Source organism: Bacteroides sp. AF32-8BH (assembly GCF_003435205.1).
In the GTDB taxonomy this organism is placed as follows: Bacteria; Bacteroidota; Bacteroidia; order Bacteroidales; family Bacteroidaceae; genus Bacteroides; species Bacteroides ovatus.
This window is the reverse complement of sequence record NZ_QVLZ01000007.1, coordinates 93,154-208,496: the sequence shown is the minus strand read 5'-3', so window position 1 is coordinate 208,496 and position 115,343 is coordinate 93,154. Positions and strand designations below refer to the sequence as shown.

79 protein-coding genes, 2 tRNA genes and 1 pseudogene (1 of these 82 running past the window's edge) are annotated in these 115,343 nt (G+C 41.8%); 51 read left to right on the top strand and 31 right to left on the bottom strand.

What is annotated here, in order from left to right:
- Window positions 1-162 precede the first annotated feature (162 nt).
- The 8 genes from DWZ47_RS06920 to DWZ47_RS06885 all read left to right on the top strand — a co-directional run bounded on the left by DWZ47_RS06920 (window position 163) and on the right by DWZ47_RS06885 (window position 15,678).
- A complete protein-coding gene (locus DWZ47_RS06920; protein ID WP_004305049.1) occupies window positions 163-3,489 on the top strand; it encodes a SusC/RagA family TonB-linked outer membrane protein in 3,327 nt (1,108 codons plus the stop codon).
- A 10-nt stretch (window positions 3,490-3,499) separates the two neighbouring features.
- Window positions 3,500-5,287, top strand: a complete 1,788-nt coding sequence (locus DWZ47_RS06915) for a RagB/SusD family nutrient uptake outer membrane protein (RefSeq protein WP_004299745.1) — start codon at window positions 3,500-3,502, stop codon at window positions 5,285-5,287.
- A 29-nt stretch (window positions 5,288-5,316) separates the two neighbouring features.
- The gene (locus DWZ47_RS06910) at window positions 5,317-7,269 is read left to right on the top strand and encodes a DUF5006 domain-containing protein (protein ID WP_004299746.1); all 1,953 of its coding nucleotides are present in this window, start codon (window positions 5,317-5,319) and stop codon (window positions 7,267-7,269) included.
- 47 nt (window positions 7,270-7,316) lie between these two features.
- Window positions 7,317-9,512: a peptidase M26 gene (locus DWZ47_RS06905; protein WP_233525013.1), complete on the top strand. Its 2,196-nt coding sequence runs from the start codon at window positions 7,317-7,319 to the stop codon at window positions 9,510-9,512.
- A gap of 27 nt (window positions 9,513-9,539) precedes the next feature.
- Window positions 9,540-11,579 carry a GLUG motif-containing protein gene (locus DWZ47_RS06900; protein ID WP_004299748.1) on the top strand — a complete coding sequence of 680 codons (2,040 nt, stop codon included), beginning with the start codon at window positions 9,540-9,542 and terminating at the stop codon, window positions 11,577-11,579.
- A gap of 165 nt (window positions 11,580-11,744) precedes the next feature.
- Window positions 11,745-14,384 carry a glycoside hydrolase family 2 protein gene (locus DWZ47_RS06895; RefSeq protein ID WP_117512635.1) on the top strand — a complete coding sequence of 880 codons (2,640 nt, stop codon included), beginning with the start codon at window positions 11,745-11,747 and terminating at the stop codon, window positions 14,382-14,384.
- Between the two features lie 165 nt (window positions 14,385-14,549).
- On the top strand, window positions 14,550-14,861 hold the full coding sequence (locus tag DWZ47_RS06890) for a metal-sulfur cluster assembly factor (protein WP_117512634.1): 312 nt from the start codon (window positions 14,550-14,552) through the stop codon (window positions 14,859-14,861).
- A gap of 52 nt (window positions 14,862-14,913) precedes the next feature.
- Window positions 14,914-15,678: a UDP-2,3-diacylglucosamine diphosphatase gene (locus tag DWZ47_RS06885; protein ID WP_117512633.1), complete on the top strand. Its 765-nt coding sequence runs from the start codon at window positions 14,914-14,916 to the stop codon at window positions 15,676-15,678.
- 106 nt (window positions 15,679-15,784) lie between these two features.
- Here DWZ47_RS06885 and DWZ47_RS06880 read toward each other — a convergent pair whose 3' ends face one another.
- The 5 genes from DWZ47_RS06880 to DWZ47_RS06860 form a co-directional block, all read right to left on the bottom strand.
- Entirely contained in the window at window positions 15,785-16,912 is a 1,128-nt protein-coding gene (locus DWZ47_RS06880; protein WP_117512632.1) for a SusE domain-containing protein, read from the bottom strand.
- A 17-nt stretch (window positions 16,913-16,929) separates the two neighbouring features.
- Window positions 16,930-18,525: a RagB/SusD family nutrient uptake outer membrane protein gene (locus tag DWZ47_RS06875; RefSeq protein WP_117512631.1), complete on the bottom strand. Its 1,596-nt coding sequence runs from the start codon at window positions 18,523-18,525 to the stop codon at window positions 16,930-16,932.
- Between the two features lie 13 nt (window positions 18,526-18,538).
- Window positions 18,539-21,553, bottom strand: a complete 3,015-nt coding sequence (locus tag DWZ47_RS06870; protein WP_117512630.1) for a SusC/RagA family TonB-linked outer membrane protein — start codon at window positions 21,551-21,553, stop codon at window positions 18,539-18,541.
- 165 nt (window positions 21,554-21,718) lie between these two features.
- Window positions 21,719-23,926 (bottom strand): glycoside hydrolase family 97 protein, encoded by a 2,208-nt coding sequence (locus DWZ47_RS06865; protein WP_117512629.1) that lies wholly within the window; start codon window positions 23,924-23,926, stop codon window positions 21,719-21,721.
- A gap of 199 nt (window positions 23,927-24,125) precedes the next feature.
- Window positions 24,126-25,982 carry a glycoside hydrolase family 13 protein gene (locus DWZ47_RS06860; RefSeq protein WP_117512628.1) on the bottom strand — a complete coding sequence of 619 codons (1,857 nt, stop codon included), beginning with the start codon at window positions 25,980-25,982 and terminating at the stop codon, window positions 24,126-24,128.
- Window positions 25,983-26,225: 243 nt separating this feature from the next.
- Here DWZ47_RS06860 and DWZ47_RS06855 point away from each other — a divergent pair, with 243 nt between their 5' ends.
- On the top strand, window positions 26,226-27,821 hold the full coding sequence (locus DWZ47_RS06855) for a DUF6377 domain-containing protein (protein ID WP_117512627.1): 1,596 nt from the start codon (window positions 26,226-26,228) through the stop codon (window positions 27,819-27,821).
- 161 nt (window positions 27,822-27,982) lie between these two features.
- A complete protein-coding gene (locus tag DWZ47_RS06850) occupies window positions 27,983-29,383 on the top strand; it encodes an alkaline phosphatase (protein ID WP_004299760.1) in 1,401 nt (466 codons plus the stop codon).
- Between the two features lie 70 nt (window positions 29,384-29,453).
- Here the strand turns inward: DWZ47_RS06850 and efp are convergent, their stop codons facing one another.
- On the bottom strand, window positions 29,454-30,020 hold the full coding sequence (gene efp / locus DWZ47_RS06845; RefSeq protein WP_004299761.1) for an elongation factor P: 567 nt from the start codon (window positions 30,018-30,020) through the stop codon (window positions 29,454-29,456).
- Window positions 30,021-30,212: 192 nt separating this feature from the next.
- Here efp and rpmH point away from each other — a divergent pair, with 192 nt between their 5' ends.
- The 7 genes from rpmH (at window position 30,213) to DWZ47_RS06805 (ending at window position 35,820) form a co-directional block, all read left to right on the top strand.
- Window positions 30,213-30,371, top strand: coding sequence for a 50S ribosomal protein L34 (rpmH, locus tag DWZ47_RS06840; protein WP_004299762.1), 159 nt, complete (start codon window positions 30,213-30,215; stop codon window positions 30,369-30,371).
- Window positions 30,372-30,741: 370 nt separating this feature from the next.
- Window positions 30,742-31,395, top strand: a complete 654-nt coding sequence (locus DWZ47_RS06830) for a PASTA domain-containing protein (RefSeq protein ID WP_008776429.1) — start codon at window positions 30,742-30,744, stop codon at window positions 31,393-31,395.
- Between the two features lie 26 nt (window positions 31,396-31,421).
- Complete coding sequence (locus tag DWZ47_RS06825; RefSeq protein ID WP_004299766.1) at window positions 31,422-32,495, top strand: RluA family pseudouridine synthase; 1,074 nt, start codon at window positions 31,422-31,424, stop codon at window positions 32,493-32,495.
- Window positions 32,492-33,466, top strand: coding sequence for a D-alanine--D-alanine ligase (locus tag DWZ47_RS06820; protein WP_004299767.1), 975 nt, complete (start codon window positions 32,492-32,494; stop codon window positions 33,464-33,466). The genes DWZ47_RS06825 and DWZ47_RS06820 overlap by 4 nt, the downstream gene beginning before the upstream one ends.
- A 100-nt stretch (window positions 33,467-33,566) precedes the next feature.
- Complete coding sequence (locus DWZ47_RS06815; RefSeq protein WP_008997933.1) at window positions 33,567-34,715, top strand: 1-acyl-sn-glycerol-3-phosphate acyltransferase; 1,149 nt, start codon at window positions 33,567-33,569, stop codon at window positions 34,713-34,715.
- Window positions 34,712-35,413 (top strand): hypothetical protein, encoded by a 702-nt coding sequence (locus tag DWZ47_RS06810; RefSeq protein ID WP_117512626.1) that lies wholly within the window; start codon window positions 34,712-34,714, stop codon window positions 35,411-35,413. The genes DWZ47_RS06815 and DWZ47_RS06810 overlap by 4 nt, the downstream gene beginning before the upstream one ends.
- Before the next feature lie 14 nt (window positions 35,414-35,427).
- Window positions 35,428-35,820, top strand: coding sequence for a rhodanese-like domain-containing protein (locus DWZ47_RS06805; protein WP_004299770.1), 393 nt, complete (start codon window positions 35,428-35,430; stop codon window positions 35,818-35,820).
- Between the two features lie 33 nt (window positions 35,821-35,853).
- On the opposite strand, the gene DWZ47_RS06800 is transcribed toward DWZ47_RS06805, so the two are convergent.
- The 5 genes from DWZ47_RS06800 to proB form a co-directional block, all read right to left on the bottom strand.
- Window positions 35,854-36,810, bottom strand: a complete 957-nt coding sequence (locus DWZ47_RS06800) for an acetylornithine carbamoyltransferase (protein ID WP_032842949.1) — start codon at window positions 36,808-36,810, stop codon at window positions 35,854-35,856.
- Window positions 36,811-36,881: 71 nt separating this feature from the next.
- Window positions 36,882-38,138, bottom strand: coding sequence for a glutamate-5-semialdehyde dehydrogenase (locus tag DWZ47_RS06795; protein WP_004299772.1), 1,257 nt, complete (start codon window positions 38,136-38,138; stop codon window positions 36,882-36,884).
- A gap of 225 nt (window positions 38,139-38,363) precedes the next feature.
- On the bottom strand, window positions 38,364-39,410 hold the full coding sequence (locus tag DWZ47_RS06790) for a hypothetical protein (RefSeq protein ID WP_032842953.1): 1,047 nt from the start codon (window positions 39,408-39,410) through the stop codon (window positions 38,364-38,366).
- A gap of 34 nt (window positions 39,411-39,444) precedes the next feature.
- On the bottom strand, window positions 39,445-40,470 hold the full coding sequence (locus DWZ47_RS06785) for a hypothetical protein (protein ID WP_004299774.1): 1,026 nt from the start codon (window positions 40,468-40,470) through the stop codon (window positions 39,445-39,447).
- Window positions 40,471-40,940: 470 nt separating this feature from the next.
- Window positions 40,941-42,023 (bottom strand): glutamate 5-kinase, encoded by a 1,083-nt coding sequence (proB, locus tag DWZ47_RS06780; protein ID WP_117512625.1) that lies wholly within the window; start codon window positions 42,021-42,023, stop codon window positions 40,941-40,943.
- Window positions 42,024-42,128: 105 nt separating this feature from the next.
- Here proB and DWZ47_RS06775 point away from each other — a divergent pair, with 105 nt between their 5' ends.
- Window positions 42,129-43,277, top strand: a complete 1,149-nt coding sequence (locus tag DWZ47_RS06775) for a pyridoxal phosphate-dependent aminotransferase (RefSeq protein ID WP_032844822.1) — start codon at window positions 42,129-42,131, stop codon at window positions 43,275-43,277.
- On the opposite strand, the gene DWZ47_RS06770 is transcribed toward DWZ47_RS06775, so the two are convergent.
- The 8 genes from DWZ47_RS06770 to ribD form a co-directional block, all read right to left on the bottom strand.
- Window positions 43,246-43,479 (bottom strand): DUF2007-related protein, encoded by a 234-nt coding sequence (locus DWZ47_RS06770; protein ID WP_004299777.1) that lies wholly within the window; start codon window positions 43,477-43,479, stop codon window positions 43,246-43,248. The two genes, DWZ47_RS06775 and DWZ47_RS06770, sit on opposite strands and share 32 nt — an antisense overlap.
- Window positions 43,480-43,555: 76 nt before the next feature.
- The gene (gene murI / locus DWZ47_RS06765; RefSeq protein ID WP_004310502.1) at window positions 43,556-44,398 is read right to left on the bottom strand and encodes a glutamate racemase; all 843 of its coding nucleotides are present in this window, start codon (window positions 44,396-44,398) and stop codon (window positions 43,556-43,558) included.
- Window positions 44,399-44,506: 108 nt separating this feature from the next.
- On the bottom strand, window positions 44,507-45,022 hold the full coding sequence (locus DWZ47_RS06760; RefSeq protein WP_004299779.1) for an OmpH family outer membrane protein: 516 nt from the start codon (window positions 45,020-45,022) through the stop codon (window positions 44,507-44,509).
- Window positions 45,023-45,078: 56 nt separating this feature from the next.
- Window positions 45,079-45,594, bottom strand: coding sequence for an OmpH family outer membrane protein (locus DWZ47_RS06755; RefSeq protein ID WP_004305030.1), 516 nt, complete (start codon window positions 45,592-45,594; stop codon window positions 45,079-45,081).
- 23 nt (window positions 45,595-45,617) lie between these two features.
- Window positions 45,618-48,272 (bottom strand): outer membrane protein assembly factor BamA, encoded by a 2,655-nt coding sequence (gene bamA, locus DWZ47_RS06750; protein ID WP_004299781.1) that lies wholly within the window; start codon window positions 48,270-48,272, stop codon window positions 45,618-45,620.
- A gap of 30 nt (window positions 48,273-48,302) precedes the next feature.
- Window positions 48,303-49,037: an isoprenyl transferase gene (locus tag DWZ47_RS06745; RefSeq protein WP_004299782.1), complete on the bottom strand. Its 735-nt coding sequence runs from the start codon at window positions 49,035-49,037 to the stop codon at window positions 48,303-48,305.
- A 26-nt stretch (window positions 49,038-49,063) separates the two neighbouring features.
- The gene (locus DWZ47_RS06740) at window positions 49,064-50,572 is read right to left on the bottom strand and encodes a DUF6242 domain-containing protein (protein WP_008649601.1); all 1,509 of its coding nucleotides are present in this window, start codon (window positions 50,570-50,572) and stop codon (window positions 49,064-49,066) included.
- Window positions 50,573-50,714: 142 nt separating this feature from the next.
- Window positions 50,715-51,770, bottom strand: a complete 1,056-nt coding sequence (gene ribD / locus DWZ47_RS06735) for a bifunctional diaminohydroxyphosphoribosylaminopyrimidine deaminase/5-amino-6-(5-phosphoribosylamino)uracil reductase RibD (protein WP_117512624.1) — start codon at window positions 51,768-51,770, stop codon at window positions 50,715-50,717.
- Between the two features lie 36 nt (window positions 51,771-51,806).
- Between ribD and prmC the strand changes: the two genes are divergently transcribed.
- The 24 genes and pseudogenes from prmC to DWZ47_RS06615 all read left to right on the top strand — a co-directional run bounded on the left by prmC (window position 51,807) and on the right by DWZ47_RS06615 (window position 81,620).
- The gene (prmC, locus tag DWZ47_RS06730) at window positions 51,807-52,643 is read left to right on the top strand and encodes a peptide chain release factor N(5)-glutamine methyltransferase (RefSeq protein WP_117512623.1); all 837 of its coding nucleotides are present in this window, start codon (window positions 51,807-51,809) and stop codon (window positions 52,641-52,643) included.
- A complete protein-coding gene (locus DWZ47_RS06725) occupies window positions 52,640-53,122 on the top strand; it encodes a regulatory protein RecX (protein WP_004299786.1) in 483 nt (160 codons plus the stop codon). The genes prmC and DWZ47_RS06725 overlap by 4 nt, the downstream gene beginning before the upstream one ends.
- 78 nt (window positions 53,123-53,200) lie before the next feature.
- Window positions 53,201-53,839, top strand: a complete 639-nt coding sequence (gene pyrE / locus DWZ47_RS06720) for an orotate phosphoribosyltransferase (protein WP_004299787.1) — start codon at window positions 53,201-53,203, stop codon at window positions 53,837-53,839.
- A 95-nt stretch (window positions 53,840-53,934) separates the two neighbouring features.
- Window positions 53,935-54,345 carry an SRPBCC family protein gene (locus tag DWZ47_RS06715; RefSeq protein ID WP_117512622.1) on the top strand — a complete coding sequence of 137 codons (411 nt, stop codon included), beginning with the start codon at window positions 53,935-53,937 and terminating at the stop codon, window positions 54,343-54,345.
- A 95-nt stretch (window positions 54,346-54,440) separates the two neighbouring features.
- Window positions 54,441-55,781, top strand: coding sequence for an argininosuccinate lyase (gene argH / locus DWZ47_RS06710; protein WP_117512621.1), 1,341 nt, complete (start codon window positions 54,441-54,443; stop codon window positions 55,779-55,781).
- Window positions 55,782-55,875: 94 nt separating this feature from the next.
- Window positions 55,876-55,948, top strand: a tRNA-Gly gene (locus tag DWZ47_RS06705).
- Between the two features lie 16 nt (window positions 55,949-55,964).
- Window positions 55,965-56,048 (top strand) — tRNA-Leu (locus tag DWZ47_RS06700).
- A gap of 279 nt (window positions 56,049-56,327) precedes the next feature.
- A complete protein-coding gene (locus DWZ47_RS06695; protein ID WP_008997921.1) occupies window positions 56,328-56,882 on the top strand; it encodes an RNA polymerase sigma-70 factor in 555 nt (184 codons plus the stop codon).
- Between the two features lie 57 nt (window positions 56,883-56,939).
- Window positions 56,940-57,926, top strand: coding sequence for a FecR family protein (locus DWZ47_RS06690; protein ID WP_117512620.1), 987 nt, complete (start codon window positions 56,940-56,942; stop codon window positions 57,924-57,926).
- 163 nt (window positions 57,927-58,089) lie between these two features.
- Window positions 58,090-61,425: a TonB-dependent receptor gene (locus DWZ47_RS06685; RefSeq protein ID WP_117512619.1), complete on the top strand. Its 3,336-nt coding sequence runs from the start codon at window positions 58,090-58,092 to the stop codon at window positions 61,423-61,425.
- 15 nt (window positions 61,426-61,440) lie between these two features.
- The gene (locus DWZ47_RS06680; RefSeq protein ID WP_117512618.1) at window positions 61,441-63,093 is read left to right on the top strand and encodes a SusD/RagB family nutrient-binding outer membrane lipoprotein; all 1,653 of its coding nucleotides are present in this window, start codon (window positions 61,441-61,443) and stop codon (window positions 63,091-63,093) included.
- Window positions 63,094-63,160: 67 nt separating this feature from the next.
- Window positions 63,161-64,276: a glycoside hydrolase family 18 gene (locus tag DWZ47_RS06675; protein ID WP_117512617.1), complete on the top strand. Its 1,116-nt coding sequence runs from the start codon at window positions 63,161-63,163 to the stop codon at window positions 64,274-64,276.
- Between the two features lie 29 nt (window positions 64,277-64,305).
- The gene (locus DWZ47_RS06670) at window positions 64,306-65,439 is read left to right on the top strand and encodes a DUF1735 and LamG domain-containing protein (RefSeq protein ID WP_083852298.1); all 1,134 of its coding nucleotides are present in this window, start codon (window positions 64,306-64,308) and stop codon (window positions 65,437-65,439) included.
- A gap of 287 nt (window positions 65,440-65,726) precedes the next feature.
- Window positions 65,727-67,208 (top strand): DUF3943 domain-containing protein, encoded by a 1,482-nt coding sequence (locus DWZ47_RS06665; protein ID WP_117512643.1) that lies wholly within the window; start codon window positions 65,727-65,729, stop codon window positions 67,206-67,208.
- 130 nt (window positions 67,209-67,338) lie between these two features.
- Window positions 67,339-67,881 (top strand): RNA polymerase sigma-70 factor, encoded by a 543-nt coding sequence (locus DWZ47_RS06660; RefSeq protein ID WP_008997914.1) that lies wholly within the window; start codon window positions 67,339-67,341, stop codon window positions 67,879-67,881.
- Between the two features lie 149 nt (window positions 67,882-68,030).
- A complete protein-coding gene (locus tag DWZ47_RS06655; RefSeq protein ID WP_117512616.1) occupies window positions 68,031-69,002 on the top strand; it encodes a FecR family protein in 972 nt (323 codons plus the stop codon).
- A 184-nt stretch (window positions 69,003-69,186) separates the two neighbouring features.
- Complete coding sequence (locus DWZ47_RS06650) at window positions 69,187-72,549, top strand: SusC/RagA family TonB-linked outer membrane protein (protein ID WP_117512615.1); 3,363 nt, start codon at window positions 69,187-69,189, stop codon at window positions 72,547-72,549.
- Between the two features lie 12 nt (window positions 72,550-72,561).
- A complete protein-coding gene (locus DWZ47_RS06645) occupies window positions 72,562-74,163 on the top strand; it encodes a SusD/RagB family nutrient-binding outer membrane lipoprotein (RefSeq protein ID WP_117512614.1) in 1,602 nt (533 codons plus the stop codon).
- Between the two features lie 42 nt (window positions 74,164-74,205).
- Window positions 74,206-75,219 carry a glycoside hydrolase family 18 gene (locus tag DWZ47_RS06640; RefSeq protein WP_117512613.1) on the top strand — a complete coding sequence of 338 codons (1,014 nt, stop codon included), beginning with the start codon at window positions 74,206-74,208 and terminating at the stop codon, window positions 75,217-75,219.
- 25 nt (window positions 75,220-75,244) lie between these two features.
- A complete protein-coding gene (locus tag DWZ47_RS06635) occupies window positions 75,245-76,216 on the top strand; it encodes a BT_3987 domain-containing protein (RefSeq protein WP_008997910.1) in 972 nt (323 codons plus the stop codon).
- Between the two features lie 11 nt (window positions 76,217-76,227).
- Entirely contained in the window at window positions 76,228-77,442 is a 1,215-nt protein-coding gene (locus DWZ47_RS06630) for a DUF1735 and LamG domain-containing protein (RefSeq protein ID WP_008997909.1), read from the top strand.
- A 126-nt stretch (window positions 77,443-77,568) separates the two neighbouring features.
- Window positions 77,569-79,920: a glycoside hydrolase family 3 N-terminal domain-containing protein gene (locus DWZ47_RS06625; RefSeq protein ID WP_182281612.1), complete on the top strand. Its 2,352-nt coding sequence runs from the start codon at window positions 77,569-77,571 to the stop codon at window positions 79,918-79,920.
- A gap of 97 nt (window positions 79,921-80,017) precedes the next feature.
- A pseudogene (locus tag DWZ47_RS06620) lies at window positions 80,018-80,385 on the top strand (ORF6N domain-containing protein); the annotation flags it as partial.
- Between the two features lie 179 nt (window positions 80,386-80,564).
- Window positions 80,565-81,620: a virulence RhuM family protein gene (locus DWZ47_RS06615; protein ID WP_117512642.1), complete on the top strand. Its 1,056-nt coding sequence runs from the start codon at window positions 80,565-80,567 to the stop codon at window positions 81,618-81,620.
- 194 nt (window positions 81,621-81,814) lie between these two features.
- Here DWZ47_RS06615 and DWZ47_RS06610 read toward each other — a convergent pair whose 3' ends face one another.
- Complete coding sequence (locus tag DWZ47_RS06610; RefSeq protein ID WP_117512611.1) at window positions 81,815-83,899, bottom strand: BT4734/BF3469 family protein; 2,085 nt, start codon at window positions 83,897-83,899, stop codon at window positions 81,815-81,817.
- A gap of 1,036 nt (window positions 83,900-84,935) precedes the next feature.
- Here DWZ47_RS06610 and DWZ47_RS06600 point away from each other — a divergent pair.
- Complete coding sequence (locus DWZ47_RS06600) at window positions 84,936-85,370, top strand: hypothetical protein (protein WP_004305010.1); 435 nt, start codon at window positions 84,936-84,938, stop codon at window positions 85,368-85,370.
- A gap of 176 nt (window positions 85,371-85,546) precedes the next feature.
- On the opposite strand, the gene DWZ47_RS06595 is transcribed toward DWZ47_RS06600, so the two are convergent.
- Together DWZ47_RS06595 and DWZ47_RS06590 are read right to left on the bottom strand one after the other, a co-directional pair.
- The gene (locus DWZ47_RS06595; RefSeq protein ID WP_004299812.1) at window positions 85,547-85,747 is read right to left on the bottom strand and encodes a DUF2007-related protein; all 201 of its coding nucleotides are present in this window, start codon (window positions 85,745-85,747) and stop codon (window positions 85,547-85,549) included.
- A 167-nt stretch (window positions 85,748-85,914) separates the two neighbouring features.
- Window positions 85,915-87,555, bottom strand: a complete 1,641-nt coding sequence (locus tag DWZ47_RS06590; protein WP_004299813.1) for a hypothetical protein — start codon at window positions 87,553-87,555, stop codon at window positions 85,915-85,917.
- A 282-nt stretch (window positions 87,556-87,837) separates the two neighbouring features.
- Between DWZ47_RS06590 and DWZ47_RS06585 the strand changes: the two genes are divergently transcribed.
- The 6 genes from DWZ47_RS06585 (at window position 87,838) to DWZ47_RS06560 (ending at window position 100,436) form a co-directional block, all read left to right on the top strand.
- Window positions 87,838-89,457 (top strand): pectinesterase family protein, encoded by a 1,620-nt coding sequence (locus tag DWZ47_RS06585; RefSeq protein WP_032844635.1) that lies wholly within the window; start codon window positions 87,838-87,840, stop codon window positions 89,455-89,457.
- Window positions 89,458-89,478: 21 nt separating this feature from the next.
- A complete protein-coding gene (locus DWZ47_RS06580) occupies window positions 89,479-91,959 on the top strand; it encodes a glycosyl hydrolase family 95 catalytic domain-containing protein (RefSeq protein WP_117512610.1) in 2,481 nt (826 codons plus the stop codon).
- A 111-nt stretch (window positions 91,960-92,070) separates the two neighbouring features.
- Window positions 92,071-95,322, top strand: coding sequence for a SusC/RagA family TonB-linked outer membrane protein (locus tag DWZ47_RS06575; RefSeq protein ID WP_117512641.1), 3,252 nt, complete (start codon window positions 92,071-92,073; stop codon window positions 95,320-95,322).
- Between the two features lie 10 nt (window positions 95,323-95,332).
- Window positions 95,333-97,408 (top strand): RagB/SusD family nutrient uptake outer membrane protein, encoded by a 2,076-nt coding sequence (locus tag DWZ47_RS06570; RefSeq protein WP_117512609.1) that lies wholly within the window; start codon window positions 95,333-95,335, stop codon window positions 97,406-97,408.
- Window positions 97,409-97,424: 16 nt separating this feature from the next.
- Window positions 97,425-99,098, top strand: coding sequence for a DUF5123 domain-containing protein (locus DWZ47_RS06565; RefSeq protein WP_004299827.1), 1,674 nt, complete (start codon window positions 97,425-97,427; stop codon window positions 99,096-99,098).
- Window positions 99,099-99,131: 33 nt separating this feature from the next.
- Window positions 99,132-100,436, top strand: coding sequence for a pectinesterase family protein (locus DWZ47_RS06560; protein WP_004299829.1), 1,305 nt, complete (start codon window positions 99,132-99,134; stop codon window positions 100,434-100,436).
- A gap of 36 nt (window positions 100,437-100,472) precedes the next feature.
- On the opposite strand, the gene DWZ47_RS06555 is transcribed toward DWZ47_RS06560, so the two are convergent.
- A complete protein-coding gene (locus DWZ47_RS06555) occupies window positions 100,473-104,852 on the bottom strand; it encodes a two-component regulator propeller domain-containing protein (protein WP_032844631.1) in 4,380 nt (1,459 codons plus the stop codon).
- 212 nt (window positions 104,853-105,064) lie between these two features.
- On the opposite strand from DWZ47_RS06555, the gene DWZ47_RS06550 reads away from it, so the two are divergent.
- A complete protein-coding gene (locus DWZ47_RS06550; RefSeq protein WP_117512608.1) occupies window positions 105,065-106,606 on the top strand; it encodes a glycoside hydrolase family 28 protein in 1,542 nt (513 codons plus the stop codon).
- A 111-nt stretch (window positions 106,607-106,717) separates the two neighbouring features.
- On the opposite strand, the gene DWZ47_RS06545 is transcribed toward DWZ47_RS06550, so the two are convergent.
- The 8 genes from DWZ47_RS06545 to DWZ47_RS06510 form a co-directional block, all read right to left on the bottom strand.
- Complete coding sequence (locus DWZ47_RS06545; protein WP_117512607.1) at window positions 106,718-108,373, bottom strand: AMP-binding protein; 1,656 nt, start codon at window positions 108,371-108,373, stop codon at window positions 106,718-106,720.
- Window positions 108,374-108,380: 7 nt separating this feature from the next.
- Window positions 108,381-108,935, bottom strand: a complete 555-nt coding sequence (locus DWZ47_RS06540; protein ID WP_004299841.1) for a helix-turn-helix domain-containing protein — start codon at window positions 108,933-108,935, stop codon at window positions 108,381-108,383.
- A 39-nt stretch (window positions 108,936-108,974) separates the two neighbouring features.
- Entirely contained in the window at window positions 108,975-109,748 is a 774-nt protein-coding gene (gene proC, locus DWZ47_RS06535; RefSeq protein WP_004299843.1) for a pyrroline-5-carboxylate reductase, read from the bottom strand.
- A gap of 136 nt (window positions 109,749-109,884) precedes the next feature.
- Complete coding sequence (locus DWZ47_RS06530) at window positions 109,885-111,006, bottom strand: aspartate aminotransferase family protein (RefSeq protein ID WP_004299845.1); 1,122 nt, start codon at window positions 111,004-111,006, stop codon at window positions 109,885-109,887.
- Window positions 111,007-111,019: 13 nt separating this feature from the next.
- Window positions 111,020-111,988: an N-acetyl-gamma-glutamyl-phosphate reductase gene (gene argC / locus DWZ47_RS06525; protein ID WP_117512606.1), complete on the bottom strand. Its 969-nt coding sequence runs from the start codon at window positions 111,986-111,988 to the stop codon at window positions 111,020-111,022.
- Window positions 111,985-113,193, bottom strand: coding sequence for an argininosuccinate synthase (locus DWZ47_RS06520; RefSeq protein ID WP_004310468.1), 1,209 nt, complete (start codon window positions 113,191-113,193; stop codon window positions 111,985-111,987). The genes argC and DWZ47_RS06520 overlap by 4 nt, the downstream gene beginning before the upstream one ends.
- A gap of 13 nt (window positions 113,194-113,206) precedes the next feature.
- A complete protein-coding gene (locus DWZ47_RS06515; RefSeq protein WP_004299851.1) occupies window positions 113,207-113,785 on the bottom strand; it encodes a GNAT family N-acetyltransferase in 579 nt (192 codons plus the stop codon).
- A 27-nt stretch (window positions 113,786-113,812) separates the two neighbouring features.
- Window positions 113,813-114,286, bottom strand: coding sequence for an arginine repressor (locus DWZ47_RS06510; RefSeq protein WP_004299854.1), 474 nt, complete (start codon window positions 114,284-114,286; stop codon window positions 113,813-113,815).
- Window positions 114,287-114,521: 235 nt separating this feature from the next.
- Here DWZ47_RS06510 and rhaB point away from each other — a divergent pair, with 235 nt between their 5' ends.
- Window positions 114,522-115,343: the 5' portion of a rhamnulokinase gene (rhaB, locus tag DWZ47_RS06505; protein ID WP_117512605.1), read on the top strand. The gene runs 639 nt beyond the window's last position; only the first 822 of its 1,461 coding nucleotides appear in the window; it begins with the start codon at window positions 114,522-114,524; its stop codon lies beyond the right edge, outside the window.

Below are 115,343 nucleotides of genomic sequence, written 5' to 3'. Positions count from 1 at the left end.
CAAAAACGGAATATGGATGTTTTTGGAAACATTTTGGCGATTTTATGAACTCGCCATTCTGCCAATCAATCTATTTTTGTGGTGTATTTCGATGCCGGATAGTGTGGGCTATTGGCAAATGGAACTCAAAAAAACTTTTAGTATTAACTTTAATATAATGTTATGAAGAAAATGCAGATTAGGATGCAACTGGTGTGTCTCTTTTCAATGCTTTTACTGTTCTTCCCTGTGGAGCTCTTTGCTCAACAGGGCACTATCACTGGTAAGGTGGTAGACGAACGTGGCGAGTCCGTAATCGGAGCAACCGTTATGGTGAAAGGTTCTACTGATGGTACCATTACCGATTTGGATGGAAACTTTAAAATTAACGGTAAAGTAGGTACAACGATAACTGTCAGCTATGTGGGCTATGCTCCTTTGGAAGTGAAAATCACTAAGCTAACAGGAAATCGGTTCGTGATGAAGGAAGACTCCAAAACTTTAGATGAAGTGGTGGTAGTCGGTATGGGAACACAGAAACGTAATACTATTACAGCGGCTGTAGCAACAGTTAATGCGGATGCAATCGCTACCCGTCCTGTGACGGATGTAACCAGCGCCTTACAAGGTAATGTGGCTGGTTTGAACTTTGCTTCGGATGCTTCTGAAAGCGGTACCGGTGGTGAAGTTGGCGGAGAAATCAAATTTAATATTCGCGGTATCGGTTCTATTAATGGTGGAGAGCCTTATGTATTGGTGGATGGTGTGGAACAGAGCTTGCAGAATGTAAATCCTGCCGATATAGAAAGTATCAGTGTATTGAAAGATGCTTCTGCAGCAGCCGTGTATGGTGCTCGTGCTGCGTATGGTGTGGTGTTAGTAACGACCAAGAGCGGTAAACAGGATAAAGCCCGGGTGACTTATCGCGGTTCTGTGGGTATGAGTGCACCTATCAACATGCCCGAGATGATGAACTCTGTAGAGTTTGCCAATTATAAAAATGCGTACCGTTCGGCAATTGGTGAGTCTCCATACTTCTCACAGGAGACTATTGATTTGATGAATCAGTTTTTGCAGAACCCCTATGGTGAAGGTCTGCCCGGTATTACCGCCAATCAGGAGAATACCGGTTGGCGTGGCGGTGAATCGCAGTATGCCAATACCGACTGGTTTGATTATTTCTATAAAAACAAATCTTTGCGTCATTCACACAATCTAAGTATCTCCGGTGGATCGGACAAAGTGACTTATTATGTCGGTCTGGGTTATACTTACCAGGGTGGTTTGCTGGATCGTGTAGAAGACTCTCTGGATAAATACAACGTGAATACCAAATTTCAGATCAAGCCGAATGACTGGTTGAAGTTTAACTTCAATAACAATATCACGTTGAATCTGATTTCCCGCCCGCTCCCCGATATGTCTATTCTTTATCATCAGATAGCTCGTTCGCAGCCTAATATGGTGACTGAAGTTCCTATTTCCGGGCTTTATAATCTTCCTTCATGGAATGAAGCTTTGTATCTGGACAATGTGGGCTATTCGCAGAACCGCATTTCTGATGCCATGACTTTTGCAGCTACTGTTACGCCTCTGAAAGGCTGGGACATTATCGGAGAGATGAAAGTTCGTTTTGATGTGCAGAATGATGAATTCTTGCAGAAGCAGCCCCGTACCACACGGCCCGACGGAACCATAGAGAATGTTACCGCTCCCCGGCAGGGATATTCTTATCCCGGTATCGAATATTCGAATTCTTTGTGGGGATCAATGACTCGTGGAAATCAATTCAACTATTATTTGTCTCCCAGTGTGTCGTCTTCATATACGAATCAATGGGGTGACCATTTCTTTAAGGCAATGGCCGGTTTCCAGATGGAAGTGCAGCAAAACTCAAGCATGTATGCGTATAAAGACGGAGTGATGAGCGATGATACATTCTCTTTTGACAATGCAAACGGAAAAGCCTATAATAGTGAAGCGCGTGACCATTGGGCAACCATGGGATTCTATACCCGTTTGAACTGGAACTACCAGAATGTCTATTTTCTGGAATTTAGCGGACGTTATGATGGTTCGTCACGTTTCGCTTCCGGCAATCGTTGGGGATTTTTCCCTTCTTTCTCTGCCGGTTATGACATTGCCCGTACCGACTACTTCAAGCAATGGAGCTTGCCTGTTTCACAGTTGAAAGTGCGTTTGTCTTACGGACGTTTAGGCAATCAGAATGGAGCCGGACTATATGATTATCTGAACTTCATGACATTGAGACCGGACTATTCAAATGCATGGTTGCTTTCCGGTGTCACTTCGGCTACTCCGGTACGTGGTACAGTCGCTTTAACACCTTCTATGGTAAGCCCGTACATTACATGGGAAAAAGTGGATAATGCCAACTTAGGTTTCGACCTGACTTTGCTTAACAATCGTTTGACGATTACGGCGGATATTTACCAACGTACGACCAAAGACATGATTGGCCCGGCTGAAGCAATTCCTGATATTGGCGGTATTGCTGTTGACCAACGTGCTAAAGTAAATAATGCAACGCTACGTAACCGTGGATGGGAATTGTCGGTTAACTGGTCTGACCAGCTGAAGAATGGTTTCAGTTATGGAATCGGTTTCAATATCTTTGACTACAAAGCAGTGGTAACCAAATACAATAATCCGGAAGGATTGATTTATAACAACCACACCGGTCTGGTTCGTAACAAAGGTTATTACCAGGGAATGGATTTAGGTGAAATCTGGGGATATGAAGCAAATGATCTGTTTCTCACCAACCAGGAAGTGGATGAATATCTGAGAGGAGTAGACATGTCTTTCTTCAAACCGAATAAGGATTGGCAACGTGGTGATTTGAAATATATCGATTCGAACGGTGATGGTAAAATTGATCCGGGTTCGGGTACATTGAAAGATCACGGTGATTTGAAAATTATCGGTAATACGACTCCTCGTTACTCCTTCGGTCTGAACTTACATGCCGGTTATAAAGGTTTTGAAGTTTCCGCATTGTTCCAGGGAGTCATGAAACGTGATTTCCCGATGGCTGCAAGTACTTATCTGTTTAGCGGTGATTCCAACTTCTTTAAAGAACATTTGGATTATTATAATGTGTACAACCCGGGGGCTTACCTGCCGCGTCTGACAAAACCCGACAGTCCTGAATATAATGCGAACGTAGGTTACAACACTTCACGTTATTTATTGAACGCAGCTTATATGCGACTCAAAAACTTGATGATTTCTTATAACTTCCAGCCTAAACTGGTTAAGAAGATGGGATTGGAGAACTTGAAAGTGTATTTCACTTGTGATAATCTCTTCACGATTGACAATTTGCCGGACGTATTCGATCCTGAAACCTTGAATCAGGTAAATACATGGGCTGGGGGTAGTAACGAAACTGCTCCGGGATTGACTTCCCCAATGAAGCAAAATGGTAACGGAAAGGTATATCCGTTGAATAAAAACTACGTATTTGGTATTGAATTTACCTTTTAAACCATAAGATATGAAAAGAATATATATAATGGCTTTTGTAGCCGCTTCAATATTACCATTTTCATCCTGTTCAGATTTTCTGGATAGAGAACCGATAACCAAGCCGGAAGCCGGTAATTTTCTGACAGGTGCCATACAGGTTGAAAACTATATTAACGGACTATATATGACGTTGCCGTCTTTTAGTAAGTTCGGTTTGGGAGTTCGCAGTGAAGAAAAGAATAGTGACAATATTATTGCAGAAAAGTATGATGCCCGTTTGCATGGACAGAATAACCAGTTTAGCGGAGCTTCCGATTGGCAGACTGGTTATCAGAACCTGCGTAAAGTGAACTATTTTTTCCATAATTATAAAGTACCCGAAGCACAGGAAAACGAAGATGTACTGTCGTTGAAAGGGGAGGCTTACTTTTTACGTGCCTATTGGCATTTCGATTTATTGAAGAAATTCGGTTCTATTCCGGTAATGGATGCTTTTTGGGATGAGAATGCGACAATCGCAGGATTACAGATTCCCGCAAAGACACGTAATGAGGTAGCCCGATTTATTTTGAGTGATTTGGTTGAGGCGAAGAATCTGTTGCATTCGCGCGGTAAATATTCCGGAATTCGTATCAATAAAGAAGCTGCCATGGTTTTGGCAATGAATGTGGCGTTGTATGAAGGAACTTGGGAAAAGTATCACAGCAGCGATGATTTTGCATCTTCCACTAACGAATCAAATTATTTCTTGGGTGAAGTTATTAACTGGGGAAATGAACTGTTCGGTTGTGGCATTGATCTGTATAAAACCGGGCAAAATCCGGGAGATGCTTTTGCGGCATTGTTCAATAGCAAAGATTTGTCAGGAATGGGCGAAGTGCTATTGTGGAGGAAATATTCGAGTGATGAAGGAGTCTTTCATGATGTCAACGGTAATCTGAAGGCAGGTGTTGTCGACTCGGAAGGAGCTGCCGGAATTACTCAAAGCCTGGTGGATAATTATCTGAATGCCGATGGAACATTTATTGATCCGACAAATGAGAAATTTAAGGATTTTAAGGAAACATTTGAAGGCCGTGACCCTAGATTGATTCAAACGGTGATGAATGAAGGTGCCAAATTTGCTTCTGCCACTACTGCGACCCCAATGCATCTGGAAGAATATACGGATGAGAAGAAGAATACTATTAGTCCTCCTAAATTGGCAGGAGATGGAAACACACGTTCTTTGACGGGTTATCACATCCGTTTGGGAATAGATACCACCTTTGTAAGTGGTAATGGTGAGACTGCTTTACCTATTATTCGTTATGCCGAAGGTCTTTTGGCTTATGCAGAAGCTGCTGCTGAACTGGAAATGTGGAGCGATGATATAGCGAATAAGACATTGAAAGCGCTTCGTGAACGTGCAGGAGTGAAATATCTGGCACCGGCAAAGGATGCTAATTTCACCGATTTCGGTTATACATTGACTCCTGTTTTACAGGAAATCCGTCGTGAACGCCGTTCTGAACTTGCTTTGCAAGGTTTCCGGCTGGATGATCTCATGCGTTGGAAAGCCGATAAACTGATTGTTGGAAAGCGTGGTAAAGGTGCTTATGTAGGTGATGAATCTATTTTATTCAAATCTTACAGTCCGGATAATCAGAAAAGAATCAGAGAGCGTCTGACCCTTGATGATAACAAATGGGCGGATCCGATGGCCGGGACTCTGCCAAGCGGATATCAATTCCATGCAGATAGGGATTATCTGTTACCGATCCCTCCTTCAGAATTGGAATTGAACAAAAAGTTGAAACAAAACCCGAAATGGTAATCATTAATAATGATATAATAGGATAGATTATGAAGAAATATTTCTATAGATTATTACCAATTTGCCTGTTTATCCTTGTAATGACAGGCTGTAATGACACCGAGACGGTTATCTCTATCGGAGAAGCCCGGAATCTGGTGGCCGAAATCAGTACTCAAAGTGCTGCTATCGGAGATAATGTGACCTTTACTGTGAAGGTAGATCAGCAAGACAATCAGTTGGCACTCGAAGAAGATATAGACGTTGTTCTGACTTTTGCAGGTAAGAATGTAGAAGGAAAGGATGTCCCTGTATCTGATGTCTTTGAAGGCTTTGCCGGTCATCTTTTTATGAAGAAAGGTGAGAAACAGGGATTTACCGAATTTAAGGTAAAGAACGATCTGGCTAAATATCCTATATCGGGTACTATCACCGCTTATGTCAGAGGATACAAGATCAATGCGGCTGAACGTCCGATTGTGGTATCTGATAAACACTACACCATCTTGTCATTGAAGAACAATTCGGACAATACGGTGAAAGAGTATGGCTCATTTATTCTGGTCGCTACGGTAGGAGCGTCAGCTAAGGAAGATGTAGTCGTTCATATTGATGCGGGTGAAGATGCGGATAAATATGAGAATCTGCCGAGCGAATTGGTGGTGAAAGCCGGGTATAAAACAGCTGAATCTGAACTTATATGGGTGAAAGGAGAGAAAGGACCGAATACTTTCACTTCTGTGTCTATGTCTTTTGCTACCGATTCTGAAATTCATCCGGTATATGGGGACGAGTTGGAAATTAAGGTTACTGATACGGATGCAGGTTTGACTCCGGGCACCGAGTTAACCAATGAGCAATGGGTTTATACAGATCCGGATCAGATATTTGTATCAGCCAGCAATAAAAAGGCTGTAGAAAAATGGGATGAGGTCAGAGCTGCGTCAGCACTATTGATAAAGGAGGGTGATCCGCATCCGAATGAAGCGTTAGCTGCTGAAGGATGGACATTCCTGAATTCTTATGAGTTCCATCCGATTGATGCTTTGACAGAAGGTACCGGACTCCCCAATCAGTATGGTAATCGTCCTCCACGTTTTATGGCGGCACAGAATGTGGCTAACACACAGAAAGTACAAGCGGTTGTAAATGAGAAATATGCAACGATGACTCAAGATGGATATTTGAAAATGTGGTGTGCGTATGATCCGGGAATCAGTGTGACAGGGGAAATTACGGGAACAAGAGATTTTGGAGTTTCCTCCCTCTATGCAAGTAAGTTTGATGGTGTGCCTACGGGTGCTGATTCTTGGGAATCCAGCAATGTACGCATTTTGCCGGGCACTCGTGTGGAAGTTAGAATCCGTGTGCGTGGAAAGAAACACTCTTTCAACTCGGCAGTCTGGTTCCAAGGAAATATCAGAGGTGTGCAATGGTCTACCTATGGTGAGGTTGATCTTCTGGAAAATCCGGCTACCAATGCGAATCCGAATGGCGCTTGGCAGACTTTCCACTGGAATGATATATCCACTTCATCCGGTGATAAGTATAAACCGTCTTCAGGACAGTTGATAATATCGGATATGGATGAATTCGATATCTATTGGATGGAATGGAGAGATAATAACGAGATTGCTTTAGGTATTAATGGTAAAGAGAATGTACGCATGAGGACTGACGGCAGCTATACCGGAATAGCTAATGGAACGGCTTCATGGAACTCGTCTACACATTGGCCGTTTACGGACAAATACAATACGGAAGGGTTACATTTACTATTGACATTTGCCGGATGTAATGAATGGGCGCTTGGTGACGCTGCGGCAGAACAGGCTGCTAAAGATGGTAGTTGGGCAAACGACTTTAAGCATATTTCTTATCAGGAAAGTAAGTCTAGCAATGATACGCCACGTATGGAAATCGACTGGATACGTTTCTATAAGAAGCCAACCTACGACTATTTTGGAAGTGGTACTCCAACGCGTAACAAACCAATGTATTAATGGTTGTTGAAATAAAGATATTTAATCGAACAAACTTTTATATAGTTATGAAAAAGGTTTATCACTTATTGAGCGTTGCACTGCTGGGCGCAATGGCACTAACCTCTTGCGAAGAGGACAAGATAGTGAATGAAAATAACGGTGAAGGGAACGAAACCGACAAGAATCTGACTGATTATTCATTTATAGCTTCTATTAAACAGTCCGCCCCTTTGGGTCGCAGCAATTTGCAGAATGGAGTGTATACATGGAATAAAGGAGATGCTGTTACATTATGGAATCGCAACTTCGGAGCCGGCTATGATTTCTCTATCACCCCGGGGTATAATGACAACCAACCTGACAAATCTGCTGAATTCACAGGAAAAGCTGCTGTAGAAAATGGCCATAAGCTGATTGCGGTATTTCCACGGAAAGAAGCAAAAACATTTAATGACCTGGCTACCTTTTCTATGCCGGAGACATTTACTCAGACTGGAAAAACAGCAGAACTGGCAGCCACTACCTATATGGTTGCCACCGGGGATGTGACTGATAATAAGATTCCTGCATTAACGTTTTCACCATTGACTGCATTGATACAGTTTGGTTTGAAAAACACGTCGGACCGGGAACTGAAGATTCGCTATATTACGCTGGAGAGTGATGATGATGTATTTCCCGCAGAGTTGAAGATCGACGAAGACGGAGTGGTACAGAGTCTTTCAGGTATGCGTAACAAACTGACACTTGACATGAGTGGACAAGCATTGGCGCAGAATGAAACATTAAACGGGTATTTGAATATATTACCTACAACCTATGGTGATACCCGGTTGATGAAAAGTACGACCGAACTGAATATTACAGTAAGCGTTTTGAATAATGAAGTGGAACAGGATATTATCCTGCTGAAAAAAGTAAAAGTCAAAGATTTGGAGGATAACATCGGACTTGATATGGATGCTACTGCCAATCAGTTTGCAGCCGGCAAGCATTATAAAATGGATTTTGAGGTAGATTATCGTTTCAGAATTCCTGATGAGGGCTATATGATCGATGATGATGGAAATATTCATATCTATAATAAGACTGGATTATTCGGATGGAATAAAATTGCGGATGAATACCGTAAGGCAACTGTTACTTTAGAAAAAGAATATATCGATGAACCGGCAGGGGATGGAATAAAAGTGATTGATATGGGTAATGAACTTTGGGAACCTATTAGTGCGTTTGGAGGTGTATTTGAAGGTAATGGTGTTACCATCCGCAATTTGCGAATAGCTAATAAAGGTTTTATAGCTACCAATACGGGAACTATCCGGAATTTGACTTTGGAAAATGTAAGTTTCTCTGCTGATATCACAGAGGGAGCAGGAGCATTGGTTGCCGAAAGTTCAACGAGTGTCATTCAGAATTGTACAGTCAAGGGAGTGACTGCAACCGTTATAAAACCGGTAGTTTTTGGTGGTTTGATCGGTCGAAACTCCGAAGGAAGAATAGAAGGTTGTCAAGTTATCAGTGGAACTATTAACCTTAATTTGAGTGGTGCTGGTAATTCTAATTATGGTGGCTTGGTTGGTGAGCATTTTAATGGAACGGCTCTTATTATAAATTCGTATGTCGGTGCAGATGTAACAATCAAGCATCCTAGTAACTCTAGTGGTGCATCCTGTGTCGGCGGACTTGTTGGCTGGAACAACTCCGGTAAAGTCAAAGGTTGTTACTCATTAGCCAAACTTGAGGTTTCTTGTTCTGGACAAGTAGGAGGACTTATAGGGGCTAATAGTAACGGTACGGTTCTGGCCTGTTATGTAGCCGGTTCAATTAGTGGAACTATCTATAATAATACTGGCGGTTTCATTGCACAGAATACCATTAATAATGCTGATGCTACTGTGACGGCTTGCTACTCGACCACGCAGATAAATGTGACTAATAATGCTGGAAGTAATAAATTGGGAGCTTTCGTCGCTTCGAATTCAACAGGAATCAACCAGTGTTATTTCGTAGGCGAGACGGTGACTAATCCTGTAGGAAGCGGATCTGTAAATGGAATTAGTAAGGTAACAGCTACTCAACTCAAGGATAAGAAACGTCAGATGAATCTGGCAATAGAAGCCAAGGATCCAGAATTTGGTTTTAGCTTTAAAGTGAATGAGGATGCCGGAACTAATATATACTGTCCGTTGATTCTACAGGGGGCTGTGAAAGAACCTGGCTTCAGTGGATCAGATTTTGGAGATGGTGGTGATATTTAAATAACTGATAACAGAAAAAAATAAATCATGAATAAAATCTATTCTTTATTAGGGATCGGGCTGCTAAGTGCAGCCACCCTAAGCTCTTGTAAAGAAGATGTTTTCATTGAAGGTGGGGATGAACTGCAACGGGGAGAATCACAGACTTATGTGGCTGTTGCTTCTATCCGGGGGTATGAAAATACGGACAAAGAATCGTCTACACGTGCCAACGTACAAGATGACGGTAGTTCCTTTATGTGGAATGCCGATGATAAGGTTACACTTTGGAATGGAACAAATGGCTATGATTTCACAACCATAAATTATGATGAGAGTGAACCGTCTGGGAATGTGGAATTTGCAGGGAATGGTAACTTTGAAGAGGGAGCTACTGTTTGGGGAATCTATCCGAAAAAAGATGTTCCGACTTCAGGGAATGTTTTCACTTTTACGTTGGGAGATGCTACGCAAAGTGCCCAAAAAGCAGAGCTGCAGAATACGATGCACATGCTTGCTAAAGGCACGGTGAATGGGACTACCGTCACCAATCTTAAGTTTGAACATTTGACAGCTCTTTATCAGTTTAAATTCACCAATCGAAGACCGGATGCCTATAAAGTGACAAAGGTGGTTGTTTCGGCTGATGCTGCTATTTTCCCAAAAACGTTGACAGTTTCGGGAGAAGAGAAAACGTATGGTGATAAAAGTAATAGTCTGACTTTGTCTATGACAAGTTTGGAAATGGCAAAGAATGAAGTTGCGTACGGTTATTTGAGTTTCTTTCCGATAGCAGACATGACAAAGGATACAGAATTAACTTTTACTGCTACGATAGAAAAAGTGGGAGATTCTTCCTCTACGGAAACAATAGAGAAAAAAGGAAAGATCAGTGAACTTTATAATGCCGAATCGGTGGTAGCAGGAGATGAATATAAATATGTGGCTGGAAAGCGATATGGTATATCATTTATGCTGGTGGCAGACTTGGGATATGAGGAGACTGAAGCGGGTAAGTATTTAGTCAAGAAAGAAGACGGGTTGATAAATTTGGCAAGTGAACCGACTGTTATGACGAATGCTGCTACGGTAATTACATTAGATGCTGATCTTGATATGTCGACTAAAGAGGCATGGGTACCGGTTACGGAGTTTAAAGGTATATTGGACGGCAATGGCAAGACTATTTCCGGTCTTACAATTGAAGCAACAGGAAACGATGCCGGTTTGTTTATAACTAATAATGGTATCATTAAAAATTTAACCCTTAAAGATGTAACGGTGAAACAAGTGTCAGGCGCAGCTGGGGCATTTGCAGCAATAAATACCGGAACGATTCAGAATTGCGTCATTGATGGAGGAGCGTTGACTGTCAATGGAACAGATGCTAAGTTGGGGGCTATTACCGGACATAATCAGACTGGTGCGTCAATGATAAAGGATTGTAAGGTAAAAGGTAATGTGGTACTGACTGTTGCCGGTGGTAAAGTAAATGCTGGTGGATTGGCAGGTGTGAACGGATGGTGGTCTAAGGCACAAATACAAGGTTCTTCGATTGACAAGGAGGTATCCTTTGTATATAGAGGTAATGGTGAAGGTGCCATCGGAGGACTTGTGGGTTGGAATGTTCAGGGAACCATAACTGGCTGTTATTCTTTGATGACTATTACTGCATTTACAGCTGTGAATGCCGGTGGTCTGGTGGGAGGAAACGAAGGACCTGTAACCGCTTCGTTTGCTGCTAGTGAAATAGTGGCCAAAGCGTCCGGAAATATTGGCGGTTTGGTGAAAAATGGTGGAACTTTGACAGGATGTTATTCAACTTCTGTGCTTTCTGGCACTGCTTCTGTTACCATTTGTGGAATATCAACGGGATCAGTGACAGCAAACGAATGTTATTTTATGTCCGACGGAGTTTCGAATCCGGGTGGAAACTTACCAACTTCAACTAAGGTAAGCGATGCTGCTGCCCTGATTGATAAAATTGCATCCATGAATCAAGCGATAGCTGGCTCTGGTTACAAGTATGTTGAAAATACAGGAACCGACAGTGCCAGAGTACCTTTACTCATTCAACCGGATGAATAATAACTGACAGGTATTAGTTTGAATCCCCTTATTTATCCTTGTTTTGTATATGAAGAGGACAAATAGGGGGATTCGTATCTGGAATATACTATCTTTGTGTGTCGAAGACATCTTTGGGTTGATTGCGACATACAACATGACATTCATTGTAAAATAAAACTTTATATGAGACGAATCTTTGTTAGCTTACTGCTTTTATCTCTGTTTTTTATGGGCTATGCCCATGAGCCGGAATTTTCAACAGCCGGTTTCTTCCGGTTGCCGGATACCGGGCGTGATGTGTACTCGATGAATCCTGCCTGGTGTTTTTATAAAGGAAGTGCGGTGGGTGCCGAAGCAAAAGAATTTAACGACAAAGCCTGGCAGGTGGTGTCTTTACCTAATGGTATTGAGTATCTTCCTACTGAGGCTAGTGGTTGCATCAATTATCAGGGGGAAGTATGGTATCGTAAACACTTTACTCCATCCGAAGCATTGAAAGGAAAGAAACTGTTTCTCCACTTTGAAGCCATTATGGGTAAAAGTAAGATTTATGTAAACGGTAAATTATTGGCAGAGCACTTTGGAGGCTATCTTCCCGTATCGGTAGATGTGACTGATGCATTGAAGTGGGGAGAGGACAATGTGATTGCGGTGTGGGCTGATAATAGCGACGATCCGACCTATGCGCCTGGAAAACCACAAGATGTGTTAGATTATGCCTACTTGGGAGGTATTTATCGGGATTGCTGGCTGATTGCACATAATTATGTGTTTATCACGGATCCGAATTACGAGAACGAAATAGCAGGAGGCGGACTGTTTATTGCCACCGATCGTGTATCGGAGCAATCGACAGATATTCTCTTGAAAGCGCATATACGTAATGAAGACAAACAGGGCTTTGCAGGAAAAATTTCCTATTCTTTAGTAGACCGTGCAGGAAAAGAAGTGGCATCGTCAGATGTGAAACTGAATATCCGTAAAGGGACTGCGACAAGTCATAATGGAAAGATGAAAGTGAAGCAGCCGCATTTATGGACTCCTGAATCACCTTATCTGTATAATCTGTGTGTGCGTATTTATGATAAGAATGGAAATGTAGTAGATGGTTATCGTCGTCGTGTCGGTATCCGTAGTATCGAATTTAAGGGAAAAGATGGCTTCTGGCTGAATGGAAAACCTTATGGTAAACCTTTGATGGGAGCTAATCGGCATCAGGATTTTGCAGTTGTAGGAAATGCGGTTGCCAATAGTATTCACTGGCGTGACGCCAAGAAACTGAAAGATTTGGGGCTGGAAGTAATCCGTAATGCACATTGTCCGCAAGATCCTGCTTTTATGGATGCTTGTGATGAACTTGGTCTGTTTGTTATCGTGAATACTCCGGGATGGCAATTCTGGAATAACGAACCCATTTTTGCCAAACGGGTTTATAATGATATACGTAATATGGTTCGTCGTGACCGTAACCATCCTTGTGTATGGCTGTGGGAACCGATCTTGAATGAAACATGGTATCCGGAAGATTTTGCCGGGCGTGTGAAAGGGATTGTTGATGAGGAATATCCTTATCCGTCCTGCTATTCCGGTTGTGATGTGCAAGCCAAGGGCTCGCAATATTTTCCGGTACAGTTTGCCCATCCGATGGATCTTTCAAAACGTGATCCTAAAATTACATATTTTACACGCGAGTGGGGAGATAATGTCGATGATTGGAGTTCGCACAATTCTCCAAGTCGCACAGCCCGTAACTGGGGAGAACAGCCTATGCTTATACAGGCTGCTCATTACGCTTCTCCTTATTATAATTACATTTGCTATGATGGTTTGTATAAAGAGTCTCCCTGGCATGTGGGCGGATGCTTGTGGCATTCGTTCGATCATCAGCGGGGATACCATCCGGACCCGTTCTATGGTGGATTGATGGATGTATTCCGTCAGCCTAAGTATTCCTATTATATGTTTAAGGCGCAACGTCCGGCTGTCGTTTCCGAGAGTTTGGCAGAAAGCGGACCGATGGTTTATATTGCTCACGAGATGACACCGTTCTCAAGCAGAGATGTAACGGTGTATTCCAACTGCGATGAAGTTCGTTTGACTGTGAATAAAGATGGACAGACTTATACCTATAAAAAAGACAAGACGCGAAAAGGAATGCCTTCTCCGGTAATAACTTTCCCCGGGGTATTTGACTTTATGGTTGATAAGAAGATGACTCGTGAAAAGCATGATGCGGACGTCTATTTCCTGGCAGAGGGACTGATGGATGGTAAAGTGGTGGCTACACATAAAGTAATGCCAGCCCGCCGTGCAGAACAGATTCGTTTGAGAGTAGACAACGAAGGAGTCGGACTGCGTGCTGATGGATCTGATTTTGTTACTGTTGTGGCAGAAGTCACGGATAAGAATGGAAATGTAAAGCGTTTGAATAATTATTATATCAAGTTCTTTGTAGAAGGAGAGGGACATATTTTGGGCGGGGCAAATGTTTTGGCCAATCCTGCTCCGGTGAAGTGGGGAAGTGCTCCTGTATTGATTCAATCAACTACAATTCCTGGAAAGATAAAAGTAAGGGCTAGTGTTTTGTTTGAAGGATCACAGATGCCTGTAAGCGGTGAATTGGAACTTACTTCTTCCGCTCCGATGTATCCGTTGATATTTGATAAGAAAGAAGAAGCCCGGCCTAAGCAATCCGAATCGTTTTCCATAGATAAGAAGAGTGACGCAGAGTTGGAGCTGGAACGTCTCCGTCGTGAACTGAATGAATTAAAACTGAAAGAAGTGGAGCAACAACAGACAGATTTCGGTGAGAAATTGGATTAAGACGACTCATTGCAACAATTTACTACTCTGGTACGTTTTCTTAATGAACCGATGGTAGAGAATAAATGTAATATTCTTTAGGCACGGGACACTCATTCCGTACCTAATTTTTTATGTTTCATTTTTTATCTCTATCTTTGCGATACACAATTAATTGAAGACGTTATGGAAAAAATAGAAATAGAAGAAAAGATTGTAGCCATGCTGAAAACGGTGTACGACCCGGAGATTCCGGTGAACGTATACGATCTTGGACTGATTTATAAGATAGATGTTGCCGATAATGGAGAAACAGTGCTTGATATGACATTGACAGCCCCTAACTGTCCGGCTGCTGATTTTATCATGGAAGATATTCGTCAGAAAGTGGAATCGGTGGAGGGTGTGACTGCGGCTACCATTAATCTGGTGTTTGAACCGGAATGGGATAAAGATATGATGAGTGAGGAAGCGAAACTCGAGCTCGGTTTTCTCTAGTTACGAGTGATAACCTCATAATCAATCTTTTATAACTAACAACTCAAAACTCATGAAGAACGTTTATTTCCTTTCCGATGCGCATCTTGGTTCACGTGCCATTGAGCATGGCCGTACGCAAGAACGACGCTTGGTGAATTTTCTCGATAGTATAAAGCACAAGGCTTCTGCTGTTTATTTGCTGGGAGATATGTTCGACTTCTGGTATGAATTCCGATTAGTGGTTCCTAAAGGTTATACCCGTTTTCTGGGAAAAATCTCCGAACTGACGGATATGGGAGTGGAAGTTCATTACTTTATTGGCAATCATGATATCTGGTGTGGAGATTATCTTACAAAGGAGTGCGGGGTTATCATGCATCGCGAACCGCTCACTACCGAAATCTACGGGAAAGAATTCTATCTTGCTCACGGTGACGGACTGGGCGATCCGGACAAGAAGTTTAAATTACTCCGACAGATGTTCCATAGCAAAACTTTGCAAACGATGTTTTCAGCTATCCATCCCCGTTGGAGTGTGGAATTAGGTTTGTCATGGGCAAAGCATAGTCGGCAGAAACGGGCGGATGGAAAAGAACCCGATTATATGGGTGAGAATAAAGAACATCTGGTGTTATATACAAAAGATTATTTGAAGAGTCATCCTAATATCAATTTTTTTATTTACGGGCATCGGCACATTGAACTGGATTTGATGTTGAGTGTTACTTCGCGTGTGCTGATTCTGGGAGACTGGATTAATTTTTTCTCTTATGCCGTATTTGATGGTGAGAATCTCTTTTTGGAAGAGTATATCGAAGGAGAAACACAGGTTTGATGGTTTATCATTAAGAATAACGCAGATTCATCCGGATTAGATTGTAATTTACTAGTTAACAATATAAATAATCTGTATGAACCTGCGTAATTTGTGATGGAAAGACTTATTTTTTTGTCACGATCAATTTAGCTTTCACTCTATTGAAGTACAACTTAATAGTATAAGTACCATCCTCGCTTACTTTAAAATTATTATCGCTGCCCGCTTCTTCAAATTCTCCTTCAACATCATTGGTACCGAATGAATTAACCCATTCGTTGTCCGCGCGGATTTTCCATGCGTTATCGGTTTTCAGATCCAGCGTAGCTGTTAAGTAATAAGCTCTGGTGCCTGAAGCATCCGATTCAAAAGCTAAAGTCATCGGAGTGTCTGCAGCTGCCTTTCCCCAATCGTTATGTGTACCTGCAATTCCCCATGCATCGGCTGATGCTTTTACTAAAAGTTCCAGAGTTGTTTTATTAAAAGAAAACTTATAAGAGAACTTATCATAGCAACTAATATTGCCCGCACCGGCAACTAAAGTGATGGAGGTTGGATTCATTTCATTGGTACCCTCATACCCCCAACTGGTGTTCCAAGACGCTTCAGGAGAAATTTTCCAGCCATCTTTTGTCTGATTGCCAAAGACTACCCATCCTTCATAGATACCATCATCATTGGCAGAGAACAGTAGTTGGCATTGCTGGAACGAATCATTTGGATCTCCCCAACTGCAATAGGCCCCCGGCAAATATACTTTTGGATATTCGGGATCACCGACGAATGGAGTGATTTGGGTAGACACTACATTTGAATAGAAAGAATCAGCGGCATCTGAAATAGAAGAAGCGATACGGAATTCAAAATCATAGGGTGCTACGGTTACTTCCATTTCATAAGATTGAAGCAGCTTCATAATTTTACTATTCAAATCCTTTGTAGTGATGGAATAAGGTCCCTCTTCTGTAGAAGAGTATAAAGTGATTGCGCTTCCGAAATTCTTCCCTTTCAGGTCCATTTGCAATGAATTGATAATTTTGGCTGCATATCCTGCTTGAGGTTTGGTCCATTTAAATTCTATTGCAGTGGTTTGAGCCTTGTTTGCATCTAATACATAAGTGTCGGCAATACCGGAAAGTACGGCAGGAATCGCTTCGCTCTCATTGTAATATACTTTGTCCAGATCGCTGTCACACGCACTGAATACCAATAGTGAAAGGCAGATTGCTGATATATATTTTACTATTTTCATATCTGTGAGTCATTTTATTATTTATAACCTTCGTTTTGTTCCAGTTGGCCGTTCACGCTGATGTCTGAAACAGGAATAGGGAATACATTGTATTTCTCGTTGATGCCGACTCCTGCTATGATACCACCCTTGGCTGGCCAGGTGTATGAGTCGGAAGTAAACATGCCAAAGCGGATTAGGTCTGTACGGCGAAGGCCTTCCCAGTAAAGTTCGCGTCCTCTTTCGTCCAGTATGTTCCGGTAGTTGTTGGCTTTCAGCCAGGCTGCATCAATCGGTGTGTGGGCAGTTGAACCGTATGCACGGTCACGCAGTTCGTTCACATAACCTACGGCAGTAGTGATGTCGCCACCTTCACCGCCACGAGCCACTGATTCGGCATACATCAGATAAACGTCTGCCAAACGGAACAGAGGGAAATCGGTGTCTACCCACAAAACGTCCTGCCCAGCTTCGCCTGTGCTGGTAAGATTGGTATATTTCTGTACACCCCAGCCTTCGGTTGCAAAGGTGCCGGTGACTCCCGTTGTAATCTCATAGTTGCATACACCATTGTAATCGTCGAAAATACCTCTTTTATCTTTTATTTCGGCAGGTTTAGGGGTGGTGTTATCTTTGAAGTCGAACAATTTGACCAGGTTCTGTGTGCTACGGAAGACGCTCCAACCTTCACGAACTCCACCTCCGGCTTCTTTGCGTGAACCAACGATAATGGCTGTCATAGCCCATGATTGAATCTTGCGTCCGTCGAACATAATCGGAAAGATAATTTCTTTCAGCGTCTCGGGGTTCTCACCGTTATCCGCTTTGAAAAGGTCGGCATAGTTCTGTGCCAGCGAATAATTAGGAATGACACGTTTGCAAGCAGTGATACAGTCGGTATATCGGGGTTGTCCGGTGTAGACTTCGGCGTTGAGGTACATACGAGCCAGAAGGGCGTCGACTACCGTTTGGTCAGCACGTCCGTATTCGCTGCGGGTAGCAGGCAGGTCGGTGCGGATGGTGGTCAGTTCGCTTTCAATCCAGTTGAATAGTTCGGCACGGGAAAGCTGCGACGGATTGAGCGAATAGTTCTGTTCGGTGATAAACGGAGGACGACCGAAAGAATCCATCAATACGTAATAAGCCAATGCACGGTTGAAACGTGCCTGTGCGGCATAGCTTTTCTTGTCTATCTCTGCCGGGGCATTGTCTACGTTCTTCATAAACTCATTCGCCAGTGCAACGACAAACATACAACGTTGGTAGACACCTTCTATCACTTGGTTTTTGGCAGTGCTCCAGGTCAGTTCGTTGATTTCGTTGATCCATGCTCCGGTGGAAGCGTTCTTACATTCGTCGGTGGTCTGTTCTTGCATCGTCCACCAGCAACGCAGTAGTACGGTTTCACCGCCATCGAGTCCCTGGATATCGGAGTCGCCACCGTTTTGTCCGGAATGTGCCCAGACAGAATATATTTTATTGAGTCCTTTGGTATAGCTTTCAGCGTCGGAATAAGCTCTCTCGGCAGTTACTACAGTAGAGTCGAGCGGCTGTACATCGAGGTCGCCCACACAACTGGTCATACCAATGAAACAAACCAGTAGAGAAGCTAGTATATAATATTTCTTTTTCATGATTGTCCGGGTTTTAGAAGTTAAGATTGATGCCTAATGAGAAGGTACGGGGGCGGGCCCACATCGTGCCGTCTATTGCCGAAGTTTCGGGATCAAGACCGCTATACTTGGTGATGGTGAATACATTCTGCACCGAAGCACTGATACGTCCCGACAGACGGCTGCTGAAAAGTTTCTGGAATGAATATCCCAACGTGATGTTGTCCATCTTCAGGAAGGAGGCATTTTCCAGGAAGTAGTCGCTGGCACCTTGCTCTGTACTGTTGATTTGAGTAAATCCGGTTTTGTAGATGGCATCGTAGTAATTCACAAGGAATCCTTTCCCACTGTAATTGTTGGCTGAACTATTGTCTGAAGCAAGGGAGTTATAGACGTAGTTACCGAGGTTGGCACGCAGGTTGAAACCTAAGTCCCAGTTACGCCAGGTAAACTCTGAACTAAATCCCATAAAGACTTTTGCCATCGGGCTTTTGCCAGTCAGATAGCGGTCGGCTTCGGTAATCTTACCATCGCCGTCACGGTCTACAAAAGCGTTTTGGATCGCTTTTCCGTCTTTGTCGTACACTTGTTGATAGAGATAGAACGTGTTTGGTGCGTAACCTATCTGATGGCGTTGGCGGTCGCCTACACTGATACCTTGATATTCGGGGTTATAATTGGCGGTAAGCTTGGTTATTTTGCTGTCATTCCAGGTGATATTATAACCTATGTTCCATGAGAAATCCTTGGTCTGTATCGCCATTGCATTGACGTTGAACTCTACACCCTCGTTCTTCATTTCGCCTACGTTGGCGGTGATCTCATTGGCAAAGTTCGTTCCGGCAGGAGCATTTACGGTATTCAACAAGTCTTTGGTGTGCTTCTGGTAGTATTCAATGCTACCGTTGATGCGGTTGTTGAGGAATCCGTAGTCGATGGCAAGGTTGTAGGTGACAGTCTGTTCCCATTTCAGGTCGGGACTGTAGCCGTTCGGTTTCAGTAGGAGCGAGCCAAGATAAGTGTTATTGGGGCTGGTGCTGAATGAATAGGTAGTCAGATACATATAATCTGTAATCTCCTGTTGTCCGGTCACACCATAACCCGCACGGATTTTCAGTTTAGACAATACGTTCTTCGTGCCCTGCATAAAAGCTTCATCGCTTACCGTCCATGCCAATGCTGCTGAAGGGAATAATCCCCAACGGTTGTTCTTGCTAAAGCGGGAAGAACCGTCCTGACGTAAAGTGGCAGTCAGCAGATAGCGTCCCATAAAGTTATAGTTCAGACGTCCGAAGAAAGATACCAGATAGTTTTCATTAGGAATGCGGCGGTGGTCGTTACGGATGTATCTGCCTTTTTCGGCGTTGTATGTATAGCCTTCCTTGTCGCCTTCGCTTCCGTCGGTGACATTAGAATAAGTGATATCGTGGTTGGCATAGTAGAAGTGCTGCCAAGAGTAACCTGCCATTACGTCTATGTGGCTCTTGATGGATTCTATATCTTTGGTATAGTTAAGATAGAAGTCGAGCAGGTGATTACGACGGAGGTTGTTCCATGTATTACCATTTCCCAAACTAGGAAAGTTGGTGTCCTGTATACTCTGCACAGAACCGGGAGCCATAAAGTTACTTCCTGTAGTTTTGGCTACGTCGTAACCTAAGTTCAGATTGGCGTGGAGGTCTTCCAGTCCGTGTATCTTATAGTCAAGTTGGATATTTCCCAAACTACGTTTGGTTTTTCCATGATTGTCTCTATCATATAATAAGGAAAGCGGATTCCAGGTAGCAACCGACTGTACTGCACCCGGCACTTCCGACCAGTTCCAGTAACCATTATACTTGCCATTGTCCGTGTACATCGGTTTCGTCGGATCGAAGAAAGCGGCTGCACCTACTGCACCTGCATCGGCAAATCGATTGTTATTGATCGTTCCCTTCACATTAATATCTACACTCAGGTGATCGTTGAAGAACTTCGGACTAAGGTTGATAGCTCCTGTATAACGTTCGTAAGAAGCAGTTTTCAAAGTTCCACGTTCGTTGTTATAACCGAAACTGACACGATAAGGTAAAAATCCCGCCTTACCGGAAACAGCTATGTTTTGGTCTATACTCAATCCTGTCTGGTAAATGGCATCTTGCCAGTTGGTAGACTGATTAGGATATACATTCAGGATGTTGCGAACAGCATTCCCCTGTGCAGTCCCTTCGGCATATTGACCGAGTAGTGTACTGCGGAATTCGTCGGCACCCAATGTCGGTACACGCTGGTAGGGATCTTTGGCTGCAAAGCTACCCGAATAGGTGATCTTCACTTTTCCTTGTGAACCCTTCTTGGTAGTGATAATGATAACACCGTTCGATGCGCGTGAACCGTAAATAGCGGTAGCCGAAGCATCTTTCAGCACGGTAAATGTTTCAATATCATTCGGGTTGATAGTGGCCAGTGCGTTGGGCGTACCCGGAGCAGCATCATTGGAGGTAGGAATACCATCAATCACTATTAACGGGTCGTTGGAAGCGTTGAGCGAAGCACCTCCACGAATACGGATGGTAGAACCTGCACCTGGCTGACCGTTTCCGGGAGCCACAAATAGCCCCGGCACTTTACCTTGAATCAGTTCTTGGGGTGAAGTGACAGCACCGCGGTTCATCTCTTCGGCTTTGATAGCCACTACCGAACCACTAAGGTCACTCTTTTTCACCGAACCATAACCTATGACAACTACATCGTTTAATACCTGACTATCATCTTTCAGTGTGACAGTCAGCGAAGGAGCAGCAGCCACTTCTGTGGATTTATATCCAATATAGGAAATAGACAAAATAGAACCCTTGGGGGCATTTAAAGTGAAGTTACCGTCAAAATCGGTAATAGTACCGTTGGTAGTGCCTTTCACTATAATGTTCGCTCCAATCACCGGTTCGCCTACAGCGTCTTTTACATGTCCCTTGACTGAAATCAGCTGTGCATAAGCGCCTAATGAAATGAATAACCCCATTAAAAGGGGAAGAATCGCTTTATAGATTCTTAGATTAACTTGCTTCATGCTTTTATGGTATTAAAATCAACAAAATAAATAATAATATCCTGTTCGTAAAACTATTCTCTTATAAAGAATACCTATTGAAAACTAATCTGTTTTTGAAGAATAACTTAGGCATGCTGCCTTCCGAGTACCCACGTGCTCGAAATGACAGATACCTCTTGACGCTTAAATCTTCTTCAATCCTTTTATTTCTGCTTTATCTTTTACCTCTTTGATACTGATAGCATACCCGCCACCATTAGCAGCACGCAGATTCAGTTTGCTTTTATTGGTTAACAGACCTTTGGTGATGGTATATGCCTGTGGATTTTCTTTCCAGTCAGCGTCTTTCGCATCGGCGTAAACGGTAGCGATGTATTGCTTACCCGGTTCAAGGAAATCGAAAACTAATTTAGAGTTGTGTCCATTATCGGCTGCCGTACAACCTACATACCAGTCGTTTGTACCTTTTGCTTTGCGGGCGATAGTGATGTATTGTCCTGGTTCTGCTTCCAAGTATTTCGTTTCATCCCAATCCATAGCTACATCTTTAATAAACTGGAAAGCATCCATGAAGCGTTCGTAGTTTTCGGGAATATCAGCAGCCATTTGAAGCGGGCTGTACATTGTTACATATAAAGCTAACTGACGAGCCAGTGTGCTACGTACTTGTGAATTGTTGCCCGGATTCATCTTGTTACAATGAGTTTCAAAAATTCCCGGAGTATAGTCCATCGGACCACCAATCAGACGGGTGAAAGGAAGGATCGTAGTGTGGTATACCGCGTTACCTCCGAATGATTCATATTCTGTGCCACGTGCCGATTCGTTTCCAATCAAATTAGGATAGGTGCGGCAAATACCTGTCGGACGGGTTGCTTCGTGTGCGTTGACCATGATTTTATAATCGGCGGCTTTCTTTACCGCATACAGGTAGTGGTTGTTCATCCATTGACCGTAGTGATGTTCACCGCGCGGAATAATGTTGCCTACATAACCACTCTTTACTGAATTATAACCATTGTCGACCATAAATTTATATGCCTGGTCCATGTGACGTTCATAGTTGCGAACTGAAGCGGAAGTTTCGTGGTGCATCATCATTTTCACCCCTTTGCTGGCAGCATAACGATGGATTTCCTTTACGTCAAAGTCGGGATAAGCAGTTACAAAGTCGAATACATAATCTTTGCTGTTACCAAACCAGTCTTCCCAACCTTCATTCCAGCCTTCCACCAATACAGCGTCGAATCCATGAGCGGCAGCAAAATCAATATAACGTTTCACATTAGCAGTATTAGCAGAATGTTTACCGTTCGGTTTGGTTTTAGAATAATCTGTTGCACCTAGTTTTACACTGGTCAGTTCGTCTGTATAAGCCCAAGAGCCTTTTCCGGTAATCATGTCCCACCATACACCGATGTATTTCACAGGTTTAATCCAAGAAGTATCAGTCAGTTTGCAAGGATCGTTCAGATTCAGCGTAATACGTGAAGCAAGAATATTGCGGGCATCATCGCTAACGATAATTGTACGCCAAGGTGTATTGCAAGGTGTCTGCAAATGCCCTTTGTTGCCTTGCGCGTCAGGAGTCAACCATGATTCAAATACCATATTCTTATCATCCAAGTTCAAGTTCATCAAAGAATAATCAATCAAAGCTGCTTCATGAAGGTTAATATACAAGCCGTTGTCTGTTTTCATCATCAAAGCTGTCTGTACACCTGTAGGTGAGAAAACAGTCTGTGATGTATTCGGTGTTACCGCTTTCTTCATCAAGCCTCTGATCTCTGACAGGCGGGAAACGGTATAATCATATTCTTGTGTGTCATAGTCTCCCGGAATCCAGTAAGCGGTATGATCTCCTGCCATGGCAAACTGCGAGTGCTCATCCTTAATAACGAAGTAGTTCAATGACTTCTGCTGTGGAAATTCATAGCGGAAACCCAGACCATCGTTGAATAAACGAAAACGGATTAACATAGAACGGTCATTTTCTGGTTGGAATAAAGTTACGGCCAGTTCGTTGTAATGGTTACGGATTTCTTTTTCTTCTCCCCATACAGGTTGCCAGTTCTCGTCGAAAGTAGAAGTTTGGGAATCTTTCAGTTGAAATCCGGTACGTAGATTGGTCTTTGAATCCAGTTTACCGTGATCTCTACGGTCTACCCAGTCGAAATCTGTTTGGGTTGCATTTTCCTTTTGCAGTTCCAACCCCAATGTACTTGGTTTGATAACAGCTTTTTCTTTGTAACTCAATTCATACATGGGAGCACCTTCTTTATTTAATTGGAAGGTCATTACCAGATTTCCATCCGGTGAGGTCAGTTTCTGTTGTGCGTTCGCGATGAACGAAATACAGAGTAAGGCAATAATCAATAAATTCTTCTTCATTTTATCTATGGTATTAAATTGTAAGCTAATCAATTCGAGCTTTCAGGTGTTCTGCATTAGGAATATCGCAAATGTAAAGACTATCCTTGCCAGCTCTGTGAATTAGAATAAAAATACAAGTGTATATAAATGACAATGTTCTGTTTATTAGATGATTAATATTTATCACTCCCTTCATAAATATAAGTCGTTATGAACTTCATTGGAAGGCTAAAATCAAAATTCCGCGGCTTTGAAACGTATATTCTTTGTCTAATTTGACTGTTTCTCCTGTCAGTACATTGTGAGCAGATGAGGCAGGCAATATTTCCTGATATTCATTCAGGCTGACGGTTTGTTCCCGGTTGTTTCCGTTAAGGAATACCACTACTGATTGGTTGCCGTATTTGCGTTCGTATACATATACTCCTTTGTTGGGAGAGAAATGTTTTAGTTTGCCTTTAGCAATGACTTCGTTTCCTTTTCTCCATTGAAGTAATTTTTGCAGGAAAGAGAAAGCCTCATTTTGTTGTACGGTCCGGTTGGTTGCGTTGAAGCAATTCTGTGCGTCATTCTGCCAGCCTCCCGGAAAATCGCAGCGAAGTAAGCCGTCGCCATTGGCTTTGTCGGCGGCCATTAGAATTTCAGTACCGTAATATATTTGCGGGATTCCCCGGGTGGTCAATAGAAATGTGAGAGCTTGTTTGTAGCGGTCGAGGTTTTGTGTAGCTGCTTCCGAACGGTAGAAACGGGAAGTGTCATGATTATCGAGAAAGACTAATAAATTCATCGGGTCGGCATAGACGATATCTTGTGATAGATAGTCGAAGAGACGGTAAAGTCCTCCGTTCCAGTCGTTTGTTTCTTCGTCGAAGGCGTTATTCATCTGATCCATCAGTGGGAAGTCCATCACTGTACGCAAATGCGAGTTTTTGGGAGCGGCTACTTTACTGTCCTTTTGCCAGTAAGAGACAAGCACGTTACTGCCTATCCAGGTTTCTCCTACAATGTTGAAATCGGGATATTCTTCTGTTACAGCTTTACACCAGTTGGACATCATTTCGAAATCCGCATAAGGATGTGTGTCCTGACGTATGCCATTGATACCTGCATACTCAATCCACCAGATACTGCTTTGTATCAGATAAGTAGCTACATGGCGGTTACGTTGGTTAAAGTCCGGCATACATTCGCTGAACCAGCCGTCTACTACTATTTTCTTCGCATAGTCTGAAGCGTACGGATCTGACGGAGTAGCTGTTTTGAAAGTGGTTTGTACATACTTGCCTTTGAAGTTGAACCAATCTTTGGAAGGCATATCTCTGAAGAGGTAATGCTGATCTCCACAATGATTGAAGATCATATCCATGACTACTTTCAACCCTTTACCATGCGCCTGCTCCACCAGGTTGCGGAATTCCTCGTTGCTTCCGAAACGACGGTCTACCTGATAATAGTCGGTAATGGCATATCCATGATAGGACCCTTCTTTCATATCATTTTCCTGAATAGGATTGAGCCATATACTCGTCACTCCCAAATCGGCAATATAATCCAGATGATTTTCTATTCCTTTCAGGTCACCGCCATGGCGTGCAAAAGGATCGTTGCGGTCTACTTTAGCTTCCAACATTCCGGGAACTATATCATTAGACGCATCACCATTAGCAAAGCGGTCTGGCATGATGAGATAAAGTACGTCACTGGAATTGAAACCTTCCACTTTGGAAGCCGACGGTCTTCTTTGTTTAAGTTCGTAGGGGACTACAGTTTGCTTTTTACCTTGTTTCAGGATGATTTCGAATTTCTGTGGGGCTGCTTCCGAAGTATTCATGTATAAAAGCAAATAGTTCGGATTTTCTTGTTTAACAACCTCTTGCAGCATGATGTCTTTAGACGAAATGCTAACTTCTGCAGAGGCTATATGCTCCCCATACAACAGGATTTGCAGTTGCGGGTTTTTCATTCCTGCCCACCAAAATGCAGGGGCTACTTTTTTAATTGTAGTTGCGGCGAATAGTGAACTGCAATTTAATAACGATACAAGTAAGATTACAGATAAAAAAAACTTTTTCATGGTAACGTGGATTTTAAATGTTTGCTCGGCGAACCGATGTTGCAAATGTAGAAGGATAGGATGCTTTATTTGGAAACTAGAATATAAATATAAATGCCTAAAGTGCTTATTTTCTTGTAAATCAGTGTGCTATTAGCGAAAATGCAATAAGAAAATACAAGTGAAAATTAAAATAGTTATGAATATATATTTTATTTTTATTACTATATTCATTATATTTGTGACATCATTAAAAAGCAACCTATGAGAAATCTGGTCTATTATATATTGTTTCTTCTTTTGACCTCTTCCGTTTCATTGTCTGCAAAGCAGACGGAATGTAGAGCAGCTCTTAAAAGACTGGATGATATCATAAATAAGAAAGAGACTTATCAACTTCAGAAAGAAAAAGAAATTGATGGCTTGAAAGTTCAACTTGCTCATTCGGTCGATCCCGTAGACAAATATCGGCTATACGGTTCTTTGTTTGATGCTTATCTTCATTATCAGGCTGATTCCGCACTTCATTATATAAATAATAGGAAAGAGATTCTCCCCCAATTGAATCATCCGGAGTTGGAGAATGAGATTATCATTAACCGGGCAACGGTATTGGGGGTGATGGGAATGTATATTGAGGCAATGAAAGAACTGGAGAGAATTGATCCGGAGAAATTGGAAGAAAGAATGTTACTGTCTTATTATCAGACTTACCGTGCCTGCTATGGCTGGCTTGCTGACTACACCACCAATAAAGAGGAAAAAAAGAAATACCTGAAAAAGACAGATTTGTATCGTGATTCTATTATCAGTGTCATGCCTCCGGAAACAAACAGGACGATTGCTGCGGCTGAAAAATATATAGTCAATGGTAAGGCTGATACGGCCTTAGTTATGCTTAATGACGCATTGAAGGACGTCGTTGACGAACGTCAGAAAGTGTATATCTACTATACGCTGTCCGAAGCATATAATATGAAGAAAGATACAGAAAAAGAAATATACTATCTGATATTGACAGCGATAGCAGATTTAGAATCATCAGTGAGGGAGTATGCCTCTTTGCAGAAGCTGGCACACCTTATGTATGAACAGGGAGATATTGACCGCGCCTACAAATATTTGAGCTGCTCGATGGAAGATGCCGTAGCTTGTAATGCCCGTTTACGTTTTATCGAAGTAACAGAATTCTTCCCGATCATTGATAAGGCTTATAAGTTGAAGGAAGAAAAAGAACGTGTGGTTTCCCGCACTATGTTAATCAGTGTCAGCTTGTTATCATTGTTTCTTTTGGTTGCTATCTTCTTCCTGTATCGATGGATGAAAAAACTGTCTGCCATGCGGCATGATTTGAGTTTGGCCAATGAACAGATGCAAGTCGTAAACAAAGAACTGGAACAGACGGGGAAAATAAAAGAGGTATATATTGCCCGCTATCTGGACAGGTGTGTCAACTATCTGGATAAACTGGAAACCTACCGTCGCTCATTGGCCAAACTGGCGATGGCATCCCGTATTGAGGATTTATTTAAGGCCATTAAGTCTGAACAGTTTATTCGGGATGAACGAGATGAATTCTATAATGAATTTGATAAATCTTTCTTGAAACTATTCCCTAACTTTATTTCCGCTTTTAATGAATTGTTGGTAGAAGAAGCAAGAGTTTATCCGAAATCCGATGAACTTCTGACAACAGAACTTCGTATTTTTGCCCTTATCCGTCTGGGAGTGGTAGACAGTAACAAGATCGCTCATTTTCTCGGTTATTCTTTGGCCACTATCTATAATTATCATAGCCGGATGCGTAATAAAGCTGCCGGAGATAAAGATATGTTCGAGCAGAATGTGATGAACCTATAATGTTATTCACAGATAGCAATATGTTATTACTTCGTAATATACGAGCCAATAATGCTTGTGTATAAAGCAAATATCTACTTTTAGTGTTCAATAATCCACTGTGCATCTCTCTTTTTTTTCTACCTTTGTAGACAACTAATCTAAAATAAATATACTAGAAAATGAAAAAGTTAGTCTACACACTGTTCTTTGTCCTTATCTCCGTTGTAGCCAACGGGCAGGCAAAGTACGTATTCTATTTCATCGGAGATGGAATGGGAGTCAATCAAGTAAATGGTACGGAGATGTATCAGGCGGAAATTCAAAATGGTCGTATTGGAGTCGAGCCTTTGTTATTTACTCAATTTCCGGTTGCTACCGTAGCAACCACTTTCTCTGCTAAAAATTCAGTAACAGACTCTGCAGCTGCAGGTACTGCATTGGCAACAGGAAAGAAAACTTATAATGGCGCTATTTCTGTAGGAGAAGATAAAAATGCTATTCAGACTGTCGCAGAAAAAGCAAAGAAAGCAGGAAAAAAGGTGGGCGTAACGACTTCTGTCAGTGTGGATCATGCTACTCCTGCCGCATTTTATGCACATCAACCCGATCGTAATATGAATTATGAAATTGCTCTTGATTTGCCGAAAGCCAATTTCGATTTTTATGCAGGCGGTGGTTTCTTGAAACCTACCACCACTTATGACAAGAAAGAAGCTCCGAGCATTTTCCCTATTTTTGAAGAGGCAGGATATACAGTAGCACGTGGTTACAATGACTATAAGGCAAAAGCTGCAAAAGCAGAAAAGATGATCTTGATTCAGGAAGAGGGAGCCAATCCTTCTTGTCTGCCTTATGCTATTGACCGCAAAGAGAATGATTTGACATTAGCACAAATTACGGAAAGTGCTATTGACTTTCTTACTAAAGGCAATAATAAAGGCTTTTTCCTGATGGTAGAAGGAGGTAAAATAGACTGGGCATGCCACGCTAATGACGCCGCTACTGTGTTCAACGAAGTGAAAGACATGGATAATGCCATCAAAGTAGCTTATGAATTCTATAAGAAACATCCGAAAGAAACGCTGATTGTGATTACCGCAGACCATGAAACAGGTGGTATCGTGCTCGGTACGGGAAAATATGCGTTGAACCTGAAAGCATTGCAATATCAGAAACATTCTGCTGACGGACTTTCACAACGTATCAGTGAATTGAGAAAATCAAAAGGCAATAAAGTCACTTGGGAGGACATGAAAACATTCCTCGGCGAAGAAATGGGCTTCTGGAAACAATTCCCTCTTTCTTGGGAACAGGAAAAGACGTTGCGTGATGAATTTGAGAAATCATTCGTGAAGAATAAAGTCGTATTTGCTGAAAGTATGTACTCTAAGAGCGAACCGATGGCTGCACGTGCAAAGGAAGTGATGGATGAAATCGCTATGATAGGTTGGGTAAGTGGCGGGCACTCTGCCGGTTATGTTCCTGTATTTGCTATTGGTGCAGGTTCTCAACTGTTTGGTGAGAAGATTGACAATACAGAAATTCCTAAAAGAATTGCGAAAGCTGCAGGATATAAATAATAGAACTGTATGAATATAAAAATAGCCGGAAGTCCTTGGACTCCCGGCTATTTTTATATGTTTTTGCAAATTATGCTTTCACACGTCCTACGTAAGAACCGTCACGAGTATCGATTTCGATTGTTTCACCCTCGCTGATGAACAAAGGAACACGTACTGTTGCACCTGATTCCACAGTTGCAGGTTTCAGTGTGTTAGTAGCTGTATCACCTTTCATGCCCGGTTCTGTATAAGTCACCTTCATCTGAACCTTGATCGGCATGTCTGCATAAAGTACAGTTTCAGTAGAAGCATCAGAAACAACTTCCAATACTGAACCTTCGAGCAGGAAGTCAACACCATTAATCAGATCGTGAGCGATAGGATGTTGGTCGAATGTTTCCTGGTTCATAAAGATATAATCTTCTCCTTCTTTATACAAAAATTGGTATGGACGACGTTCTACACGTACATCTTCCAACTTTTCACCGATGTTGAAACGGCGTTCGAGAACGTATCCGCTAACTACATCTTTCAGTTTAGTACGCATAAAAGTGTTACCTTTACCTGGTTTTACATGCAGGAATTCTACACAGAAATAGAGCTTTCCGTCCATACGGATACAAGTTCCGTTTTTGATGTCTTGAGCATTAATCATACTGCTATTTTTCTTAATCTATTATTGTTATTTAATTGTTTTCGCAGGAATTCGACTGCAAAAGTAATCTAAATCGGTAAAAAACACAAAAACTTTTGAGCAAAAATGAGTTATCTCTTGGTTAATTTAAAAAAAGTGCCTATTTTTGCAGCCCGATTACGTAGAATAATAACATAAAAACAAGATACAGTAATGAAAAGAACATTTCAACCCTCTAACAGAAAGAGAAAGAACAAACACGGTTTCCGTGAGAGAATGGCATCGGCTAATGGTCGTAGAGTATTAGCTGCTCGTCGTGCGAAAGGCAGAAAGAAACTGACTGTTTCTGATGAGTACAACGGACAAAAGTGATAATCACTTGTCATCAGGAAACAAAAAAGGCGGAGAATTTAATCTTCGCCTTTTTTGTTTCTCTGTTTTTCAAGGGGATAGTATGTTAAAAAGCGGTATTGTTTGCTCTTATTTATGACTTTTTGCTTTTCTTTGTGAGATTAAATAAAACTCATAAACGAACATACGCGATGGTAGAGTATATCCGGGACATGAAACCCCGTATCATTATAATAAGGTTGTTGAAATCTATAGGAGTGGGGATTATAGTTGCAGCAATTCTGGCGATGATAAGCGTCTTTGCATAATAGGTAGGGACATTTTTCATCGCCTACTTTTTAAAAGTTCAACTATTTTGTCGTATCTTTGGCGCATATTAACAGCAATGCGTATGACTATTAAAGAATTCTTTTCTTTTAAAACCAATAAATATTTCTGGGTGAATATTATCGCCATGATTGTGGTGATGGTAGTGATGATATTTGGTGTGTTGAAATGGCTTGATATACATACACATCATGGTGAAAGCGTGGTAGTTCCCGATGTGAAGGGAATGACAGTGGAAGAAGCTACGAAGATGTTCCGGAATCACGGTTTGGTATATGTGATTTCTGATACCAAATATGTCAAAGATAAAGCAGCGGGTATCATTCTTGAACTGAAACCGGGAGCCGGTGAAAAAGTGAAGGAAGGACGTACAGTATACCTGACAGTCAATACCCTGGATGTCCCTTTACGTGCCATTCCCGATGTGGCGGACAACAGCTCGCTCCGCCAGGCACAGGCCAAGTTACTGAATGCCGGTTTTAAACTGAATCAGATTCAATTGGTAAATGGTGAGAAAGACTGGGTGTACGGCGTGAAGTATCAGGGACGTCAGTTGGCTGCCGGAGAAAAGATTCCTTTGGGAGCTTCTTTGACATTGATGGTGGGAGACGGCTCCGGTGATATGTCGGAAGAAGAGGACTCGGTTGATGTTTCCGTGGATACGGAGAAACCGGTTACGTCGGAATCATCACCTGCTCAAGATGATAGTTGGTTTTAATAGATAAATAACAGAAACGGACTCGCATGATAGAGGAAGAACTTCCGGATGAACTGGAGAATGATTTGGATGATATAGAACCTGTCGGTGACGAATCCCAGCTTTACGAACACTTCCGCGTGGTTGTAGACAAGGGACAGGCGATGGTCAGAGTCGACAAATATCTGTTCGAACGTATTGTCAATGCTTCGCGCAACCGTATTCAGAAGGCTGCCGAAGACGGATTCGTTATGGCCAATGGCAAACCGGTGAAGAGTAGCTACAAAGTGAAACCGCTGGATGTCATTACGGTAATGATGGACCGTCCCCGTTATGAAAATGAAATTATTCCTGAAAATATTCCCCTTACTATCGTTTATGAAGACCCTTATCTGATGGTTGTGAATAAACCGGCGGGATTGGTCGTGCATCCGGGACACGGAAACTATCACGGCACGCTGGTCAATGCGCTGGCCTGGCACATGAAGGATATACCGGATTATGATGCCAATGACCCGCACGTGGGACTTGTTCATCGCATCGATAAAGATACTTCAGGCTTACTGGTGATTGCCAAGACACCGGATGCCAAAACAAATCTGGGAATTCAATTTTTTAATAAGACTACCAAACGCAAATATCGTGCTTTGGTGTGGGGTGTTATGGAACAGGATGAAGGAACGATTGTCGGTAATATTGCCCGTAATCCGAGAGACCGGATGCAAATGGCGGTGATGTCCGATCCGACAGTGGGCAAACATGCCGTTACACACTACCGCGTACTGGAAAGACTGGGATACGTAACCCTTGTGGAATGTATACTTGAGACAGGACGTACTCATCAGATTCGTGTCCACATGAAACATATCGGTCATGTGTTGTTCAATGACGAACGCTATGGCGGTCATGAGATACTGAAAGGAACCCATTTTAGTAAATACAAACAGTTTGTAAATAATTGCTTTGACACTTGTCCCCGACAGGCTTTGCATGCTATGACATTGGGGTTTGTGCATCCCGTCACAGGTGAAGAGATGTATTTTACTTCCGAACTTCCGGATGACATGACCCGGCTTATCGAGAAGTGGAGAGGCTATATAAGTAATAGAGAATTAGAATGAAACGCAACATCGCTATCGTAGCAGGAGGAGATACCTCTGAAATCGTAGTTTCCCTGCGTAGCGCACAGGGTATTTATTCCTTTATTGATAAGGAAAAGTATAATTTGTATATCGTGGAGATGGAAGGCCGTCGCTGGGAAGTACAATTACCGGACGGAAACAAAGTGCCGGTGGATAGAAACGACTTTAGTTTTACGAACGGAACGGAGAAGGTTGTGTTCGACTTTGCTTATATCACCATCCACGGTACGCCGGGTGAGGATGGCAGGCTGCAAGGCTATTTTGATATGATGCGTATTCCGTATTCCTGTTGTGGAGTGTTGGCGGCTGCCATTACTTATGACAAGTTTACCTGCAATCAATATCTGAAGGCTTTTGGAGTGCGCATTGCCGAATCATTGTTGTTGCGCCAAGGACAATCGGTTTCTGACGAGGAAGTAGTGGAAAAGATTGGCCTGCCTTGTTTTATCAAGCCTAGTCTGGGAGGTTCGAGTTTCGGAGTTACGAAAGTGAAGACAAAAGAACAAATACAACCGGCCATTGTTAAAGCTTTCGGAGAAGCGGAAGAGGTGATTGTTGAAGCGTTTATGGACGGAACGGAACTGACTTGCGGCTGTTATAAGACAAAAGAGAAGTCGGTCATCTTTCCACCTACGGAAGTAGTGACGCACAATGAGTTCTTTGATTATGATGCTAAATATAATGGACAGGTAGATGAAATCACTCCTGCGCGTATCTCGGATGAATTGACCAAACGCGTACAGATGCTGACTTCAGCTATCTATGATATATTAGGTTGTTCCGGCATTATCCGTGTAGATTACATTATAACTGCCGGTGAAAAACTGAATCTTCTCGAAGTAAATACTACTCCGGGAATGACTACTACCAGTTTTATTCCCCAGCAAGTGCGTGCAGCCGGACTGGATATAAAGGATGTGATGACTGATATTATTGAAAACAAGTTTTAAGTATTAAGTATCAAGTATAAAGTATTAACCATGCGGTTTGTACGCAGTCTAATACTTTATACTTATTACTTAATACTTGAGCACATAATACTTGAGACTTATGGATCTGACAGAGTTTAATGAAATTCGTCCTTACAATGATGAGGAACTTCCTCAAATCTTTGAGGAACTGATTGCCGATCCGGCTTTTCAGAAAGCTGCTACCGGTGCTATACCGAACGTTCCATTTGAACTTCTGGCGCAAAAAATGCGTGCCTGTAAGACTAAGCTTGATTTTCAGGAGGCATTTTGTTATGGCATTTTGTGGAAGATAGCGGCAGATCATACTGCCGGACTGACACTGGATCATACCGCCATACCGGATAAAAGTAAAGCTTATACGTATATATCGAATCATAGAGATATTATTCTTGATTCGGGCTTTCTCTCTATTTTGTTGATTGACCAGGGAATGGATACGGTAGAAATTGCGATTGGCGACAATTTGCTTATTTATCCCTGGATTAAGAAACTGGTGCGTGTCAATAAATCATTTATTGTACAGCGGGCGTTGACCATGCGGCAAATGTTGGAATCTTCAGCGCGTATGTCCCGTTATATGCATTACACCATTTCAGAGAAGAATCAGTCTATTTGGATTGCGCAGCGTGAAGGACGTGCAAAAGATTCGAATGACCGTACACAAGACAGTGTATTGAAAATGTTGGCAATGGGAGGTGAAGGCGATTTGATAGACCGCCTGATGGAAATGAATATTGCTCCGCTTGCTATTTCATACGAATATGATCCGTGTGATTTTCTGAAAGCGCAAGAGTTTCAGCTGAAGAGAGACATCGAAGGATATAAAAAGACGACACAGGACGATTTGATTAATATGCAGACAGGTCTTTTCGGATATAAAGGCAGGGTACATTTTCAGGTTGCTCCTTGTTTGAATGATGACTTGCAAGGCTTGGACCGTTCGTTGCCGAAACCGGATTTGTTTGCCCGTATTTCTGCCTGTCTTGATCGCCGCATCCATCGTAATTACTGGATATATCCGGGAAATTATGTGGCGTATGATTGGCTGAATGGCACAACGGAATTCGTGTCCAATTACACGGAAGAAGAGAAACAGCAGTTTATGAACTATATTGAACAACAATTGGCAAAGATCAAGATTCCGAATAAGGATGAAGACTTTTTGCGTGAGAAGTTGTTATTAATGTATTCCAATCCGTTAGTTAATTATTTAGCAGCTTGCCGATGAAAAGAAGAAAATTACATGTTGTTTGGTTGTGGGGATTGCTTTTCCTGATGACTGCCTGTGGAGATGATGACTATTATTATCCTTCGGTGAAACTGGAATTTGTGACTGTAGAGGCCGGGGAAGACGGTCGCATACAAACGCTTATTCCTGATAAGGGAGAAGTCTTGACTGTTTCGGAAGACCGTACGGGTTCTACTATCTCTCCAAACACTTCCAGACGTGTAATGAGTAACTATGAGGTGCTTTCCGGTGAGAACACTGCTACTATATATTCTTTGCAATCGCTCATAACGCCGGTACCTAAACCGGAAGATGATCCGATTTACAAGGACGGTATAAAGCTAGATCCGGTAAAGATGGTCAGTATCTGGCTTGGAAGGGATTATCTGAATATGATTTTGAATCTCAAGGTCAGTACGGGCAAGGGACATGTTTTCGGTATAGTGGAAGATGTGTCCGAACTTAAAACAAATGGCATTGTGAATATGTTGTTATACCATGATGCGAACAGTGATGGAGAATACTATAATCGGCGTGCTTACATTTCTGTTCCTTTGGCGCAATATATAGATGAAGAGAATCCGGGTCGGACGATAAAGGTAAAGTTTAAATATTATACGTACGATAAGGATGGTTCTCCGATAGAATCTGATAAGTACTGTGATCCTGGGTTTGACTATACTCCGGGACAGAATTGAATAATGGAGTGTATATGTTTAAATTGAATCAATTAATCGTGGGAATATTTTTATTTCTCTCTTCCCTTTTCTCTTGTCAGCAGAAAGGGGATTTTCAATCAATGAATGTAGAGGAGTTTGATTCTCTTATTCAGAATGAGGATATACAACGTCTGGATGTTCGTACACTTGCGGAATATTCGGAGGGGCATATCACGAAGACGATTAACATCAATGTGATGGATGACTCTTTTGCTTCAATGGCTGATTCTTTGTTGCAAAAAGACAAACCGGTGGCTGTATATTGTCGCAGTGGAAAACGAAGCAAGAAGGCTGCGGCAATTTTGAGCGAGAAGGGATATAAAGTCTTTGAGCTTGATAAGGGATTTAATTCCTGGCAGGAAGCAGGTAAAGAAATAGAGAAATAAAGTGCTGATTTATCAGCACTTTATTTTTTGGGGTTATTTCAGTCCTTCCAATAACCTTTTCAGAACGACAGTTGCCGAGATTTCACGGTTGGCAGCTTCCGGAATCACAATAGATTGCGGACTTTCAATGACATCGTCTGTCACAATCATATTTCTACGAACCGGAAGACAATGCATGAAATAAGCATTGTTGGTAACTGCCATTTGGCGGTCGCTGACAGTCCAATCACGATCTTTGCTTAATATCTGTCCATAGTTGTCGCCAGAATAAGCAGCCCAGTTCTTGGCATATATGAAGTCGGCTCCTTCGAAAGCCTTCATCTGGTCATATTCTACTTTTGCATTACCTACAAATTGCGGATCAAGCTCATAACCTTCGGGATGAGTGATGACAAATTCGTAATCCGTTGCATTCATCCATTCAGCAAAGGAATTAGGAACAGCCTGTGGCAATGGACGTGGATGAGGAGCCCAGGTCATAACTACTTTGGGACGTACTGTTTTCTTGTATTCCTCGATGGTAATCAGGTCGGCAAAGCTCTGCAATGGGTGGCGTGTTGCCGCTTCCATCGAAAAGACAGGACGTCCGGAGTATTGGATGAATTGATTGATAATAGTTTCCTGATAGTCAAAGTCACGGTCTTCAAAACGGGCAAAAGAGCGTACTCCAATGATATCACAATAGCATCCCATAACCGGAATGGCTTCTAATATATGTTCCGGTTTATCACCATCCATAATTACGCCACGTTCAGTTTCCAATTTCCATGCACCTTGATTGATATCCAGTACCATTACATTCATTCCCAAATTGATAGCAGCTTTCTGTGTGCTGAGGCGGGTACGTAAACTAGAGTTGAAGAAGATCATCATTAAAGTCTTGTTTCGTCCCAGTTCTACATATTTGAAGTGCTCTTTTTTAATTTCGAATGCTTCTGCAAGGGCTGATTTTAAATCGCCAATGTCCTGTACACAAGTAAATTTCTTCATATCATTTATTTTTTAATTTTTAATTAGCTTCGCTCAAAACCTTGTTTGATTTTTAACATATAGGTATAGTCTCAATTTCTTCTCGTTTGTCCATCTCCTTCAATGACCCATTTGTAAGAAGTGATTTCCTCCAGTCCCATCGGACCGCGTGCGTGTAGCTTTTGCGTGCTGATTCCGATTTCGGCTCCTAATCCGAATTGTGCCCCGTCAGTGAAAGCGGTAGACACATTGGTGTATACGCAAGCTGCGTCCACGATTCTGGTGAATAAAGCTGCACGTTCTCCGTTCTCGGTAACAATACACTCGCTATGTTTAGAACTGTTTTCCTGAATATGTCCTAAGGCATCTTCGAAGCTCTTTACAGTCTTGACAGCCATTTTATAATCCAGAAACTCCGTGCCGAAGCTTTCTGCTTTTGCATGTTCCAGGAGCTCGGCAGGATAGCGGCCTTCCAATGCCTGGTAAGCTTGCGGATCAGCATAAATAATGACATGGCTGTCTTTTAGTTTCTCGCAAATCAGAGGGAGGTCGGCCAGTCTCTTCTCATGTATAATGGTGCAGTCCAATGCATTACATACGCTAACTCTACGTGTCTTTGCATTATGAATAATGTCTGCTCCCTTGTTTGTATCCCCAAATTCATCGAAGTAAGTGTGACAGATACCTGCTCCTGTTTCAATGACAGGAATCCTTGCATTCTCGCGTACGAAATGAATAAGACTGCTGCTGCCTCTGGGGATAATCAAGTCTACGTAGCCCACAGCATTCAGTAACGCTGCCGTAGCCTCTCTATCAGCCGGAAGTAATTCTACAATGTGTGGATTGATTTTGAACTTCTTCAATACTTTGTGAATCACACTGATGATGGCCCGGTTGGAACAATCGGCGTCACTTCCTCCTTTCAATATGCAGGCATTTCCGCTCTTCAGACAAAGGGAGAAAACATCAAAGCTAACATTAGGGCGCGCTTCATAAATGATTCCTATGACTCCGAAAGGAACGCTGACTTTCGTCAACTTCATTCCATTGGGACGAACACTCTCTTTCAGCACTTTACCCAAAGGAGAGGGGAGTGTTGCTACATTGCGTGTATCTGCGGCAATACCTTTCAAACGTTCTTCCGTCAGTTTCAACCGATCGTACTTCGGATCATTTTTGTCCATCCGTGCGAGGTCTTTTTCGTTCTCTGAAAGAATGAAAGGTGTTTCTGCAATTGCTGCGTCAGCTACTGCATTTAAAATCTGATTGATGACATTATCATTCAGCAGGGCTAATTCCCGACTTGCTACTTGTACAGCGGCAAAGGTCTCGTTTAAATTTGTAGTCATTTGCTCCTTTTTTGCATTAAATGGAAAGATAAACTATGCAAATATAGTGAATGATGTGAATAAAACTTGTTGAAAATAGAAATAAATGTGCTCTTTACTTATTCACTGGGGTTTTTACAAGATTAATACTAAAAAAATACGAGACTCAATTCTGAATCTCGTATTTTTCATTTATGCACTATATTGGTATAGTGCTTGTTATTCGAACTCCTATTTGGCATTATCTCATTGCCATGGAATGTCTTGTTCAATATCTTCTCCCATTTCTCCTGATTCGACTTCAATTCCTATGTCACTAGGTGTTCCTATATGTTCGATATTGGTTAGTGCGATAGAATGGGTATAGTTTCTCTTGAATGTGATACTGCTACTGATGATTGTCTTTTCTTCTGCTCCTGGAGTCTCTTCCCAAAATACTGCCACTTTTACATTCTCTGTTAAATGTTGATTATCACCAGTAGGTATATTGGCAGTGAGATTTCTCATGCTGACCATTTTTAATTCAGATTCAACAGTCTTATGAATATCTGCATTAGCATTCAAATAGATGCTTGGTGCGTCTTCAAGTTTTATTCTAAGACGTCCTTTCTCTAAACCTGTTTGTTTGAATTTTACTCCGAAAAAACGGCGATAGAGCATGATGTGATTTTGCATGCCATCTGTCACTTCCACTTTATCGTTTAATCCATGATAACGTTCGATGAACGGGCGGTTGCAGGCGTCTTGTGATCCGTTTCTCGTTTGTATTCTCGGGTTTTCAATATTGTATAAGAATTTGATTCCATCTGCTTGTTCGGCAGTCAGGAATTTGTTCAGGCATTCCCCTTTGATTTTTCCGCTACGTTCCAAATCGAAAGGGGCTCCGAAGAAGCCTTTTTCGTCTTTTATGATTGAGTCCTTTGCATTTGCAATCATAGAGCAAGAGATGCGGTAAGTGTATCCATCAATAACTTTTATTTTTAGGTTATTGGGATCTTTCGCCTTGTCTAACTGGAAAATACCATAAGCGTATGGTTTTGAAGATGGATTCTGTCCCTCTTTGGGTGTCATGGTAATGGCGATTCCCACTAATGTTTCACTTTCATTAATTTTGGTTGGAGTTGTAGCGCGTGCCATGGGCAGTTCGGTTGAGAGGTAGTCTCCGTCCAGTTGTAAGTTAAGTTCGGAATACGTAGTAGGAGGTGCCTGATACAGATCTTTCTCCTTAATACATGATTGTAGAGTAAAAGCTGTGAATAGACAGCCTGCGATCATAAGATGTTTGATTTTCATATGAATCTTTTTTAGTAGTTGTTGAGTATGATAATTATTTCCCTATTTCTTGTTCTGATTCTTCCATTTCTGCTTCTTCACCAAAAGAGATAGTAGCATCCCCTATATGCTCATCTATCTTGACTATTTTGACTATGTTCTTTTTGTTTCTTTTCATTTTAATACTTTGATTGGTATATAGAGAATACCATTTCTCTTCATTGGCCGGGCGGTAGGAAATAGTGAAAGCGATTGTTTCTTCTTCCTTAAGTTTGGCCGTATAATAGTCGGATATATCGTACATAGAGATAATTCGTTCCTCCGTCCGGGATGTTCCATCTTTGGAATATAGTAGATAAAATGGAGCAACGTCCGCTGCTTTAATTTTGATGGAGTCACCCGGTGCAAGTTCGTCTGTAACGAATTGTATAGAATAATAAGCACGTTTCAATGTCATTGAAACGGAGGTATTCATATTGGGATTTGAAAAGTCCAATTGCTCACTGCCGAAAAAGCGTTTGACGGTAGGGTGAGTACTAGTACTATCGCATTTTATATGCATTTCTCCTTTGTAAATATGTTGGTGAAATGCCCCATTGATATTCAGGGGATTGATTGAAATCTTTAAATCGTTGTTGACTAACCCGTTCACCTCTTTCTGCAGAGTAGATGAAAAAGGAAGTCCATAAAGTATGCTGTCACTTTGTATTGTATAATATGGGCGGTCTTTATATCCCAGGAAGCTGCAGTCAAAGCGATACACATATCCTTCGATTAACCCGATTTCTACTCGATATGGATTATCGAAAAGGCCTGAAGCATAGGGCTGAAAAGAAGTCAGGCCTTTTCCTTTCCAAAAAACATTAACTGCATATATTCCGTCAGCCACCGTGGAGGTGGAACGGCTTAAAGGTTGTTCGGCTACTTCAAGAAAAGGAGCTATATTTAAACTGACATTAAACTCTCTGCCGACAGGAAATGACGGTGTACTGTTTACTTCAGGTTCATTCTTACTGCTCTCACAAGATATAATTGAGAATGTTAAAAATATGAGTATAAGGTTCCAATGTTTTAGTAGCATGGGGATTATATTGTTTGTTTAGAGGGCAAATATACTGCTATTAATAGTTTTTTGCAAATAAAGTCCCTGTATTTATGTTGCAGATGTCTATCTATAATACATTATATAACTGAAAATAAAAGCGCTTATCTTCACTAAAGAAGCTAATATTCTACCTGAATAAGAGCTTCATTTGGGTGCAGAAATGAGGTAAACTCATACAATTATAATTCAAAAAAACTTCCGTAAACATTCTCAACTATACTTATCCCTATGAGAAAAAATACTCATAGGGATGAGAAGAAATACTCATTACAATGAGAACTTTTTCTCATTGCAGTGAGAATATCCCCTTGCTAGAATAGGATGAAACAGTTTATTACCGTGCAGTCATGAACAAGATTCACCTCTGTGTACTCTGTGGTGAAAACCGTACAGAAACAAGCTAATTTTAGTCTAAAATCGGATAAAACAGAAATTCTTATTATTAATTATTCAATGTATAGATAGTCATAATGTACTACTGGTTTCTTTCCATGCTTGCCAATCGCTTCTTGTGCCTGTTTGGAGTCACAGTTCACTTTTCCAACGCCAACCTGGTTTCCTTGAAAGTCCATGATACGTACAATGTCATCTTTCTCAAATTCACCTTCAATATGAGTGATTCCAATCGGGAGGATGCTGACAGCTTTTTCAGAGTTTAGAACTTCTGTAGCGCATTCATTTATGTGAATTTCCCCTTTGGCAAAACCTTCGCTATGGGCAATCCACTTTTTGACGCTGGATACCGGTTCGTCTGATGGTATAAAACGTGTACAAAGAGTTTCTTCAGGATGCTGTAATAAATCTACCAGAATATTATCCCGCTTCCCGTTGGCAATAATCACTGTAATTCCTTCATCAGCAACTTTGCGGGCAATATTGGTTTTCGTCAACATCCCCCCCCGTCCGAAACTGGACTTAGTTGTCTGAATATAGTTGGATAAGTCTTTGCCGTGACCGATCTCCCGGATAACAGAAGAGTTTGGATCGGAAGGAGAACCATTGTAAATCCCATCAATATTACTTAGGATAATGAGTGCCTGCGTATCCATCATCGAAGCGATGAGTCCGGACAATTCATCATTATCGGTGAACATCAGCTCACTGACGGAAATCGTATCGTTTTCGTTGACAATAGGAATGACATTGTTTTCAAACATTACCGTCATGCAATTTTTCTGATTCAGATAATGGCGGCGAGTTCCAAAACTTTCCTTCGTTGTCAGTACCTGGCCGACAGGTATATTGTGCTCACGGAAAAGTTCGTAGTAACGGTTGATTAGTTTGGCCTGACCCACAGCAGAAAATAATTGGCGCTGATCTACACTATCGAGTTTTTTCTGCGGATGCACTTCACTGCGTCCGGAAGCAACAGCTCCCGAAGAAATCAAAATGATTTCTACCCCGGACTTATGTAATTCCGCTATCTGGTCAACAAGTGCCGACATACGGGTAACGTCCAGCGTTCCGTCGCGGCGTGTCAATACATTGCTTCCTACTTTTACTGCGATTCGTGTAAATTCCTGTTTCATCCTTACTAACGATTTGAAAGCACAAATATAGAGCTTTTTGCCGATATGCTACCTAAACAGGCTAAAAAGAATTATCTTTGCAGCCAGATAGAGAAAAGATAAACAATGAAACATACAAATCCACAAGTAGAACAGATGACCTCCTTCATCGTAATGGATGTGTTGGAGAGGGCAAACGAATTACAGAAACAAGGTGTTGATATTATTCATTTGGAAGTTGGTGAACCCGATTTTGATGTACCGTCTTGTGTGTCGGAAGCAGCAAAAGCGGCTTATGATCGTCATCTTACTCACTATACACATTCTTTGGGGGACCCGGAACTCCGGCGGGAAATTGCTGCTTTTTATCTACGGGAATATGGAGTGACGGTAGATCCGGATTGCATTGTGGTGACTTCCGGCTCTTCTCCATCCATTCTTCTTGCGTTGATGTTGCTCTGTAATACGGATAGTGAAGTGATTCTTTCCAATCCGGGATACGCTTGTTACCGTAATTTTGTGTTGGCTACCCAGGCTAAACCCGTTTTGGTTCCTTTGTCTAAAGAATATCTGCAATACGACATAGAAGCTATTCGTAAATGTGTGAATCCACATACAGCGGCTATCTTTATTAATTCTCCGATGAATCCGACCGGAATGTTGCTGGATGAAAAATTCTTGAGAGAAGTGGCAGCACTGGGAGTTCCTGTTATTTCGGATGAGATTTATCATGGACTTGTCTATGAAGGACGTGCGCACAGCATTCTTGAATATACCGATCAGGCTTTTGTCTTGAACGGATTTTCTAAACGTTTTGCGATGACAGGTCTTCGGCTGGGTTATTTGATTGCACCTAAATCTTGTATGCGTTCTTTGCAGAAGTTGCAGCAAAATCTATTTATTTGTGCGTCCAGCGTTGCCCAACAGGCTGGGATTGCTGCATTGCGGCAGGCTGATTCGGATGTGGAACGGATGAAACAGATTTATGATGAGCGTCGCCGGTACATGATTACTCGTCTTCGGGAAATGGGGTTTGAGATTAAAGTAGAACCTCAAGGAGCATTTTACATTTTTGCCAACGCACGCAAATTTACTACCGACTCTTATCGCTTTGCATTCGATGTACTCGAACATGCGCATGTCGGCATTACTCCCGGGGTGGACTTTGGTACGGGAGGTGAAAGATATGTACGCTTCTCCTATGCAAACTCATTGGAGAATATCAAAGAAGGACTGGACCGTATCAATCGCTACCTTTCTCGTCTCGGCTTCTGATTAGCTCGGTGGCTGCTTCGTATTCTTCCTCTGTCACGAGGACGGATACGGAAGGAGCGATATAGGGTGCTAATGTCCCCATAATTCCATCTTTGATTACACAACGGATATTATTGCTTTCTAATAACCCTTTAATGATCTCGGCTTCCCAGGGGGATCCGGAGAATACTTCTATTGCCTTGCTATAATCTTCTTCTTTCATGATCTTACTTATTAGGGGTTGTTATCTACAAATATAACAAAAAAGAGAGAGAAATGGTTATTTATTTTCTTAAAAATTATTCGAGTGTGATATGTTTTACGCTAATCTGCTGTTTCAGGAAAGTAGAGGCCGATTCTGAAAACTTTTCTTCCGCTTCGGTCGTGTAAAACTGGCAGTTGCCATTCTTGGTACATTTGGCATCCATTTCGGGATGTCTTTTCAGATAGTCTTTCAGGCTTTCTGCAACATACTCTCCTTGTGCAATTACACTGATATGATCCGGGATGTATTGCCGGATTTTAGGTAGGAGTATAGGGAAATGGGTACATCCGAGGATGACAGTATCTATTTGAGGATCCTTTGACAGTAATTGGTCGATGTACTTCCGGATAAAATAGTCTGCTCCTTCGTCTTGTGATTCGTTATTCTCAACTAAGGATACCCACATCGGACATGCTGTCCCGCTAACCTGAATTTCAGGAAATAGTTTATGTATTTCTAATGGATACGATTCGGATTTGATGGTGCCTGCTGTTGCCAGTACGCCGATATGCTGATTCTTGCTAATCTCTCCAACACATTCTACAGTGGGGCGGATGACTCCGAGCACACGGCGGGCAGGATCGATTTGGGGTAAATCATTCATCTGAATGCTGCGCAAGGCTTTGGCGGAAGCAGTATTGCAAGCTAATATAACCAGATGGCATCCCATATCAAACAGTTTGTTGACGGCTTGCCGGGTAAATTCGTATACGACTTCGAAAGAACGTGTCCCATAGGGGGCACGTGCATTATCTCCCAAATAGATATAATCATATTCCGGTAATACTTCTCTAATCTTGTCTAAGATGGTCAGACCTCCGTATCCGGAGTCGAATACTCCGATAGGTCCGGGCGTATGGGATAGATGTTGCTTCATGACACACTTGATTTATATACGCAAATGTACACCAAAAAAAGGGAAAGAGAAAGAAGATGATCCTTCTTTCTCTTTCCCTTTTGGTATTTCTTTATTCTTGGTCAGCTCTTATTTGATACCAAGATTTGCTTTTACCTTGCTAGTCAAGTTGATGCTCTGTGATTCGTTTACATAAGGAATCGAAGTTCTTGCCAGGTCGAAGATATAGATCACACCTTCAGCAGCACCTACTGCTTTGATAGCATTGTCCAACTTCTGGTAGATAGGAGCCATTGCATCATTTTGAGCTTTCTGCATTTGTTGTTGAGCATCCTGTTGGAATTGCTCTTGTCTCTGCATCATATCTTGCAACTCTTTCTGTCTTCTTTCAGCGATGTTAGGAGGAAGAGAATCCTTAGCGATAGCTTGTTGGAATTCCTGATATTTCTTGTTGAATTCTTCCTGCGTTCTCTGTAGTTCGGCAGTAAGTTGTTTTTCTAAAGTCTGAATATCATTTTGAGCTTTGGTGAATTCCGGCATCACAGTGATGATTTCCTGTGCATTAATGTGGCCGAATTTCAGGTTCTGTGCAAATACACCCATTGGGAGTGCAAGCAACATTACAAGTGCAATTTTTTTTAGCATAGTTCTATAATTTATTTGAATGATTTTTAGTTATTTCCAGCTGCAAATGTATGAAATTAATTTGAATATCCTAATTTTCTTAGGATTTCATCACTAATATCTATGCGTGGATTTGCAAATATTATACCTGTAGCAGAGGCTCTGTCAATTACCATATCATATCCATGTTGCTGTGATATAGCTTTCACTGCTTCATAAATATCATCCTGAATCGGAGTAATCAACTTGTCTCTCATCTTGGCTAATTCGCCTTCCGGACCGAAGTAGTTACGCTTCAGCTCGGCTGCTTCTTTTTCCTTCGCTACGATTGCATCTTCTGTCTTTGTTTTTTGTGCGGCAGAAAAAGTGGAAGATTTTGCCTGGTAATCCTGGAACATCTTCTGTGCTTCTTTAGCCAGAGCTTCTACTTCACTCTGGTATTTCTTCGTAGCTTCTTGCATTTGCTCGTTAGCGCTTTGAGCTGCCGGAATATTCTTCATAATATATTCCGTATCGATCAGTGCAAATTTCTGTGCATTTGCTGCCATGCTGACAGCAAATAGCATCATGATTAATAGAACAGACTTTCTCATAACGTTTAGTTTTTGATGATACATTAGAATTCTTGTCCTAAGATAAAGTGGAACTGGCTTCCTCCATATTGTTTAGAACCAAATACTTTGTCGAAACCGTAACCCCAGTCAATACCCATCATACCAATCATCGGAAGGAAGATACGAACACCGACACCGGCAGAACGTTTCAACTCGAATGGATTGAATTTCTTGATATCATGCCATGCGTTACCTGCTTCAAGGAAACCTAACACATAAATGTTAGTACTTGTTTCCAGCATCAACGGATATCTCAATTCGATACCGAGACGTGCATAGGCATAACCTTCAGAACCGTATGGTGTTAATGAGCTGTTTTCGTAACCACGCAAAGCGATACTTTCAGTTGCATAAGTTGAATAACCGGTCATACCGTCACCACCTACGTCGAATGTACCGAACGGAGATTTCTTGTATTGGTTATAGTGACCTAACAGACCGAATTCCGTACGTGTCATTAATACCAGACATTTAGGATGAGCAACCGGATCCATCAGCGGAGTATATGTTTTGCCTTTGAATTTCCATTTGTGGTATTCTATCCATTTATGAAGTTTATTCATGTTGTCCTGGGTAATGCTACCTGTTTCAGGGTTGCTGTAATATCCCTTATAGTCTTTACCGTCCATCAACGAGTAAGGCGGTGTGAACTGAACTGACAGTGAGAAATCTGAACCCGAACGAGGGAAGATTGGGTTGTCAATAGAGTTACGAGCCAAAGTCAATGAAATGCTAAGGTCATTACATTTACCGTTGGTGACCGGGAAGTATTGCCAGTCGCTCAAGTTATAACGTTGGTAAGCTAATTCTGCAGAAAGAGTGAAATAGTCATCCGGCCATTTCAGACGTTTACCCCAACCTACGGAAAGTCCCCACATCTTGATAGACTTATCAGGGTCATAATAGTTTTCGTAGTTGTTATAGTTACCATAGTTGTACATACCATAACCACCGTAGCCACTATACATACTGTTGTAGTAGTTGTTGAAGTAGCTGGAGTTGTAGTAACGGCTACTGATATCTGTCTGTACAGAGAAGAATGCCGATACAGAGAATGAATTCGGACGTTTACCGCCAAACCATGGATCGAAGAATGAAATACTGTATGATTGGTAGTATTTAGCGTTCGTCTGTCCGCTGATAGTCAATGTCTGACCATCACCTTGAGGAAGTATACCACGGTAGTTTTCACCCGGGTGCAACAAGTTGGCTACAGAGAAGTTGGTAAACTTCAAGCTCAACTTACCGATAATACCCGTCTGTCCCCAACCTGCAGAGAATTCCACCTGGTCGTTAGCTTTGGAAGTCAAAGGCAAACCTATGTCAACAGTTCCGTTCATCGGATCCGGTTGAATATCTGGTTGCAGTTTTTCCGGGTCAAAGTGTCCCATCTGCTGAATTTCACGCAAAGAACGCATCAAGTCTTCTTTGCTGAACAATTGTCCCGGACGAATACGAAGTTCACGGCGAACGACGTTTTCATACAAACGGTCATTACCGCTGATCTTGATCTTATTGATAGTAGCCTGACGGCCTTCATAGATTCTCATTTCGAGGTCGATAGAGTCGCCAACGATATTTACTTCTACCGGGTCAAGGTTATAGAACAGGTAACCGTTGTTGTAGTATAAGTTACCGATAGCGTCATCATCTGTAGAAACACGTTCGTTCAATAACTTCTGGTTGTATACGTCACCTTTCTTCATGCGGAGCAGGAAGTTCAACTGTTCTGACGGATAGAGAGTGTTACCTACCCATGTAACGTTACGCAGATAATATTTTTGTCCCTCGTCTATATTCAAATAAACGTTTACAGTCTTTTCGTCATACTGTGAAACGCTGTCTTTTACAATCATTGCATCACGGTATCCCAACTCATTATATTTGTCGATAATCAGTTGCTTGTCTGCCTCGAAGTTCTCTGGCACGAATTTCTTGGTGCGGAACAGGTTACGAAGTTTACCTTTCTCATTGGTTTTCTTCATAACTTTCTTCAGCTTGGAAGTCTTGATCGCATGATTACCAACGATTTGGATTTCGTGTACTTTGATTTTTTCTTTCTTGTCGATATCAATGTCGACGATCACCTGATTTTCGCTGGATGGATCGTCTTTCTGCGAGATGATTACTTCTGCATTTTTGAATCCCTTATCGTCGAAGTAACGTTTGATTAATGTCTTGGCACGGTCTACGGTATTCGGAGTAATCTGCATACCTTTTACCATTCCCAGCTTGCTTTCAAGGTCGGTACGTTCCGACTTCTTCACACCATGATAGCGTACATCTGCGATACGTGGGCGTTGTGTCAGACTGATTTTTAACCAGATTTTGTCACCTTCAATTTTCTCGGCTGTGATTTGTACATTTGAGAACAAGCCATGACGCCAATAACGTTTGATCGCTCCAGTAATTTCGTCACCCGGCACAGTAATTGTCTGTCCTACCGATAGTCCGGATAGTCCAATCAATACATAGTCTTCATAATTCTTTACGCCTTCGACTTTAATATCTGCTATCTCATACTTTTTGGGTGTTCCGGAGTATAAGATGACAGGTTTCGAGTCTTCATCAGTGTTAGCATTTTGCGCAATGCCTGTTGTCGCAAAGCAGCACAGGCAGACAAACGTTATGAATATAAAGGAAATACGATAATGCATTTATGTTATAATTTGATGTTTCGAGTTATATTAGCTGATCTGTTCACTGGTTTTGCCGAATCGGCGTTCCCTTTGTTGATATTCCCAAATGGCCTTGTAGAGTTCTTCTTTATCGAAGTCGGGCCAAAAGGTGTCACAAAAATAAAGCTCCGAATAAGCGCATTGCCATAGGAGGTAATTGCTTAGCCGGATTTCTCCTCCTGTGCGGATCAGTAGATCCGGATCGGGCATAAATTTAGTATCCAGATGAGATGAGATACATTCATCCGTTATCTGTTCGGGAGACATTTCTCCTGCTTTTATCAGTGTTGCTATTTGCCGTACAGCTTCGGTTATTTCCCAACGGGATGAGTAACTAAGAGCTAATACCATATACATACCACTATTTTTGGATGTACGTTCTATGCATGATGCCAAACTTTTTTGGACTTCAACAGGTAACTTTTTGAAATCACCGATTACATTGAAGCGAATATTGTTTTTCATCAATGTCTCTTCTTCAATAGATTCTAGCAATAGATTCATCAGAGCCGCAATCTCGTCTTGCGGCCGATTCCAGTTCTCGGTTGAGAAGGTGTACAGTGTCAGGTACTTGATTCCCAAACGGGCGGCATCTTCGGTAATATTCTGTACCGTTTCTGCGCCAGCACGGTGACCGTAAGTACGTTCTTCCCCTCGTTGTTTTGCCCATCGTCCGTTCCCATCCATAATGATGGCCACGTGTTGTGGTATCCGAGTTTTGTCTATTTGTTCTATATAGGACATCTTTTTATTTTAAACGTATACGTTTTTTATTTGCCAGCATTTGCTAAATCAAACCATAGCTGATTAAGACGACCACGCCATACCTCTGAATCATGATTATAAGTACGTGTTTCAGTTGTGGTAGACTTAGTACTTTCTGCTTTATCTACCTCTTCTTCGAAACTGGCGTTTCCTTTACTAAATATAATCCATAGATTTTGAGTCGCAGGGTCTAGTACCATTGAGTAATTCGTTTTACCTCTGAATTCAGGATCTACGCTAGGGTTTGGAGTTCCTCCTTTGCTCCAATCTCTATGAGGGAATGCAAACTTGGAGTTAGCTTTTCTCCAGAATAACCCTTGATTGGAAACATAAATGGAACTGAAATTTTGGCCAAATATATATACTAAGTCATTGTAATATATGATAGATGGTTGAGTATATTTGGGACAGTATGCAACGGAGGAAGTTGTTGAGAACTCAACCCATTTACTACCGTCATACGCCCATACAATGGTCGTTTCTAATTCGCTGTCATCAGCCAAAGTCGCCGTTTCTGTATCTCCCACTAAAAGGACGGATTTAATATTTGTCGCAGACTCATATACTGTGTAGGATATGTTTTTAGTTGGGAAATTAGCAGGTACTTTTCCTCCATTTTCTGCTTCATCCAAAGTCTCTTGTGGTATATCATTTGTTTGATAATAGAAATAGCGTTGGTTATCGGCTCCTTTCTTTGTATAACAAATTCTGCTGATATCGTTATTGGTCAATGTGGCTAGAAGTAACTCCACTCCCTCACCAAACATACTTGATTTTCCCCAATTTATACCATCTGCAGATTCATATACATGACCATCACCTGCGGATGTAGCATATAACATGGTTATGCTTCTGTTGAATTGGAATGTGACGATAGAAGTCGGAAGTTGACCTTCTGGTAATCCCACAGTTTCTTGTGAGACCCCATTGCCGAAGTTAGTTAAAGAATTCTTATACACACGTAACTCGTTACCAACTACAGAGTATGTGAGAACTTCACTTCCCAAAATAATGGATTTTTGTTCTCCTGTAATTTGATTATCTATTTCATTTATATACTTCCATCTCAACGAATCCGGATCATGCTGATGTACTCGTACTTTAATAGTATATTCCTTAGTTTGATTAGGAGATATTCCTGCTAACGCTTCTGTTGACCACACTTTAATAGTGAGATCTTCCCGAAGATCGATAGAGTCATTGATGTTTATGACAGAATCGTTACCGCTTTTGTCTTTCATTGTTACGACGCCTGATGCCGTAGTTAATGTTTTGATTAAAATCTTGTCAATGATGGTATCGGCATGAACAGGAAGAGAGTCTTCATTATAAATTTCACGTGATAATTGATCAATAGTGAATTTATAACTCCCAAGGCCTGCTGTGTCAAGTGCAAACGCATGGATAGTTGCATCCGGGCTATATTCGATGTTATTATCGTCATCAAGACATGACGTTATAACAAATGACACCATGAAAAAACTCGCAATGAATGATAAAAACTTTATTCTCATTTGAAAGATTGTGTTTATTTACAAGTTGCAAAAATAGAAACATTTTTTCCGATAATGAACATTACAGGTAAGTTTTATATAAAATTATAGATAATAACACTGTTTTTATCGACGTAAAACCCCCTGAATAGAACTATCTTAGCTATATTCGGCGAACATAATGCCAAATTTGTCTTTCGAAGTGTTCTTCTATCGAATAACTAAATTTATCGTCCATTTGAGGTGCTTTAACACCGGAGTGTAACCTGTTGGGACACTTTTCGATATAAGCTTCATCCCACAACTCGTCGTCGATGAACGACTGTAGCAGTTGACTACCTCCTTCCACCAGTAATGATTGTATTTTCCGTTGATACAGTACTTCCATAATCTGCTCCAGTGTGTTATGATTGAAGTCGATGGAGATATATGTGATGTTGGTTCTTGCTGGTTGTTTCTTTTCAGTAAAGACTAATGTAGGCACATTTCCATCGAATATTTGTAAATCATTCGGAAGAGATAATGCGCGGTCTAATACGACACGTATTGGATTATGCCCATACCAGTTGCGTACCGTTAGCGACGGATTATCCAATAAAGCTGTTCGTCTGCCTACCATAATAGCATCGGCCTCCGCTCTTTTTTTATGTACTAGCATTGAAGTGAGAGGAGAGGAGAGTATCACAGGCATTCCACTTGTACGTTCTATATCAATAAAACGATCGGCTGACTCTGCCCATTTTAATGTAATATAAGGCCGATGAAGTGTATTGAAAGTAATAAAACGACGAATCAGTGATTGACATTCTTTCTCTAATATGCCGACTGTAACTTCTCGTCCGGCATCCCGTAGTTTTTGAATCCCCCGTCCGGCTACTTCAGAAAAGGGGTCCTGGCATCCGATAACAATGCGTGGAATCTGTTTCTCTATAATCAGATCCGCACAAGGGGGTGTTTTCCCGTAGTGGGAACAAGGCTCCAGACTGACATAAATTGTAGAATGTTTCAATAATGACTCATCTTTGACAGAGCGAATTGCATTAACCTCCGCATGTGCCTCTCCACAACGAATGTGATAACCTTCACCGATAATACGCCCGTCACATACGATAACAGCCCCTACCATCGGGTTTGGAGGCACATTGCATAACCCATTCTTTGCAAGCTCAATGCAACGCCTCATGTATTTTTCTTCTTCCATTTTGGTGCTCTTCGCCATATTATTCTTACTTTTGCACTCCGAAATTGTGAAAATATGAATCGTATCACCGCTTACATTCGCCAATCTTTGCAGGAAATCTATCCGCAGGAAGAGATAAAAGCTCTTTCAATGCTGATTTGTTGCGACATGTTAGGCTTAGATGCGTTTGATATTTACATGGGCAAAGATATAATTTTATCCGAATGCAAACAGCGTGAATTAGAAAACATTATATTCCGTTTACAGAAAAATGAACCGATACAGTACATTCGCGGTTTTGCAGAGTTTTGTGGAAGGAATTTTAAGGTTGCTTCCGGCGTGTTAATCCCTCGACCGGAGACCGCAGAACTCGTAGAGCTAATAGTAAAGGAGAATCCGAATGCCCGTCATCTGTTAGATATAGGTACGGGAAGTGGATGCATTGCGATCTCTCTGGATAAAAAACTTCCGGATGTAGACGTAGAGGCATGGGATATTTCGGAAGAAGCGTTGGCTATTGCCCGTAAAAACAATGAAGATTTGGAAGCCGGGGTGAGATTTCTGCAAAGAGATGTATTGTCTGATGACTGGGAAAAGGTGCCGTCTTTTGATGTGATCGTCAGTAATCCGCCTTATGTGACTGAAACGGAAAAGAATGAAATGGACGCTAATGTCCTTGATTGGGAACCGGGGTTGGCCTTGTTCGTTCCTGACGAGGATCCTTTACGGTTTTATAATCGTATAGCCTGTCTGGGAAGTGATTTGCTATTGCCGGGCGGAAAACTTTATTTTGAAATCAACCAGGCTTATGGCCGGGAAACAGCACACATACTTGAAATGAACCAATATCGTGATGTTCGTGTTATAAAAGACATATTTGGAAAAGATAGAATAGTTACAGCTAACCGATGAGTGCACAATTAACTGATGAAGAGGCTTTAAATCGCGTAGCCTCTTACTGCTCCACTGCCGAGCATTGCCGGGCAGAAATAAATGAGAAGTTACAACGTTGGGGAATTGCCTATGATACCATTGCGCGTATTCTTGACCGACTGGAATCAGAGAAGTTCATTGATGATGAACGTTTCTGCAGAGCTTTTGTGAATGACAAGTTCCGCTTTGCCAAGTGGGGGAAAATGAAAATAGCCCAGGGGCTTTACATGAAGAAGATCCCTTCTGATGTGGCATGGCGTTATCTGAATGAAATTGATGAAGAAGAATACCTTTCTATTCTGCGTGACCTGCTGGCTTCCAAACGGAAAAGTATTCATGCGGCAGACGACTATGAATTGAATGGAAAGCTGATGCGATTTGCCATGAGTCGTGGATTTGAACTGAAAGATATTAAGCGTTGTATCGACATTCCCGATGAAGAGGAACAAATTGACTGAAAAAATAAACGGATTCTTCTTTTTATTCTCGTTCAATTTCTGTACTTTTGCGGCAAATAATTAATAGTTAGTTTAGTTATGAAAAACTTAGAGAGACTATTTGCGGAGAAACTGTTGAAGATTAAAGCTATTAAACTTCAACCCGCTAACCCTTTTACATGGGCTTCTGGATGGAAATCCCCCTTTTACTGTGACAACCGTAAAACTCTGTCCTATCCTTCTCTTCGTAATTTTGTGAAGATTGAAATTACACGTCTGATATTGGAACGATTCGGACAGGTGGATGCGATTGCAGGTGTGGCTACAGGCGCTATTCCGCAGGGAGCTTTAGTAGCTGATGCATTGAATCTGCCGTTCGTGTATGTTCGTTCTACCCCCAAAGATCATGGATTGGAAAACCTGATTGAAGGTGAACTTCGTCCGGGTATGAAAGTCGTAGTCGTAGAGGATTTGATCTCTACAGGTGGTAGTAGTTTGAAGGCTGTTGAAGCAATTCGTCGCGATGGTTGCGAAGTAATCGGTATGGTTGCAGCGTATACATACGGATTCCCGGTAGCAGAAGAGGCATTCAAAAATGCAAAGGTGACTTTGGTAACGTTAACCAATTATGAAGCCGTGCTTGATGTTGCTCTTCGTACAGGTTATATCGAAGAAGAAGACATACAGACATTGAACGAATGGCGTAAAGACCCTGCTCATTGGGATGCTGGAAAATAAGATTCATTTTTTGATCAAACATATTTGGTAAAAAGAACTGTTCGGGCAATATTTGGCCGGATTGTTCTTTTTTTGTTTTATACTAATAGAAATTTATGAGTAATTTTGAGAGTAGTGTCAAGGTAATACCTTACAGTCAGGAATGCGTATATAATAAACTTTCGGATTTGAGTAATCTGGAAGCTGTCAAAGAACGTTTACCGAAAGATAAGGTACAGGATTTGAGTTTTGATTCGGACACGTTGAGCTTTAGTGTCTCTCCTGTTGGGCAACTAACTTTGCAAATTGTAGAGCGTGATCCATGTAAATGTATAAAGTTGGCAACAACTAACTCTCCACTTCCCTTTAATATGTGGATTCAACTGGTTGAAACTGCAGAAGAAGAGTGCAAGGTGAAGGTGACTATCGGAATGGAACTTAATCCGTTTATGAAAGCAATGGTACAGAAACCTCTTCAGGAAGGCTTGGAGAAGATGGTTGATATGCTGGCTGTTATTGAATATTAAAAAAACAAGCATTAAGTATTAACCGTAGTCACTTTGGCTCATGCTGTTGTGCTTAATACTTGGCACTTAATACTTAATACTTAAACTTATTTTTTATGACACAGAAACTTTGGGAGAAGTCCGTACAGGTGAATAAGGATATCGAACGTTTTACGGTAGGTCGTGATCGTGAGATGGATCTTTATTTGGCCAAGCATGATGTGCTCGGCTCTATGGCTCACATTACGATGCTGGAAAGTATCGGTTTGTTGACGAAAGAAGAACTGGAACAGTTGCTGGCAGAGTTGAAGAGTATTTATGTCTCGGCTGAAAGAGGTGAATTTATCATAGAAGACGGGGTAGAAGATGTACATTCACAGGTAGAACTGATGTTGACCCGTCGTTTGGGTGATATCGGAAAGAAAATACATAGTGGTCGTTCCAGAAATGATCAGGTCTTATTGGATTTAAAACTTTTTACCCGTACACAAATAAAAGAAGTTGCCGAAGCTGTAGAGCAACTTTTTCATGTACTGATTCGTCAGAGCGAACGATATAAAAACGTTTTGATGCCAGGGTATACCCATTTACAGATTGCAATGCCTTCTTCTTTTGGTTTGTGGTTTGGTGCCTATGCCGAGAGTCTCATGGACGATATGCTGTTTTTGCAGGCTGCATTTAAAATGTGCAATCGTAATCCATTAGGTTCTGCAGCGGGGTATGGCTCGTCCTTTCCTTTGAACCGGACAATGACAACCGACTTGCTTGGCTTTGATTCGATGAATTACAATGTTGTGTATGCTCAAATGGGGCGTGGGAAAATGGAACGTAATGTTGCTTTTGCATTGGCTACGATTGCCGGAACCATTTCTAAGTTAGCTTTTGATGCTTGCATGTTTAATAGTCAGAACTTTGGTTTCGTGAAATTGCCTGATGACTGTACCACGGGGTCCAGTATTATGCCTCATAAGAAGAATCCCGATGTCTTTGAACTGACACGTGCTAAGTGTAATAAACTGCAATCGCTTCCTCAACAGATCATGATGATTGCGAATAATCTGCCTTCCGGCTATTTCCGTGATTTGCAGATTATAAAAGAAGTTTTCCTGCCTGCTTTTCAGGAATTGAAAGACTGTTTGCAGATGACAACTTACATCATGAATGAAATAAAGGTCAACGAGCATATCCTTGACGATGATAAATACCTCCTTATTTTTAGCGTGGAAGAAGTGAATCGTCTGGCACGTGAAGGTATACCTTTTCGTGATGCATATAAGAAGGTTGGTTTGGATATTGAAGCTGGAAATTTCTCTCATACAAAAGAAGTACACCATACTCATGAAGGTAGTATTGGCAACCTTTGCAATGCGGAAATCTCTGCATTGATGCAGCAAGTGATCGATGGATTCAACTTTTGCGGAATGGAGAGGGCAGAGAAAGCACTGCTTGGGAGATAAAATAGACTTTCGAAGGATAGTTTTTTAAACTTTCCTTCGAAAAGATTTGGCAGAAACAAGTAAACTACTTATCTTTGCACCCGTTGAAAAAAACGCGGAAATAGCTCAGTTGGTAGAGCATAACCTTGCCAAGGTTAGGGTCGCGAGTTCGAGTCTCGTTTTCCGCTCTTTCTTTGAAAGGATGCTCGAATGGTGGAATGGTAGACACGAAGGACTTAAAATCCTTTGGCCATTGCGGCTGTGCGGGTTCAAGTCCCGCTTCGAGTACGAGTATTCTTTATAGGCTTTATGAATCATTGATTCATAAAGCCTTTTTTATTTTTATGGGTGTGTAATATACATTTGTTTTGTTCTGGAAGGCTCTGTTTAATAGGTGCTTGGAAAAAAATAAACCAAAAAAATAGTGATAATATTTTTTTATTGTGTTATTAATCTTTTATTTTGCTTTCAGATTATGAATCGAGGATTAATATTATATTGATTATTCCTTTAACCTAACATGTGTAATATTTGATTTAACCGTAAATGCTGAAAAATACTAGAGAGATGGAAAATAACGACAAGCAGATTGAATTAAAGTTTCAGAGGTTTTTTACTGTGAATTTTCCGAAAGTAAAGAACTTTGCTCAAATGCTGCTTAAATCTGAAAGTGATGCAGAAGATGTGGCTCAAGATGTTTTTTGTAAGCTTTGGCTGCAGCCAGAGTTATGGCTGAATAATGATAAAGAACTAGACAATTATATCTTTATAATGACTAGAAATATAGTTCTGAACATCTTTAAGCATCAACAGGTAGAGCAAGAATATCAGGCGGAGGTTATAGAAAAGACTTTTCTTTATGAATTGACAGAGAAAGAAGAGATCTTGAATAATGTATATTATAAGGAGATGCTGCTGATTATTCAGTTGACCTTGGAAAAAATGCCGAAACGTCGTCGGTTAATATTCGAACTTAGTCGTTTCCGGGGATTAAGTCATAAAGAAATAGCAGATAAACTAGATGTTTCTATTCGTACTATAGAGCATCAGGTTTATCTGGCATTGATCGAATTAAAGAAGGTACTCCTCTTTTTTATTTTTTTCTCCAATATTTTTAAGTAGTGTGTCCGTAGTAGTTGTATTTAGTGTATAAAGCCAAAAAAAGAAAGAAAAAGATTCATGAAAAATTATATTCAACAACTCATAGAATTGTTCGGCCATAACAACTATTCAGCCGATACACAGAAGAAAGTGCAACAGTGGTTGGCTGATGAGGAGCATGTTGATGAAAAGAATGAGGCTCTTCATGAGCTTTGGAAACAAGCAGAAGGACAGAGAGTACCTGATGGTATGCAACAATCAATACAACGAATGCGGCAGAATCTGGGAATGCAGTCTGTCACTTCGCGGAGAAATTACCAGTTGCTTATATGGAGAGCTGCAGCTATTTTCTTGTTAGCTGTTTCATCCATTTCTATCTATCTGATGTTGGAAAAGGACCGACCGGAAAAAGATTTGGTTGAATGTTACATACCGACAGCAGAAATTCATGAACTTACATTACCAGATGGTACACATGTTATGCTGAATTCAAAAAGTACACTACTATATCCGGAACAATTTACGGGAGCAACTAGAAGCGTATATTTGATTGGTGAAGCAAATTTCAAAGTAAAGCCGGATAAGAAGCATCCTTTCATTGTGAAAGCGAATGATTATCAAGTTACAGCTTTGGGAACAGAGTTTAATGTAAATGCTTATCCTGAAAGTCATGAATTAATTGCTACATTGCTGGAAGGTTGTGTGAAAGTGGAATTCAATAATTTGATGTCAAATGTTATATTGAAGCCGAACGAGCAATTAATATATAATAAACAAACTAAAGAACATAATTTACGATTGCCGGAGATTAGTGATGTGACAGCATGGCAACGTGGAGAGTTAGTCTTTAGTAATATGCATTTAGAGGATATTTTCACTAATCTCGAGCGTAAGTTCCCTTATGCTTTTGTATATAGTCTTCATAGTATGAAGAAGAACACATATAGTTTCCGTTTCCGAAATCAAGCAACGTTGGAAGAAGTGATGGAAATTATATCACAGGTGGTAGGAGATGTAAATTATGTAATTAAAGGAAATAAATGCTATGTAACGAATAAGAAATAAAACCTGTTGTAGAACCTATTAAAAATAAAATGCTATGCCAAAAAGTATCCGGAAGGAATGCCCGTTCCCTCCGGATGTGAAATCAATTCTCTTCAATATTAGCGCATATTGACGCTATTCTAAATGATCCCAGAATAATAACCAATTAACTAATACTAAAAAGATGCTACAAATTTACGAAAAAATAGCAGAACAAATAGCTCATAAGCGGGTCTTTCTCACTTTTTTAAGTCTATTATTACTTATACAGACCCAAGCTTTTGCTCAAAACGATAGTAAAATTACTATCCAGCAAAAAAATATCACTGTTATTGATGCATTAAAAACTGTGGAAAAACAGTCTAAAATGTCGATAAACTATAGTGATTCCGAATTGAAAGGGAAGCAAATTGTTGATCTTAATTTGCAAAATGCATCGGTACTGGCAGCCCTTGATACAATCTTGAAAGGAACAGGTTTCGCTTATCAAATTCAGGGTAATTACATTATAATTACAGGAAAGAAGCCTACTGTTGTTGCACAGACAGTAAAAGATATCAAAGGAAAAGTAACTGATGAAAAGGGTGAACCATTGATTGGAGTAAATATAACTGTGGATGGCAGTTCTACAGGTACAATAACCGATCTTGATGGAAATTTCTCTATAAAAGCGCCGGATAATTCCCAGTTTAAAGTGTCTTATATAGGATATGCCACCCAAGTCATCCCTGTTTCAAAAAAAGATTTCTATCAGATTGTAATGAAACAAGATACAGAGGTCTTGGAGGAAGTTGTTGTAACGGCATTGGGTATCAAGCGTGCAGAAAAAGCATTGTCTTATAATGTACAACAGATTAAGGGTGATGATTTGACTACTGTGAAAGACGCGAACTTTGTGAATTCATTGAATGGTAAGGTTGCTGGTGTGAGCATTAACCGAAGTGCTACTGGTGTGGGGGGAGCTACACGTGTGGTAATGCGTGGTGCCAAATCTATTGAAGGTAACAACAATGCACTGTATGTTGTAGACGGTATTCCTCTGTTTAATACGGACATGGGAAATACAGATAGTGGTATTATGGGTGAGGGAAAGGCTGGTACGGAAGGTATCGCCGACTTTAATCCAGAAGATATCGAAAGCATCTCTGTGTTGAGCGGCCCTTCGGCTGCTGCACTTTATGGTAGTAGTGCAGCCAGCGGTGTTATCCTGATTACAACCAAGAAAGGTAAGGAAGGAAAACTCTCCGTGCAGTTCTCTTCTTCTTCTGAATTCAGCAAAGCTTATATGACTCCTGACTTTCAGAATACTTATGGAAATAAAAAAGATACTTACGAAAGCTGGGGTGAAAAATTACCCACTCCATCTAGTTATGATCCGAAAAATGACTTCTTCAATACCGGTACAAATTTCATCAACTCGGTGACGTTGACCACAGGTACACAAAAAAATCAGACTTTTGCTTCGTTCTCTTCTACAAACTCCAAAGGTATTGTTCCGAACAACAGTTATAATCGTCTGAACTTTACTATCCGGAACACTGCGACTTTCTTCGATGATAAGCTGCAACTCGACTTGGGGGCATCGTACGTCAAGCAGGACGATACGAATATGGTTTCACAGGGACTCTACTGGAATCCGATTGTGGCTGCTTATCTCTTTCCGAGAGGTGAGGACTTTGAAGATATTAAAACTTTTGAACGTTTTGATGACAGTCGTAAGCTACCAGTACAGTATTGGCCGGTTTCGGATGCAACTTATGCTTCACAAAACCCGTACTGGACTGCTTATCGCAATGTATCAACCAATGAGAAGAGCCGTTATATGTTCAATGTAGGTTTGACCTATAAGATTACAGATTGGTTGAACATTACAGCCCGTTACCGTATGGACGATACCTATGTGTTGTTTGAACGCAAAATTTCTGCTTCTTCCGATCAGGTTTTTGCTGAAGGTAAGAAAGGACATTATGAATATATTAACTACAACGACCGTCAGGAATATGCTGATGCTATGTTGAATATCAATAAGCGTATTCAAGACTTCAGCGTTTCTGCCAACTTCGGATGGAACTACTCTAACTATTGGGCACTACAAAGAGGCTATAAAGGAACATTGTTGGGAGTTCCCAACAAGTTTGCAACTTCAAACATTGACCCGTCAAATGGTCGTATTTCAGAAAAAGGAGGTGATAGTCGTGTACGTAATCATGCTATCTTCGGCAACGTGGAACTGGGATGGAGAAGTATGCTCTACCTCACTTTGACCGGAAGAAACGACTGGAACTCACGACTAGTCAACACAAGTGAAGAGTCATTCTTCTATCCTTCTGTCGGATTATCTGCAATTGTTTCTGAAATGGTGAAACTTCCTGAATTTCTTTCTTATCTGAAGGTGCGTGGTTCATATACCGAAGTTGGTGCTCCGGTGTCACGTTCGGGGTTGACTCCGGGAACAGTCACTACTCCGATTGTGGGTGGTAACTTTAAACCTACCTACATTTATCCGTTCACCGACTTCAAAGCGGAGCGTACCAAGTCATATGAATTTGGTCTGAGTTTGCGTTTGTTTAGCAAGTTCAATGCAGAAGTGACTTATTATAAGTCGAACACTTACAACCAGACTTTCTTAGGAAACCTACCTGAATCTACCGGTTATAACTCCATTTATCTGCAGGCAGGTAATGTCGAGAATCGGGGTTGGGAAGCATCATTTGGCTATAGCGACCGTTTCAAGAATGGATTCTCGATTTCTTCTACGTTGACTTTCTCAAAGAATATTAACGAAATCAAGGGAATGGTGAAAGACTATAATACAGAAGTGATGGGAGTTCCTGTTTCTATTAATATTCCGGAAGTACTGAAAGACAAAGGACGCACTATCCTGAAAGAAGGTGGAAGCATTCATGACATTTATGCAACCCGCTTTTTCAAGAAAGATAGCCAGGGATATGTGTTGGTAAGTAGTGACGGAAAATATGAAATGGAGGATGGTGATCCGGTGTATCTAGGCAAGACTGCTCCCGACTTCAACATGGGGTGGAATAATGCTATTTCTTATAAAGGGTTCGGACTCAGTTTCCTGATTAATGGACGTTTTGGAGGTGTGGTAACATCTTCAACAGAAGCAATTCTTGACCGTTACGGAGTGTCTCAGCGCACAGCCGATGCACGAGAGTCTGAAGGTGCATTATTCCCGGGACAAGGACGGGTAGATGCTAAGACATATTACCAAATGATTGGTACAGGTAACTATCAGACCTCAGGCTACTATGTATACAGCGCAACCAACATACGTCTACAGGAACTTACATTCAGTTATACTATGCCTAACAAATGGTTTGGTAATGTACTGAAAGATGTATCGGTTTCTTTCATTGCCAATAATCCATGGATGCTGTACTGCAAAGCTCCGTTCGATCCGGAACTGACTCCTTCTACAGCAACTTATGGACAAGGAAATGACTACTTTATGCAACCAAGCGTACGCAGCTTCGGTTTTGGATTGAAATTTAAACTTTAACAGATTCATTACATTATGAAAAGAATAAAACAATATAAATTTTTTGCCGTTGCTTTCGCCATTTTGGCACTAGCATCGTGTAATTATGAAGAGATTAACACCAATCCCTTCGAGATGACTGACAGAGAAGGTGTTATGGATGGTATCGTTGTGGGAGGATACATCACGGCTATGCAGAAATCTGTGTTTCCTACTGGAACGCAGGCTGATGATACAGGTCCGGTTAATGCATATCAAACCGCATACAATCTGTCTGCTGATGCATGGAGCGGCTATATTGGAATAAACAACACCTTTGAGGGAGGGAATTGTCACCTGAATTACGTGATAGTCAATAGCTGGGTTTCAACAACTTTTTCTAACTCCTATACTAATTTGCTTGACCCTTGGAAGAAGCTGACAGCTTCAGCCAAAGAGAATGATACTCCTGAAATAGCTGCTTTGGCGCAGATCCTGAAGATTTCAGGATGGCATAAAGTGCTGGAAAGCTTCGGCCCGATTCCCTATACGGCTGCCGGAAAGGGGGCTATAGACGTTCCTTTCGACTCGGAAGAAACGGTTTATACGGAAATGCTCAAGGATCTGGCAGGAGCGGTAGAGGTATTGACTCCGAAAGCGGTAAACAACGTAAAGGTGATGTCAGATTATGACTTGGTATTCAACGGTGATGTAACCAAATGGGTGAAATATGCCAACTCGCTGATGCTTCGTCTGGCAATACGTCTTCGTAGCGTTAAACCGGAATTGGCAAAACAGTATGCCAAACAAGCTGTAGAACATTCCATCGGTGTGATGACCGAAGCTGGTGATGCAGCTGGTGCTGGCCCGGGCCCGGTAATCGCTCTTCGTAACCCGCTGTACTGGATAGCTGATAATTACAATGATGCACGTGTAGGTACATCCATACTCGCTTACTTGATGGGATATAAAGATCCTCGTTTGAGCGCATATTGCGAGCCTGCCAATAGCCAATGTACGGTTGCAGTAACAGCTTTTGATAATAATAAGTATCAAGGTGTTCCTCTTGGTCATACTAATACTCGTTCGAAGGATACAGATCCAACGGATAGCTACTACTTTTATTCCAAACCGAAAATTCAGGGAAATACTCCACTGTACTGGATGCGTGCATCCGAAGTGTACTTCTTGCGTGCTGAAGCTGCCTTGTTTTGGGGTACGGAATACGGAAAAGGTGATCCCGAAACACTTTACAAACAAGGTATAGAAACTTCATTCCAAGAAAACGGTGCGACAGGTTCCGTAGATACCTATATGGCTTCCGGCAACAAGCCTGCTGCAAATAAAGTCACCAGTAGCAAGTTTGGTTTCGACTATCAAGCTCCCAGCCAAGCTACCGCCAAGTTTGAAGGAACCCAGGAACAGAAACTGGAGAAGATTATCATTCAGAAGTACATTGCTCTGTACCCTAACGGTCAGGAGGCATGGACGGAATTCAGACGTACCGGTTATCCCAAATTGAATCCTATTATATCAGGAGGAAATCACAATTCAACTCAGATCACTGCAGCCAGAGGTATGCGTCGTATGACTTACCCGAACAGCTTTAATGGAACGGGGCAATCTCATGAGATTTATCTAGATGCAGTGCAAAAACTTGGTGGAGTAGACAATGCTGCAACCGATTTGTGGTGGGCTAAGAAAAACTAATAATCGTACGGACTTTTTCCATATGAAAAACTTTAAACTAAAACAAAATCTTGATACATAAATAAATATGAAAGCATTAAGAAAACTATTATATTTCCTTTCTCTGGCAGGGTTGATGACAACAACCTCCTGTACTGATGTGGAGAATATGGAAGTGGAGCATATCGGAGGCTATAACACGTTGGGTGATGGTGAATATTATGCCAACTTGCGTGCCTATAAGGCAACCGCTTGGAACTACGGACGTCCCGTAGCTTTCGGATGGTACTCCAACTGGTCTCCTGCCGGAGCTTATCGAAGAGGATATCTGACTTCCATGCCAGATAGTATGGACATTGTTTCTATGTGGAGTGGTGCTCCCGGACGCTATGAGATTACTCCCGGACAGAAAGCAGATAAAGAATTTGTGCAAAAAGTGAAAGGTACGAAGTTGTTGCAAGTGAGTCTACTTTCGTATATCGGTAAAGGAGCAACTCCGGGATCGGTATATGCTGATGCGGAAAAGCAGGCAGAGGCAGAAGGTTGGACTGATAAACAATTAGAAGAAGCTAAAAAGCAAGCTCGCTGGAAATACTGGGGATTTGAAGGTCAATTCGAAAGTGAAAATCACTATCAATGTCTGGCTAAGTTTGCCAAGGCCCTCTGTGACTCTCTATACGCAAACGAATGGGACGGTTACGATGTTGACTGGGAAATCGGAAGCGGTGTATTCGATATGGACGGAACATTGAGTGCTAATAAACATTTGATTTATTTGGTCAAGGAGATGAATAATTACATTGGTCCGAAGAGCGACCCAGAAGGCAAAGGACATAAGATGATTTGTATTGATGGTAGTATCGGTGGTCTTACCAGAGAATTGGATGAGTATGTCGATTATTGGATTATACAGAGCTATGGTTCTTCCAGACCTGGTCTTGAAGGTTATGGAGTTGATCCTAAGAAAATAATTTGCACAGAAAATTTCGAAGCCTACGCTCCTACCGGTGGCGCACTGTTGAGCCAGGCTGCTACTATGCCATCAAAAGGCTATAAAGGCGGAGTGGGGGCTTATCGCTTCGAAAAAGATTATGACAATACACCTGATTACAAGTTTATGCGTCAGGCTATTCAGATAAACCAGCAGGTTTTCAATGAATGGAAAGCTAAACAAAATGAGGCAGAAAATAAGCCGCAAGAATAGGCCAATTTGTAAATTAGTAAAACAGAAGAATTATGAATAAACATATATTCAATTATTTGATATTAGGAGGTATAGCGCTGCTGCTGGGTGCTTGTAACGACAGTGAAAGTAAGCTGCTGGAACCTAAGGTTTATTTCGAAAGTAAGGAATATAATCTCTCTGTGGAAGATGATGATGTACTGACTTTTGACTTGACCTCAAGACTTTCTACCATGACCTCTTCGCAGGTTGATGTATCGTATACCATAGCTGATCCAAGCGTAGTGGACGAATACAATGCGAAGTATGGAACAGTTTACGAGATGTTTGATGCATCAAACGTAAAAATGAGTAGTACAACTTCAGCAATCCCAAGTGGAAAGTTGTATGCGGATAACGTAAAGATGGAGCTTTCCAGTCTGAAAACATTGAAAGAGGGAAAATCGTATGTTTTGCCAGTGCGTGTACAGTCGGCTTCTGTTCCGACTCTTTCCGGGACAAGCATTGCATATTTCTTTCTCTCTAAACCGATAAAGATTACCAAGGTTGGAAAATTTAGTAATACGTACATTTCAATCAAATACCCGGTCGGAACTTATTTCTCATCGTTCACTTACGAAGCGCTGATTTATGTCAATAGCTTTGCTAGTAACAATACAATTATGGGAACTGAAGGTGTGATGATTTTCCGTATTGGTGATGCACCTGGTGTTCCTAAAGATGTTTTGGAAGCTGCAGGAACACAGAACTATCATACTACGGAAGCGTTGAAGACAGGCCGTTGGTATCATGTAGCTTTGACTTACGATCAACCTTCGGGAAAAACGGTTATTTATGTCAATGGTTCGAAATGGGCTGGATCAGATTGGGGTCTTCCTGGTTTCGATCCGAATTCGGATGTCGGTTTCAATATCGGTAGGATTCCGAAATTCCCATGGGGAGAACGTCCGTTGAATGGTAAGATGAGTGAAGTCCGTGTTTGGAGTGTAGCTCGTACTGAAAATCAGCTTAAGCAGAATATGCTGGGCGTTGATCCGGCATCGGATGGTCTGGTACTCTATTATAAACTGGACGGATCAGAAACTCAAGAAGGTGGAGTCATTAAAGACGCTACCGGTCGTTTAAACGGTACAACTAGTGGGGTAACAATTGAAACATTGCCAACTCCGATAGCTATTAATTAACGACAAACATCAGTTTATGAAATAATAACCGATTTGAATCAATCAGCATAAAATAATAGCTGAACTTGAATAAACTAGGATTAGTTTTTTAGGTAAAAAAGAGAAGGGAACCTGCGAATCAAGTAATACTTATTCGCAGGTTTTTCATTTTTAATTCAACCGCCTTGCTTATATCATAATGTCAAGGAGATTCCGTTTGACTTTCCGAATTGGTCTAAAAAAGAACAAAATTGTCCGATAAAAGGAGTGAAGGAGACAAACTCAATATTTTTATTTATGTTTGTTTCATGAAGAAGTTACTATTTATCCTGTTTATATCTTTTGTGTCTATCGGATTAGCTCATTCGCAGTTTGCTATCCGGCAGCAGGTTGCTACTCCAAGAGCGGCAGACTCACTGGATATTTCTTTTTATTCTCAAAAGAAAGGATTGCGGGCAGCAACGATGACATTCGGCATTAACATGGGAGTATGGGCATTCGATCGCTATATTCGGAAAGCAGATTTTGCCTATATTGACTTTCATACAATTAAGGACAATATTAAGCACGGCTTCGTTTGGGATAATGATGCAATGGGAACAAACATGTTTATGCATCCTTATCATGGCAGTTTGTATTTTAATTCGGCCCGGTCAAATGGATATAATTATTGGCAATCCGGGTTATATGCTTTTGGAGGAAGTTTTATGTGGGAGATGTTCATGGAAAACGAATATCCATCTACCAATGATATTATAGCAACACCAATTGGAGGGATGGCGCTGGGAGAAGTGTTCTACCGTGCGTCCGACTTAATCCTTGATGACAGGAAAACAGGAGCATCCCGTTTCGGGGTAGAGTTTGCTTCGTTTGTCGTTTCTCCTATGCGTGGACTCACTCGTATTATAAATGGAGATGCATGGAGAAAGCGTTCCACTTCCGGTAAGCAATTCGGAGTGCCCGATGTCAGTGTTGATCTTTCCGCAGGAGTGAGGGCACTTGAGCTGCAAGATGAAATCTTCGATAAAGGAGTTGGGTTTGCATCCGAGATTGATGTAGAGTATGGAGATCGTTTTGATGCGGATAATAGAAGACCTTATGATTATTTCTCCGTAAGAGCAAAGTTGAACATACAAGCTTCACAACCAGTGTTGGGACAATTCAATATCGTTGGCCGTCTTGCGGGTAAGGAGTTAGTTGATAACCGGAAACATTATTTGAGTCTGGGGCTTTATCAGCATTTTGATTATTATGATTCGGATACAATATCCAGTGTGTCGGCTAAGACTCCTTATAAATTTTGTACACCAGCCTCTTTTGGAGGTGGACTGATTTATAAAAGGAAAAGTGGAAAACGTTGGGACATAGATGGATATGCTCATCTCAATGCCATCCTTCTGGGCGGTGCACTTAGTGACTATTATCGGGTGGAGGAGCGTAATTATAATCTGGCAAGCGGCTATAGTACAAAAGTAGGCTTTAATTTAATCTATAAGAAAGATAAGTTCTCGATATCTACTACTTATGATGTCTACCACATGTTCACTTGGAAAGGCTATCCACAAGATATGGATTGGGAACATTATAACTCAAAAACGCTGAATGCACAGGGAGATCGTTCAATGGCAATTCTTCATGCAACAGGGCTGCGGTTGGATATCAAACTGCGAAAAGGATTGTATCTCACCGGAGACTATATGAACTATACCCGTCATACGCGGTATAAACATTATGAGAATGTTTTTTCCAGTACCTCAGAAGGAAGATTAATGCTGACGTGCAAATTATAATCAGGGCATTTCTTTTCTTCTTTATAAGAAAAGGTATTTTAGCCAAATTTAAATTTTCCCTAAAAAGTTTTCTTATTATAAGCAAAATGCATTCCTTTGCAACATTTAATACTTATGGATATACTGGCGAATGGCTCAAATCAACTTCAACTCGATATATACTGCTTATTATAGGAAAGCCTTCCTATTTACCTTGTCCTATGTCCATAATGACTTAGTAGCAGAAGATATTGTTTCGGAAGCCATTATCCATTTATGGGAACTAAGTAAAGAACGGGAAATCCCAAGTGTTGAAGCGATCTTAATTACTTATATTCGCAGCAAATCACTCAATTACCTGAAACATATACAAGCACAGGAGAATGTTTTTCAAACTTTGCTTGATAAGGGACAGCGTGAATTGGAAATTCGTATATCAACATTGGAAGCCTGTGACCCGAAGGAAATATTATCAGAAGAATTACGGGCAAAAGTGCACGCATTACTGGAGAGTATGCCGGAAAAAACTCGTACTGCTTTCATCCGCGATCGCCTGGATGGAAAATCCCATAAAGAAATAGCCGAAGAACTGGGCATTAGTGTAAAAGGAGTAGAATATCATATCAGCAGAGCAGTTAAAATACTGCGTGATAATCTAAAAGATTATGCTCCATTCCTTTTCTTTTTCATCTGAAAAGAAGGAAAATACCTCCTTGCTTGCTATTTTTTTTAAGCAATAACAAAAAAATCACATTTCTTACTAGGGAATCTCTTTAGTGAGTGGTATTCTTAATGAAAGGGGAATAATACCTCTATTCTCATTACTCATAAATTATTTATTGTATGGATAAGGAATTACTATTAAAATATATTGCAGGCAAGGCATCCCAAAAGGAAAAGGAAGACGTTGCTACATGGATTGATGCAGATGCAGCCAATCTTAAAGAATTCATTTCTCTTCGTAAGAGTTATGATGCATTCATTTGGCAAGACACAGGCGTATTCTCAAAGAAGACAAAAAAGACAATTTCATTGCATCCTGTTACACAACGAATCTTGCGGATTGCGGCAGTGTTTGTTGTAGCTTTCGGATTAAGTTATGCAATGATACAGGTTCTCCAAAAAGAGGATCTAGAAATGCAGACTGTTTATGTGCCAGCCGGACAACGCACATTGGTGACACTTGCTGACGGAACTACAGTATGGGTGAATGGAAAAAGTACATTGACTTTCCCGAGTCATTTTTCTTCCCGTACACGTGCTGTGGAACTTGATGGAGAAGCCTATTTTGATGTCCGGAAAAACCCGGAAAAACAGTTTATAGTTTCTACCGCTCACCAGTCTGCCATAAAAGTTCTGGGTACAAAATTCAATGTAAAGGCATACAAAGAAGCAGATGAGGTTATTACTACTTTAGTTGAAGGAAAAGTCAATTTTGAATTCAACAACGCCAGTCAACAACCTCAGTATATTGTGATGGCTCCGGGACAGAAGCTGGTCTATTATTCCCAGAATGGAAAGACGGAGCTCTATACGACTTCCGGCGAGAGAGAACTTTCATGGAAAGATGGCAAAATCATTTTCCGTCAAACGTCATTACGGGATGCACTGGATATCTTGGCAGATAGATACAATGCCGAATTTGTCATACAGGAGAATGTACCTCATGACGACTCATTCTCCGGAACATTTACCAACCGGAATCTGGAACAGGTACTTAACTTTATCAGTGCCTCCTCGAAAGTTCGTTGGCGTTATCTGAATAATGACGCAGATGCCGGTAAAGAGAAAATAAAGATAGAGATATTTATTTAGTACTAAAAGATAAAAACCTTAATTCCCAAAAACTTATTGCCATGAAAAACAAAGATCCCTAGCAACCCAAAAAATACGGGATGATATTGGCCGTATCCTCCCGTATGAGCTTCAGTAATTGTGAACCTACTTGTTTCCCGACAAGTATAACTACCAATTTTCTAATTAAACTCGTTACAAATTTATGCAAAATTATTGTATCGTCCAATTTCTTGGAGGATTAAAGTCTATTAGACGGACCTTAAAGGAAATATCATTGGCTATGAAATTACTATTTATACTCCTTATTTGTTCAGCCGGACTAGCGTATGCATCAGATGGATATGCGCAAAAAACTTCTATCACTTTACGGGTTAACGATTGTACTATAGAAGAAGTGCTGCACAAGATTGAACGTGAATCTGGATTCAGCTTTTTTATAAATAGCAAGAATCTTAACCTTAATCGCCGGGTATCGGTTTCAGCTTCCGAGAAGAATATTTTTCAGGTGTTGGAACAGGTCTTTGCAGGTACAAATGTCGAATATAAAATATTGGATAATAAGATTGTACTGACGGCTAAAGAAACGAAAGTAACTCAACAAAAAACAAAACCCGTTGCAGGTACGGTAAAAGACAAGAATGGCGAACCGCTGATTGGGGTCTCTATTATGGAGAAAGGAACCACTAACGGAACAGTGACCGATCTTGACGGAAACTATACATTGACCCCACAGACTGCCAGCCCGGTATTGTTATTCTCGTATGTGGGTTATCAGAAAAAGGAATTACCTGTCTCCGGTCCGGTATTGAATGTCACCTTGGAAGATGATTCGCAAGTGTTGAACGAAGTGGTGGTTACCGCTCTCGGTATTCGTAAAGAGGCGAAAGCACTGTCTTATAATGTCCAAGAAGTTTCTGCCAGTGAAATTGTCGGTGTCAAGGATGCCAATTTCGTAAATAGCTTGTCCGGTAAGATAGCAGGTGTTGTCATCAATTCCAGCTCATCCGGTATCGGTGGTGGAGCTAAGGTGGTGATGCGTGGTGCGAAATCTCTTTCCGGAAATAATAACGCCCTGTATGTAATCGATGGTATTCCGATGCCTTCGTTGGAAACAACACAACCGGACGACTTTATGACCGGTATGGGCCAATCCGGTGATGGTGCTTCCATGATTAACCCCGAAGATATTGAAACGATGTCTGTGTTGAGTGGTGCTGCCGCTTCCGCACTCTATGGTAGTGATGCAGCCAATGGTGTTATCATGATTACCACAAAGAAAGGATCGAAAGATAAGCTTCGTGTCAACTATGCCAATAATACCTCATTCTTCAATCCGTTTGTAACTCCGGAATTTCAAAACACTTATGGTGCAACTACGGGAGAAATAAGAAGCTGGGGACAGAAATTGGGACAAGCCAGCAGTTACGACCCGTTGGACTTCTATCAGACTGGATGGAATGAAACCAACTCTTTGACCATCAGTAATGGTAATGAGAAGAACCAGATATTCCTTTCTATGGCTGCTACCAATGCGGCAGGTATTGTTCCGAACAATACGTTGGATCGCTACAATTTCACTATCCGTAATACGACTAGCATGCTCAATGATCGTCTGCGTCTCGACCTAAGCGCAAGCTATATGAATGTGCGTGAACAGAACATGGTGTCACAGGGACAGTATTTCAATCCGATTGTTCCTATCTATCTGATGTCGCCGAGCTATAGTTTGGAAATGCTTCAGCAGTTTGAAATGTACAACGAAGCCCGTAACTTCAAAACACAATACTGGCCTTGGGGTAATCAGGGTATTGCCATGCAGAACCCCTATTGGATTGTCAATCGCGACAATTTTATCAATCACAAGAACCGTTTCCTCATGAGTGGAGGTTTGAGTTTCGAAATTATGAAAGGCATTACATTAGGTGCGCGTGCCAAAATGGATTATACGTCGGCTCTGTACGAAAAGAAATACGCTGCATCTACCGATAATATTTTCTGCCAGAAATTTGGAGGATATTATAAAGGTGATGCATCCACTCGTCAACTTTATGGCGATGTGATGCTGAATATCGACAAATATTTCGGCGACTTCTCACTGACCGCTACACTAGGTACCAGTATTCAGGATGTCAACTACCAGTATTATGATGTGGGAGGTAGCTTGAATTCTGTGGCAGACGGATTTACAATGCTCAACCTGATGCAGTCTGCCGTGAAATTCCAGCAGGATGGTTATCATGACCAGACGCAATCCATCTTTGCTACAGCACAGCTGGGTTGGAAGAGCAAACTCTACTTGGACGTAACGGGGCGTGTTGACTGGTCGTCTGCTTTGGCATGGACCGATACGAAGTCAGTTGCTTATCCGTCGGTGGGCGTTTCTGCTATCTTGACAGAGTTACTGCCCATCAAGAACAATGTGCTTACCTTCTTGAAGGTACGCGGCTCATACAGTGAGGTAGGTAATGCCCCTACACGCTACATTGCTTATCAGACTTATCCATACGAATCGGCTTCTCCCGTCACGGCTACCACATATCCCAATACGGATATCAAGCCGGAGCGTACCAAAGCTTGGGAAGTCGGACTGCAGTCTCATCTTTGGAATGATAAGTTGGAACTGAACGTTTCTCTTTATAAGACATCTACCTACAACCAGCTGTTCAACCCATCAATTTCCGCTTCTTCCGGTTATTCTTCTATTTATATCAATGGTGGACAAGTGGATAACAAGGGTATCGAGGCAAGCTTGACATTAAACCAGCCGCTCGGACCGGTACAATGGAACTCTACGTTTACTTATACTATCAACCGTAATAAGATTAAGAAACTGTTGAAACCAACTACTTTGTCGAATGGAGAAGTTGTCAAACAGGACATGATGGATTTGGGGGGATTGGAAATTGTGAATTCACGTCTTTTTGAAGGTGGCTCTATTGGTGACCTGTACGTGACTGCACTTCGCACCGACTCGCATGGTTACATTGACGTAGACTATGTGAACAATACAGTAGCTATAGATAATAAGGCTGGCGAACGCCAGGACGGATGGATTTATGCCGGTAACTCGCAAGCCAAGTACATGATGGGATGGCGCAACTCATTCTCATGGAAGGGACTGACTTTGGGCTGTCTGGTCAATGCACGTATTGGCGGTATTGTTGTCTCACAGACGCAGGCGATGATGGATGCTTACGGCGTTTCCACAGCTACCGCTGAGGCACGCGATTTAGGTTATGTGTTGATTGATGGTTATAAAGTCCCCGCTGTACAGAAGTATTATAGCACTGTGGGAAGCGGTGTCGGCTCTATGTATGTTTATAGTGCGACGAACGTTCGCCTTGCGGAGTTGTCTCTCGGTTATAATATCCCTGTTCAGAAGTGGGTTCCTTGGATACAGGGCATGAATGTAGCCTTCACGGGACGTAACCTGCTTATGTTCTATTGCAAAGCTCCTTTCGACCCTGAACTGACGGCAAGTACAGGCACGCATTTCAGCGGAATGGACTACTTTATGTTGCCGAGCTTGCGCAATTTAGGTTTCTCTGTTAAACTCAATTTCTAAAGAATCGATAAGATGAAACATATATTAAAATGCATGAAAGTGTTCAATGGTGTGTTGCTTGCCGGAGGCTTGTTGTTTACCGCTTGTACCGACCATTATGAAAGTTGGAATATCAATCCGAATGAAGTAACTCCCGAGCAGATGGAACGGGATAATCTCCTGACGGGAGCCTATTTCACGCAGATGGAAAGAGGTATTTTCGTAGTAGGTAAAGACAAAGGTGGCTTGTTTGAGGAGACTCAAATGCTGACCGGTGATATTTTTGCCAGCTACTGTGCTCCTATTAAAACATGGAACTATGCCGGAGAGCAGGACAACGATTGTTACAAACTCTATCCGCAGTGGTACAACTCTCCGTTTAGCACCGCTTATACAGAGGTGATGCAGCCATGGCGGAAAGTCGTGGATTGTACTAGTGGAACGTCCCCCGCACGCGCTATGGCTACTATTGTCAAGGTGTTCGGTATGAGTCGTATTACAGATAAGTATGGTCCCATCCCTTATTCAAAGTTTGGTACTGGTATTCAAGTGGCCTACGATAGCCAAAAGGATGTGTATTATCGTTTCTTTGAAGAATTGGAAAATGCCATTGAGGTGCTCACCAGCTACAACAGTCGTACTTCCGAACCTTACTTGGAAGACTATGACTATATTTATAATGGTAATGTGGGGAATTGGATAAAGTTTGCCAATACCCTCCGTCTTCGCCTGGCGATGCGTATTTCTTATGTAGATCAGACAAAGGCAGAGACTGAAGCTAAAGCAGCAATAGACCATAGTATCGGGCTGATGACTTCCGTTAGTGATAATGCAGTTCTAAAACAGTCTGTATCGTTCTCTTTCATCAATGAATGGTGGGAAGCATATGAAAGTTTCAATGATTTTCGAATGAGTGCCACTATGGATTGCTATTTGAAAGGCTTACAGGATCCACGTTTGGCTGCTTACTTCAAAGTTGCTAAGAAAGATGGCGAATATCACGGAGTCCGTAACGGGCAAACCAGTCGTAGTCAGGGCACTTTGTCTGAAGCAGCGTCTAGTATGAATGTAGGACAGGCTAGCTCTATCCTCTGGATGGATGCCGCTGAAACATATTTCCTTTTGGCTGAAGCTAAACTGCGTTTAAACTTGGGAGATAAAACAGTGAAGGAATATTACGAAGAAGGTGTGAAGACCTCTTTTTCTTCCAAAGGTGCTTCCGGTGCGGAGAGTTATCTTGATAATGATGTAAATGTACCATCAATTTCATTCATTGATCCGACAAACGGACGTAATACCGATGTGAGTCGTATGGTTTCTAATTTGACCGTGAAGTGGGATGAATCGGTTTCTGATGATAAGAAACTCGAGCGCATTATGGTGCAGAAATGGATTGCTCTTTTCCCGGACGGGCAAGAAGCGTGGAGCGAGATGCGGCGTACTGGTTATCCCGGCATTGTGACTATCAACACAAATGCTTCCGGTGGAGAAGTTGCCACTGGAGAGCTCATCAGCCGTTTGAAGTTCCCTACGAAGGAATATTCTGACAATGGCGAGAACACACAAGCTGCTGTTTCCCTGTTGAACGGTACGGACATTGCCGGCACACGTCTTTGGTGGGATGTGAAAAGGTAATCAGATATATAATGTAGAACAATCTAACTAAGTAATCAGAATATGAAAACAATGAAATACATATTGGCCGCACTGACTGTAGGCGGTATGATGGCCTCATGTAATACAGACATTGAGTCGTTGACTATTCAGCGGCCGCTGACTTACGACGACCAGTACTACCAGAATTTACGCGACTACAAAGAAAGCGATCACGAAATAGCTTTTGGATGGTTTGCGCAATATGGAGCGCAGAACTCTGCCGCTGTTCGTTTTATGGGATTACCTGACAGTCTCGATATTTGCTCTATGTGGGGCGGTATTCCATCAACAGAAAATACAGAAATCTGGGAAGAAATCCGCTTTGTACAGAAAGTGAAAGGAACCAAGATGCTTTGTGTGGCAATCACCCGTATCGATGCGGAAACAGATGACCATGCTTTCAAGCAGGCTTATAATGAAGCGAAGGCAATGCCGAATGGCGAAGAACGGACTGCCGCACTCAATCGCTCTTTTGAAATGTATGCCGAATATTTTCTCGATCAGGTATTTCTGAACGACCTTGATGGTTTTGATGCGGACTATGAACCGGAAGGTGATTTTTTGAGTGGCTCTAATTTTGAATATTTCTACAAACACATGGCAAAGTACATGGGACCGAATCCGGACATTACCAGAGAAGAACGTTTACAGCTTATCGAAGAACGTTATGGTAAGGAGATCGCTTCGCGGGAAGGTAGCTGTGATAAAATGCTCAATATCGACCAGACCAGTACCAGCATGACCAGTCTTATTCCGTATAGTAACTATTGCTTCCTTCAAGCTTATGGCGGCGGTACGGGAGCAGGCGGATGGCCTGATGAAAAAGTGGTGTACTGTTGCAATATGGGTGATAACTGGCAGGGAGATATGCAGTCTATGTACAACCAAGCACGCTACAAGCCGGCGAATGGAAAACGTAAAGGAGGCTTTGGCGCATTCTTTATCCATCGTGACTATAATGTACATGAATACAACCCCGAACCTTATTACCGGTTCCGCCAGTGTATTCAAATACAGAATCCGGCTATCCATTAATTAACCTTTTAATGAAAAGATGACAATGAAAAGTAGAAAGAATCTATTTTATATAGGAATGTTCGCCCTCTGTGCCATCGGCTTTGCAGCTTGTGATGATGATGAGACTTACGATGTCTATGGTGATCCGTTTAACCGAGTGTATATATCAGATAATTCCAAGGCATACAAAATTGTACAGACTCCTATTAGTACAGTCAGCAATGTAGACTTTAAATGGCCGGCAAAATGTTCGCAGAAAGCGAGCGGTACTATAAAAGCTACGGTCGTAGTGGATAACTCTCTGATTGCTGCCTATAATGAAGAACACGGCACCGTGTTTGAAGCTATGCCCGCCGAAGCCATCGTGTTGGAAAATGCCGAGATGACTATCCCTGCCGGGAAAATGGTAGTTGCTGACACTGTGCACGTAAAACTTACGGATGACGCTAATGTGCTTTCTACGCTTAAGAGCGAAAAAGGATACATTATTCCCTTGCGTTTAGTGTCTGCAGAAGGACCTAATACACAGTTGAGTACCAATATGGTAGCACCTTCTTTCCTGACCGTTACCGTGACGGAGGACAATGTAAATCATGAGGCTACTGAAGCCGACATTACAGGTACGTTGGTAGCAAATCAGGCGGGATGGAGCGTGAATGTGTTAAGTGGTAGCGGATCAAATCTTGACAGATGGTTCGATGGAAATCCGCAATCTACTGCTTCTATTTCCGATTGGTCGAATTATAAGGCAGCCTTTACTGTGGATATGGGGAAATCTTACACCTTTAGTGCTATCGTGGCATACAGAGGGACTTCTTGGGGAGAATATAATTCCATCAGTGCCGGAACAAAGATTAGCACCAGCGATGATGGTACGAACTTCAAGAGTGCTGGAGAAGTGACCGGCAGTTCTAAATTCATCGTATTTTATGCACCGTTGACTGCACGTTATATTCGTGTGGAAACAACCTCTTATTCTGTGAATTGTGGTGTATTTAATGTTTATGCAAAATAATAATTAAGACTATGAAGAAATATACACTTTTATCTTTATTGGCTTTGTTGTTCTGTGTTTCAGGTTGCAAAACCGAACCGGATTACAGTGATGCCGTATACATGACCGGCACGCTGACTTCGTCGAACGTGAAATTCTTGGTAGAGGGGCAGTCTACTTTAGGATTGACTGTGACTTCCACCGATAAAACGGAAACTGACGTAGCGGTAGGCGTACAGGTAGCTCCTCAATTACTGGAAGCTTTCAATGCCTCTACCGGACGCAACTGCCAAATGCCACCCGAAGGCAGTTATAGTTTTGAAGCAGGTGATGTGATTATTCCTGCCGGATCAAACCAGTCTACACAAATCAAGGTAACTGCTGATGCAGATAAATTGCAGGAAGGTGTTTCCTACTGCCTTCCCGTATCTATTACTTCCGTATCGAACAGTGATCTGAAGGTGATGGAAAGTTCTCGTACGGCTTATGTCATGCTCACTAAAGTGATTAAAATCAAAGCGGCTTACTTGGCACGTCGGGGATATTTCAATATTCCTTCGTTCGGCGATCAGGAAAAAAGTCCGGTGAAAGCACTCGGACAGATGACCTTAGAAATGAAGGTGCTTCCTGTATCCTTCCCTGTCGGTTCTGAAAGAAGTGCTAATGGTATCAGCTCATTGTGCGGATGCGAAGAAAACTTCCTCTTCCGTTTTGGCGACGGTGCCGGTAATCCTGTGAATAAATTGCAGTTTGTGAAAGGTTCTATCGGTTCGGCTTCACATCCCGATAAGAAAGACCATTATGAATCGTGGGTAGAGAAAGAGTTTCCTACCGGTCATTGGTTGCACTTTGCTGCCGTATATGATGGTCAGTATCTTCGTCTTTATTTGGATGGTGAGCAAATTCACTTCGTAGAAACCAAAAATGGCGGGAGCATAAACTTGAGTATGGCTTATGATGGACATACTTGGAATGATACATTCTCCATCGGTCGTTCAGCCGGTAATGCTCGTTTCTTTGATGGTTACATTAGCGAATGTCGTGTGTGGAACGTAGCGCGTACATCCGCACAGATTGAAGATGGTGTTTGTTATGTAGACCCAACCAGTGAAGGGCTCATAGCCTACTGGCGTTTTGACGGTGAAACACAGGATGATGGTTCGGTGCTTGATATGACAGGTCATGGTCACAATGCTGTGCCCGGTGGAACCATCACCTATGTAGACAACCAGAAATGTCCGTTCTAAAAGAGGTAAAATAGAGGTTGTTCTTTAGTATGATGAGGTCTGCTGTCGAATCGGTTTTGCGCAAAGCATTACGGGGAGATGGCAGACTTCTCTTTTTAATATCTTATTCGTTTATAAAAAATAGTTATGCTAAATAGAATCTGTAAATCACTACTGTTTACGGCTATAATGACAGGAGTTTCTTATTCCTTTGCACAGCAACTTCCGGTGGTAACCTATAAAAATCCGACTTTGCTGGTAGAAACAAGAGTAGCGGATTTGTTATCCCGTATGACATTAGAAGAAAAAGTCGGCCAGCTCCTTTGTCCTTTGGGGTGGGAGATGTATGAAATCAAAAGAAACGATGTTTTTCCTTCTGATAAATTCAAGCAACTCATAAAAGACAGAAAGGCCGGTATGCTTTGGGCAACCTATCGCGCCGACCCGTGGACAAAGAAAACATTGTCAACCGGATTGGATCCCGCTTTGGCTGCAAAGGCCGGAAATGCCTTGCAAAGGTATGTAATAGAGAATACCCGTTTGGGAATCCCCTTATTCCTGGCGGAAGAAGCGCCGCACGGCCACATGGCAATTGGTGCAACCGTTTTTCCAACCGGAATCGGAATGGCTGCTACCTGGTCGCCCCAACTTATCCGTGAAGTAGGAAAAGCAATCGGCAAAGAGATACGTTTGCAGGGCGGACATATCAGCTATGGACCTGTGCTCGATTTGGCTCGTGATCCGCGTTGGTCTCGTGTAGAAGAAACCTTTGGTGAAGATCCGGTATTGACGGGTGAAATAGGAAAAGCGATGGTGGAAGGACTGGGGAGCGGTGATTTGTCACATCCATACAGCACATTAGCTACTCTTAAACATTTCCTCGCTTACGGTATCTCGGAAAGCGGACAGAACGGAAACCCCTCTTTTGCCAGTATACGTGAGCTGCACGAGAACTTCCTGCCCCCGTTTAGGCAAGCTATCGATGCCGGTGCATTATCAGTAATGACTTCTTATAATTCGATGGACGGTGTTCCCTGCACAGCCAATCACTCTCTGTTGACCGAACTTCTTCGGAATGAATGGAAATTCAGCGGAATCGTCGTTTCTGATTTATACAGCATAGAAGGTATTCATCAAAGCCATTTTGTTGCGCCCACTATGGAAGAAGCAGCTATTCTTGCATTATCAGCCGGAGTAGATGTGGATTTGGGAGGCGATGCATATATGAATCTGATGAATGCTGTAAACACAGGTCGTATCAGTAAAACAGCACTTGACGCTTCTGTCGCCCGTGTTCTACGGTTAAAATTTGAGATGGGGCTGTTTGAAAATCCTTATGTAGATCCTGAACAAGCAAAGAAGGAAGTGCGCAGTGAAGAATCTGTAACTTTGGCACGCCGGGTAGCACAAGCTTCAATCACGTTGTTGAAGAATGAGCACTCTTTGCTTCCGTTGAACAAAAATAGGAAAGTAGCATTTATCGGACCTAATGCTGATAATCGCTATAATATGTTGGGGGATTATACCGCTCCGCAGGAAGAAGAAAATATAAAGACTGTCTTGGATGGAATCAGGACCAAACTTTCTTCGTCGCAAGTGGAATACGTGAAAGGCTGCTCCATTCGTGATACTGTGACAACTGATATTGAACAGGCCGTTGCAGCCGCCCAGCGTTCCGAAGTCATTATTGCCGTGGTGGGAGGTTCCAGTGCCCGTGATTTCAAGACCAGTTATAAAGAAACGGGTGCGGCCATTGCCGACGAAAAGACGATCAGCGATATGGAATGTGGCGAAGGGTTCGACCGTGCAACACTCTCTTTATTAGGAAAGCAACAGGAACTGCTCAAAGCCTTGAAAGCTACCGGAAAGCCATTGGTAGTCGTTTATATTGAAGGCCGTCCCTTGGATAAAAACTGGGCATCAGAAAATGCAGATGCAGTGTTAACCGCTTACTACCCGGGACAAGAAGGAGGGATTGCCATTGCCGATGTTTTATTCGGTGATTTTAATCCGGCAGGACGATTGCCATTCTCTGTGCCCCGTTCCGTCGGACAAATTCCACTCTATTATAATAAGAAAGCCCCTCAAAGCCATGATTATGTAGAAATGTCTGCTTCTCCGCTTTATCCTTTCGGATACGGTTTGAGTTATACCTCTTTTGATTACTCGGATTTGCATCTGTCAGCTTTAACACCACGTTCTTTCGAAGTTTCATTCAAAGTCCGGAACACAGGAAAGTACGACGGTGAAGAAGTGCCCCAACTTTATTTGAGAGATGAATACGCTTCAGTAGTGCAACCGTTGAAGCAATTGAAACACTTCGCACGTTTCTATTTGAAGCGTGGTGAAGAACGGGAAGTGAAGTTTATTTTATCTGAAGAGGATTTCTCGCTTGTCGATCGGAATTTAAAGAGGATTGTGGAGCCGGGAACTTTTCAGATAATGATTGGTGCTGCTTCCGATGACATAAGATTACAGACGAAAGTGGAGATAAAATAGGAGATGCTATCTTTGGCAGTTCGATATGTTCTAAGTACATTTGTTTCTTCTCGAAGTAATACAAAGTAAGATTTACGACATACGGGGGCAAAAGGTGATGTTAGACTTTGATTTGGCGGAAATGTACGGAATAGAAAACAGGGTGCTAAAACAAGCTGTTAGACGTAATTTAAAAAGGTTCGAAGGTGAGGACTTTATGTTTGAACTCACGAAGGACGAACTTTCAAGATCACAAATTGTGACCTTGAACAAAGGAAGAGGCGGTAATTTTAAATATATGCCTTTTGCTTTTACGGAACTAGGCGTAGCAATGCTTAGTAGTGTTCTAAACTCTGATACTGCTATTGAAATAAACAGGGGTATAATGCGTGCTTTCGTTGCGGTTCGTCAGTTACTGTTAAACCCGCCACCGATTCAGTATATGAACTTCAAAACGAAGTCAAGGAGCTAAAGGAGTACATAGAAAGCTTTCTACTGTAATTATGATCTTTTTAGGGAACTTTCCAGATAATGATTGGTGCTGCTTCCGATGACATAAGATTACAGACGAAAGTAGCTATAAAATAGGAGATACTATCTTTGGCAGTTCGATATGTTCTGAGTACATTTGTTTCTGATAAAAGAAATAAGTGTTCAAGATGAATATGGAAGAAAGTAATAACGGAAGCAAGAAACTGCAAATACGCAATAGTACGGCTGAATTTCTTATTTTTCAGATAGAGAATAAAGAAGAAGGCATTGAAGTGCTTTATCAGGACGAAACTTTGTGGCTGACGCAGAAGACGATGTCGATATTGTTCGATGTTGATATACGCACAATTAATGAACATTTGAAAAATATATATTCGCAAGGAGAAGTAGATAAGAATACAACTATCCGGAAAAACCGGATAGTTCAAAAAGAAGGTAATCGGAATATTTCTCGTGAAGTTTTTATTTATAGTCTCGATGCCATTATTTCAGTCGGTTATCGTGTCAATTCCGTACGCGCCACTCAATTCCGTCAATGGTGTACGTATATTCTTCGGCAGTTTGCTATTCGTGGATATGTCATTGATAAAAAACGAATGGAGAACGGATCATTCATCAATGAAGATTACTTTGAACATTTGCTTGCTGAAATTCGTGAAATACGGCTAAGTGAGCGACGTTTCTACCAAAAGCTAACAGATATTTATGCTACCAGTATAGACTATAATCTCAATGCTCCGACCACACGTTTGTTTTTCAAAAAGGTGCAGAACAAAATGCACTATGCAGTTCATGGGCATACAGCTGCAGAGCTTATTGTAGAGCGTGCCAATGCGGGAAAAGAACATATGGGGCTGACTACGTGGGAGAAAGCTCCTGACGGAAAGATTGTAAAAACAGATGTGTCGATAGCAAAGAATTATTTGAAAGAAGAAGAACTGGAGTCAATGGGGCGGTTGGTCAATGCTTTTCTGGATTTGGCAGAAGACCGGGCAAAACGCCACATTCCTATGACGATGGAGGACTGGGCGAAACGCATAGACAAATTCTTGGATAGTGATGACCGCCCGGTTTTAAATGATTCAGGAAAAGTTTCTACCGAACAAGCGAAAGACTATGCGGAAACTGAATTTGAGAAATACCGTATCATTCAGGACTGTTTGTTTCAGTCTGATTTCGACAAATTTAATACTGGTGATACACTAGACTTTGTGGATGAAATTAAATAAGATTACCTCTATTCATCTATGAAACCAAAATATCAAATTTAGATCTCATAATGATTTGTACCTGTTTTATTGTCATACTGTCAGGATTATGCGCAAGTAGATGAATATCAACGTTCTATCACCTGACAATAACCATTGATAATAGGCTGATAATAAAATATCCAGACTTTTATTGTCAGCCTTACTTTTATCTCTTATGATAGCTTTATTACCTGATAAACAGTACCTTTATAAGTATGCTTCGAAGGAATACCGCATTTTTGCAGCAATCTCCCGAAGTGATATACTTTGTTATCAGACAATGACATACCGCTTTTCTTTTTCAGATAATTCAGTATTTCGACCGGAGTAAGAAATTCTCCTTCCTCTTTCGTTTGCGCAGCTTTAAAATACTGATAAAACAATTGCAGCATAGCCGGTGTTTGCTCAAACTCACGGTTATTTTCAGTCATAATCTGCTCATCTTCACTGTCAAACCAGTATCGTTCACCATGATAAATCTCGTGCATGGCTTGTGCATAAAGCTGTTCATAATCTATCGGCTGTGTAGTGTCGATGTTTCCTGTCACTTCAATACAAATGAAACGGCGGCTTCCCGAAGGATCAGTCAACAAATCCTTCTGATTGCTTGTACCGATAAATGAAGCATACCGCTGCAATTCAAGTACCGAGCGACCGTGCGGTTTCCGTAGATTGACCACAGGCTTTTGAAGAATATGTTTCAGAAATCCCTGTTGTGGCAGGGTAATCTGGTCAAACTCATCGATGTTGATGAGCGCAAATCGATTCAGATACAGTTCTGCGTCCCGTTTTTGGCTGAAATCAATACTGTCTGTATAGTAAGCGCGAAGTGCAGGTGGAATCATTTCACGACAGAAAGTTGATTTATGAGTTCCCTGGCGGCCCACTAATATGGGTGACGTATTGTTCGCGTGCATTTTATCTACCCCTCTCCAATGTGAAACCATATTCAGGAACCAACGGTGGAAAAGTAATTCCCAATGCGGATTTTTGCAAGGAACCCTGTTTGCCAAAGCATGAATACGGTCTTTGCCGTCCCAATGAGGCAGATGAAACAGAAACTCTTCCAACGGATTGTAGATCGGCACACGGTTGGAATGTAAGTATCGGTCTATATCCCTATCCCATACGCCAATACCTTCGGATTGTGCGTCGAGCATGATGCTGTTTTGTGCCCGTTTGTCAATGGGATGAAAGTAAAACTGAAACGAGAAACGCTCCCGATATTCCACTTCCCCGATCTGCGTATTATAACGGAACTCATAACGACGGTTCATAAATTCATCCATTTGCAGGCTAAGACGTTGTTCTTTAGTCAGGCAGCTGCTTTTGGGCACTCCCTTACATTCCTTATATACGTTTCTTATCATTTCGCGTACCAGCATCGGATTTTTTCTTTTGTAATAACGCATGATGGTTCGTCGGGTTACCTCCTCTTCCGGGATGCCGGAGTAGTAACAATTTTCGGCAAGCGGGACTACTAATGTTTGCAAATCATGATCGTTTCGATGCCAGTCCGTTTCCATTTCTTCGAATGTTTTCCGCAATGCCGCTTCATAAAGCAATGCTACCGTATCTTCCGTGTCATACCCCGGCAGTGCTCGATTCAGCGGAGATGCTTCAGTGCTCGATTTCTCATGATAAGTCATCTCGCCGGGCATACCGATGGGCTGTGAAAGATAGAAAGGTACGGGAGCGGGACGATAAATCAAGTCCGGATCATAACTAAGACGTGAGAATTGTTCCAGTTTCGGCTCTTTTAATAGAATGTTGAAGGGAAGTTGAGGCTGATAACATTTAATGGCAAGCCGGTAAGCATGTGCCTGAAACACTTCGGCTTCTTCCGTTGTTTGCGGTAAAGTGCCGTCCGGACGGGTGAAGCAAGTCCATATCTTGACGCTTTTACCACTTGCTCCCATAAAAGCCAGCATTGTTTGGGGAAGTTCGGCAGCCTTTTGCTTCACGATTTCCACTTCTGTCTTTCCGGCTAGCGGACCGATGGTCAGTTCTACAATGCCATTGTAGGTTTTCATTCGCTTCACTCCGTTCACTCGCCCGAAGGCTGCTGCGGGAATCACTCGTGGTAGTTTGCTGGCGAGGGAACAAGGCTCATCGGGTAGAACAAAATGCAGGGCCTGACGTAATCCGGTTACCGGGCGGAGCTTGGTTTCTTTTTTCATTTTTTCTATCAGCAGGTCGATGTCTGTTACGCTTAGTGCCTCCGTATCTCCGTTTTCCCTGATTTGTGTAATCTTCATTTTTCTTCTCTTGATATTTAATGAGAGTAAGTGTTTGTTATTGGTTTCAAAGGTACGGATAAGGTATCTGTAAAGCAAACTATTTGCGCTTTATCGCGATAAAGAATGTGCTTTCTTGTTATACTCTATTCAAGAAGGCGGACTTGAAACATTAACAAGCAAGTAAAGATATGCTCGCCACTGTGTATTGTTGCATAAAGACACCGTTATTCTTACGTTAACTTACCGGTATTGGTAGTTCGCCACGGCCGTGACGAGATCTTCCCACGGCCGTGGTAGGAATTCGTCACGGCTGTGGAAAGAAGTAACCACGGCCGTGGGAAGGTAAAGATACCGGTACTTTAGCTGAACAATACTGCTGCTTTAGCCGAACAATGCTGCTGCTTTAACGGAACAATACTGTTACTTTAGCAGAACAATACCTGCTTCTTTAGTGAAAGATACCGGATGTGCAGTACTCATTTAACGGGGCGACATTCGCTTCGTAGCGAGTTTATATTTCTTATAGGCTCTTTGCTAATATTGAACTTCCTCTCTTTCAATACAAAACTTCCTGTATTTATTTCCGTATTTCCACTTTGTTTCGAAAAAAAAGCATATCTTTGTCATACGCTTTCTGTTCACCAGCGTGATGAAACAGGTAAGAAGCGTTTTTTATTTATAAATAGGAATATTATTGCATTATCCCTCGTATTTGAAATCTAGCAAGTTTCTGTCCGTAGAGGGGGGGCAACAGATATTCCACGTGAACGGCCGTATGTCAACATATCGATGAAAGATGTGTTATATATACACAATTAGCGTGGATGTCTGTTGTTATCATTATCTTTCGGACGGGTTTGCTAGGCCTCAAATACGGATAATGATTCAACAGCATTCACGCTTTTTTTTGTATCCGGTTGGTTTCATAACCCTTAAAAATCCCCAACCCCAATCTCCTGTCCGCCCGGAATACAAAAAGCGCGAATGTTTGTTGAATCAACATCAACAGAGCACTATTTATTCCTTGTTGTATAACAAATTAAAAACAAACACTATGTCACAATGGATTAGCATAGAAGCGGCAGCCGAGAAATACCGACTCGAAAAAGAGTATATCTGGCTCTGGGTGGAAATGAAAAAAATCACAGTGTCTTATGAGAACGATACAGTTTCCATAGATGATGATAGTATCCAGCAATTCATAAAACGGACTAAGCTGGGAATTACGTCTGAATATATCGATGAGTTAGAGCAACTTTGCATGGAAAAAAACAAAACCAGCAGATTGTATGCTTCACTCTTGAATATGCGGGATCAGGAATTAATGGCAATTAGAGGACAAAGTTCGCGACTGGACGGTTTATGGAAAATGGTGGAGGAACAATACGAAAGACTGCGATCCTTCGAGAAGAATTCTATGTCGGACAACGCTATTTGTAGCAACTGCTGGATCAGAAAGATATGCAGGAGATTGAAACGAATTCTATAATTCTGCTGTGAATTTATCTATTAAATAACAGGCTGACAATAAAAGTACGATCTTTTTATTGTCAGCCTATTGTCATAGCCTATTGTCAGGGTGCAATGAGTTGCTAGTCACCGTATTATCCAGCCAAAACTCCTGCTGACAATAAGAACCCTCCAATTTATATGTAAACCTAAAACCTATGAAACTTTTCTGTTATTAATTACACGCATGGCCGCAGTATAGTATTCGCAAGGAACAGAAATCAAAATACTGTTTAAACCATTGTCTTTCGTTGACACTTGAATATAAGCTGCATTCAACAAACTCTTTACGCTGGCTACTTCCCAAGGACTACCAGCAAAAACTTTGACTTGAGAAATCTTTCTACTTGTAATCATGATCTTTATAGTGTGTTTTTGTTTTTACTGCGACAAAGATAAGAGAGAAAAGCAACATAGAGGTGCAATATTGTTTCATCTATAGTATACAAATGATTCATTGAATCAGGATTTGTATTAATTGACCAGTTTTTTGCGTTAATAAGAGTTGTTTTCCCTCACATCATTCATTTCTTATTTTGCGTATTTGTTATTGTTTCTACAAGGCTATTGATATAAACCTCTATATTATCATAGGCAGTACTTAGATTTCTTCCGTTTGCATCATATTTGTTTGGGTTCAATCCGTTGGCGGTTTCCCATTCGTCAGGCATGCCGTCATTGTCAGAATCAGTAATTTGTGGCAATGATTTTAATGTTGGCCATGCGCTCCAGTCGCTACCAGCTCCGGAAGGCTTTAGGTCTTTCTGACTATCGATAAGTCCGCCCTTAGGATAATTCTGACTTTTCCAATGGATGATACCTTTGTCGCAATGTTCACAAGGACCGTTCGGGCAGGGGGCATCTCCTAATCCGTTGTGTTCGTTCTTTCCGATGAATTGTGCCGTTCCTGTGCGTGTCTCTTCAACGATACGAGTATCTATATCATCTCGTTTGAGACTGCAACCCGCATATTTCAACACCAGCTCGTAAGCTTTTTGTGCTGTGTGGGTAGTTACCGCATCTACTTCTACCGGAGTATCCCGTTTCAGTTCATCGAGAGAGTGACCGGTGTTGTTACGGATACCAGTCCAGTTGTCTTTGTTCACTTTTGCGGCGGATGCTTCTGTCAGTTGGTTTCCTGCCTCGAAGTGATTCCGGCTGATATGATACTGTCCCAATACCCCTTTGATCGGTGCAAAATCTCCATCAGAAGAGCTGATGTCGATAGCCATCACACGGTTGGCCACTTTGGCATCCGTAGCGGGTCCGGGTTTGTAGTAGTTGTCCACAATGTTAATACCCATTGCTGCGCCGCCATAACATCCGTTACCGCTCCAGTTATAAATAACATTATTACGCATATCAGTACGTTCCTGACCTTGATATTTTACTCCGGAACCGAAACGTGGTGTGCGACTGTCATGGTGTGCCATCAGATTATGATGATAGGAAGCGTTGACTCCTCCCCAAATACCGCCATATCCATGAGGGCCTTTGGTATGTCCCGATAAGCGGAGACTTTCTGAAATAATACACCATTGCATAGTAAAGTTAGTATTATCATAGAATGAAGCACATTCGTCAGTGCTCCAACTGATGGAACAATGGTCAATCATGATATTGTTTTTCTGGCGTCCTCCCAGAGCATCTGCACCGTCGGAAGCCGAAGAGCCCAGCAAATCCGTATCTCCCATTCGGAAACGCAGGTATCGTAGAATTACATTATCGGCCGATACATTTACTGGAAAGTGAGCCAGGCAGATACCGTCTCCGGGAGCTGTCTGGCCGGCTATCGTGACATCACCGTTCCGAATGTCCAGTGTCGATTTTAGATAAATGGTGCCGGATATACAGAAGACAATTATACGAGGCTCCTTTTGTTCGATGGCATACCGGAGGGTACCCGGTGCTTTGGAGTCTTCCAGGGATCTGACAATATATACCTTTCCACCTCTTCCTCCTGTAGTGTTCATTCCTCCTCCTTCAGCTCCGGGAAAGGCATATGCTGTTTCTTCTACTGGTGGAGATACGGAGGGAGAATCCGGTGGAGTCTCCTGTTCTTTATTATCTTCATTGACTGAAGATGTGGAACAGGAGGAGAACGATTCTACTTGTGTGGCAAACAGTAGTGCCACGAAAATGAATTTTACCTTGTTGTTTTTCATATCTTACCTGATTTTTTATAAAATGTGATGATAGTGATACTGATACAAATGTAAGTGGATAGAATTTGATAGACAACTGGTTGCATAGATAGTGCACCAGATTGCACAAAAAGTCCGCAACTTTTGAATGATATTAAAAAAGTCCACGCAAACAAACAAATAGTGAGAAAGTATTCATGTTGTTCCGTATACTTTTGTAACGTGAAATAGTAACTGCTCAAGGCAGGACGACCAAATAATAATGGAATAAGAATCTATCATTAAGAATATAACAAATAATTTATGAAAGCACATTTATTTTCAAAGATGTCCCAAGGACTATTGTTGTTATCAGCTTTGCTGGCAACAAGTTGCAAGGAAAGTAGCAATAACTTTTTTGTTCCCGACCATGAAGCCCCTTCTTTGGTGTCTGTAACTCCTGCAAATGGTGAAACGGCCGAAGAAAACAATACGATTCTGCTTACTTTTAACGAGTATGTGAAAGCGGGAGAAGGGAAAGCGAATTTTAATGGCGAGGAAGTGGAGTTGACTTTCAAAGGTAAAACAGCGTCTTACGCTTATACTGCTTTGGACTATAATCAGGCCTGTCAGTTCAGCCTCCCCAAAGGTGCAGTCATAGACTTTCAGGGAAATGTATTCGAAGGTGTCAGTATTCAGTTTACAATCAGAGAACGTCCTCAACCGGAAGCACGCATATTTGATGCGGTGGTCAGTCCTGACGGAAAAGGAAACTATACCAGTATACAGAAAGCAATAGATAATGTCCCCTCGAAAAGAACAGAACCCTGGCTCATTTTCGTGGCGAACGGAACGTATGAAGAACAAATTATTATTCCTGAAGACAAACCGTATATTCATCTCATCGGACAGGATGTGGATAAGACAATTGTCAAGTTACGAATTAACAGCTCAACCGAAGCCAGTGCGACTGATCCGGATGTGTGGAAGTACTCTTATAAGAACTTAGGAAAAACGGAAGCCGCTATGGTATCAGTGAAAGCTACGGATTTTTACGTAGAGAATATATCTTTTGTAAACGGATATGGCAAAGAATTACAGAAAGGTCCTATGGCATTGGCAATGTATACCCAGAATGACCGCAACTCATTCAATAATTGCAAATTCCTCTCGTACCAAGACACTTGGCAGACCGGGCCTAAATCGGATAACGGCAGACTGTATGCACAGAATTGCTGGATTGAAGGAGCCGTTGATTACTTCTATGGAAACGGGAATTGCTTTCTCGAACATTGCACCTTTTATAATATGAGGGATGGCGCAATTATTGTTGCTCCTTCTCATAAAGTAGGAACACGTTGGGGATATGTGTTGAATAATTGCATTGTGGATGGAAATGAATTGGCTGATACAGAAAGTGTCAAGTTGGGGCGTCCCTGGCATAATTCTCCGATAGCTGTATATCTCAATACGATTTTTAATATAAAGATAGCTCCGGAAGGATGGACGGATATGGGAGCTATTCCTCAGATGTTTGCTGAATATAACAGTAAGGATAAGGAGGGGAATGCTGTAGATTTAAGCCAGCGTAAAACGCAATATACCTATCAGGATGAACAAGAGAATCCGGTGACAGGCATTTGTCAGGCTGTCCTTACGGCAGGTGAAGCAGCTCGGTATACGTATGAAAACGTTGTTCGTGAGGGCGATAATTGGGACCCGAAGAAATATATGGAACAAATATCCGCACCGGAAAATCTGAAAAGAGAAAACGGAATATTAAGTTGGGATGCTTCAAAATATGCAATTTGTTATTTGGTAATTGCGAACGATGAAACTGTACAAATAACCAAGGAAACGTCTTGTAATGTTGAGGAAGGAAAGACATATCAGGTGAAGGCCGTTAGTGAGTATGGGTCTTTGAGTGAACCTTCAAAAGAGTGATGACAATTAAAACTTTAAAATATGAAAATGATAAGTAAAGTATTCAGTTGTATGTTGGCTTTTTCTTCTCTGTTGGGGAATGTGGAAGGACAAAACATCTATAGAATATGGTATGACAAACCCGCTTCTTATTGGGAAGAAGCACTCCCGGTTGGTAATGGACGGATTGCAGCAATGGTGTTCGGTGACCCTCAACTGGAACAAATACAGTTGAACGAAGAAACAGTGTCGGCGGGCTCTCCTTACCAGAACTATAATGAAGAAGCAAAAACGGCTTTGCCGGAAATGCGCCGGTTGATTTTTGAAGGAAAGTACGAAGAAGCGCAGAACATGGCGGCAACGAAGATTCTTTCACAAGTGGGGAATGAAATGCCTTACCAGACAGTGGGTCGTCTGAATATCCGTTATCAAGATCACAAAAAAGTAAATAATTACTATCGTGATCTGGATATAAGCAATGCAGTAGCTGTGACTCGCTACGAAGTAGACGGAGTGGAATTTACCGAAGAAACATTTGCATCATTTACCGATCAACTGGTTATCAGGCATATCAAAGCATCCAAACCGGGAACAATCAATTGCGAACTGTTTTTTAATACCCCGATGAGAGATCCGAAACGTAGTATTTATGGAAAGAAAGGTTTGCGGCTGGAAGGTATTACGCATGGCAGCCGTTATTTTCCGGGTAAAGTGCACTATTGTGCCGATTTGGATGTGAAACATAAAGGTGGGAAAGTGATAACTGCCAATGACACGTTGCTTAGCGTTCAAGGAGCCAGTGAACTTACATTGTATATCTCGATGGCGACTAACTTTGTCAACTATAAAGATATATCGGGCGATCCGTATCAACGGAATAAAGCTTATTTGAAAAATGCAGCGAAAGATTATAGTAAAGCGAAAGCCGCTCATATTGCTGCTTATCAGAAACAATTCAATCGTGTAACTTTGGATTTGGGTGAAACTTCCCAAGCCAATAAGCCGATGGATGTACGTATCAAGGAATTTTCTTCATCCTATGATCCGGCATTGATAGCATTGTATTTCCAGTATGGACGTTACTTATTGATTTCATCTTCACAGCCCGGATGCCAGCCCGCCAACTTGCAGGGCAAATGGAATCATAACCCGGGACCTCCCTGGAGCTGCAATTATACAACGAATATTAATGCTGAAATGAATTACTGGCCGGCGGAAATCACCAACTTGGCCGAACTTCATAAACCATTCATCCAGATGGTACGTGAATTGAGCGAGAATGGGCGTGAAGCTGCCAGTCGAATGTATGGTTGTCGTGGCTGGGTGTTGCATCATAATACGGATTTGTGGCGTATGACGGGTGCGGTGGACCGTCCTTATTGTGGGACATGGCCTGTGGCTAATGCATGGCTTTGCCAGCATTTATGGGACCGTTATTTGTTTTCCGGTGATAAGAAGTATTTGGAGGAAGTATATCCGATGATGAAAAGTGCTTCGGAATTCTTTGTCGACTTTCTGGTACGCGACCCGAACACGGGTTATCTGGTTGTCACTCCTTCCAACTCACCCGAGAATTCTCCGCGCTGGATAAAGAAGAAAAGTAATCTTTTTGCAGGAATCACAATGGATAATCAGTTGGTTTTTGATTTATTTTCAAATACATGCGAAGCTGCCAAAGTGCTGAACGCAGATACTGATTTTTGTGATACATTGAAGAATATGCGCCGGCAGTTGCCTCCGATGCAGGTAGGGCAGTACGGACAATTGCAGGAATGGTTTGAAGACTGGGATCATCCTAATGATCGTCACCGGCACATCTCTCATCTTTGGGGGCTATATCCCGGTTATCAGATTTCTCCTTATCGTTCTCCGGTACTCTTTGAAGCGGCAAAAAACACATTGATACAACGGGGAGATCCTTCTACCGGTTGGTCAATGGGATGGAAAGTTTGTTTCTGGGCCCGTATGCTTGACGGGGACCATGCTTATCAGTTGATAAAGAATCAGCTGACTTATGTCAGCCCTGAAATACAAAAAGGACAGGGAGGCGGAACGTATCCTAATTTATTCGACGCGCATCCACCTTTCCAAATAGATGGTAACTTCGGTTGCACGGCTGGTATTGCCGAAATGCTGGTGCAAAGTCATGATGGTGCGATTCATCTGTTGCCTTCATTGCCTTCGGAATGGAAGAGCGGGACAGTGAAAGGGTTGCGTGCCCGGGGAGGTTTTTTGATTGATGAATTGACCTGGAAGGGCGGTAAGCTGGTAAAAGCTGTGTTACGTTCGGAAACCGGAGGCAATCTGCGCCTGCGCTCTTACTGGAAATTGGCTGCTGAAGAAGCATTGTTGAAACAGAAGAAGGAAGAGGAAGCGAATCCGAACGCATTATTTAAAGTACAGCAAATCTCACGCCCGATGATTAGTGAGAAAGCGCCTTTAAAAGGAGTGGCATTACGTGATACTTATTTGTATGATGTGGATACACGCGAAGGAGAAGTGATAATTATTACAGTAAAATAAGGCATTCTATATAAAAAGTCCACGCTTTTGCATAAATAATGAGTGGAAAATAGCTGTAAAAGTGTGACTTTTGTAACATCAAAAATGAAACAAATTAATCAAGATAATACTATGGATGTACAAAGACATTTATTTTTGCGAAGATGCTTCGCGTATATATGTTGCTTGCTCTTGTGCTTTATAACGGCGACAACAGTATATGCACAGAAGGTATCTGTGAAAGGAACAGTGGTGGATACCAACGGCGATGCTATTATTGGTGCTAGTGTGAAGGTGTTGAAAAAGTCCTCCGTCGGTACAATTACCGACTTGGATGGAAATTTCACTTTGTCTGTTCCCGAAGATGCAACAAAGTTGGAAATTAGTTTTGTAGGAATGAAATCAGTTGTTGCGACTGTGAAACCGGGCAAACATCTGAAAGTTGTGTTGGAAGAAGACAATCAGACTTTGGACGAAGTGGTAGTGGTAGGGTACGGAACCTCACGCCGCGGAGATTTGACCGGTGCGATTTCTTCAGTGAGTGAGAAGGTTTTGAAGGATATTCCGATAACTTCTGCGGCTGCGGCTATTACAGGAAAACTGGCAGGTGTGAATGTCGTGGCTACTGATGGATCGCCTGATGCAACAATCCAGATTACAGTGCGTGGCGGTGGTTCTATTACCCAGGACAATTCACCGTTATATATTGTTGACGGCTTTCAGGTGAGTAATATCAATGATATTCCTCCCGGTGATATTCAGAGTATTGATGTATTGAAAGATGCTTCTTCTACCGCTATCTATGGAGCTAAAGGAGCGAATGGTGTAATTCTTGTTACTACGAAAAGCGGTAAGGCGGGAAAAACAGAAATCTCATTCAATGCTCACTGGGGTATCAGTAATGTATATAATCTGACAGGGGTACTTTCACCTTACGAATACTATTGTTATCAGAAAGAACTTGATCCGGGCACCTCTCTGACCAGCAGCATCAATTCGATGTATGGGCGTTGGGACGACCGTAATATTTATCGTTCGGTAGAAGGCACGAACTGGCAGGATAAGGTATATGGAAACACCGGATTCAAGCAAAGCTATAACGTTGGTATAACGGGAGGAACGGACGCTACATTGCGCTATAATTTGAGCTATACGCGGGATGATGAGAAATACATTATGCTCAACTCCAATTATGTGAGGGACAATTTGAGTGTGAAGATGGATAAAAAGTTGAGTAACAAATTGAAGTTTGAGTTTTCCAGCCGACTTACTAGAATGGTGATTGACGGTGCGGGTACAAATGGAGGCAAATTGAGAGATGCCGTTCTTTTCTCGCCGATCAACAGCCTTGCAAGCATAGATGCGGGAGATGCTTTGGGGGGTGAAATCGATTACTCGGATGATGCATTGCTGTCATCATTGAATGATCCTGTATATAATACGGTGAATGAGTATAAGAAACAAAATCAGTTTTCTATGACTTACAATACCGGGTTCAACTGGGAAATTGTTAAAGGATTGACTTATCAGTTGAAAGGTAGTTATGCATATACTTATAATTATACTGATAATGTCTGGTTGAAGAAAACCGGAGAGTCGAGTTCCAATGCCGGTCAGCCTGTAGCTAAACGTACGGATGAGAAAGGTGCACGATGGAACTTGCAGAACATATTGAGTTACCGGTTCTCTCTGAAAAAGAATCACCGTCTTGATCTGATGGCCGGACATGAAATGGTGAGTAATTACAGAAATCAGATGATTGCCTCATCCAAATATTATCCTATGGATTTTACGGCGAGCGAAGTGTTGGCTATGTGGAATTATGGAGAATCCCAACCTACGTATACCACTATCGGCGAACCTTCCCGTACGGCATCTTACTTCGGTCGTTTAAACTATGCTTTCAAAGACCGGTATATGTTCACTTTTACAGCCCGTGCCGACGGAACGAATGTGTTTGCTCCTGAAAACCGTTGGGGCTTTTTCCCGGGTATGGCATTGGCATGGCGCGTTTCCCAGGAAAAATTTATGAAGCAGACGGAAGACTGGTTGGATAATCTGAAACTTCGTGTGAGTTACGGATCAGTTGGTAATGCGCGTGTCAATTCCTACTGGAGACAGGATTATAAAATGGAATCCTCCGCCAATAAACAATATTATCTGAATGAAACAGTGCAGAGTGCCCTGAAATTGCAGAACACCTTGCGGAACGAGAATCTGACTTGGGAAACGAAGTTATCTTCTAATGTGGGAATAGACGCCAGCCTCTTTAATAGCCGTTTGAATGTGACAGTTGACCTCTATAATGATATAACGAAAGATTTGATCTTACGCATGGATCTTCCTTCAAATTCGGGATATGAATATCAGTATCAGAATGTAGGCCGCAGTACGAACAGGGGAGTTGAACTTACGCTTAGCGGAACGATTATCAATAGTAAAGATTTCTATCTGGGCGCTAACTTCAATATATCATTCAATAAAAATATAGTGAATAAACTGGATGGAACGGCGAGCGTATTGAGCGCACAATCCAACTGGCGACCGGATATCGGCTCTGATGATTTCCGTGCCATTGTAGGTCAGGCGGTAGGACAGATTTACGGTTTTGAAGTAGAGGGCTTTTATTCTGTAGACGACTTTACGTTTGATGAGAATACGAAAAAATGGGTACTGAATAAAGGGGTAGTAGACGACAGGGCTTTGTTCTCTAACGATCTGCCTAACTTTGGCCCGGGCTTTATCAAACTGAAGGATCAGAATAATGACGGTGTGATCGATGCGGATAATGACCGTAAAGTGATCGGTAGTGTACAGCCAAAGCATATTGGCGGATTCGGGCTGAATGCTGCATGGAGAGGGTTTGACTTGGCGGCAATGTTCAACTGGTCATATGGCAATAAAGTATATAATGCCAATAAGATTATGGCATCCACTCATACGAATCGTAAATATAATAATATCAGAGATTTTATGAGTTTGGAAAACCGTTGGTCGATTATTGATCCGGAAACGGGTGCCAATGTAATGTATGGTAATGACGCCAATCCGGAACGCTTTGTTGAAATCAATTCCAAAGCCTCTATCTGGATGCCTATGATGGGGCGTACGCTTGTGACGGACTGGGCGATTGAAGATGGTTCTTTTTTGCGTTGTAGTAACCTGACGTTAGGGTATACGCTTCCGGTTACTGTGACTCGTAAGCTAGGAGTCAAGAACCTGCGCGTGTATGCTACGGCCAATAACCTGTTTTGCTGGACAGCTTATTCCGGACAGGATCCTGAAGTGAGCACACAACGTTCTACCCCTTTGACTCCGGGTGTGGATTATTCTGCATATCCGAAAGCACATTCTTATGTATTCGGTCTTAATGTTACTTTTTAATACTTGAAAAATGAAAATACAGAAACTATTTTTAGCGGTTTTATCCTCCTCTGTGTTATGCACTTCGTGTATGGATAATTTTTTGGATACCGAAAGTCCTTCTATTCCAAGTGATGAGAATCTGTTTAAATCGACTGCTCTGACGGAAGCAGCCCTGATGGGTGTATATGCGACAATGACGGACACCTATATATATGGTCAGAAACTGTGTGTCAACTGGCAGGGAGCTTCTGACGTGGAGGTTGGCTCGGGTGCGTTTTCTACGGAAAACTATAATTCGACACTTCGTGATGAAGGTGCTGGCAATTTTTATGACGATAATTATAACCGGAATACCAGATGGGACAAACTTTATTATCTGGCAGAATCCGCCACTACTATCGTAGATGGTATACGTCGGTCACCGTTGATGCAATCTACTTCGGACAAGGCTGCCATGCGTAGATATTTAGGAGAGGCATTAGCACTAAAAGCGTTAGGCTATTTTGAATTGATTCGTTATTGGGGAGATGTGCCATATAAAGAGCATGCGTCTGAAAGCGGATTGGGAAATGTCTATATAGGAAAAGTGGATCGTGATATTGTTTATAATTATATCATAGGGGATTTGAAAGAGGCAATTGAATATCTGCCTTGGATGGGAGAAGAATCATATACGGTAGAACGCATGAATAAAGGTTTTGCCAAAGGACTGCTGGCAAAAGTAGCGCTATTTGCCGGAGGATGGTCTGTACGGGATGGAAATCAGTTTCCGGACTTGGATGTGGAACATCATCCGACCATTCCGGAAATGAACGGATATTTCGTCGGTCGCCCTAAGAATTGGAAAGATTATTATGAACTGGCTGCCAAACAGTGTGCGGAGATTTTGGGAGCGACTGATAATCCTCATGAGCTTGATCCCAGTTATGAGAATATTTGGTCTACTGTCAATCATCTGGAATACAACAAGTATAATGAAAACCTGTTTGAAGTTGCTTTTGGTGAAGGACAGAATGGAGATGTGGGGGCCACGATGGGATACAACCTGAACAGAGGGGTTTTTAATACCACCCAAGGTATGGGAGGGGCAGGATATGCGGCTACTACTGCTTACTATTTTTATTCATTTGATCCGGCAGACACCCGTCGGGATGTTACTTGTGTTTTCCAGGAATATATCAATGAGAATGGAAAAAATAAGGAAGTTATTCGCTGTAATCCATTAGGAGTGGCTTGTGGTAAATGGCGTTGGTATTGGATGACTGATAATTATATGAAAGTCCGTTTCCCGAAAGCTAATTCACGTATTGCTACTGGTATCAACTGGATTTTGATGCGGTATTCAGATATTTATCTGATGTTTGCGGAGGCTCAAAATGTATTGACAGGGCCGGATGCAGTTAGTCCGATTGCCGGTATGTCTCCCCGACAGGCTTTGGAAAAGGTTCGTGAAAGAGCATTTGGTACTGGTGCTCCCGAAATCACGCAGTATGACGCGGATTTCTTCACGGCTATTGTCAATGAACGGGCATGGGAGTTTGGTTGTGAATCTATTCGTCGTCAGGATTTGACACGTTGGGGATTGTTGGCGGAGAAAATAGAAGAGATGAAAATAGGTCTTTGTATGTTGTATGACTACAAGCCGGTGACTATTTTCGGGAAGACTTATCAAGTGGATGAAATACCGAGAAAAATCTATTATAAATATGAAGACTCTGATAATCCGGAATACATTGATATGTCGTCTGTTAACTTCAATGAGGATATGGGAACCGGTACTGCTTCTACATCAAAAGGACAGTATGAGTGCAACTGGATCAGTATGCAGGTGACATTGAATAAGGATGGTGATATAAATGCAACCCTGAATACTAATTATGTGAAAACAATGGCTAGAATATTGGTTTGCGGTACAGGGCTGAATGCGTCTTACGACTATTCGAATTTGTTTGGCAGGCTGAACTGGGGCGGTGAAGCCGAAGCGGAGTTCCGTAAATATTCTGTTGGTAATGGAGTGTGTAATTATCGCCATGTATTCGCTATTTATTATGAGGATGTCAATAAGACGCAAGGGTATGTTTCTAATTCGTATGGTTATAAATAATTAATGGTAGGAAAAGATGAAAAGACTAGTTAATAGATTATCCGGAGCATGCCTGTATGTACTATTGGCTTTGATAGTGGGTATGTCTTCCTGTGAGGACGATGCCAATGACTGGACAGTTAATAAGAACTATGATGCTTTGTTCCGTCCGTTGACGTTCGATAAGTCGGCTACCGATGCGACTTCGGTTACATTAAGATATTCGCAGATTGTGAATGCAAAAGTCTATATTTTTGAGTTTTATACGGACAGCTTGGAGTTTAATGCGGAAAATTATGTAAGGACAGATACGATTCTGAAAGATACATTGACTGTATTTTCAGAGAGTAATACGCCTATGAGGGTGGAATATCGTACTTTGTTTCAGGAGTTCAACGGTTCTACGCAATATTCTGTTCGTATGAAAGGAGAAGATGCGCAGGGAAAGGCAAGCACTTATGTCAGTGTAGCATTTAAAACTCCGGATGAGCAATTATTTACCGGAGTGGAAGTTACAGCTAATTCCGCAACCTTGACATGGGAAGAAACGAACAGGGTAACTCATCTGACGTTGGCTCAAATGGTGGATACGAAATATGGTGAGGAAAAACAGATTGATTTGACTTCGGAAGATATAGCGGCTTGTTCAAAAACACTCTCCGAATTGGAGAATGGAGCGACCTATCGTGTTCGGATTTATAATAATGATGCATTACGTGGTTCGTATGTATTCAAGACACTGGGATTGGGTGGTAGCGAAATCCTTTTTGTGGAGGCTACGGAAACCGGAGTCATTGATTTAAGTACATTGTTATCTAATTTTGTGAAAGAGAAAGAATGTAGCAATGTAACTGTCCAACTTACTCCGGGGGCGGTGTATAAGGTAAGTGAACTAAAGATTCCGGGATTGGATAATATTTTGTTTACCAGTACGGAAGCTAATGAAAATAATCGTCCACAGCTTATTGTGACTAATAAAATATCATTGGCTTCTCCGATACAGTCTCTGTCATTCGAGTTTGTTTGCCTGAATGGAAATGGCGAGGCCAGTTATATGACGGATTGGAAAAATAGTTCTTATGCCCAGTCTATTTCATTCACAGGCTGTGCTATACAGAACATAAAACGTACGCTTGTACGTATTAGCGATGGAAGTGGTGTGTTCATGACGGATATTACGATTGATAACTGTGTCATATCCGAAGTTGGTACGGACGGATATGGAATGATTAATTTCGGAAAAAATATCGATCAGTTGGAAAAGGTTTCTATAACGAATAGTACATTGATTAATATTGGTGACCAGTTGATGGACGTGAAAGGGGGAATCGGTGATGTGATATTGGAAAATTGTACTTTCTATAATTCTATGGATGCTAAGAAGGAATTGCCTAAAGTTTTCCGTTTCGATAATGCGGCAAGTACTCCGCCTTCTCCGAAATCTGCGACAATGCGGAATTTGATTTTCTCCGGTCCGAACAAAGGAAAGAAAATGAATAGTGGAAATGGTGCTTATGACATTTTGAACTTCTCTGATAATTGTTATATCACCTCCGACCTGCAGGAAGGCAATAACAGGTTTGAAGAAATAACGAGAATAAAACAAAGCTCGGATGACTTGTTCGTTGATCCATTAAACGGTGATTTCCATATTAAACCGGGAGCCGGGTTCGCCGGAACGGGTAATGCTGGTGATCCACGTTGGTATTAATTGATCCTATAATTGTTAGGTATAAAGAATATCATGAAGAATATTGTATTATCAATTTTATTGATGAGTGCCTGTGCAATGATTTATGCACAGGCGGACTCATCGCCTTATCAGGCTATTGTAGCTGTTGATGGTAGTGGAGATTATAAAACGGTTCAGGAAGCAATCAATGCTGTACCTGACGGACAGACGAAACCTTGGTTGATTCTGATAAAGAATGGCTTGTATAATGAGCAGGTGATTATCCCTAAGAATAAGCCATACGTACATTTAATAGGCCAGGATAAGGATAAGACCATTATTCATTTAAACTTGAATGTTGGTAGTAAACTGACCGGTAAAGAAATAGGTGGAAAAACAGCTTATTGGGAACACTCGGTTCATAATCCTTCCTCTCCAGTTTATAAATACGAGGGATCGGTAGTGGTGGTAAAAGGAGACCACTTTTATACGGAAAACATTTCGTATGTGAATGACTGGGGAGTTTTATCAGATAATGGTCCGCAGGCTTTGGCTATGAATAGTCAGGCAGATTGTGCTTCCTTTTATAATTGTAAGTTCCGTTCTTTTCAAGATACTTGGATGACTGCCAATAATGATGTCAGTCGGCACTATGTGAAAGATTGCTGGATAGAAGGCGCGGTAGACTATTTTTATGGTGGTGGTGATGTGTTGCTGGAAAACTGTACGCTTTATAATGTACGGAGTGGAGCAGTAATAGTGGCTCCTTCCCATAAAGATGCTAAATATGGTTATGCTTTTCGTAATTGCACTATAGATGGAAACAGTGAAGCGGCTGACGGACGTTTGAAGTTGGGGCGTCCATGGCATAATAATTCGAAGACGGTGTATATCAATACCATCATGCTTATCCCTGTCGCTGATGAAGGATGGACGAATATGGGAACGGTTCCCGGGATTTTTGCCGAATACAATAGTCGTGATGCACAGGGTAATGTGTTGGATTTAAGTAAACGCAAAACGGAATATCAATATAAAGACCGCCAAACCGGTAAGGAAGTATCGGGTACCTGTCAGGCAACTATAACGAAAGAGGAGGCGGACAAATATACGTACGAAAATATGATTCCGGGTAATGATGGCTGGAATCCGCGTATTATGATGGAGAAATTAGGAAGTCCGCGCAGTCTGGTTTATCAGCAAGGCACTCTTAAATGGAATCCTGTGAAAAATGCGATCGGATATATTGTATATGATGGAGAACAGATTCTCGGGACGACTACTGATACCTCTTTTCCGGTGTCGGAAGTGAATTATGCTTTGAAGGTATCTGCCGTGAATCAATATGGAACGCAAGGTAAAAAAGGTGTATTGTAATTGAATATAGAAAACTGGTAAGGAAAGGGGAGGTGCTTATGAGGCATCTCCCTTTCTTTCTTTATATTCTGTAGGAGTGACTCCCATGATTTTTTTGAAGCGCCTGCTAAAGTACTTCGGGTCATTGAAACCGGTCATATAAGCAATTTGGGAGAAACTGTATTCACTTTTTTCAATTAGCTGGGCGGCTCGTTTGATGCGCATTTCACATACGAAATCTACCGGAGTCAGCCCAACAATGGATTTTAATTTTCGGTAGAATACCGTACGGCTTAACATTAGTTTGTTGGCGAAGTCGTCGATGGTGATATCTGTATTATCCATTTGTTCCTCCATAAACGCCATTACTTGTTGCATGAATTGTTCATCGTATGGAGTCACTTGAGGTTGTGAAGGCTCCCACCCATTTATATGATCCTCTTCTTGAGTATGCTCTGACAGTTTCGATAAATATAGATCTTGTAGCTGTTTACGCTGACGGAGCAGCGACAAGATTCTGGTTTTTAAGTATGTAGAGCTGAATGGTTTGGTAATGTAGTCATCGATACCTTGTTCCAGTCCTGCTATCCGATCATCTAAAGAAGATTTTGCTGATAGTAATATAATAGGAATATGGCAGGTGTCATGATCGGCTTTGATTGCTTTCACCATGTCTAATCCATCCATGACCGGCATCATAACATCACTGATTATCAGATCCGGAATGTACTGCTGTGCATATTTTAATCCTTCTTTTCCATTTGTTGCTTCGAGAACAGTGTAAGTCTCTGACAGGATATTCCATAGGAAATGACGTAATTCATTGTTGTCTTCGACAATAAGAATGGAAGTTTTTTCATCCTCTGCGTCGGTTTTATTTTCATTCTCTGCGTATGCTGCCTTGAAGGATGTACTATCCGAATCTTCTTCAGTAGCTTGTATCGTCGGTGAATTATTGTCACTGTCGGATAAAATAAATTCGGCTTGTTGATCGTCTGCAAATGCTTTTTCTTCCTTAGGAAGTGTGACAATGAATTCACTTCCACTTCCCGGCTCGCTTTTCACTTGGATATTTCCGTGATGTAATTCTATTAATTCGCGTACCAGTGAAAGCCCAATGCCGGATGAGGGCTGCAGGATATTGTATTGTGCCAGTGTTTCAAATCGATAAAATAGGGATTGTTGCTTTTCGGGAGCAATGCCAATGCCTTCATCAGATACAGAGATGGTGACTTGCTCCGAACCTGTTATCATATTTACCGTTACTTTCTTCCCGTTCGGTGTATATTTGAAGGCATTTGAAAGTAGATTGAAGAATATCTTTTCAAATTTGTCACGGTCTACCCATGCGTATATTTTGTCTGTATTAGTTTGAAGTTGGAAATCAATTCTCTTTTCTTTTGCTATAAGGTGGAAGCTTTCCATTATCTTCTGTAATTGGGATACGAGTTCTGTCTTTTCTACCAACACTTTCATCTTCTTATTTTGGATTTTGCGGAAATCCAGTAGTTGATTAACCAGACGAAGCATACGTTCTGTGTTTTTATGTACCAAATTTAGATGTTCCCGAACTGTCGGAGAGATTGTTTCATGCGCTAGAATTTCTGATACAGGGCTGGATATTAAAGTTAAAGGAGTGCGTAATTCATGTGAAATATCAGTGAAGAAGCGTAATTTGATATTGGATAAATGTTGTTCCAAGTCAACCTGATGCCGCAAACGGTAGATATAGAACAGAATGTATACAATGATGGTAGTGAATAACACGAACATGACAATATAGAATAACCATGCCCAGTATGTTTCCCAAAAAGTGGGTAAAACATGAATGGGGAGAGTGCGTATATTATCGGTCCATACTCCGTCGCTATTGCTGGAACGGATTTGCAGTTGATATTCTCCGGCAGGTAAATTTATGTATGTTGCAGAGCGGTTATTACCGGCTTCGTTCCATTCTTCTTCCAGGCCTTGCAGACGATAGGCGTATTCGATGGCATCGGGATTTACATAATCAATGGCTGCAAATTGAAAGGTGACATTACGTTCCGAAGGATTTAGTTCCAGTTCTTTTATGTCATCAAGCGCTACATGAAGTTGACTTCCTTGTATTTTGAGTCCGGTAAATACAATAGGAGGTACATAAGAACTTTTTTTCATTTGTTCTGTGTTGATTTCAAGTATCCCTTGATTGGTTCCGAGAACGATTTTCTTTTGACTGGTTAGTGTGGGAACTGCTTCAGTGAGATTCAGTTCTCTCTGAAAGTAATTACTTCCATAATTCTCAAATGTTCCTTGTTGTGGATTGAATTTGGATATGGAGTTTTCGGAGATTACCCATAATTGTTTTTGAGTATCTTCGAGCATTGAAAGTACCAAATCGGAAGCTAATCCGTCTTTGATTGTATAACTTTTGAATTGTATATCTTCCGTGAGCAGATTTTTAGAGATAACCTGGCTGATTCCTCCGGTGAATGTTATTACATAAGTGTTTTTTCGACTGTCAGTAAATATCTGCATGACATCATTACTGCTAAGGCTGGAATCTACATTAGGGATACGGTTGCTGTGATAGAACTTAATTTCTTCAGGCTGATCGAACTTATTGGAGAATGTAAGTAAACCATTGGTTGTGCCAATCAATAACACTCCGTTGGGGGCTTCTGCGATATGTCTTATTTTGAGTGAAGTAGAAACAGGATAGTTTTTCAGCCGGTTGCCGCTATGGATAAAGTTGGTAGAACCATCAGGTGCGTGTGATAATAGGTTGAGGCCACCTCCATAACATGCGATCCATATATTGTCATGACTATCCTGAATAATACTATAGACACTATTGTTGCTTAAACTGTATGTATCTTGTGGCTGATGGACGAATTGTTGTAAAAGATAGGAGTGCTCATTTTTCTTCTTTAGAAGGATGAGGCCGTCTTTTTTGGTTCCCATCCATATATTTCCTTGTTTATCTTCCATAAAACAGTACACACTTTTTCCGAAAGTAACCTCTTGAGGGGTGATTATGCCCTGTGGAGAAAGGTAGCCTTCTAATGTCCCATCCGGACGGTAAATTCTGACGTTTCCCTTTTTGGAAGCAACCCAGAGACGTTTCTGTTTGTCGGCAAGAAAAGCACGTATTTCCAATCCATTGTCTATGGGACGTATTTTGTATTTATTGGGATAGAAAGATATTTTGTCTACGCCCCGGTCATTGGTAATCCATACATTCTGTTGCCGGTCGGTATAATAATAGCGAATAGAGGGGGCAAATAGGGAAGCGGGATTATTTTCATCTGCAAAGTATAGTTTCAGTTGATTACTGTCGCGGTCATAATAGCACAAATGCCCTTTTTGAGGACTCATCCATAGTGTGCCTTCATGGTCTTCAAAGATCATGTACCGGTTGTCGCGTTCATATTGGATTAGGTTTTGTATAGGAGCTGTGAAGTGCTGCTTATCTCCTGTTTTCAGATTTAGCTTTATCACACCGGAGGTATTGGCAAAGATCCAGACTTCTCCGGTTTTGTCCTGATAAAAGAAATGAGCTTCATTGGATGGCTGGGTGGCTGTTTGTATATTAAAATGTTGGAATTTTTTCTTTTCTGTATCGTATGTTATAAATCCGTTGTCAGTTCCTAAGCCGATCTTGTCATTAGAAGGGGAAATGGAAGATATGGAATAGATATCTGTGACAGGACATGGTAGCTCCTGGAATTTTATATTTCCGTTCTTGGGATCATATATTGCGATTTTTCCGGAAGTTGAGATAAGATATATTCTCTTATTATATTCTTTGACCATTTTGAACGGATAATCGCTGTTGATTCGTTTTTTCCCGATGATGGTTACTCCCTTATCTGTCATGATCCATTCGTCCCCGTCGGAATCTTCGTAAATGTCGAATATCTTGTTTCCTTTTAAATTTTGGTTGAAACTGCTGTATAAAATGATATCTTTTCCTTCTTTGCAGGTTTGCTCATTGATTCTGAAAGCATAACCTTGTTCGCAGGTGATCCATGTAATCCCTTTATTTAAGGTATAGATATTGCTGACTGTGTTGGTCTGTTGCAGGGATGATTCAATAGGAAGGAGTATGTCAATAAACTTCTCTGTCTGAATATCGAATAGATATGCACGGTTATCATAAGATTTGCACCATATATCTCCGTCTTTGCTTTCTGTAATATAAGAGAAGCGGTTGGTCGTTAACGTACAGCCGTCTCCCGGGAATGCTTTGTAATTTTTAAATGTGTATCCGTCGAATTTGTTCAGTCCATTCCAGGTGGCGAACCAAAGAAATCCTTTTTTGTCTTGCATTATATTCACTACTACTCCTTGCGAAAGGCCACTATTGACAGAGAAGTGTTTAATCTGGCAAAGAGGTTGAGCTGCTACAGTCAGACTGGTGTATAAGCATAAAAGGAAAACATAGAGTGTCTTCATGATATTATAAATTATGTGTAGAGCAAAAATAGATAAAACTGGATTAAAAAGGAAATATAAAACCGTGATTGAACATAAAATGCACGCTTTTGCATATTTAATCCACCTGTCTATCCTCTATCAAGCACAATTATTACCCTATAAGGAGAGAAGATACCTCGTACTTTTGTTTTGACAATTAGAACTGGTAAAATTTTAAATGAAAACTATAAATGAAACGTCTATTTATTTGTGTAGTGGGACTTGTTATAGCCGTAACCGCATGGTCTCGTACCTTTAATATGAAGGAGCTTGGAGCTGATTCCCGAGGTATTGAATCTTGTACGGAGTTAATAAACCAAACGATTGAAAAAGCATCTTCTGAAGGTGGAGGAACTATTTATTTCCCGGCAGGTGTTTATTTGACAGCCACTATCCACATGAAAAGTAATATAACTTTGTATGTGGAGTCCGGAGCTGTTCTTCGTTTTTCAGATCGTTTTGAAGATTATCTTCCTTTTGTGAAGATTCGTTGGGAAGGTACAGTGATGAATACTTTGTCTCCCCTGATTTATGCGCATGATGCGGAGAATTTGACTATAACCGGGCGTGGAACGTTGGACGGTAATGGATTCAAATGGTGGAGCTGGGAGAAAGAAACACGGGAGCTGATTAAAAAGAACGGAGGAAAATTGCCTGCTTTGAATAAACTACAACGAATGTGGGAAGAGGCTAATGAAGATCTGGAAATTTCGGATTATTATAAACCTTCTTTAGAGCGTCGTATGTTTCGGCCTCCTTTTATTCAGTTTTATGAATGTAACAATGTGTTGATAGAGAATGTGAAAATTGTCAATTCTCCTTTTTGGACCATAAATCCGGCTTTTTGTGATAATGTAACAGTGCATGGAGTGACGATATATAACCCTTCAAAAGACCCAAAAGGTCCCAATACGGATGGAATAAACCCTTCTTCTTGCCGGAATGTGCGTATTTCTGATTGTTTTATTAGTGTGGGGGATGATTGTATTACAATTAAATCGGGGCGTGATGCTGATGGACGGAAATATGGAAAGGCATGTGAAAATATAACGATAACTAATTGTGTTATGCTTTCCGGTCATGGAGGGGTAGTTATTGGTAGTGAAATGTCAGGCGGTGTAAGGAGAGTGACAATTTCTAATTGTGTTTTCGATGGTACGGATTCCGGTATTCGCTTGAAATCTTCTCGTGGGAGAGGAGGAGTTGTTGAAGAGCTTCGGGTAGATAATATCGTCATGAAGAATATTCAGCGGAATGCCTTCATCTTTGATTTGTTCTATGATAAAGAATCAAAAGTGGAACCTGTCAGTGAACGGACTCCTGTTTTCCGGAACATTCATTTGAGTAATATCACAGGTTCTGATATCAAGCAAATTGGTTATATTAAAGGGATTGAAGAAATGCCTGTACAAGGTTTGTCCTTTTCAAATATTAATATGAAGGCAGAGGCTGGATTTATAGTTGATATTGCTGAAGATATTCGTTTTGATAATGTGGATTTCTCTTCGCAGACTGGTTCACCGTGGCAATTCAGTAAGTGTAAGCAGATTGTTCTGAATAATGTTAGATCGAAGTATCCTGTAAACCAACAACCGATTGTTACTTTTGAAGATGTCGATAATGCTATTATTAATAATTGTTTTCAGATGACTCCTGTGAAGGATTTTTATAAAGCTAATAACAGTCATATTATTGAAGGACATAATTATTGGAAAAAAGAGAGTTTTAAATAAACAGGAACTATCATATTATTTCTGTTGAATTTTATTGTTGGGTAGATATGAGAAGAACGATATTACATCATCTGTAATATCGTTCTTCTATTGATTAGAGTTGTTTATAATTTACTTCTTATCGTTTTCGCGAATCTCCACCCGGCGGATCTTACCGCTGATTGTCTTAGGTAGCTCTTCTACGAACTCGATCACACGCGGATATTTATAAGGAGCAGTCACTTTCTTCACGTGGTTCTGCAATTCCTTAATCAGTTCTTCTCCGGCACGTGCTTTATAGTCTTTGGATAGAACAATCGTAGCTTTTACCACCTGGCCACGAATCTCGTCGGGTACTCCGGTAATGGCACATTCCACAACAGCCGGATGAGTCATCAATGCACTTTCCACTTCGAATGGACCGATGCGGTAGCCAGAGCTCTTGATAACGTCGTCTGCACGACCAACGAACCAAAGGTAACCGTCTTCGTCTTTCCAGGCAACGTCACCGGTATAATAAATACCATCGTGCCAAGCTTCGTGAGTACGTTCCGCATCCCGGTAGTATTCTTTGAAAAGTCCGAGAGGTTTGCCTTTGCTGGTGCGGATTACAATTTGTCCTTGCTCACCGGCTTCAACAGAGCGACCTTCATGGTCAATCAAATCTACATCATATTGAGGATTCGGCAGCCCCATGCTTCCCGGTTTCGGTTCCATCCACGGCATAGTGGCGATGGTAAGGGTTGTTTCTGTTTGTCCGAAACCTTCCATCAGTTTGATACCTGTCAGTTTCTTGAATGTTTCAAATACGGCAGGGTTTAATGCTTCTCCGGCAATGGTGCAGTATTTGAGTGAAGATAAATCGAATTTTGTCAGGTCTTCGTGAATCAGGAACCGGAAGATGGTAGGAGGTGCACAGAGAGAGGTGACATGATATTCCTGGATTTTTTCCAGAATAGCTGCCGGGGTAAACTTCTCGTGGTCGTAGACGAAGATATTGGCTCCGGCAATCCACTGTCCGTAGAGTTTTCCCCATACTGCTTTTCCCCAGCCGGTATCGGCAATGGTGAGGTGAAGACTGTTCTCGTTCAGGTTGTGCCAAAAACTACCGGTAACGATATGACCTAACGGATAAGTAAAGTCATGTGCCACCATCTTAGGTTCGCCGGTAGTGCCGGAAGTAAAATACATCAGAGAGATGTCGTCGTTAGTGTTCGCATGGCGTGGACGTACAAACGGAGCGGCATTTTCGATGCCCTGATGGAAATCTTCGAAACCTTCCGGTATTTCCGGTCCGACACTGACCAACTTTTCTACAGTGGGACACTCGGGGAGAGCCTCTTTGATATGTTGCAGGATGATTCCTTCACCGGCAGCTACGATCATTTTGATATCGGCAGCGTTGCAGCGATAGATAATATCTTTTTTGGTCAGCAAGTGGGTGGCCGGAATGACGGTTGCTCCCAGTTTGTGAAGGGCGATGGTGCTATACCAGAACTCATAACGGCGTTTCAGAATCAGCATCACCATGTCCCCACGACCGATACCCAGACTTTGGAAGTAAGAAGCGGTCATATCTGTGTAACGCTTCATTTCGGCAAATGAAAATTGGCGGCTTTCACCTTTGTCATTTGTCCAAAGTAAAGCCTTCTTGTCGGGTTGTTCGGCTGCCCAGGCATCTACTACGTCATAACCGAAGTTGAAGTTCTCCGGGACGTTTATTTTCAAATTCTTGTTGAAGTCCTCTTGTGAGCTGAAAGAGGTCTGTGATAAAAATCTTTCTACCATGATGTTGTTACATAATTACTGCCAGAAAACGTACCGTTTTGCCATCGAGCGCTTTCATGCCATGTGGAAGTTTAGAGTTAAAATAAATACTGTCTCCTTGATTGAGGATGATTTCTTTGCCTTCGATGTTGATAAGCATACGTCCTTCGATGACAAGGTTGAATTCCTGTCCATTATGTTTGTTATAATGGATCGGCTCGTCGATTGCTTTCGGTTCAACGGTAACGATGAACGGATCGGCGGTACGGTTCATGAATCCTGAAGCCAGTGACTGGTATTTATAAGCTTTGGTACGTTCGATGCTGATACCTTTGCCGGCACGAGTCACAAAGTAGCTGCTCATTTTAGGTTCTTCGCCAAACATCAGAGCGTCGAGGGCTACATTATACGTACGGGCTATTTTTTGTAACATGCTGACAGAGATGTCGTAATCTCCTGTTTCCGCAAGCCGGTATTCTTCAGCAGAAATGTCACTATCGCGGGCGATATCCTCTGCGGTCAGTTCCAATACATCACGTAATCCGCGGAGGCGTTCTGCTATCTGTTTAATTTGTTCATTCATACAAATGGTTAGTATTTTATGATTAATAATTCTATGGTGTTATTTGGAAGCTTTCATGGCTTTGATAATAGCAGAGGTGAAGCCGTTGTGTTCTAATTCATTGATACCTTTGATGGTGATTCCGCCCGGAGTGGTTACTTTGTCGATTTCTACGCTGGGGTGGGTGTCGTTGTTCTGAATCAGTGCGGCCGCTCCTTTTAAGGATTGGGCTATCATCTGCATGGCATCTTTAGGGCGGAGTCCCATTTCGATTCCGGCTTGCATGGCTGCCTGAATGTATTTCAGTACGTAAGCGATACCGCAGGATGCCAATGCGGTGGCTGCCGCTATTTTATCTTCGGGGATAAGCATCACTGTTCCCATCTCGCTAAATAACCGGAGGATGAAGTTGTCTTGTTCATCATTCGTGTTGCGCGCGGCAACAAGCGTCATGCTTTCCAGTTCGCTGATAGCGGTGTTCGGAATCAGACGGAACATGGGCATTTCCGGTGCTACGACATAATGAGCCAGTTCTTCAAAACTGATGCCGGCAGCTACGGAGATGAGTATCTGTTTGCTTTTTAATTTCAACTCGCGCATCACCGATTCCATAAACCACGGTTTGACGGCAAGGATGACAATGTCTGCTCCTGTGGCTGCTTCCAGATTATTGTTGGTGGTGGAGATACCCGGAAATTCTTTTTTCAGTTTCTCTAGTTTTCCGGCACTGGGATTGGATACAATGATATCCGAATCGTCTATTAGACTTCCTTTTGCCAGGCCACGGGCTATTGAACCGCCCATGTTTCCTGCACCGATAATGGCTATTTTCATATACGCTTGTTTTTAATGAGTTGTTACAGACAAAGGTAACAGTTAATTACGAAAAAACAAAAAGCAGCCAGAATAAGAAATAAATTTCTAATAAAGGCTGCTTTTATCGTTGGCTGTTTATTAATCAAATGAGCGGTTAGAGTACTTTTTTGAACCGGGCGAGGAACTCTTTCGCTTCCTCCATGCTGAGACAGAGAGGAGGTAACAGGCGAAGTACATTCGTGCCGCTTGCTCCGGTAAATACATGCTCGTCATAGATGAGACGGCTGCGTAGTTCCTTGATCGGTTCTTCAAATTCGAGGCCGATCATTAGTCCGCGTCCGCGCACTTCTTTGATTTGCGGGAATTTTTTCAGCTCTTCCAGTAAGTAATCACCTACTGCCTTAGCATTTTCTACCAGATTTTCCTGTTCAATGACATCCATCACAGCGAGAGCTGCCGAACATGCCAGGTGATTTCCTCCAAAAGTAGTTCCCAACTGGCCATATACCGGTTTAAACATCGGGCTGATTAAGACACCTGCCATTGGAAAGCCGTTACCGATTCCTTTGGCTACAGTGATGATATCCGGCTTAATGTCATTATATTGATGAGCGAAGAATTTACCGCTACGCCCGTATCCGCTCTGAATTTCATCGAGAATCAGGATCGTTCCTGTTTCGCTGCAAGCTTTGCGGAGTTCCTGCATAAATTCGGTGGTTGGTATCTTGATACCGCCTACACCTTGTATTCCTTCAATGATAACAGCGCATGTGTCTCCTTTAGACAATTCCTGTTTCATCGCTTCCACATCGTTGAGTGGGAGATAGGTGACATGACCGTTATTGTTGATAGGAGCGATAATAGAAGGATTGTGAGTCGCTTCTACTGCAAGAGACGTCCGTCCGTGGAATGCTTTATTGAAAGATACAATCTTAGTACGTCCGTTGTGGAAAGAAGCAAGTTTCAGAGCATTCTCGTTTGCTTCGGCACCACTGTTAATCAGAAACAGGCTGTAGTCTTCGTAACCGGAAATCTTTCCTAGTCGTTCGGCTACCTCTTGTTGGAGCTTATTGATAACGGAGTTTGAGTAGAAACCAAGTTTAGCCACCTGATTACTGATCATCGCTACATAGTGGGGATGTGCATGTCCGATGGAGATAACGGCATGGCCTCCGTAGAGGTCCAGATATTCCGTTCCGTTTTTATCCCATACTTTACAGCCATCACCTTTGACAATGTTGATATTGTATAAAGGATATACGTCGAATAAATTCATAATTCTTCTGTTTTTAAAAAGCTGAAGGCTTCAAACGTAGTCCTACGGTTTCTTCCAGATTGAACATCAGGTTCATATTATGAACGGCTTGTCCACTGGCGCCTTTCAGCAAATTGTCGATACAAGAGATAATCAATAGTTTGTCACCGTGTTTCTCCAGATGTATCAGGCACTTATTAGTATTAACGACTTGTTTCAAGTCAATGTTCTTGTCTACGATGTGTACAAAGGAGTCTTTTGCATAATATTCTTCATACATACGAACGATTTCTTCCAGTGCTACTTTGGTTTTGACTACCAGCGTTGCAAAGATACCACGGGCGAAATCTCCACGGTATGGAATGAAGTCGATCTCCGCATCGAAACTGTTTTGCAGCTGTTTCAGCGATTGCTTGATTTCCGGAACGTGTTGGTGGTCGAATGCTTTGTACACACTCATATTGTTGTTTCTCCAACTGAAATGACTGGTAGCACCCGGTTTCACTCCGGCTCCCGTACTTCCTGTAATGGCATTTACCATTACATCATCCGTCAGCATCAGATTCTTGGCAAGCGGAAGCAAACCAAGCTGGATGCAGGTTGCAAAACAGCCGGGGTTGGCTACGTGCTTCGCCGTACAAGTGGCGCGGCGGTTCAATTCCGGCAGACCGTAGATAAAGTCGTGGTCGTCACTTTTGATACGGTAGTCCATGGAGAGGTCGATAATCTTCAGGTTTTCCGGTATGTTGTGACTTTCCATGAATTTCTTTGTATCTCCGTGGGCGGTACAGAAGAAAAGAACGTCGATTTCGTCCAGAGGTAACTGGTCGGTGAACGTTAAATCCGTTTCTCCATACAAGCCTTCGTGTACGTCGGTAATTCTGTTTCCGGCATTACTGCTGCTGTTGATAAATACGATTTCAGTTTCCGGATGGTTGAGCAGCAGACGGATTAACTCGCCTGCGGTATATCCTGCGCCACCAATGATTCCTGCTTTAATCATATCTCTTCGTCTTTGTGGTTATTATAGTAAACACGTAGCGGAGTAGAAGTCACTTTGATAAAGCCTTTTGCGTCTTCGGCTGTCCAGCCTTTCTGCATTTCACCGTATTCTCCGAATTTAGTCTTCACCAGATCATCTTCCGATTCTACACCTACGGTAGAGAAGGAAAGAGGGCGAAGCTCGAGGATAGCTGTACCGTTTACGTTGCGCTGGCTTTCCTGCAACATGGCTTCGATGTCACGCATCACCGGCTCCAGGTATTGACTTTCGTGGAGGAACATACCGTACCAGTTAGCTACTTGATCCTTCCAATATTGTTGCCATTTGCTTAATGTATATTTCTCAAGGAAACGGTGAGCGCCGATAATCAACATCGGGGCGGCTGCTTCGAATCCTACACGGCCTTTGATACCGATAATTGTATCGCCTACGTGCATATCACGGCCGATACCGTATGCTGCGCCAATCTCTTCCACTTTCTGGATGGCTTTGATCGGGTCGTCAAACTTCTCGTCGTTGACAGCTTTCAGTTCCCCTTTTTCGAAAGTCAGGCGGAGCTGTTCGCTACCTTCTTTTTCAACGTGCTTGAGGTAAGCTGTTTCCGGGAGTCCTTGCGCGGAGTCGAGGATTTCGCCACCACAGATAGAAGTACCCCATAAGCCTACGTTATAAGAGTATTTCAGTTTGGTGAAGTCTGCACTGAAACCATGCTTGTTCAGATAGTCGATTTCTTCCTGACGGCTCAATGCCATGTCACGGGTCAATGTGATGATTTCTACATTGGGAGCCAGTACGAGGAAAGTCATGTCGAAACGGATCTGGTCGTTACCTGCTCCGGTAGAACCGTGTGCGATGGCATCCGCACCGATTTCGTTGGCATAGCGTGCGATAGCCAGTGCCTGGAAAATACGTTCGGAACTAACAGAAATAGGATAAGTACCGTTACGCAGCACATTTCCGAAAACCATGTATTTCAGGCTCTTTTCGTAGTATTCCTGGGTTACGTCCAGCGTCACGTATTTCACTGCTCCCAGTTTATAAGCATTTTCTTCGTTTGTTTTCAGTTGTTCTTCGCTGAAACCACCCGTATTGGCACAAGCTGCATATACTTCGTAACCTTTTTCTTTGGCGAGGTACATGACGGTGAACGATGTGTCCAGCCCGCCGCTGAATGCCACCACTACTTTTTTCTTCTTTTCTTCCATAGTGCTGTATCTTTTAAATGTTATTTCTTTCTTGTTCTTTTTTGATGTTCCGCGGCTCTGTCGGATCGTACAGCATGGCTGTGCAGATGCAGAACTTGCGGTTTTTCGCTACCAGAATATCATGGTTGATACATCCTTCGCATCCTTTCCAGAAAGCTTCGTCGTCTGTCAGTTCGTTGAAGGTGACAGGCACATAACCCAGTTCGGTGTTCATTTTCATGACAGCTGCTCCGGAGGTCAGACTGAATATTTTTGCTTTCGGCCATCGGAGACGTGCCAGTTGGAAAGAAGCCTGTTTGATGCGTTTTGCCAGTCCTAACCCACGGAAATCGGGATGAACGATCAGACCGGAAGTAGCCACATATTGCTTGTTTCCCCATGATTCGATGTAGGTGAATCCGGCAAAAGTATCGCCACAAAGAGCAATAATCGCCTTACCTTCTTTCATCTTTGTCGCTACGTATTCGTGTGTGCGTTCCGCAATTCCTGTTCCTCGTACGGCGGCAGCATTTCTGATAGTTTCCAAAATAGTGTCAACGTAAACCTCATGTGAGGCGTCGGCTACCATAACATCTATTTGTTGAGTGTCCATTTCTTTATTATATAATAATAGGTATAATTATTCGATATTGGGAATGATGAGTGACAAAAGCTGACGTATTTTACTGGTTGCAACTCCTTCACGCAACACCAACATGATCGTATCGTCACCGGCAATGGTTCCCAGAATTTCACTGAATTCATTGTTGTCGATGTCATAAGCCATGCTGCTGGCATAACCGGGACGGGTGCGGATAACGGCGATGTTACCGGAAAACTGCAAAGAGATAAATCCGTTGTTGCGTAACATTTCACCGGCACTCTGGTCGGTAGAACGTTTATACATAATGTTGTTCGGCAGTACATATACGTACTTTCCATTCATACTGGCAGCCTTGGCTACTTTCAATTGTTTCAAGTCGCGGGAAAGGGTGGCCTGTGTCAGTTCGAAGCCTTCGCGGTTCAGCTCTTGCAGCAGTTCTTCCTGCGAACCGACCTCCTTGCTCGAGATAATCATTTTGATGGCGTCTAACCGATTTGCTTTCTTCTTCATTGTATAATTATTCTAAGAATGGCGCAAAAGTATGCATTATTTTGGAGAAAAGATGCATAAAACCAAAGTTTTTTTGCATAAAAGTGAAAAATATGCTAAACGATAAGAGTCTGCTTTTCTGTTTTGTGTCAAAATGTATACCCTTTCAATCAAAATACATAAGGAAAAGGAGGAGGGAATCGCCTATCTTTGCCATGTAGGTAAATGGATACCTTAAATATATAGACAGAATACCATGAAACAAAACTTTTTTGCAGTCGACCTGGGCGCAACGAGCGGCCGTACAATCTTAGGAACTTTCATTGAAGGCGGATTGAATCTGGAAGAGATTAATCGCTTTCCTAACCACCTGATTGAAGTAGGTGGACATTTCTATTGGGATATTTATGCATTATATCGTCATATTATTGACGGGTTGAAGTTGGTTGCTCACCGTGGAGAGTCCATTGCTTCTATCGGTATTGATACCTGGGGAGTGGATTTTGTATGCGTTGGAAAAGACGGTAACTTGCTTCGTCAGCCTTATGCGTATCGTGACCCTCATACGGTAGGAGCACCGGAAGCTCTTTTCTCCCGTATTTCGCGTAGCGAAGTCTATGGCAAAACAGGCATTCAGATAATGAATTTTAATTCACTTTTTCAATTAGATACTTTACGTCGCAATCACGACAGCGCATTGGAGGCGGCAGATAAAATTCTGTTTATGCCGGATGCGTTGAGTTATATGCTTACCGGAGAGATGGTGACGGAATATACGATTGCTTCGACAGCCCAGTTGGTGAATGCGCAGACACGCCGTTTGGAACCGGAGTTGCTGAAAGCAGTAGGTTTGAGTGAAAAGAATTTCGGACGTTTTGTATTTCCGGGTGAAAAGGTGGGAGTATTGACGGAAGAAGTGCAAAAGATAACCGGACTGGGTGCAATTCCTGTGATTGCGGTAGCCGGCCATGATACCGGTTCTGCTGTTGCTGCCGTTCCGGCATTGGATCGCAACTTTGCTTATTTGAGTAGCGGAACCTGGTCACTGATGGGAGTTGAAACGGATGCTCCGGTGATT

Coding starts and splice junctions, on each gene's coding strand:
- DWZ47_RS06540 (WP_004299841.1), bottom strand. CDS start 108,935: ATGAATGAACAAATTAAACAGATAGCAGAACGCCTCCGCGGATTACGT.
- DWZ47_RS06830 (WP_008776429.1), top strand. CDS start 30,742: ATGACTATTAAAGAATTCTTTTCTTTTAAAACCAATAAATATTTCTGG.
- DWZ47_RS06725 (WP_004299786.1), top strand. CDS start 52,640: ATGAGTGCACAATTAACTGATGAAGAGGCTTTAAATCGCGTAGCCTCT.
- DWZ47_RS06690 (WP_117512620.1), top strand. CDS start 56,940: ATGAAAAATTATATTCAACAACTCATAGAATTGTTCGGCCATAACAAC.
- DWZ47_RS06520 (WP_004310468.1), bottom strand. CDS start 113,193: ATGGAAGAAAAGAAGAAAAAAGTAGTGGTGGCATTCAGCGGCGGGCTG.
- DWZ47_RS06530 (WP_004299845.1), bottom strand. CDS start 111,006: ATGAATTTATTCGACGTATATCCTTTATACAATATCAACATTGTCAAA.
- argH (WP_117512621.1), top strand. CDS start 54,441: ATGACACAGAAACTTTGGGAGAAGTCCGTACAGGTGAATAAGGATATC.
- DWZ47_RS06790 (WP_032842953.1), bottom strand. CDS start 39,410: ATGAAAATCAAACATCTTATGATCGCAGGCTGTCTATTCACAGCTTTT.
- pyrE (WP_004299787.1), top strand. CDS start 53,201: ATGAAAAACTTAGAGAGACTATTTGCGGAGAAACTGTTGAAGATTAAA.
- DWZ47_RS06760 (WP_004299779.1), bottom strand. CDS start 45,022: ATGCTAAAAAAAATTGCACTTGTAATGTTGCTTGCACTCCCAATGGGT.
- DWZ47_RS06575 (WP_117512641.1), top strand. CDS start 92,071: ATGGATGTACAAAGACATTTATTTTTGCGAAGATGCTTCGCGTATATA.
- DWZ47_RS06770 (WP_004299777.1), bottom strand. CDS start 43,479: ATGAAAGAAGAAGATTATAGCAAGGCAATAGAAGTATTCTCCGGATCC.
- DWZ47_RS06910 (WP_004299746.1), top strand. CDS start 5,317: ATGAAGAAATATTTCTATAGATTATTACCAATTTGCCTGTTTATCCTT.
- efp (WP_004299761.1), bottom strand. CDS start 30,020: ATGATTAATGCTCAAGACATCAAAAACGGAACTTGTATCCGTATGGAC.
- DWZ47_RS06775 (WP_032844822.1), top strand. CDS start 42,129: ATGAAACATACAAATCCACAAGTAGAACAGATGACCTCCTTCATCGTA.
- DWZ47_RS06570 (WP_117512609.1), top strand. CDS start 95,333: ATGAAAATACAGAAACTATTTTTAGCGGTTTTATCCTCCTCTGTGTTA.
- DWZ47_RS06510 (WP_004299854.1), bottom strand. CDS start 114,286: ATGAAGAAGAAAGCAAATCGGTTAGACGCCATCAAAATGATTATCTCG.
- DWZ47_RS06655 (WP_117512616.1), top strand. CDS start 68,031: ATGGATAAGGAATTACTATTAAAATATATTGCAGGCAAGGCATCCCAA.
- DWZ47_RS06745 (WP_004299782.1), bottom strand. CDS start 49,037: ATGTCCTATATAGAACAAATAGACAAAACTCGGATACCACAACACGTG.
- prmC (WP_117512623.1), top strand. CDS start 51,807: ATGAATCGTATCACCGCTTACATTCGCCAATCTTTGCAGGAAATCTAT.
- DWZ47_RS06660 (WP_008997914.1), top strand. CDS start 67,339: ATGGCTCAAATCAACTTCAACTCGATATATACTGCTTATTATAGGAAA.
- ribD (WP_117512624.1), bottom strand. CDS start 51,770: ATGGCGAAGAGCACCAAAATGGAAGAAGAAAAATACATGAGGCGTTGC.
- DWZ47_RS06800 (WP_032842949.1), bottom strand. CDS start 36,810: ATGAAGAAATTTACTTGTGTACAGGACATTGGCGATTTAAAATCAGCC.
- DWZ47_RS06615 (WP_117512642.1), top strand. CDS start 80,565: ATGGAAGAAAGTAATAACGGAAGCAAGAAACTGCAAATACGCAATAGT.
- DWZ47_RS06900 (WP_004299748.1), top strand. CDS start 9,540: ATGAATAAAATCTATTCTTTATTAGGGATCGGGCTGCTAAGTGCAGCC.
- DWZ47_RS06805 (WP_004299770.1), top strand. CDS start 35,428: ATGTTTAAATTGAATCAATTAATCGTGGGAATATTTTTATTTCTCTCT.
- DWZ47_RS06695 (WP_008997921.1), top strand. CDS start 56,328: ATGGAAAATAACGACAAGCAGATTGAATTAAAGTTTCAGAGGTTTTTT.
- DWZ47_RS06550 (WP_117512608.1), top strand. CDS start 105,065: ATGAAACGTCTATTTATTTGTGTAGTGGGACTTGTTATAGCCGTAACC.
- DWZ47_RS06855 (WP_117512627.1), top strand. CDS start 26,226: ATGAGAAATCTGGTCTATTATATATTGTTTCTTCTTTTGACCTCTTCC.
- DWZ47_RS06890 (WP_117512634.1), top strand. CDS start 14,550: ATGGAAAAAATAGAAATAGAAGAAAAGATTGTAGCCATGCTGAAAACG.
- DWZ47_RS06560 (WP_004299829.1), top strand. CDS start 99,132: ATGAAGAATATTGTATTATCAATTTTATTGATGAGTGCCTGTGCAATG.
- DWZ47_RS06645 (WP_117512614.1), top strand. CDS start 72,562: ATGAAACATATATTAAAATGCATGAAAGTGTTCAATGGTGTGTTGCTT.
- DWZ47_RS06595 (WP_004299812.1), bottom strand. CDS start 85,747: ATGATTACAAGTAGAAAGATTTCTCAAGTCAAAGTTTTTGCTGGTAGT.
- DWZ47_RS06650 (WP_117512615.1), top strand. CDS start 69,187: ATGCAAAATTATTGTATCGTCCAATTTCTTGGAGGATTAAAGTCTATT.
- DWZ47_RS06815 (WP_008997933.1), top strand. CDS start 33,567: ATGGATCTGACAGAGTTTAATGAAATTCGTCCTTACAATGATGAGGAA.
- DWZ47_RS06610 (WP_117512611.1), bottom strand. CDS start 83,899: ATGAAGATTACACAAATCAGGGAAAACGGAGATACGGAGGCACTAAGC.
- DWZ47_RS06850 (WP_004299760.1), top strand. CDS start 27,983: ATGAAAAAGTTAGTCTACACACTGTTCTTTGTCCTTATCTCCGTTGTA.
- rpmH (WP_004299762.1), top strand. CDS start 30,213: ATGAAAAGAACATTTCAACCCTCTAACAGAAAGAGAAAGAACAAACAC.
- DWZ47_RS06895 (WP_117512635.1), top strand. CDS start 11,745: ATGAGACGAATCTTTGTTAGCTTACTGCTTTTATCTCTGTTTTTTATG.
- murI (WP_004310502.1), bottom strand. CDS start 44,398: ATGAAGCAACATCTATCCCATACGCCCGGACCTATCGGAGTATTCGAC.
- DWZ47_RS06585 (WP_032844635.1), top strand. CDS start 87,838: ATGAAAGCACATTTATTTTCAAAGATGTCCCAAGGACTATTGTTGTTA.
- DWZ47_RS06795 (WP_004299772.1), bottom strand. CDS start 38,138: ATGACTACAAATTTAAACGAGACCTTTGCCGCTGTACAAGTAGCAAGT.
- DWZ47_RS06715 (WP_117512622.1), top strand. CDS start 53,935: ATGAGTAATTTTGAGAGTAGTGTCAAGGTAATACCTTACAGTCAGGAA.
- bamA (WP_004299781.1), bottom strand. CDS start 48,272: ATGCATTATCGTATTTCCTTTATATTCATAACGTTTGTCTGCCTGTGC.
- DWZ47_RS06785 (WP_004299774.1), bottom strand. CDS start 40,470: ATGCTACTAAAACATTGGAACCTTATACTCATATTTTTAACATTCTCA.
- DWZ47_RS06565 (WP_004299827.1), top strand. CDS start 97,425: ATGAAAAGACTAGTTAATAGATTATCCGGAGCATGCCTGTATGTACTA.
- DWZ47_RS06825 (WP_004299766.1), top strand. CDS start 31,422: ATGATAGAGGAAGAACTTCCGGATGAACTGGAGAATGATTTGGATGAT.
- DWZ47_RS06590 (WP_004299813.1), bottom strand. CDS start 87,555: ATGAAAAACAACAAGGTAAAATTCATTTTCGTGGCACTACTGTTTGCC.
- DWZ47_RS06920 (WP_004305049.1), top strand. CDS start 163: ATGAAGAAAATGCAGATTAGGATGCAACTGGTGTGTCTCTTTTCAATG.
- DWZ47_RS06865 (WP_117512629.1), bottom strand. CDS start 23,926: ATGAAGAAGAATTTATTGATTATTGCCTTACTCTGTATTTCGTTCATC.
- DWZ47_RS06625 (WP_182281612.1), top strand. CDS start 77,569: ATGCTAAATAGAATCTGTAAATCACTACTGTTTACGGCTATAATGACA.
- DWZ47_RS06630 (WP_008997909.1), top strand. CDS start 76,228: ATGAAGAAATATACACTTTTATCTTTATTGGCTTTGTTGTTCTGTGTT.
- DWZ47_RS06810 (WP_117512626.1), top strand. CDS start 34,712: ATGAAAAGAAGAAAATTACATGTTGTTTGGTTGTGGGGATTGCTTTTC.
- DWZ47_RS06640 (WP_117512613.1), top strand. CDS start 74,206: ATGAAAACAATGAAATACATATTGGCCGCACTGACTGTAGGCGGTATG.
- DWZ47_RS06820 (WP_004299767.1), top strand. CDS start 32,492: ATGAAACGCAACATCGCTATCGTAGCAGGAGGAGATACCTCTGAAATC.
- DWZ47_RS06685 (WP_117512619.1), top strand. CDS start 58,090: ATGCTACAAATTTACGAAAAAATAGCAGAACAAATAGCTCATAAGCGG.
- DWZ47_RS06860 (WP_117512628.1), bottom strand. CDS start 25,982: ATGAAAAAGTTTTTTTTATCTGTAATCTTACTTGTATCGTTATTAAAT.
- DWZ47_RS06580 (WP_117512610.1), top strand. CDS start 89,479: ATGAAAATGATAAGTAAAGTATTCAGTTGTATGTTGGCTTTTTCTTCT.
- DWZ47_RS06870 (WP_117512630.1), bottom strand. CDS start 21,553: ATGAAGCAAGTTAATCTAAGAATCTATAAAGCGATTCTTCCCCTTTTA.
- DWZ47_RS06880 (WP_117512632.1), bottom strand. CDS start 16,912: ATGAAAATAGTAAAATATATATCAGCAATCTGCCTTTCACTATTGGTA.
- proB (WP_117512625.1), bottom strand. CDS start 42,023: ATGAAACAGGAATTTACACGAATCGCAGTAAAAGTAGGAAGCAATGTA.
- DWZ47_RS06635 (WP_008997910.1), top strand. CDS start 75,245: ATGAAAAGTAGAAAGAATCTATTTTATATAGGAATGTTCGCCCTCTGT.
- DWZ47_RS06600 (WP_004305010.1), top strand. CDS start 84,936: ATGTCACAATGGATTAGCATAGAAGCGGCAGCCGAGAAATACCGACTC.
- DWZ47_RS06665 (WP_117512643.1), top strand. CDS start 65,727: ATGAAGAAGTTACTATTTATCCTGTTTATATCTTTTGTGTCTATCGGA.
- proC (WP_004299843.1), bottom strand. CDS start 109,748: ATGAAAATAGCCATTATCGGTGCAGGAAACATGGGCGGTTCAATAGCC.
- DWZ47_RS06905 (WP_233525013.1), top strand. CDS start 7,317: ATGAAAAAGGTTTATCACTTATTGAGCGTTGCACTGCTGGGCGCAATG.
- DWZ47_RS06680 (WP_117512618.1), top strand. CDS start 61,441: ATGAAAAGAATAAAACAATATAAATTTTTTGCCGTTGCTTTCGCCATT.
- DWZ47_RS06545 (WP_117512607.1), bottom strand. CDS start 108,373: ATGGTAGAAAGATTTTTATCACAGACCTCTTTCAGCTCACAAGAGGAC.
- DWZ47_RS06885 (WP_117512633.1), top strand. CDS start 14,914: ATGAAGAACGTTTATTTCCTTTCCGATGCGCATCTTGGTTCACGTGCC.
- DWZ47_RS06515 (WP_004299851.1), bottom strand. CDS start 113,785: ATGGACACTCAACAAATAGATGTTATGGTAGCCGACGCCTCACATGAG.
- DWZ47_RS06915 (WP_004299745.1), top strand. CDS start 3,500: ATGAAAAGAATATATATAATGGCTTTTGTAGCCGCTTCAATATTACCA.
- DWZ47_RS06755 (WP_004305030.1), bottom strand. CDS start 45,594: ATGAGAAAGTCTGTTCTATTAATCATGATGCTATTTGCTGTCAGCATG.
- DWZ47_RS06740 (WP_008649601.1), bottom strand. CDS start 50,572: ATGAGAATAAAGTTTTTATCATTCATTGCGAGTTTTTTCATGGTGTCA.
- DWZ47_RS06555 (WP_032844631.1), bottom strand. CDS start 104,852: ATGAAGACACTCTATGTTTTCCTTTTATGCTTATACACCAGTCTGACT.
- DWZ47_RS06675 (WP_117512617.1), top strand. CDS start 63,161: ATGAAAGCATTAAGAAAACTATTATATTTCCTTTCTCTGGCAGGGTTG.
- DWZ47_RS06875 (WP_117512631.1), bottom strand. CDS start 18,525: ATGAAAAAGAAATATTATATACTAGCTTCTCTACTGGTTTGTTTCATT.
- argC (WP_117512606.1), bottom strand. CDS start 111,988: ATGATTAAAGCAGGAATCATTGGTGGCGCAGGATATACCGCAGGCGAG.